This is a genomic window from Myceligenerans halotolerans (assembly GCF_054782975.1).
Genome location: NZ_BAAGRL010000012.1, coordinates 1 through 115,343, shown reverse-complemented (window position 1 = coordinate 115,343; position 115,343 = coordinate 1). Strand labels below are relative to the sequence as shown.

The window sequence follows — 115,343 nt, the reverse complement described above, 5'->3', positions numbered from 1 at the left end:
TCACGCGGGGCGCCATTGCGTGCATCAGCGAGAACACGTCGTACGGCTCGCAGATGACCTGCGCGCACGTCTTCCTGGGCTGACCTGCCCTGCCTGCTGCCGAGCCGCAGCATGGCCCGGCAGCGGGGCGGGCCGGCTCACGGGTGAAGCAGCGGCGTGTGGTCGGGGGTTTTGCGTGTGGTCGGTCAATCACTTGACCGACCACACGCAAAACCCCCGACCACACGGAACCAGCCGGAGCAAACTGGGGACCGACCGCCGCGTCAGATGCCGAGCGCCGCGCCGATCGGCCCCTGCAGGGTCACGTGCGGTTCATGGAGGGAACAATTCAGGCCAGCTCCGCCATGTCCTCGGTCACGTCGTCGGCTCCGGCGTCGAACAGGGTCTTGACCTTGCCGGCGGTCCGCGCGAAGCCGACGGCGGGGACCTTGGCGGCTCGCGCCGCCTGCATGTCGGTGGCCGAGTCGCCGACCATGACGGCGTCGTCTGGCAATATCCCGATGCGCGTGAGTGCTCCCCGCACCATGAACGGGTTCGGCTTCATGAGGTCGGGGCGGCGGGGTGGCCGTCCGATCACGAGCCCGACGTACCCGGCGAGGTCGGTCCGGTTCAGGAAGGTCTCGATGGCCTCGGGCGCGTTGTTGCTGATGATGACGACTTCCTGCCCGCGCTTCGCGGCGGCCTTCAGCATCTCGCGCACGCCGGGTGTGGGTTCGGCCTTCGTGGCGGCAGCGACCTCGGCCTTGATGCAGGCGTCGTCGGTCATGCGGATCGCGACGCGGTCGAGGGTGCCGGCGTGGCGCAGCACCTCGAGATAGTCCTTGGTCTTCTCGAGCGACTTGGGGACCGGAACGGCGGCGTTGAAGAGACCCCGGCGGGCGGCGTCGGCCGCAGTGGCGGCGACGCTCGGCGGCATGAGCCTGGTGACCGGTCCGTCGAAGTCGAGCAGGATCGCCGACGCGGCCTTCACGATCTTCGATGCTTCAGGCATGTCAGGAAGTGTGTCAGATCAGTCCCGTTCGTGCAGGTTGGCGCCGTGACAGCGCGAGACGCACGGTGGCGGCGAGGGCCGCGAGATCGGCTCGCACGGGCCGGAAGCACCACCGCGCCACCAGGCCGGCGCACGCCGCCAGCCCGGTGCCCAGCAGGACGGTCGGCCAGTCGCCCAGATCCAGGAGCCGCGGTACCGCGGCGGCGAGCATCACGGGCAGCCCGAACAGCAGGAGCGCCCGCGCGGGTCCCCGGAACAGCGACCCGGCCGGGAAGCCCGCGGAGCGCGCGGCCACCAGGGTCGCCGTCGGCCACAGCAGCGCCCACGCGACGGAGTTGGCGACGGCGACGCCGATCACACCCCACGGCAGCCCCGCGAGCGACAGCACGGCGACCAGCGGCTGGGACCACAGGTTGAACCGCAGGCCCTGCGTGGTCGCGTCGGCCGAGATGAACACCCACTGCATCGCCTGTGCGAGGGCCCGGCAGGTCGCGCCGGCGGCGAGGATCTGGATCACCGTCCCGGCGGTGTCCCAGCCGGGCCCGAGGAGGATGCGGACCAGCGGCTCCCCCAGGGCCGCGGTCAGGAGGAACAGGGTGGCCGTGCCGTAGGCGCCGAGGAGCTGCGCGCGCTGCATGTAGGCGAGCATCCGCCCGGGCTCGTGGCGCAGCCGTGACAGCACGGGCACCGCGACGCGCTGCATCTGGTCCACGGTGAGGTTGATCGGCGTGACGACCAGATGCTGGGCCCGGTCGAACGCGCCGACGGCGGCGGCGGGCACGGCCAGGCCCATCACGGGGACGACGACATTCCGGGCGCCGCTCTTGAGCACGTTCATCCCCAGGATGCGCATCCCGACCTGGAGCAGCGCCCCGACCTCGCGCAGTTCTCCCGGCCGTCCGGGAAGCCAGCGGGCCGCGATGACGATCAGCAGCGCCTGGATCGCGACCGGCGCGATCTGCAGCGCCACGACCGCCTCGATCTCGGCCCCCCGGACGGCGAGGAGGACCGCGACGGCGACGCCGGCCACGAGGCCCGCCGTCTCCGCCAGGAACAGGCGGGTGAACCGGAGGTCGCGCACGAGGTGGGTCCGCGACTGGATCATCAGGCCGTTGATGAGCGGAACGAGTGCGACCCAGGGCACGATGTCCGCCAGGTGGTCGTCGTCGTACAGCCGCGCGAGCGGGCCGGACGAGACGTAGATCGCGGCCGTGAACAGGACGCCCAGGCCGACGTTGACGCCGAACAGCGTCGACTTGGCGCGCGCGCTGACGCGCTCCGCCTGGACCACCGCCATGGGGATGCCGAACAGCATGACGGCGGTGGCGAAGGCGGCGATCGCGGTCACGATCGCGACCAGCCCGAACGCCTCCGGCGCGATCATGCGGGCGAGGACGATCAGCGCGACCGTGCGGGTCAGGACCGTCGCGACCTGCCCGGCGAGCGTCACCACGCCACCGCGGGCGCCGGTCCGTGCGAGGCTCGCGGTCGGGTGGGGCACGATGCCCACGGTAGGCAGGCCGGCGAGCGCTCGCGCGGCGAGCGCGCGATGCGGTGTGCTGGCGACGCCGGTCCTCGCCGTCAGGGCCGACGACGACGGCGCGCGGCCGACATGCGCTCCGGGCCGGTCGCGGTCAAGGTAGGTGCATGTCGATCGACCCCGCGCCCTGGGACGGGCATCGTCTGGTGTTCATCGGCGGGATGCACCGCAGCGGCACCACGCTCGTCGCGGACATCCTGGGGACCGTGCCCGGCAGTTCGGGGCTGCGGGACACCGGCGTCCCGATGGACGAGGGGCAGCATCTCCAGCGGGTGTACTCCGGCGCGCGGGGCCGGATGGACCGGTGGGCGTTCGCCCCGGAGGCGCACCTCACGGAGGACGACGCCACGCCGCGCGCCGCCCGGGAACTGTGGGACGCGTGGTCGCCGTACTGGGACCACGCCGCCCGCTTCCTCGTGGAGAAGTCGCCGCCGAACCTCACCAAGATGCGGTACCTCCAGGAGCTGTACCCCCACGCGCGGTTCATCGCCGTGACCCGCCACCCCGTGGTGCAGGCGCTGGCGATCCGCAAGTGGGCGGGGCCGCGCACCGGGCGCTACGGGGTCGGCCTGCCCCGGCTCGTCGAGCACTGGGTGCACGCCCACGAGCTCTTCGCCGATGACGCCGAGTACATCGAGAACCTGCTGGTGGTGCGGTACGAGCACCTGATGCGCGAGCCCGGGGAGGTGCTGGCGGGGGTCGCCGGGTTCCTCGGGACGCCGCCGATCGCGGCCGACGCCGTCGACGTGCGCCGCAGCGACACCTACGAGCGTGCGTGGCGGGCCACGAGCTCGGGCGTGCTGCGCCGCGCCGTCGGGCACGTGCGGCGGGCCGGACGCCGCCCGTGGCGGGCCCGGCAGGCGGTGGCCCGGGAGGTCACCGATCCGGCTCTGCTGCCGCGCTACCGCCGCGAGATCACCGACCGCTACGCGGCGCGGATCGCGCGCCTGGGCTACGACGTGGACGACCTGCACGGCGCCGCCCCGTGGGGCGGGCGAGCGCTGGCCTCGTAGTCCGGGCTGCGGCGACGGGGGACGGCGCCAAGGGAGCCGGCAGAGACATTGTTCGAATGCCTGGCGTAGGATATTCGTATGCGCAGGAAGATCATCACTGTCGGCACATCCGCCGGGATCACCATCTCACCGGCGGACCTCAGGGCGCTCGGCCTGGCAGTCGGCGACACCGTAGACGTCACGGCGCATGATGGTGCGATCGAGGTGAAACCTGTCCGCAGGCGTTCAGACCTCTCGTACGACGACGTCATGGCCCGCATCGACGAGGAGTTCGCCCGATGACGCTCACCCGCGGCGCGTTCTTCGACAGGATCGCGATATCGGACCATCTGACACCGGACTACGCCGATGACGTCCTCGTCCGTATCGCACACCACTCGTCGGCGATCGAGGGCAACAGCCTCACTGTCTCCGACACGATCACCCTCCTGGTCGACGAGATCGCTCCCTCGGGTGGAAAGTCGATGCGCGAGCTCTACGAAGTTGCCAACCACCGGGAGGCGCTGGCCTCCGTCGTCGAGCACTCGGCGTCCGGGGAACGCCTCTCCGGCACGTTCATCCGTGCGTTGCACGGCGATCTCCTGGACCACATCCGCGACGACCACGGACAGTGGAAGACGACTCAGAACGCAATCCTCGGTTCACGCGTCGAGACCGCCGAACCCGCCGACGTGCCATGGCTCATGGAACAGTGGGCGGAAAATGCCCAGTGGCAGGCCGAGAACCTCAAGGGCTCGGAGGCGATCGAGGCGATCGCCTCCGCCCATGCGGACTTCGAACGAATCCACCCGTTCGCCGACGGCAACGGCCGTACCGGACGGATGCTCGTCATGTGGCAGACCCTCACGGCGTTCGGCCTTCCGGTGATCATCGAGGTCGACCTCCGTGAGCAGTACATCGCCGCGCTCGACACCGATGATCGACCCGCACTCGCCAGGCTGCTGGGCAACTGCTTGCTGGACGAACGCGAGCGCGCCAGGAAGTTCGGCGTGAATGCCGCGCGCTCCGAAGCGCGGAAGCCGTGACCCGCCGACACGGCTTCGACACGGTCACCGAAGCCGCTCAAGAGCCGGAAGGTCCTCAGGTGAGCGACGAACTCAGCCGAACTCAGTCGTACGCCCCGAAGTCCGGGTTGAACAGCGTCGGTCGTTCCGGGAAGAAGCGGCGGCGGACCACCTCGTTCGTCGCCGCGAACTGCTCGTAGAACCTGACCGCCTCCGCCCGGCCCACCACGGGCCCGCCGCCGCGGAACAGCCGCTCCACCGTGCGCGCGACCGGTGCCCGCACCGGGTTCTTCCGGCCGAGCACGAACCGCGGCAGCACCGTGTTGACCGCGCCGAGCACCCGCAGACCGCGCGGGCTGAGCGACGGGTTCGCCGGCCGGGCGGCCGGATGCAGCGGCACCGGCAGGCCGGTCGCGTCCCGGAAGTCCTCGAGGACGCTTCCGCCCACGAGCGCGTCCTTCTCGTAGATCCGGACCCGTAGGTGATCTTCCCCGAACGCCTCCGCCCACCGCTCCACCAGGGCGCCGTAGTCGAAGTAGCCGGGCTGCACGGGGTTCCCGGACAGCGGGTCCCCCGCCGGCAGGCCCGCCTTGAGACGAGTGCTGTAGAGGCTGAGCGCCGCCTCGTGCTGCGGCCGCAGGTAGACGACGACCGTGACGTCGCCGCAGAACCTCGCGAGCAGGCGGCGGAGCATGGCGATCTCGGCCGGGCTCCGCAGCCGGCTCTGGCAGTGCTCGCTGCTCAGCAGCAGGACGTCCGGGTCCGACGACGCCAGTTCCTCGGCCAGGCCGCGTGTCACGGCCTCCCGGTGCGCGGGAACTTGAGCCGGGCTCGTCACGCGCGCCCAGCGACGCAGATCGTCGATCCGGTGCGGGTCCGCCGCGGCGGTCACGAGTCGCGTGTGGCTGGCGACGCGTCCGGAGCGCAACGACGACGGATAGCAGATGCCGTGCCGCCGCAGTTCGTCGGACTGATTCACGAGGGCGGTCTGAATGGCCGTCGTGCCGGTCTTCTCCGCGCCGATATGCAGAATGCCCCGTGGAATTCGGCCCATGTCCGACGACGTTACCGACGCTTGCGGAGTTGCGCCCCCGCTGACGGCGACGAAAGCGCTGCGCAGGCTTTTCCCCAGCGGATGCACAGCGCCCCGGGCCGCGTGAAACTTGGTCCGATGAGCAGCCACAGCCACCGCCGTGAAGCGATATTCGTCGTCGGCTCCGGCCGGAGTGGAACGAGCACCATCGCGGGAATTCTGCGGCGGCTCGGATTCCACGTTCCCGCCCCGGAGGTCGACGCGGATCAGACGAATCCACGGGGTTTCAACGAACCACGCTGGATGGTCGATCTGCACGACGCCGTTCTCCGTCGGGCGGGCGTGGCCGTCGCGGATCCTCGCCCGGGCGCGGCGATCGCCGTCGAGCACGCCGCCGCGAACGCGGGCACCGCCGCCACGGCCGCGGCCTGGCTCGACGAGCACTTCCGCGTCGCCGACCACCTCGTGCTCAAGGATCCGCGCCTGATCTGGTTCCTCACTCCCTGGCGCCGCGCCGCCGGGACGGCCGGCGCGCGGGCCTCGTTCGCGACGATGCTCCGGCCGCCGCCGGAGGTGGTGCGCAGCAAGTCCACCTACTACGGCCCGCAACGGGACGCGGACGGCATCGCGATGTGGGTCAACGGCATGCTCCACACGGAACTCGCGACCCGCGGCGCACCCCGCGCCTTCATCGGGTACGACGAGCTCCTGTCGAGCTGGCGCGGGCCGGTCGGCCGGGCCGCCGGCACGCTCGGGATCACGCGCGCGCTCCGGACCGACGCCGAGGCGGCGGCCGCCGTCGACGCGTTCGTTGACCCGGACCTGCGGCGGGTCTCGGTCACCTGGGACGACCTCTCGATCCCGCCCTACCTGCGCGACGTCGCCGAGCGCACGTGGGACCACCTGTCCACGCTGGCCACGCCGGAGTCGGACACACCCGCCACGTACCCGGCCGCCGACGCCCTCCGCGCCGACTTCGCCCTCGCCCACGAACAACTCGACGACGCCTCGGCCTACCGCCGCGCCCGCAAACTCCTCCCCCGCCAAGCCCTGGGCGTCATCCCCCCACAGCTCCGCAGCAGGCTGGGCCGCATGGCCAGAAGGGTCATAGCGGACCGCGTCTGACGTGGTGCGGCGGCTGCGCCGCCGCACCACCTCACACACAGAACGTCCGCTCCCGCCAGCTCCCCACGACCCGGCCGGCGCGGTTCGCCACCAGCCCGATGCCCCGCCGCCGCTGCACGCCGCCCCGCCCGCCCACGAGGATGAACACGACGGCGCCTCCCACGACGAGCGGCAGCCGCCACGGCGCGGGGCGCGGCATGCCGTACCGGCGGAACTTGCCGAAGAGTTTCGCGCGGCCCTTGCCGTAGTTGAAGTACTGCCGCGCGATCGCGCGCACGCCGTCGCGCTCCACGTACCGGATGGCCGCGTCCGGCACCGCCGTCGTGGGGAAGCCGGCGAGGTGTGCCCGGTAGAAGAAGTCGGATTCGTCCCCGCCGCCCCGGAACGACTCGTCGAAGCCGCCGATCGTCTCCCAGACCTCTCGCGCGAACCCGCAGTTCGCGCCGAAGGGCCGGGGGACGTCGGGCCAGGTCGAGCGCTCGACGCCGCTCTCGCGCACGGTGACCGTCCCGTCGGGCAGCTCGCGGATCAGGTCACCCCCGACGCACGGGCTTCCCGCCGCCCGCGCCCGGTCCATGGCCGCGAGCCAGCCGGGCTGCACCTCGTCGTCGCAGTCGCACAGCAGGACGAACTCGCCGCGGGCGCAGGACACCCCGACGTTCCGCGCGTGGTTGATCCCGCGCACCTGCCCGGCGTCGGCGCCTCGCACGCGCGCGTCCCGGGCGGCGTAGCCGGCCACGACGCCGCGGCTCCCGTCCGTGGATCCGTTGTCCGCGACGACGATCTCGTACTCGCCGTCGAAGTCCTGCGCCAGGAGCGCGTCGAGCTGCCGCGGGAGCACGTCGGCCCCGTTCAGGCAGGGGACGACGACGGAGATCGCCGGGCTCATACGCCGATCGCCTCCCGCGTGTCGGCGACGACGTCGTGCAGCGCGCCGAAGTCCGCGCGCTCGTCCCGCAGCCTGCTCGACGTCGAACGCCGGGCGAGCGCGAGCGCCGCGGGGCTGTGCTCGAGCTCGCAGGTCTCCAGCAGCCCCTCGATGGTCTTCTGCGGGTGCAGTGCCAGGTCCTCGTACCGCACGAGCTCGTCGATCTGGTGGCGCGCGACGAGGATCGAGCGCATCCCCAGGGCCCACTCGGTGGCGGCCTTCTCGGCAGGGCTCGGCGGGCTCCCGCCCGCGGACCGCAGCGCGTCGTCGACCGCCGCGTCGCCCGGGACGAGTTCGGCGCGCATGTGGTCCCACTTGCTGTCGCCGACGCCCCACCAGTCCTCGCCGTCGTGACCGTTCCGCTCGTTCCAGGCCAGGACCGAGTTCACGAAGTCGTCCGGACGCCGCACGATCGCCACGACCTTGCAGTCCGGGAACAGCGCCTTGAGGAACGGGATGCGATAGGTCATCTCCGGGTACTTGTCGACCAGCCGGCGGCCACGCACCGCGGAGAGGAAGTAGCCGAAGAGTTTCTCGGCCCGCTCCCGGACGTCCGGGCCGGCGTCCCGCGCGTCGAGGCGGAACCGCCCGCGGGGCGCGTAGAAGCCGCTCACGTCCTCGCCGCCGTGGATCATGTTCCAGATCATCTTCGGCTCGTTCAGCCAGGCGACGTCGCGGTGGGCGCTCAGCAGGCGGCTCAGGTGCGTCGTCCCGGACCTCCCGATGCCGACGACGAAGACCGGCCGGTCCACCTCACGGATCCCGAGGCGCATCCCGAGGTCGAGGTTCGCCCGGACCACCGGGTTGAACCACTGGCCGCGCACGACGGCGGGCCGTCCCTCGAAGAACACGTAGGCGGCGAGCCGCCGTATCGCCGGCGGGATCCCGGCCGTGCTCACGTACTCCCGGTCCAGCTGCGCAATCACTCGTCAGGTGCTCCTTGCTCGCCTCAGTGGGGTGATCTCACGGGCGGCCACGAGATCTGGTCGGCCAGGTCGTCCGCCGGGTCGGTGGTCTCGTCGTCGGCAGGGATCTCCGGCTCCTCCTCGGGCCGCCACGCCGGATGGCCGCCGGGTACCGCGTCTGCGGCGGTCGTCCGCGCCTCCCGGGACGGTTCCCGGGTCGTCGCGGGTACGCCAGGCCTCGCGGGTACGCCGGGCGTCGCGGAGGCGCCGGGCACCGCGGGCTCCCCGGCCGCCGCGGCGACGACTTCCGCCGCCGTCCTGGCCACTGCCGCCGTCCGGGCCTCCGCTGCAGTCCCGGCCTCCGCCGCCGTCCTGGCTGCCGTAGTCCTCACCGCCGTCGCCGCGGCTTCCGCCGTCGCCCCGGCCTCCGTCGTCGTCCCCGCTTCCGCCGCTGTCCCGGCGCCCACCACGGCCCGGTCCCCCGCCACGCCCGCGGCCGGTGCCTCCGCGACACGTCCGTCCACAGGTCCGTCCGCTCGCGCCCCGGCGCGGCCGGCGGTCCGCCTGCCGAGCGCGATCCGGCCGGCGACACGGCGGGCCTCCGGGCGCGTGGAGTGGTGACCGAGGCGGGCGGCCCGGCGGCCCAGGCCCGTCGCGTGCCGGCTGAGGCGCACGATCCCCCGCAGGCCGAGCGGGCTCCTCGACCCCCGGTGGACCCCGCCCGACGGCACGCCGTCCTCGTCGCTCGAGTAGTAGCCGTACCGGTAGCCGGATCGCTCGGCGGGCTCGCCCCGGTTCAGGACCGTGCCGACCAGGTCGGCGTCGACCGTGCGCAGCGATCCGGCCGCCTCGTGCACGTGCGCCTTGTGCGCGACGCCCGCGCCGACGACGAGGATGGCGCCACCCGTCATCTTCGCGAGGATCGCGCCGTCCGTCACGGGCAGGAGCGGTGCGGAGTCGATGAGGACGACGTCGTACTCCCTGGTCAGCCGCTCGATGGTGCGCACCATCTGGACCGACCCCAGCAGTTCGCTCGGGTTCGGCGGGATCTGGCCGGACGGCAGCACGGACAGGTTCTCGTTCCCCCAGGACTGCATGGCGTCGGCGAGATCGACCTTGCCGATCAGCACCGTCGTGAGGCCCACGGAGCCCTCCAGCCCGAGGTATCGCGAGACGCTCGGGCGGCGCAGGTCGCCGTCCACCACCGCGACCCGGGAGCCGGCGTCGGCCAGCGTGATCGCCAGGTTGATCGCCGTCGTCGACTTGCCCTCCCCGGGCAGCGCCGAGACGACGACGAAGCATCGCGAGCCGCTGCCGACCTCGAGGAACTGCAGGTTCGTCCGCAGCCGCCGGAACGCCTCGGCGCGCCGGCTGTGCGGGCTCTCGGAGACGATCAGCGGCTGCCTGGGGGTCTCGGCGTCGAGCGGGATCATGCCGATCACGGACGCGCCGGTGACCGCCTCGATGTCCTCCGGGGTCCGGACCCGCGTGTCCAGCAGGTCGCGCAGCACCGCGATCCCGACGCCCAGCACGAGACCCGCCAGCAGCCCGAGGGCGACGTTCAGTGCGGGACGGGGCGAGGCCGCCGCCTCGGGAACCGTCGCCTCGCGGACCGTGCTGATCTCGACCGGGGAGGTGTCGCTCCCCTCCTCGGTCTCCAGCTCCGGGACCACGGTGGCCAGGCTGTCCGCGATGCCGTTCGCCACCCCCGCCGCGACCGACGGCGACTCGTCGGTGACGGCGATGTTGATGAGCACGGTGCCCTTGGGACGCTCGGCGGACACGCGGGCCGCGAGCGACGCGGGAGTGTCCGCGAGGCCGAGCTCCTCGATCACGGGTTCGAGCACGCGAGGGCTGGTCACCAGTTCGGTGTACGAGGTCACCTGCTCGGCCGAGAAGTTCCGGCCCGCCACGAGCGCGCTCACCGAGTCGTCCCCTCCCCGCACGGAGACGAAAGCCTGGGACGACGCGTGGTAGCGCGGCGTCGCCAGCGCCGTCACGACCACGGCGAGCACCACGGCGACCGCCACGGTCGCCGCGATGGTCATCCAGTACTTGCGGAGCACACCGAGGTATTCAGCCAGTCCCATAAGACCTCCGGGCCGGGAGCATTCAGAAGAATTCGCCGGGAAGAAGACACCCTGTGCGGGGCGCGGAAAATCACCCGCCTCCCGATGGGGAGCGTATCCCGACAAGTCCGGGATCGCGCGCCGACAATGCGGCCTCCATCGGCCCCGGATATGGTGGGGCGACACCGGCCGCCCGCGCGAGGAAAACACCCGAGAATGACACTCTTCGCCTCACCCGTGAAGGAGAATGCGGGCGAACCGGATATCAGCCCGCGGGCACGACGCCTGATGATCACTTCCACCGTCGTCATGATCGTCGGAATGCTGCTCGGAATGAAGCTCGCGGGCCGTTTCGCGATCTCGAACGTCGCACAGATCGTCGGGACGTTCCTGTTGTTCCTGGCGTTTCCGAGGCTGCTGCGACCGAAGGACCTCGTCCTGCTGGGGCTGGGCCTCGCGTCGGTGGTGATCGCGGCGGTCGCGACGGCCCTCCAGTACGACTGGACGGCGTCACCCTTCCACGCCGGCTACTTCCTGCTGGCGGTGATCTACCTGACGGGGATCTATCGCGCGTGCCGCGAGCGGTCGGCCGGCCCGGCATTCGCCGAGGGGGTGCGCCGGGCGATCCCGCTCAGCCTCGTCGTGCTCCTGGTCGCCTACGTCCTCGAGGTCGCCCGGGGTGTCACCTTCCCGACGCTCGGGTTCGACGACAAGTCGCACGGCTCGGTGGCCGCGTGCTTCCTCGCCTTCGCGGCGCTGCGCTTCGGTCGCGGCCCGCACCGGATCGTCGTCGCGCTCGCGCTGTTCGGCATCGCCCTGATCACGCCGTCCCGCCTTCCCTACACGTTCGCGCCCTTCCTCCTCGTCGCGCTCGTCCTCACCTACCGGCAGGTGCGGGGGGACGCGCGCGCGGCCTGGCAGGTCTACCTCTCCCACCTCGTCCTCGCCGTCGCGTTCGCCGCCCCCGTCGCCGTCGGCCTCCTGGCCGGCGACCGGTTCAGCGCCGGGCTGACGCGCGTGCTCGCCGACGACGGCGCGGCGGCGGCCTCCACGGAGAGCCACCTGGACCTGCTCCTGGCCGGCGCCCAGCTCAAGATGGAGAACCTCTGGAACGTCCTGTTCGGGATCACGCCCGGCGGGTTCGCGGGCACCCTGGACAACAGCGACGTCGACCTGCGTCTCTATCGGCTGCCCTTCGCCGCGATCGCCGAGGGCACCGCGCCGATGCACTCCAGCCTCGGGTCGATCCTGGTCGAGTTCCCGCTGTGGGTGGCCGCCGGGTTCGTGATCCTCGCGGTCCACGCGTTCGTCCGCCTGCTGCGCCGGGGTGAGCTGATGTTCGCCTGCTTCTTCGTGGCGCTGATGGCCGCGACGACGTTCTACTCCAGCCACAACGAGCTCTTCTTCGTGATGTGCCTCGCCACGGTGCTGATGCTGGCCTACTCCCCCGAGCGCGATCTGCGCTTCCAGGCCAGCCCCGCCGGGTAGCCGGCCATCTTCGCCAGGTCGCCCGTCACCACCACGGCCGGGACCGCCGCCAGGAAGCGGAGCGTGGCGAGCGCCCCCGGCGGCCGCCGCCGCCAGGCGCGGCGGAAGAACTTGGCGCAGTAGCCGAGGAAGCCGAGCGCGAGCAGCGGCCGGAGCACCGCCGGGAACGGAGCGAACATGCCGGCCGCCCCGATCGCGTACGCCCCGTAGCGCAGCGCGTGCCGCCGGGGCCAGAGGCCCGACTTCCCGTCGCCGCGCGCGTACCGGTAGTACTGCTTCGCGTACGCACGCCAGGTGTCCCGCGCCGCCCAGCGGGCGACCGCCTCGGGTGCGAAGGCGAACCGGAGCCCGGCCCGCTTCATGGCCAGGTCGAAGACCAGGTCCTCGCAGTAGTCGAGCCACTCCGGGTAGCCTCCGGCCGCTCGCCACGCGTCCCGGGTGACGAGCAGCGAGCGACTCGACGGGAGGAAGGTCTCCGCGTCGACCTCGTCGCGCAGCGGCATGAGCACGCTTGCGAACAGCCGCTCGTTCCACGACGTCCACATCGGCTCGAAGAACCCGGCGACGACGTCGACGTCGTCCCGCTTCGCCGCGACCAGCGCGTCGAGCCACCCCGCGTCGAGGCAGGTACCCGCGTCGGTCACGGCGATGAGCTCGTGCTGGGCCCGTCCGACGGCGAGGTTCCGGCCCTCGGAGATGTTGGCGCCGGCCGCCTCGATCACCGTCAGCTTCACGGCGGCCGTCGCACCCCAGGTCTCCAGGATCGGGACGGTCGCGTCCGCCGAACCGCCGTCGACGACCACCAGTTCGTCGGGCAGCAGCGTCTGCGCCGACAGCGACTCGAGGAACGCCGGAAGGTCGCGCTCCTCGTCCAGCACCGTCATGACGAGCGACACCTGCGGTGTGGCGCTCCACCTGCGGCGCGCCGCTCCGGTCCGGTCCGTGCCGCCGCTCATGCGCGGACCCCGATCATCGCGCCCGCCGAGTCGATCCGGTGCAGCCGCTCCGCCTGCCGGCCCACCGGAACGAGGCAGTACGGGTGCTTCCGGTAGAAGCGCCAGGCGCCCGCGAGCTCCAGCTTCCACGCGCGCGCCGAGATGCCCCGCCCGGTCTCGCGGGCCCAGCCGTGCTGCCAGCGCACGTCCCCGTCGACCCGCACGCTCCGGCCCTGCTCCCACGCCCGCACCCCCAGGTCGGCGTCCTCGTAGTACACGAAGAACCCGTCGTCCCAGCCCGCGAGCGCCTCGAACACGCGCCGCGTGATCGCGAGCGCGGCTCCCATCGCCCAGACGACGGCGACCAGTTCGCCGGGCCGGGCGAAGCGCTGGTACCGCTCGTCCGGGAGGCGGAAGAGGTGCCTGAGCTTCCTCGTGAGGAACGGGGTGCCGCGGCCGTTCTCCTGCGGTGTCCCGTTGGCGTTGATCAGCTGTGGCGCGATGATGCCGCCGTGGCGGCGGGCGCCGTCGGCGAGCGCGGCGATCCCGTCCTCGGTGACGGTGACGTCCGGGTTGCAGAAGACCAGCACCTCGGTGTCGACGGCCCGGGCGCCGACGTTGTTGGCCGCCGAGAACCCCTGGTTGGACGGCAGTTCCAGGACGCGAGCGCCCAGTTCCCGGGCGACGTGCGCGGAGCCGTCGGACGACGCGTTGTCGACGACGATCCACGGATATCGGCCGAAGGGTCGCTCTCGCCAGAACTCCGTCAGCGTCCGGGCGCTGTTGTAGGTCACGGTGATCAGGGCGACATCGCCGTCTGTGCCCACGGGCTCTCCTCTCAGTACGCCCCGCTCGGCATGAAGACCTCCCGTGCCGTGCGCAGGAGGATCCCCACGTCCCCGAGCAGGGACCAGTTCTCGACGTAGTACAGGTCCAGCCGCACGCTCTGGTCGACGGGCAGGTCGTTGCGCCCGCTCACCTGCCACAGGCCGGTCAGCCCGGGTTTGACGTACAGGCGGCGCTTCCACATGGCGTCGTACTGCCGTACCTCGTCCGCCACCTGCGGGCGGGGGCCGACGAGGCTCATCTCGCCCTTGAGGACGTTGACGAGCTGCGGGAACTCGTCGATCGAGTACTTGCGCAGGAAGCGTCCCACCCGCGTCACGCGGGGGTCGTTCCTCGGCTTGTAGAAGATGCCCGCCTCGGCGCCGAGCGCCTCGGTCAGTCGTACCTCGGAGCCGAGGCGCATGGATCGCAGCTTGTACATCGTGAACGGCTCGCCGTTCAGCCCGATGCGCTGCTGGCGGAAGAGCGCGGGCCCGCGCGAGGTCAGGCGCACGAGCAGGGCGCAGACAACGAGGGGCAGGAGCGTCACCGCCAGGATGACGGCCGCGCCGACGACGTCGAACGCCCGCTTGGCGCCGTGCTGCAGTCCCGTGTAGCCGGGGTGGGTGACCTGGACCATCGGCGCGCCGTCGACCGGCGTGATGACGAGACGCGGGGCGGCGACGTCGGCCAGGCCGGGTACCACGACGAGTTTCGCGCCCGTGGGCTCCAGGTCCCAGGCGAGCTGCTTCAGGGCGGCGGGGGTGGCGTCCTCGTGCGCCGTCACCGCCACGGCGTCGGCGTCGACCCTCGCCGCGACGTCGGCGGCCTGCTCGACGGTGCCGAGCACCGGCACGCCGTCGACGGGCGACGCCGATCCGACGCCGCCGCGCACGCACACGCCGACTACCTCGAACCCGGCGCCGCTCGCGCGCTCGATGCGCCGCCCCAGGTCGCGGACGGCCTCGCGGGATCCGACCAGCACGGTACGGCGACGGCACTCGCCCTTCAGCCGCCGCTCGTGCAGCCGCCGCTGCAGCAGCCATCGCCCGAGCAGGAGCAGCGCGAGCCCCACCGGGAGGGTCACCGCCACATACGAGCGCGCCAGGTCGAACTTCGCGAGGAAGCAGATCACGGCCACGAGCCCGAACATGCCGAGGGAGCCCCGGGCCACGCGCAGGTACTCCTCGCGGCCGGACCCGATGATCTCGGGCCGCCGGGACCCGGCGAGGCCGAGGGCGAGCACCCAGCCCTCGACGAGCACGACGCTGAGGAGCACGTACAGCCCCCCGCGCGGTTCGAGCAGTTCCACCTCGACGGCCCGGTCGAACCGCAGGAAGTACCCGAGGCCCACGCCGAGGCCGACGGCGATCAGGTCGTAGGTGAGCGCTCGTGTGTTGAGGCCGTCCTGCCAGGTGGCGGCGGCTCCGCGCCGGGGGCGCGGGATGTCGACGCGGAACGCGTGCCGGTTCCCGGTGCGTGCCGGCGGCCCGGAGAACTGCTCTTCTAGGGCCTCGGTCTCGCGGTCCAGGTCGGGGACCGGTACGGCGTTTCTTTCGATCGTCACGATCCACCCCGAGATCATTCGTACGGTCACCGGGCCGCGTGCGGGCAACCCTGAAGAGGGCGGCACACGGCCCGGTGGTTGACGTCAGGTCGACCGGGATCACCGCGGCCGGAGGAGAACGCGTGGGTGCCGGCTTCGTGGATCAGGCCCTGCCGCGGGCCCGGCGGAGCGCGACGAGGGCCGTGACACCGGCCACCAGGAGGCCGCCGGCCACGGCCAGGTACGGGAGCCCGGTCGCCCCCGTCGCGGCGAGGGCCCCGCCGCCCGGCGTCACGTCGCGGCCCGGCGGCATCGGCGCCACCCTCAGGTGCGCCCGGTCGGCGCACTCGGTGCCGTCCTCGTCGGCCAGCATGAGCGTGTAGTCGCCCGGCTGCAGGCTCGGGAGTTCGGGCTCGGCGGGGCCGTCGACGGGGGCGCCCATGGCTGTGCTGTGCACGACCTCGCCGTCGTCGTCGGCCACCATGAGCGTCACGGTCTCGTGGTCGGGCGCCATGGCGAGCCCGGCCGCCGCCATGAGGGTCGCCATGGTGAGTTCGCCGGCCACCATGGGTGTCGCCAGGACGTCCCCGTCGGCCATCGCGGGCGTCGCGACCGTGCCCCCGCCGGCCGCGTCGAACGTCTCCATGGCGTCCTCGTCGCAGGTCACCTGGACGGTGGCGGTCGCGTTCGCCGGGACGACCCCGTTGCTCAGCTCGATGGTGCACGGGTGGTCGGCAGGGCCGTACTCGTCGGCCACGGCGCTCGTCGCGCCGGCGGGCATGGTGAGAGCCGCGAGCGTGAAGGCAGCGGCGATAATGCGTCGAAGCATTGCTCTTTCCCCTGTGATTGCGTTCTGCTGCGTGAAGGTGCTTTAAGGCACCTGACTCTCGGAGCCTTGCCTATTCCAGCCGGCGCCCGATCCACGTCATTCAGCTGCACCCGGGAGGCCATTCGAAATCGTGATATCCGCGGGCCTGGGGCCCGGAGTGACACGAAGAATGATGTCTCCGGATTGATGCTTCCCGGTGATCATGGCATAGGTGACAGACGCTGTCTCGCCGGGCGAAATCTCAATGTCTCGCGACGCCACCGAGAATTCGCCCTGCTTCTTTGGGGTAAGTCCTGTTTCCCGATCATTCGAACGCGCACCGGATATCCATCCGCCCGCGGGCGCGTACACGAGGGAACGCAGCCGGATCTCTCCCGGGTTCTCCTCGTCGTACCCGACGAAGTACTCCGGCATCGCGGCGACCTGGTCCGCCGGAACGGTCGACGTGTACGTCACGGTCACGGCCAGCTCGCGCGAGCCGTCCGCGCGCTCCGCGACCACCGCCGCGTCGACCTTGGTGTCGAGGTGGTAGGCGATCTTGGCCATGTTGATCCCCTGGGTGAACACGCCCACCACCGGGGAGCCGTCGCGGACCCCGGTCAGGGAGCCGTCGACCACCGTGCCGGCCAGCCGCCGGTTCACGGCGTCGTCGCTCGACCACACCAGCAACCGACCCTGGCGTGCGACGTCGGCGAGCGCCGCCACCATGCCCTCCGCGGTCTCGCCGCTCGGGGCCAGGATCCGGTCGAACGCCTGCCTGGCGATGCGCGCGAAGATCAGGTCCTGTGCGCGTGGGTCCTCGTGCTCGAAGTACACGTCGTGGAGCAGGTAGTCCGTGAGTTCGTCCGGGGCGATCCGCACGCCCTCGGACACGTCGACCGGCCCGCTGCCGCGCAGCAGCGCCGCCAGCGCCACCGGGTCCGTCGTCAGGACGCCGTCGACCCGCTGTCCGGTCTCGCGCATCCACATCTGGCGCGCCAGTTCGGCCGTGCGCGGGAAGTCCGGCGTCATGGTCACGTTCTGCATCCAGCGCCCGACCTCGCCACGGGTGCCCAGCACCGACTGCTCGTCCGGGGTCAGCGGGAGCACGGGCTCGTCGTACGGACCGAGCATGCCGCCCGGCAGCTGGTCCACGAGGGTGACCTCGCCGTCGACGGCGCGCAGCAGGAGCACGGTGCCCGCGATGCCGCCGAGGGCGCGGGGTTCGGCCGGGTTCTGCACGAGGAGGAGGTAGTCCCGTGGTCCGTCCGCCCCGAGCAGCGGTGGGAGCACGTCCGCCGCCCGCGCGGCCGTCGCCGTCGTCGTCCGCAGGCCGTCGAGCTCGTCGCGGAGGCCGTCGACGGCGGCGCCGACCTGCGGCAGCATCACCCCGTCCAGCCTCTCGACGCGCTCGGTGGCGAGGCCCACGGACCGGTCGGCGCGGACGAGGTAGGGCGCCACGCGGCGCAGCGGTTCCAGGTCGACCCGTCCGTTCTCGGGGACGAAGGTCCCCGGGTCGGTGAGCTCCGCGCTCCGCGCGAGATCTGGCAGTGCGCTGCGCGCGAGTTCGTCGATCACCTCGGACATGGTCGCGACCGCCTCGACCGTGGGGCCGGCCCCCGGCAGTTCGCGGGCCACGGACCAGTGCGGCCCGCGCGTGGCGTCGTGGGCCCGCCTCGCGTCCTCCTGGAGGTCGGCGATCTGCCGGTCGAGCTCGTCGGTCCGCCCGGACAGGGCGTCCTCCCGCAGCGCGGCAATGTCGGCGGCGGCGCCGGCCAGCGCGGCCCGCGCCCGCAGGGCGTCGACGGCCACCCAGGCGACCATCAGGGTGAGAAGGAACAGTGCGACGGCGACCGCCAGGAGGGCGACGCGCAGTGCCCGACGACGTCGCGCGTTCCAGAAGGGGACCTGCCCATGCGGTGGCCGCACCCCACTACCGGTGCCACCGGCCGATGCCGGCAGGTGCTCCGCTCCGGTCCGGCGTCCCGGCTCCACGACGAGCCGCGGCGCGCCCGCCCATTTCTCGCCCCACCCCGGATGTGTCACAGGCCCCCTGCCCGGAATCTGAATTCTCGATCCGACATTCCGCACGTCTGCCACATCAGACCTTCAAGGCTGATATCTCCTGCCGAATATGCCGCCGCCCGATACGTTACCGGCGGTCTCACGACCGGTCCTGGGCAAGCGTGATAGCGGTATCGCGCGACCTGTATGGTCGGCGCCATGCCGTACAACGTGCTCACGGTCTGCACCGGGAACATCTGCCGATCGCCCGCCGCCGAGGCATTGCTGACAAGCCGGCTCGACAATTCCGTTCATGTGGCGAGCGCGGGAACCAGCGCCCTGGTCGGCCGCCCCGTTCCGGAACGAATGGCCGAGCTCGTCGCCGCCGCCGGCGGCGACGTCACCCGCTTCGCCGCCCGGCAGGCGACCCCCGCGATGATCCAGGAGGCGGACCTGATCCTCGCCCTCACCGTGCGGCACCGCGCCTGGGTGGTGGACCAGGTTCCCGCCGCAGTACGCCGCACCCTCACGCTCCGCGAGCTCGGCCGCCTCGTGAGCACCGTCCCGCCCGGGGACTTCGACCCGTCGTCCCTGCCCGACGACGCCGCCCGGCTCGCCGCGCTCGTCCCCCTCGCTCTCGGACAGCGCCGCCGGCACGCCGGAGAGCCGCACGACGACGACGTCGTCGACCCCTACGGGCGCTCGGGAGCCGCCTACCATGCCTCGTTCGACCAGATCACGGGCGGTCTGGCACCACTCCTCCGCGCGATCGCCCCACGCCCCCTCTGGCCACCGCGCTGACAGGACGACGACCCCACCCGGGCGGATGTGGTCGGCCGGATGTCGGATGGTCGGCCGCCCGAGGCCGCCCGAGGCCGCCCGAGGCCGCCCGAGGCCGCCCGGGGCCGCCCGGGGCCGCCCGGGGAACCGACCACACGACATCCGGCCGGCCGCACAGGCTCCCTAGACTGGATCCGTGCCCACCATCGTTGAGCTCCTGGCGCATCCGGAACGACGCCGCCCCAGCCCGCCGGCCCCGCGCGCGAACCTCGCCCGCGCCCTCCTCGCCGGCATGGCGATCTGGGCCGTCGCGCTCGTCGTCTCGCTCGTGATGGTCCTGGCGGGCACCGGGAACTGGTCCGCCGTCGCCATCTGCGGCACCGGGCTCGCCCTGGGCGCGCCGGGCATCCTCTGGGCCCGCCGGCAGAAGAGCTGAGCGGTCATCCGAGAAGGTCTCTCCCGGCCGGCGCCGACGTCCGTCACGTCCCGGTCCGACGCCACCGGTTCCGGGCCGCCGGACAAGGTTGCGAAGACCGGGGACGCGAACCGCCGGCGCCGGAGAGCACTGTCAGTCCTCGGCGGCGACGGCCTCGATCGCGCCGTCGTCCACGAGCGGGGCCTGGTCCGGCCAGTCGCTCGCGCGGGACTCGACGTCGGTCTCCGAGTGCGCGCCGCAGCCGTGGTCGAGCGAGACGACCTTGCCGTCGTCGGGCGACCACTCGTTCGCGCAGACCCCGAAGAGCTGGCCCATGGGCCCGGCGAGCGGGATGAGGAAGCCGCAGCTCAGGCACTCGGACGCGGAGGCCACCGCGCCGGGCGACGTCGGCCCCTGCGAGCCGCGGTACCACCGCTCGGCCGCCGCGTCGCGCCCCTCGGGCGACAGGACGCGTGCGCGGGCGAGCGCGAGCTCGTCGATCGCCACCTCGTCGACGTCGGGATCACCGGTCGGCGTGTAGCCGGGCTCCAGGCGCGGGTCGTCGGCGCGGAACGGCAGGACGTCGCCCGAGCCGATGTCTCCGGGGCGCAGCCGTTCGGCCCACGGGACCCACGCCGGCGCGAGAATCGCCTCGTCGCCGGGCAGGAGCTCCACCTCGGAGACCGTCGCCGTACGGCTGCGGGGGATGCGGGCCACCGTCACGGTCCAGTGCCAGCCGCGGTAGCCCCTCATCGTCGCCGCGAAGCGGTGCGACACCACGCGGTCGGCCTCCAGGGAGGTGCCGAGGTGCTCGCCGACGTCGGACGGGTCCTCCGCGACCTCCTGGGCCGCGGCGCGCGCCAGTTCGACGGCATCGTTCAGTACGGTGTCGCGGCTGGTCCTGGTGGTCCGGCGGGCGGTAGCGCGCCGGGCGGGTGCTGTCGTCGTCACAGTGAGCCTCACGGGTGGTCGGTCAGGCTGCGAAGTCGTCCGCGACCTTGCGCAGCATCTTCGCGATCTTCTCCGAGTTGGCGGGATAGCGCCCCCTGCGCAGACTCTCCGCCGCGGCATCGAGCACCTTGTGCAGGTCCTCGACGATCACGGCCATGTCGTCCGGCGACGTGCGCTTGTTCTTGGCGACCGACGGCACCGCGGCGTCCAGGACGCGGACGGCCAGCGCCTGCGGGCCCTTGCGCCCGTCCGCGACGCCGAACTCGACCTTCGCTCCGGGCTTGGGCACCACGCCGTCGGGCAGCGCAGAGGCATGGAGGAACACCTCACCGCCGTCGTCGCTCCCGATGAAACCGAAGCCACGATCGGCGTCGAACCACTTGACCTTGCCGGTGGGCACCTGAACCTTCTCCTGCTACGCGGCGAGCCGGCTCGCCGTGATGGACTGGGGCGGCCGCAGCTCGTCCTACGCACGCGTAGGGAACTGCTGACCAGAGAACAAGGTTACCGGTCCGGCGCGAGGTACGTCGCATCCATTCGGCGCATCCTTCCCGGAACCGCGGGGCCGAGCCCCTTGGACCGGGCCGGACCCCTCGGATCCCGCCTGAAGGAACCCCAAGGTACGGCACGTAGCATTGGCAGGATGGCCTCATCGCTTCCCGAGGCGCCCGCATCGGCCACCCGGCGTTTCGCCGAGGGTCTCCGGCAGCGCTCGGACACCGCGCTCGTCGCGCTCCTGCGCGCACGCGGTGACCTGGCCGTCCCGTCCCCCGCCACGCTCCGGTCCCTGGCGGCCCGCGCGTCCAGCCACACCTCGCTGGAACGCGCCCTGGCCCGCGTGGACGCTCTGGTGCTGCAGGCTGTCGAGGCGGTCACGGCGCTGGGCGGGATCCCGCGCGACGAACTGGCGCGCGCCCTCGGCGCCGACGCGCCGGAATCGCCCGCCGGGGCGGGCGGGACGGGCGGGACGGGCGGGACGGACACCGCCCCACCCGGCGACAGGACGCCGTCGGTCGACGCCCGGCAGCAGCTCCACGAGGCCGTCGACATCGCGGTGACCGCCGCCCTGCTCTGGGACGACGACGGCGTCCTGCGGCCCTCCCCCGGGCTGGACGAGATCTTCGGGCACTACCCCGCCGGGCTCGGCCCGGCGGCCCGCGGCCCGGTGATCGATCCCGGCCGGTCCCTGGCCGAGCGGATCTGCACGACCTCGCCGGACCAGCGCGCGGTCCTGGACGCGCTCGTGTGGGGTCCGCCCGCGGGGCGCCTCCCGCCCGCGGGCACCCGGCAGCGCGAGGCCGTCGACGCCCTGGTGGCCGATGGCCTGCTGGCCCGCGCCGACGCCCAGCACGTGCTCCTGACCAGGGAGGTGGGCCTCGCGCTCCGCGACGGGCGCACGCACCGCGCGCCCGCGCTGCGCCCCGAGCCCACCGGGAGATCCGTCCCCGCGGAGACCGTCGCCGCCGAGTCCGCGAGCGCCGCGCTGGAGCTCGTCCGGCGCGTGACGGTGCTGCTGTCCGCCTGGTCCGACGATCCGCCTCGGGTGCTGCGGTCGGGCGGCCTGGGTGTGCGCGACCTGCGCCGGCTCGCGATGCGGCTGGAGTGCGACGAGGAGGCGGCGTCGTTCGTCGCGGAGATCGCGGGCGAGGCGGGGCTGATCCGGGACGACGGCGAGGTCGAGCCGTCGTTCGTGCCGCTGGACGCGGTGTGGTCCGAGCTGGACGACGCCGAGCGCTGGGCCGTGCTCGCGCGCGCGTGGGTCTCGTCGCAGCGCACCCCGTGGCGGGCCGGGACGCGGGACGAGACCGGGGCGTTGCGGTCCGTGCTCTCGCCCGGCCTGGAGCGTGGGTGGGCGCCGCGGTTGCGGGCCGCGGTGCTGCGGGTCCTCGCCGCGCGCGAGAATGCGCTGTCGCCCGACGACGTCGTCGCCGTGCTGACCTGGGAGGCGCCCCGCAACGCTCCGCCGGAACGCGCGGTGCGCGGGCTGCTGTCGGAGGCGTCGTGGCTGGGGCTGACGGGTGCCGGCGCGATGTCCCCTCCGGGGCGGGCCCTGCTGGCCGTTGCGCCCGCCGTCGTTCCCGCCGACGCGGCGGCCGGGGGCGTCCCGCCCGGGCGGGACGGCCCTGGCGGTCCGCGAGGCTCCCGGCCGGTGGGCGCGTCCCGGCCGGCGGGCGGGAGCGATCCGCTTGTCGCGGCATTGCGCGGGGTGCTTCCCGCGGAGGTCGACGAGATGTTGCTGCAGGGGGACCTCACCGGCGTCGTGCCGGGACGGCCGTCGCGGGAACTGGCGAGCCTGGTCGAGATCGCGGCGGACACGGAGTCGCGCGGGGCGGCCACGACGGTGCGGTTCTCGGCGGCGTCGGTCACCCGCGCGCTGGACCGGGGGCGTTCGGCGGACGACCTGCTCGCGGCGCTCGCCCGGCACTCGCCGGTTCCGGTGCCGCAGCCCCTGGAGTACCTGGTGCGCGACACCGCCCGGCGGCACGGGGCGGTGCGGGTGGGCGTGGCGTCGTCGTACCTGCGCGCGGCGGACGAGGTGACGCTCGCGGGGCTGGAGCGTGACCCCGCGCTCGCGCATCTGGGGCTCGTCCGGCTCGCGCCGACGGTCCTGGTGGCGTCGGTGCCGCCGGCGCTGCTGCACGAGACGCTGCGTGAGCGGGGCGTGGTCTCCGCGCTGGAGGGGCCGGACGGCCGGGTGCTCGACGTGCGGCACCGCCGCGCCGGGGACCCGCGCGGCGCGCGCCCGCCCGCCTCGTGGTCGGCCCGCACGGCCCCCCACGCGGCGCGGGGCGGTGTTGTCGCGGCGGGCCCGCCGGTGCGTTCCGAGCCCGACCTGCCCGCGCTCGTCGCGGGGCTTCGCGTGGACGACGCCGACGGGCGGGCGCCCGGGCCGGGCACCCCGGGCTCCGGGGACGCCACGCACGCGACCTCGCCGCGTCCGCCGTCGGGCACCGACACGCCCGCGGGAACACAACCGCACGCGGACGGGTTGGCTCTGCTGCGCGAGGCGGTCCGGGACGGGCTGCTGGTGCGGGTCGACGTGGTCGGCGCGGCCGGGAAGCTCGAGCGGCGCACGTTGCGCCCGCTGCGCCTCGAAGGCGGCCGGCTGCGTGCCGTCGATCCGGCCCGCGACGCCGAGATCACGGTGGCGGTGCATCGTGTCGCCCGTGTCTCGGCCGCCGACGACGAGCTGTAGATGCGTCCCTTGTCGGATGATCGGTCCGATGTCGGATGATCGGTCGCTCGGGGGACCGATCATCCGACAACCGGCCGACCACGACGGAACGAGAGAGAGAACCCCATGGCCGACGGCCCGCTCATCGTCCAGAGCGACAAGACGCTGCTGCTGGAGGTGGACCACCCGAAGGCGGCGGACGCGCGCCGGGCGATCGCGCCGTTCGCCGAGCTGGAGCGCGCTCCGGAGCACATCCACACCTACCGGCTGACGCCGCTGGGGCTGTGGAACGCGCGCGCGGCCGGGCACGACGCCGAGCAGGTGGTCGACACGCTCCTCGAGTTCTCCCGCTACCCGGTGCCGCACGCGCTGCTGGTCGACGTCGCGGAGATCATGGCCCGGTACGGCCGCCTCCAGCTCCAGAAGCACCCGACGCACGGCCTGGTCCTGGCCGCCACCGACAAGGCGGTGCTCACGGAGGTGCTGCGCAGCAAGCGGACGGCGGGGCTGGTCGGGGAGCGGATCGACGAGGCGAGCGTGGTGGTGCACCCCTCCCAGCGCGGCCATCTCAAACAGGTGCTGGTCAAGCTCGGCTGGCCGGCCGAGGACCTCGCGGGATATGTCGACGGCGAGGCGCACCCGATCGCGCTGACGCCGGTCACCACGCCGCGGGCGCCGGGCGAGGAACCGCGGGAGTGGGCGCCGCGGCCGTACCAGTCGCAGGCGGTGGAGGGGTTCTGGCACGGCGGGTCGGGCGTGGTGGTGCTGCCGTGCGGCGCGGGCAAGACGATCGTCGGGGCCGGCGCGATGGCGAGGGCCGGGACGACGACGCTCATCCTGGTGACCAACACGGTCAGCGCCCGGCAGTGGCGCGACGAGCTGGTGCGGCGCACGACGCTGACCGAGGACGAGATCGGCGAGTACTCGGGCGCGAAGAAGGAGATCAAGCCGGTCACCATCGCCACCTACCAGGTGCTCACCACGAAGCGGAAGGGCGTGTACACGCATCTCGAGCTGCTGGACGCCCGCGACTGGGGCCTCGTGCTCTACGACGAGGTGCACCTGCTCCCGGCGCCGATCTTCCGCATGACGGCGGACCTTCAGGCACGGCGCCGGCTGGGCCTCACCGCCACGCTGGTCCGGGAGGACGGCAGGGAGGACGAGGTGTTCAGCCTGATCGGACCCAAGCGGTTCGACGCGCCGTGGAAGGACATCGAGGCGCAGGGCTACATCGCACCGGCGGACTGCGTGGAGGTGCGGCTGACGCTGCCGGAGTCGGAGCGCATGACGTACGCGACGGCCGAGCCCGAGGACAAGTACCGGCTGGCCGCGTCGGTGCCCGGGAAGAACCACGTGGTGGAGGCCCTGGTCGCGCGGCACCCGGACGACCAGGTGCTCGTGATCGGGCAGTACGTGGACCAGTTGCAGGAGCTGGCCGCGCACCTGGGCGCGCCGCTCATCACGGGGGCGACGACGGTCCGGGAGCGGCAGAAGCTGTTCGGCGCCTTCCGGAGCGGCGAGATCTCGCGGCTGGTGGTGTCGAAGGTCGCGAACTTCTCGGTGGACCTGCCGGAGGCGTCGGTGGCGATCCAGGTGTCGGGGGCGTTCGGGTCCCGGCAGGAGGAGGCGCAGCGGCTGGGCCGGATCATGCGCCCCAAGGAGGACGGTCGTACCGCGCACTTCTACGCGGTGGTCGCCCGCGACACGGTGGACCAGGACTTCGCCGCGCACCGGCAGCGTTTCCTGGCCGAGCAGGGCTACGCGTACCGCATCGTGGACGCGGAGGACCTGCTGGCGGCGTGACCGGGTGATTGTAGTGGACACCACTCACATATCACCCTTTCTGATTTGCGGGCCACCCGGCCGCGGGCGACCATCATTGTCGTGACCCAGACCCTCGCCCCTCCCGATCATCCGGCCCCGGATGCGCGCGCCGGGACGACGTCCTCCCGGCGCACCGTCCTCGCGGGCGTCATCGCCGGCGGTGTCCTCATCGGGCTGTTCAGCGCGGCGTTCGCCATCGGCGGTGCGTCGCTGACCGACCACGCCGAGGCCGGCGTCGTGGGCGCCGACCAGGACCAGCCCTCCGAGCCGACCCCCACCGGCACGGCCCTCCTGTCCGCCAAGGCCCAGGCCGCCACGATGCAGGACATCCTGCCGTCAGCCATGCCGATAGTCGTCGACATGCCCGTCACGGACGAGGCGGGAGTGCTCTCCACCGCGGAGTACGAGCGCGTGGCCGAGGCGGTCGCCGCCGTCGAGGCGCAGACGTCGCTGCGGCTCTTCGTGGTGTACCTCGAGACGTTCGACGGCATCCCCCCGGAGGACTGGGCCGACGCGACGGCCACGAAGTCGGGCCTCACACCGGAGGAACTGCTGCTCGCCATCGCGACGGCGGACCACATCCAGGGCCTGTCGGTGGACGTCAACGGGCCGGTGTCGAGCCGGGACCACGCGTCGATCATCGCCGCCTCCCAGCGCGCCGTGGCCGACGGCGACTGGGCCGGCGCCGCGACCGAGGCCGCGGACGCCGCGCTCGAGACGCAGGACTCCGGCGGGTCGCCCTGGTGGACGGTCCTCGCGCTGCTGGGCGTCGTCGCGCTCGGTGCCGCGCTCGCCGCCGGCTGGTGGTACCTGCGCCACCGGCGGCCGGGGGGCGAGCCGGCCCTGTCCGCCGACCCGGAGTCGCAGGACGACCAGGACGGCTGGGACGGCTGGGACGCTCCGGAGGAGCGGGGAACGCCCGTCGCCGTCGGCGGCTCGATCGGGCTGGGCGGAGCGGGCGCGAGGAACGCGCTGGAGACCGGCGATGCGGCGCTGGAGGCCGGCGGTGCGGCGGCCGCGGTTCCCGCCGCGTCCGCGCACGCGTTCGCGACCGCCGCGCCGGCCGCTCCCGCCTGGCCCGCCGCCGGTCCGGCTGTGGCCGCTCCGGCGGTGGCGGGTCCGGGGGTCGGTGGTGGTCCGGGCATCGGTAGTCCGGAGGTCGCGCGTCCTGGCGCTGCCGGCGAACCGGGTGCTGCACGTCCGGGCGCAGCCGGTCCGGGCGTTGGCGATCCGCGCGTTGCCGGTCCAGGCACAGCCCGTCCCGCCGCAGGTGATCCTGCCGCAGGCGATCCCGCTGCGGGCGATCGGGCCGCAGGGGCTCCGGCCGCGGCTTCCTCCGCAGTACCGGCCGCCGCGGGCGCGCCGTCGGACCTGGAGGGCGACAGCCCGGCCGAGGGCAGCCTCGCCGACCCCTCCCGCCCGGGCCACGAGCCGGCCGACCGTTCCCGTACGGACCGCGACGTCCCCGACGACAGCCTGTCCGACGACGAGCTCGCCGCCCGGGTCGACGAGGTGCTCGTCACGCTCGACGACGCGCTGCGCACCTCGGCGCAGGAGCTGGAGCTGGCACGAGGGCAGTCGCACGGCGGAGGCATCCACGACCTCGAGGTCGTCCTCGCCGACGCCGCCGAGCGGGCGCAGGAGGCCTTCGCCCTGCGCGTCGAGCTCCTGTCGGCCGACGAGGCGTCCTCGCGCGACCTCGCGCACCGGGTGCTGGTCGGCTGCGCCGAGGCGTCGGCGCTGCTCGACTCGGGTACGGCACCGCTCGAGGACCTCCGCCGGCTGAAGCCCCGCGCGAACCGGCTCCTCGACGAGACCTGGCAGCGGGCCGGTGAGCTCGACCGGCGGATCGAGCGGGCCCGGGAGGAGCTGTCGGCCCTCTCCGACGAGTTCCCGGCGGACGCCGTGAAGCCGGTGGCCGACAACGCCGAGCTGGCCGACGACCTCGTCGACGACGCGCGGCGGGCGATCGACACGGGCCGTGCCGCGAGCGCGAAGCGGGACCGGGCCTTCGCCGCGGCGGCCGCCCGCAGTGCGCAGAACGCGCTGGGCCAGGCCGAGCGGCTGCTCCGGGAAGCGGAGTCGGCGCGCGCCGACCTGACCGACGCCCTCCCGCGGCTCGACAAGGCGGTCGCGTCGCTCACCCAGGACGTCGCCGACACCGAGCGGATCGCGGGCGGCGACCCGCAGGCCGCGATGGCCCGGACCACGGCCCGGGCCGCGCTCAAGCAGGTGGAGGTCACCCGCGACACGGCCGACCCGTTCGCCCTGCTGGCCCGTATCGCCGCGGCCGAGGCCGCCCTGGACCGCGCGCTGGCGCGGCACCGGGACACCTCGGAGATCGACGCCCGCGCGGCGGCGCTGGTCCGCGACACGCTGAGCCGGCTCGAGGTGCGGCTCCGCCAGGTCGACACGCTGATCACCACCCGTCGGGGCGCCGTCGGACCCGATGCGCGCATGCGCCACTCCGAGGCGGTGCGCCTGACGTCCGCGGCACGCAACGCGCGGGCGCGTGCGGACCGCACCGCCGCGCTGGATCTCGCGCAGCGGGCCGACACGCACGCCTACCAGGCGCTCACGGCCGCCATGCGGGACGCCGCGGCCGGCGACTCGCCCCGGGGCATGCCGCTCGCCGGGATCACCCTCACGCTCGAGGGCCGGCGCGGGCACGGCGCCGGTGCCGGAACCCGGGGCGGCCTGCTGGGCCTGCTCACGCGCTCGCCGCACCACGTGCGGACCGGCGGGATCGGCGGAGGCTTCGGCGGCGGGGGCTTCGGTTCCGGCAGGGCGGTCTGAGCCGCCGCCGAGCAGTCAGGGCACACGGATGTGTGGTCGGTCCGTTGTCCGTGCGGTCGGTCCCTCGAGGTGCCGACCGCACGGACAACGGACCGACCGCTCGACAGGCGGCCGACCGCAGCGATCCCAGGTGACGGTTCGGCGGGGCGCTTCCCGCGCGATCAGTTCCGCGCGTTCGTGGGGTGGATCGCCGCGACGAACGCGTCCGCCAGGCTGTCGCCGAACCGGGCCGCTTCGTCGGCGTGCGCCTGGATGTCGGCGATCACGGCCGCGTCGTCGACGTCGTCCGCCTGGGCCGCCCAGCGGGCCGCGAGGTCCGGGCCGGCCTCGGGGTGGAACTGCACGCCGAGCGCCGAGCCCCAGCGGAACGCCTGGTAGGGGTACATGTCGCTGTAGGCCAGCCACGTGGCGCCGTCGGGCAGCTCGACGACGGCGTCGGCGTGCATGCTCACGGCCCGCGTCACGGCGACGGTGTCCGGACCGGCCGCGTGAGCGCCTTCGGCGTCCCCGCTCCCGGAACCCGACGCGAGCGCGGGGCCGGTGACGGGGTCGGCGAGCGCGGCCTCGCGCCAGGCGATGGCGGCTGCTCCCGCCTCACGTCCCGGAGGCGCTGCCACCTGCACTGATCCCCCGCCCGCGACGGCGAGCAGCTGCCCGCCGAGGCAGATGCCGAGCGTCGGCACGCCGGAGCGCGCGGCGCCGGCGAGGAGGTCGCGGACGGCGGGCAGCCAGGGCGCCTCGTCGTCGGAGTAGGCCGACATCGTCCCGCCGAGCACGACGAGCGCGTCGCCGACGTCGTCCACCGCGGGGATCGCCTCGCCGGCGAACGCGAGCACGAGGCGCACGCCCGGTCCCAGGCGCGCGGCGAAGCGGTCCATGGGGACGTCATGGTCGTTCTGGATCACCGTGATCCGCGGCGCGACGGCCAGGGCCACGGGGCTGTCGGAAAACTCGGAGTCAAGCACGGTCGCTCAACGTACATCCACGACTACGCTGGGGTCCATGTCCGCTCCGTCAGCGCAGGCTCTGCCGCGTCGCACCTACCTCATCGTCGACGGCGAGAACATCGACGCGACCCTCGGGATGAACGTCCTGAACCGCAGGCCTGCCCCGGACGAGCGACCGCGCTGGGACCGCATCTCGGCGTTCGCGCAGAAGGTCTGGTCGCAGGACGTCGTGGCGCTGTTCTTCCTGAACGCCACGTCGGGCCAGATGCCGATGCCGTTCGTCCAGGCCCTGCTCGCCATGGGATACCGGCCGATCCCCCTGGCCGCCCAGGGCTCGGAGAAGGTGGTCGACGTCGGTATCCAGCGGACGCTGGAGGCCCTGCGCGAACGCCCCGGCGACGTGCTGCTGGCCAGCCACGACGGCGACTTCCTGCCGCAGATCGAGGATCTCCTCGACGACGAGGACCGTCGCGTCGGCCTGCTGGGTTTCCGGGAGTTCGTCAACGCGCGCCTCGCCGAGCTCGAGGGCCACGGCCTGCACATGTACGACCTCGAGGGCGATGCCGACGCGTTCACCACGCTCCTGCCACGCGTGCGGATCATCCCGATCGAGGAGTTCGACCCGGTCAAGTACCTGTAATTCCCGGGCAAGTACTGTCACTCCCGGGCCGCCGGGTTCCGTCGTCCTCGGCTCGCACCTCGCCTGCGGGCTCCATCGCTACGCTTCCGGCGGCCAGGGTCGGCGACCCGTGGCCGGGGATCGGCGGCCTCGGGCCCCGCGCCTGTGGCCGGTTCCGTCAGTCACGTCAGTTGCTGTCGGCCTCCAGGGCGGCCTGCTTCTTGCGCAGCCGGTGCAGCTCCGCGTCGAGGTTCTGCCGCGCCGCCTCCTCCCAGGCCGCGCCCATCGGCGAGCAGAACAACGACTCACGCGCCAGGAGCTTGGACACGATCTTGATCCGAGCGGCCAGGTAGTGGCGCAGCGGGATGTGCTCGTACTCGGCACGCACCCGCGCCGTGTACTCCTTGTAGCGCTGCGGCTCGGCCGCGAGCATCGCCAGGTCGGCGTCGTTGAGGACGCACGCGTCGACGTCCGTCACGTCCGGGGCATGCCGCAGCAGCCCGTTGACCAGGTTCGCGACACGATCGGCGAACTTGGCGGGGACGCCCAGCCCGGTCAGCTCGGCGCGCGCCAGTTCCGCACTGGCCGACGTCTGCTCCCCGCCCTTGGAGGCGTACGCCGTCTTGGAGGCGGCGTCGAACACGGCGCCGTGGTACCAGGCGGCCAGCCGGACGACGTCGGGCGAGTGCGTCTCCTCGGCGAGCTCGTCCACCCGGTGCAGGACCGCCCCCAGGTGCCGCAGGTCGTGGAAGTGCCGGTCGGCGCCCGACCAGCGCTCGACCAGGTCCTCCCCGACCCGTTCGATCTCCTCCGTGGGCGCCGTCGCGCCGATCCCGGAAGCGCTCCGGACGAACGAGGAGATGTACCACTCCGGCGCCATGACGCCCATGCGATCAGACCTTCGATTCGGGTACGTGTCTCTGGAGGCCAGGTGTGGGGCTGACCACACCCAGCCTATTACCGCGCGCCCCTGTCCGGCGCACGCTCCGCCCCTGCTCGCCGGTATGACGCCGGCTCCGACCGGTCCCGGCGCGACCGGCCGGAGCTGTGATCGGTCCGTCGTCGAGTGATCGGCAGTTCGAACTGCCGATCACTCGACGACGGACCGATCATCCGCCGGGCAGGGTGACGCGAACCGTCAGGCCGCCGCCGGGCGTCGGGGCGACGTCGATGCGGCCGCCGTGGGCCTCCACGATCGCCGAGACGATCGCCAGGCCGAGCCCGGACCCGCCCGACTCCCGGTTGCGCGACGAGTCCGCGCGGTAGAACCGCTCGAACATCCGCTCTGCGTGCTCGTCGGCGACGCCGGGCCCGTGGTCGCGCACCTCGATGACGGCCTGCCCGTCCGGCCCGTGCCCGACGGCGATCTCGGCCGGAGACCCCGCGGGCGTGTGCCGCGCGACGTTCCCGATGAGGTTCGTGAGCACCTGCCGCAGCCGGTCGTCGTCGCCCTCGACCATCACGGGGCCGACGACGGCGGACGTGGCGGGGTCGGCAGGGCCCGCCGGGTCGGCTGGATCGGCAGGACTCGCGGGATCAGAGGGGCCGGCCGTATCGGTCGGGCCGGCCCGGTCAGTCCGGTGAGCCGGGTCACTTCGGTGGGCGCGACTCTGCCCGGCGCCGTCGTCGGAGGCATCGGAGCCGCTGGCGGCGAGTCGGCCGCTTTCACGCGGAACCCCGCCGCCTCCGCCGTCGTCGGCCGCGGGCAGGCCGACCAGGCGGACCTCGCGCGACGGGTCGAGGGCGTGCAGGTCCTGCGCGCTCTCCCGGGCGAGGACGACGACATCGACCGGCGCGCGGGCGATCGGGCGCCCCTCGTCGAGGCGGGCGAGCACGAGCAGGTCGTTCACCAGCATGCCCATGCGCCGGGCGGCGTCCTCGACACGGCCCATCGTGTCGGCGACGCGCTCTCCGTCGGGACCGTCCGGACCGTCGAGCGCACCCATCCGGTAGAGCTCGCCGTACCCGCGGATGGTCGCGAGCGGGGTGCGGAGCTCGTGCGACGCGTCGGAGACGAACTGCCGCATGCGGGCCTCGGACGCCTCACGCGCGGAGAAGGCGGTCTCGATCTGCGCCAGCATCGTGTTCAGCGACTCGGCCAACGACCCGACCTCGGTGGACGGAGGCGGGCTCGGCACCCGCTGGGACAGGTCGCCGGCGGCGATGGAGGCAGCGGCGGTCTCGATCTCCCGCAGCTGGCGCAGGGAGCGTTCGATCATGATCCAGGCGAGAGCGAACCCGAGAAGCACGATCCCGAGACCGGCGAGGACCAGGATGCGGGAGAGGAGTTCTAGCGCAGCGTCGACCCTGGCGAGGGGGAGCGCCACGAACGCGCTCTGGACCGCGCTGCTGTCCGTCGTGTCCGCGTTCACCAGCGGGTAGACACGCCATCTCGTCGCGGCTTCCGAGCCCTTGATCGCACGGACCGTGAACGGCTCCCCCTTGCGCTCCACCGTCTCGTCATACGTGAGATCTGGTATGTCTGGGATGCCATAGATCTCCACCGCGCGCTCGTCGCGCGGGGTTCGCAAGCTGCCGTCCGCCCACCGGTACTCGATGTAATAGTCACTCGGCAGGGTCGTCGCGGTTCCATAGTTCAGGACGTCCTTGGCAAGGGTCGGCCCCTGCCGTTCCAGTTGTGCGTCCACCTGGCCGACCAGATACTCGCCGACGATCCCGCGCGCCAGGAAGCCCGTGATGATCAGGCCGGCGGCCAGCAGAAAGGCCGTGATCGCCACGAGCCGGGCCCGCAGGGGGACGGCGGCGATCCAGCCGCCGAGACCACCGCCGGGCGCCGGCTCGACGTCCTCCGCGCGTGCCGGCCGGCGGCCGGACGCCGCGGAAGACGCCGCCGTGCCGGACGGAGTCGCGCCGGGCAGAGTCGTGCCGGGCGGAGTCTCGGCACCGGCCTCGGTTCCGGTCATCGTCATGTCGGAGGACGCGTCGAAGGTGATGGGCGACCGCTCGGCGGTCGCGGACGCTCTGTCGGTGACGGGCACCTTGCCGGGAGCGGACGCCTTACCGGTCGTGGGCGAGTTGCCGATCGCGGGCACCTCGTCAGTGGCGGACGCCTCGTCGCCCCGCGGGGTCTCGCCGGGTGGCGCCGCGGCGGACCGGCGGGTGTCGTCGGCCATGGGATCAGGCCGCCGGGCGCAACAGGTACCCGACTCCCCGCTTGGTGTGGATGAGCGCAGGGAGCTCGACCGGCCCACCCGCACCGTCCACGGTCAGGTGGTCGATCTTGCGGCGCAGGTAGGAGATGTAGGACTCGACGATGTTCGCGTCGCCACCCCAGTCGTACTGCCAGACGTGGTCGAGGATCTGCGCCTTGGACAGCACCCGGCCCGCGTTGAGCATGAGGTAGCGCAGCAGCTTGAACTCCGTGGGCGACAGGTCGATCTCGATGCCGGCCCGCCGCACCTCGTGCGAGTCCTCGTCCATCTCGAGGTCGCCGACCTTCAGGATCGCCTCGTCCTCGGGGACCGGGGTACCGGTGCGGCGCAGCACTGCCCGGATCCGCGCGACGACCTCCTCCAGGCTGAAGGGCTTCGTCACGTAGTCGTCGCCGCCGACGGTCAGCCCCTGGATCTTGTCCTGGGTGTCGTCGCGGGCGGTGAGGAAGAGGACGGGGGCGTGCTTGCCCGTGGCGCGCATGCGGCGCGTCACGGTGAAACCGTCCATGTCGGGGAGCATCACGTCCAGCACCACGAGGTCCGGGTCCAGGTCCCGGACGAGCTGGAGCGCGCCGTTGCCGTCCGCCGCGGCATGCACCTCGAAACCCGCGAATCGCAGGGACGTGGCAAGGAGTTCGCGGATGTTGGGCTCGTCGTCGACGACGACGAGCCGCGCCTCTGGTGTCGCCATGAATTCAGTGTGCGGCGCGAGTCTGACACTTTCCTGAGAGCGCCGTGAATGTTCGGCACCCGTCGCGGGCGGTGTGTGGGGCGGAGGCTGACGCGGCGAGCGGCGCGGCAAGTGGGAAGCCTGCTCGACGGACTACTACGACGCCAACCCGCAGGTTCGACACCGACCACAGGGCGCGAGTCATCCACAGGCCGCCGGCCCGTCGGAGCGGGCAGGCAAAGCAAGACCTAGCGTGCTGCACGGGCCGCCCGAGCTCGAGAGCTGCCGGCCCGGCGCAGCGATTCACCGTCCCTGGATCGGCGGGAAGGCCTGTCGGCCGAGGATCGGGGACGGATCGCCGGACCGCGGCAGTTCGGCCGGGCCGGAGCAGGCAGATCCGCCGGATCGCGGAACTGCAATGCAGATCCGTCGACCCGCAGATCGGGAGGCGGATACGTCGGACCGAGGATCGGACGGGTCAGGACGGCTCGGATCAGGTGTACGCACGACGACGGCGGTCCCGGTGACCGCGGAAGTGGGGGAACCATGCAGTACCAGGTGGACAGCGAGCAGATGAACGCGGCGAGCGGAGCCGTGGCCGCGTCGGTGACGGCCGTGCGGGCCGAGGTCGAGGGAATGATGCGGAATCTCGATGCATTACAGGGCACGTGGACCGGCGGCGCCGCGACGGCGTTCTCAGGCACCGTCACGCAGTGGCGGGCCGCCCAGTCCCAGGTGGAGTCGGCCCTGGACGCGATCCAGGTGGCGCTGGCCCAGGCGGCCCGGACCTACACGGACGCGGAACTCGCCGCGACCCGCCTGTTCGGCTGACTGTGAGCTGAGTGGGGCGGGCTCACGATCCCGCGCGGTCGGGCGCTCTGCGCATGGTCGGGGGAGGTCCGTGTGGTCGGGCGATCACTTGCCCGACCACGCGGAAACCCCCCCCCGACCAGCATCCGCCCGGCCAGAGCGGACCGCCCAGGCGGGTGTGGTGCGCCGGCGGCTTCTCACCCGGTCGGTCCTTTCGTGGGCGATCGGCAGTTCGAACTCCCTGTCCTGTCTCGGGACATCGTGCACGGTGGTGTCTCCGCCGCCCAGGCCGGACGCGGCGGAGGCCGCCTCCCTCGCGGGGAGACGGCCTCCGTCGAACGCGGGTGGCGTGGACTCAGAAGCCCATGCCGCCCATGTCGCCCATACCGCCGTCGCCGGCCGGAGCGCCCGAGGCCTTCTCCGGCTTGTCGGCCACGACGGCCTCGGTGGTGAGGAACAGCGCGGCGATCGACGCGGCGTTCTGCAGCGCGGAGCGCGTGACCTTGACCGGGTCGTTCACGCCGGCGGCGAGCAGGTCCTCGTACACGCCGGTCGCGGCGTTCAGGCCCATGCCGGGCTCCAGCCCGCGCACCTTCTCCGCCACGACGCCGCCCTCGAGGCCGGCGTTCACGGCGATCTGCTTGAGCGGGGCGTCGATCGCGGCACGCACGATCTGCGCACCGGTGGCCTCGTCACCCTCGAGGTCCAGCTTCTCGAACGCGATGGCGCCGGCCTGGATCAGGGCCACGCCACCACCGGCGACGATGCCCTCCTCGACGGCGGCCTTCGCGTTGCGGACGGCGTCCTCGATGCGGTGCTTGCGCTCCTTGAGCTCCACCTCGGTGGCCGCACCGGCCTTGATGACGGCCACGCCGCCGGCCAGCTTGGCGAGGCGCTCCTGCAGCTTCTCGCGGTCGTAGTCGGAGTCCGACTTCTCGATCTCGCTGCGGATCTGGTTCACGCGGCCCGAGATGAGCTCGGCGTCGCCCGAACCCTCGACGATGGTGGTCTCGTCCTTGGTGACGACCACCTTGCGGGCGGTGCCCAGCATGTCGAGCGTGGCGTTCTCCAGCTTGAGACCGACGGTCTCGGAGATGACCTGACCACCCGTGAGGATGGCGATGTCCTGGAGCATGGCCTTGCGGCGGTCGCCGAAGCCCGGGGCCTTGACGGCGACGGACTTGAAGGTGCCGCGGATCTTGTTCAGCACCAGGGTCGCCAGGGCCTCGCCCTCGACGTCCTCGGCGATGATGAGCAGGGCGCGACCCTGCTTCATGACCTGGTCCAGGACGGGGAGCATGTCCTTGACGTTCGAGATCTTCGACTCGACGATCAGGACGTACGGGTCCTCGAGCACGGCCTCCTGGCGCTCGGGGTCCGTCTCGAAGTAGCGCGCGAGGAAGCCCTTGTCGAAGCGCATGCCCTCGGTGAGCTCGAGCTCGAGGCCGAAGGTGTTCGACTCCTCGACGGTGATGACGCCTTCCTTGCCCACCTTGTCGAGGGCCTCGGCGATGAGCTCGCCGATGGCGGGGTCACCGGCCGAGATGGCGGCCGTGGAGGCGATCTGCTCCTTGGTCTCGACCTCGGTGGCCGAGTTGAGCAGCTGCTCGGTGACCGCCTCGGTGGCCTTCTCGATGCCGCGCTTGACGGCGATCGGGTTGGCACCGGCGGCGACGACGCGCAGGCCTTCCTTCACGAGCGCCTGGGCGAGCACGGTGGCAGTGGTGGTGCCGTCACCCGCGACGTCGTCGGTCTTCTTGGCGACCTCCTTGACGAGCTCGGCACCGATCCGCTCGAACGGGTCCTCGAGCTCGATCTCCTTCGCGATGGAGACGCCGTCGTTCGTGATGGTGGGGGCGCCCCACTTCTTGTCGAGCACGACGTTGCGGCCCTTGGGGCCGAGCGTCACCTTGACAGTGTCGGCGAGCTGGTTGAGCCCGCGTTCCATGCTCCGACGAGCTTCCTCGTCGAAGGCAATCATCTTGGCCATGGGGATGGATCCTCCGCTGGTGGCTTTCGTGAACCGGCTCGGCGCCCGCGACGGACGGCCGCTCCCTGGACGATCACGTCTCGCCCAGGGGAACAGACCTCACCTACCGGCCCTTCTGTCACTCTCAGCACGAGAGTGCTAAGACATTATTGGCACTCTCCCCCCGAGAGTGCAAGCAGACTCGCTCCCGCCACAGCCACGCCTGCCACAGCCTGGCCCGATCCCCGCCACACCCAACCCGCCGCCACACCCAACCCGCCGCCGCTCCCATCGCCCGCCGAGCTGACATCGATACCGAGCCTCACCCCGGCCCGAGCGGCCGAGCGGCCGAGCGGCCGAGCACGACGCGAAACACACTGACGACGCGACGACCACGCCATTGCGTGTGGTGGTTGCGCAACCACCACACACGATGGCGTGGTCGTCACCGTGCTGCCGACGACATGGTCAGGTCGACGGCGGCGACAGATCCGGCGGGCGGCGGATCTCGAACTCACGGAGCAGGGCGCGACGGGCGGCGTGCCAGCCCGACATCCCGTGCACCCCCGGTCCGGGAGGAGTCGCCGCCGAGCACAGGTACATGCCCTCGGCCCCGGTCGAGTACGGGTCCCAGCGCGTCCCCACCGGGCCGGGCGCTGCGAGCATCCTCGGCATGGTGGCCACCCCGGCTCCGATGTCGCCGCCCACGTAGTTCGCGTTGTGCGCGGGCATCCACGCGGCCGGCACACAGCGCGCGGCCACGACGACGTCGCGGAACCCCGGCGCGAACCGCTCGACCTGCCGGATGACGTCCTCGGTGACATCGCGCTCTGACCCCGCGGGCACGTGGGCGTAGGCCCACAGGGGGCGCAGGCCGCCGATCTCGCGCGCCGGGTCGGTCACCGTCGGGTCGCTGAGCAGGCAGACCGGGTGTGCGGCATGGCGGCCGGCGGCGACGGTGGCTTCCGCCTCGGCCATCTGCTTGCGGGTCCCGCCGAGGTGCACGGTCGCCGCGCGTCCGACGTCGGGCACGGACCACGGCACGGGACCGCTCAGCACGAAGTCGACCTTGGCAGCCCCGCCCCCGAACCGATAGCGCCGCAACGCGGCGCCGGATCGCGGCGGCATGCGATCGCCGAAGACTTTCCCGACGACGCCGGGCGCCGTGTCGAACAGGTACGTGCGGGCGGGCGGGAGGTCGGCCCGGGTGCGGACGGGACGCGAGGCCTCGATCTCGCCGCCGTGCGCGAGGAGGTCCGCGACCAGCGCGTCGACGATCGCCCCCGACCCGCCGACCGGCAGCGCCCAGCCGAGCGGGCCGTGTGCGAGAGCGCCGAGGAGGAGCGCGGTACCGGCGCCGGCGAGCGACGGCAGCGGCGTCATGACATGCGCGGCGACGCCGGTGAGGAGCGCCGGGGCGACGTCGCCGGTGAACCGGCGGTTCCAGAGGCCGGTCCCCTGCTCGATCAGCGCAGGCCCGAAGGCGAGCGCGGCCCGTAGCGCGCCAGCGGCCTCTCGGCCGAGGCCGTGTGCGGCCAGGGGTGTGACAAGGCCGCGCTTGTCGCCCATGGCCAGGGCCGTCACCGACGGCCACCGGTCGACCAGCGGGCCGACGAGCGCGCGCCAGGCGGCGCCGTCGGCCCCGAGGGCTGCGACCGTCCGGTCGAGGTCGCGGAACACGAGTCCGGCACGCGGATCACCTGATCCACCGGCCGGGTCGAGCGGCTGGGCGTAGGAGATCTCGGGCGTGCGGAGCTCGATCCGGTCCGCCAGGCCGAACGCCCGGAAGAACGGCGACGCCCACGCCATCGGGTGCACCGCGGAACACAGGTCGAAGCGCAGGTCCGCGCCCGTCGTACGGTCCGAGCCCAGCAGAGGCAGGGACGTGCCGGACGGCTCCGGCGCCGGCGCCGACTCGGCCAGGTCCGCACCGCTGAGCGTGCGCGCACCGCCGCCGATCGAGGACTGCTCCTCGAGCACTCGGACGCCGAGCCCGGCGCGGGCGAGCGTGACGGCGGCAGCGAGCCCGTTGGGCCCGGAGCCGACGACGACGGCATCCAGCACGGTCATGACCTCATCGAACCACGGGCCGGTGCTGCGGGTGGCTTCCGGGCGGCGCCCGTGAGCAGCGGTCCGGTGAGTCGACGACACCTCGACAGGGCACCGTCGCGCTCGCACGCGAAGAGGCCCCGACCTCATGGGTCGGAGCCTGGGACGAATGACGGGACGGGCGGCGAGCGGGTCGGGGCCGCACGCCGTCCCGTCGATCGGAGAGACCGGCCAGGGGGAAACCGGTCCGGGGACTCAGATCAGAGCGGGCGGACCATCTCTGCCTGCGGGCCCTTCTGACCCTGCCCCACTTCGTACTCGACCGCCTGTCCCTCGTCGAGGGTGCGGTAACCGTCCACCTGAATCGCGCTGTAGTGGACGAACAGGTCCTGCCCGCCGGAGGTCGGGGTGATAAAGCCGTACCCCTTCTCTGCGTTGAACCACTTGACGGTGCCCTGGGCCATGCACTTCTCCTTGCATCTCGCACGGGCCACTCGGTTCGACCCGTGGTGATTCGAGGCTAGTGCTCCAAGTCACACTATGGAAGGGGTAAATCGCTATTTGACGGATTCTGCGCTGGGCGAACGCGCAGGTCAGGGGGTCGGCGTCACACGACGACGGCCATCAACACCCGGAGTTGCGTATGTCGACGACCCACAGTGGGCGAATTTCTGCAACCATCCGGAACGTTTCGACGACCATTGGATTCGACCAATAAATCCAAGCCGCGCCAACGATGTAATGCCGCACCGCGTGCAATGCACGACTGCGCAACCTCGTCACCTATCCGACGCCGAACCGTAGGGACACGCTGACAATGCCGAGAATTGCAGGCGTGTCCGGCGGCCGGGCGATAGTGACCGCTGGGCTCCACTGTTCGATGCCTGGACGATGCCGCGGAAGCCGAAGCGCCCGCCCCGAGGAACGGGACGGGCGCGTCGGCCGGTGCTGCTTCACATCAGTCGCCGGACCGGCTCAACCTTCCGGCGGAGTCACCACGATGACCCAGACGCCCTCTGTCGGGTGGGCAGCCACGTCAGCCGACTCCTGAACGTTGGCGCCGGAGATACCCAGCGCCTCCGCGACCGCGGAAGCCGTATCGGCCCGGTCTCCGCCGTACAACACGGTGTTCGCGGTGACCGACCCAGCTGCCGGCCCATTCGCGGCACCCGCATCGAGCGGGTGGATCTCACCGGTGAATCCTTCCGCCTGAAGATTCGTTGCTGTCGTACCCGCCATACCTGGGCCGGCACCGTCGTTGTACACGCCGATGACCACGGCCATGTCCGCGAGCGCGGGGTCGCCGGGCAACCCGCCGCCACCGCCTTCCCCGTCGGACGGCTCGCCGCTCGGCTCGCCGCCGCCTTCACCGTCCTCACCCCCGTCCTGACCGCCGCCTTCACCCTCAGCGTCGCCACTGGGGCTTGCAGACGGGCCGGGCGAGACGCTGGCGGTCGGCTCCGCTGCCGAGTTGCCGTCGTTCCCCCCGCCGGACAGGAGGGTGATGCCGCCCCATGCGACGCCGGCGCAGACCAGCGCGACCAGCATGAACGGCCAGGCCGAACTCCAGCCGCTGCGCGGCGCGCGATGCACGCCAACAGGTGCGCCGCCAGGCACGGCGACGTCGAACTCGTCGGGCGGGTAGCGGTACGTGCTGTTGGTCACGGCGGACAGGGTAGCCCAGACTGCTGGGCGCTCAAGGCTTCTCGTCCGCGAGCCGCCGTGCCGATCGCGCACGCCGGCGCGTCGAACGCACCCGGCGCAATCGCTTGACCAGCATCGGGTCATGGGCGAGCGCCGCAGGTGTGTCGATCAACGCATTCAACACCTGGTAATACCGCGTCGAGGTCACGCCGAACAGTTCGCGGGCCGCTTCCTCCTTGGCCCCGGCGAACCTCCACCACTTGCGTTCGAACGCGAGGATCTCGCGCTCGAGGTCGGAAAGCTCACCCGCTGCCTCGTCCGACGACGGTTCCGCGACGACCGCGCCCGTGGGCTCGACGTCGACTGCATCCAGGGACTCGACCAGCATCTCGCTCATGTGGGCCACACTACGACCACCGTCTGACACCCCCCGGTCCGGCCTGCGAGGTCTGCGAGGCCCTGCCGACGCTCATCAACAGTCGGCCGACACAAGGCGCTGTCCTGCTGATTGCCGATGGACCTGCACTTTGTCGGTGTCCCCGAGTAGTGTCCCGACGCGTGGAGACCATGACGCCCGATACCGACGAAGCCCCAGCCCGCAAGCCGCTGTCGCAGGTCATCTCGCCCGATTGGGCGGAGGCGCTGTCCAGTGTCGAGTCGCGCATCCATGAGATGGGTGACTTCCTGCGCGCCGAGAACGCGGCCGGACGCGGCTACTTCCCGCCCGGCCCGAACGTGCTCGCCGCGTTCCAGCGGCCGCTGGCCGACGTCAAGGTGCTCATCGTCGGCCAGGACCCCTACCCGCGGCCGGGCCACGCGATGGGCCTGTCGTTCTCGGTCCAGCCGGACGTGCGCCCGCTGCCGCCGTCGCTGCTGAACATGTACAAGGAGCTGGAGACCGACCTCGGCGTCCCGAGGCCGTCCAACGGCGATCTGCGCCCCTGGGCCGACCAGGGCGTCATGCTCCTCAACAGGGTGCTGACCTGCCAGCCGGGCAAGTCGGACTCGCATGCCGGCAAGGGCTGGGAGGAAGTCACCGAGGCCGCGATCAAGGCTCTCGCCGCGCGAGGCGGCCCGCTGGTCGTGGTGCTTTGGGGCGCGAAGGCGCGCAGTCTCAAGAAGTTCCTCGGCGAGGTCCCGGTCGTGGAGAGCGCCCATCCTTCGCCGCTGTCGGCACGCAACGGCTTCTTCGGTTCCAAGCCGTACTCCCGCGTCAATGCGCTCCTGGAGGAACAGGGCACGACGCCGATCGACTGGCACCTGCCGTAGGCCCATCGCGCCGCCCGCGGCGGGCTCCCGGGTTCGTCCGGGCGGAACGCCAGGTCGCCGCGGGCGGCGTCCTTCGCCACGGGCCGAAGTCAATGGCGGCTCGCGGTTGCCCGACGCCTCCCGTGGCGCGTCTCACCCTCGGTTACCTGGTACTGGACTACACAGAACCTGGAGTCCCAGGAAGAATGTGCGACGTGAGCGCGACTTCTTCCCAGGATCCCGAAGCTTCGCCCGACTCGGTGCCTGCAACGGCACCGTCCGACCCCACGACGTCGGCCGACCCGGCGTCCGCCGCGTTGTCGGCCCGTCCGACACAGTCGTCAACCGGTCCAGAGGCGTCGACAACCCGCCCGGCAGCGCCACCCGTCCGTCCCGCATCGACCAGCCTGGCGCCGTCGCCGGCCCACCCGGCAGCGTCGCCCGCCCCGTCGGCACCGTCGGCACCGTCGAGCAGCGGCACGGCCACCACGCGGGACGACGTGCCCCCGCGCTGGACGCGCTACGTCGCCATCGGCGACTCGTTCAGCGAAGGACTGTGGGACCCGTACCCCGGCCTGGAGGACACGCAGCGCGGCTGGGCCGACCGCCTCGCGACGTCGCTGAGCGATCGGCGCACCGCGGCCGGCGAGCCGGTGATCGCGTACGCCAACCTCGCGATCCGCGGGCGGCTGCTGCGCCCGATCATCGCCGAGCAGCTCGACGCCGCGCTCGGCATGAAACCCGATCTGGTGTCTCTCATCGGTGGCGGCAACGACATCCTGCGGCCCGGCGTGGACCTGGAGACCATCTGCTCAGCGCTCGAGGACGCCGTCGCGAGGATCCGCGCCACCGGCGCCGACGTTCTCATGGGCACCGGCTTCAAGGCGGGCGGCACGCTGGCGTGGACCAACAGCCGGGTCGGCGTCTACAACGCGAACGTCTGGTCGATCGCGCGCCGCCACAACGCCCATGTGCTCGACCTGTGGGGCATCCGCTCGCTCTTCGACCTGCGCATGTGGTCCGGGGACCGGATCCACCTCCTGCCGGAGGGGCACGAGCGCGTCAAGAACGCCGCGCTCGTGGGGCTCGGCCTGATGCCCGACGACGCCGCCTGGGACGAGCCCCTCCCCCCGGCGCCGCGGCAGACCCTTGCCGAGACCACGAGAGGGAACGCGGTCTGGGCCAGGGAACATGTCGGCCCGTGGGTGAAGCGCCGCGTGACCGGCAGGTCGTCCGGCGACGGCCGCACCGCGAAGTGGCCGACGGCGGAACCCTGGCCGCGCCCGTGAGCTGCCGACGAACCAGGAGGTTGGTTACGCCTCGAGGGCCTGAGGCGTAACCAACCTCCTGCTCCGCCACCCACGCGACGCCGACAACAGACAGCGGCGCGGAATCCTTGAGATTCCGGGCCGTTGGAGCCGCCTGTCGGGTTCGAACCGACGACCTTTCGCTTACAAGGCGAGCGCTCTACCAGCTGAGCTAAGGCGGCGATGCCAGGGCCATGGGTGGCCCGAGCGGAGTACAGCCTAATGCACACCGCAACCTCGTGAGCGGGACGGCCGCCGAGGCGCACAAGGCGTCTCGGCAGCCGTCCCGCTCCACATCTCGAGGTCGGTCAGGCCCGGATCACTCGTCCGCGCTGTCCCCGGACTCTTCCTCGTCGGCGGACCCGTCGCCGGAATCGCCGGCCGAGTCCCCGCCGGTGACCGCCGTCATCAGCGAGCCCGGCGTCCCCCAGTCCTCGAACCGCTCGCCGTCGAGGATGACGGTCGGGGTTCCGAACTGGCCCGTCTGCGGGTTGGCCAGTTCCTCCGCCGACGTCGCCTGGTCGGTCGATGCCGTCACCCAGTCGCGGTAGCTCGCCATGGCCTGACCGTCCGCGATGCCCTGCGCGACATCGGCCGGGACGCCTGCCTGCTCGGCGAAGGCGGCGAGCTGCTCGTCGCTCAGGCCGGGCGAGTTCTCGGCGGGCTGGTTCGCGAACAGCAGGTCGTGGTACTCCATGAACGACTCGGGCGCCTGGTCGGCCACCCACGCGACGGACGATGCCGCGCGCGTCGAGTACTCGGTGCCGTTGGACAGGCGGTCCAGGATCGCCACCGGGTGCACCACGAAGGAAACCTCGCCGGCCTCGCGCATCGCGGCGATGTCCGCGCCGTTCAGCGCCTCGAACTGGCCGCACACCGGGCACATGAAGTCGACGTAGACGTCGAGCTGCGTCGCGCCCTCGACGACGGACCCCGCCGTGCCCGACTCGTCCACCGGGATGCCCGTCTCGTCCACGACGCCGGCCGGGACGCTGTCCGCCCGCTCCATCGGCGTCTTCTGGGACTCCGCGAAGATCAGCCAGATCGCGACGCCCAGACCGGCGATGAACAGTCCGAGAATGCTCAGGATCGCGATCCGGACGATCCGCTCGCGCCCCTGCGCCTTCTTCTGCATCGCGAGAGCCTCGGCGCGGGCGGCCTCACGCCGCTGTGCCTTGGTCATGTTCGACATCGAGTCCTTCTCCTCGGTGCACGGCCCACCGGCCAGCAGTTTTCCGGCGCCACGGTGGCAGCGCCGCCCGGCAGTCTCTCGCCGGCGCACCACAGCCTATCCACTGCGTCCTGGGAGCGACCTGGGCATCACATCACTATTCCGTGACGGTCGTTGTACACCCCCGTCGTGCGTCCCCGATTCCTCGCGCACGACGGCGGTCCCCGGGTCACGCCCGTTCAACGGGCCCGGCTGTGACAGACGACCGAACGAGGCAATCACAGGCCGCGCGCGGGCCGCCCGGCCACGATCACCGCACGTCGGGCCGCTCCGTGAGCGGCCACCAGTCGATCACCAGCGGATCGCCCACGATCGCCGCCGCACCGAGCCCGACCACCCCCAGCGAGAACACGACCAGGATCCCCGCGCCGACCCATCCCGGCGCCACCGTGGCCAGCAGCGGCCTGCTGCCCTCGCGCGTGAGCTGCGCCACCGGCCCCCACCAGGTGAGCAACATCGTGACGAGCATGGCCAGGGCCAGCACCCACGTGTCGACGATCGGGTCGTTCGTCCCGCCCACCGCGCGGGACGCGAGATCGTCGAGCGGCAGCACGATCACCCGCCCCGGCGCGAACAGCCAGAACCCGCCGAGGGCCACGATCGCCCCCACCGCGCACGCGATCAGCAGCGCCGGCAGCACCCCGAAGACGGAGCGCACCAGGTACCAGGGCATCAGCAGCACCGCACGCCCCTTCCCGCCCGACGCGGCCCCGCGGCGCATCCGCCAGTTCCAGAGCTCGTTCAGCGCGGCGCCCGACGCCCGGCACAGCACGCACAGCACCACGAACACCGCGAGCGCCCATCCGGGCCGGGTCGCGGCGAGCGCGACGAGGGCGCCGCCCACGGCGGTGACGGTGCCGGTCCGTGCGGGATACCGGGTCATCCGGCCGACGACGCCCGCGGGCGCCGGCCTCGGCCGAACCTCCTGCGTGGCGACCTGGCCGCCGGAGCCCGGGCTTCCCGCGCTCGGCGGCGTGGTGCCCGGTGCTCCTCCGACGGGGTGGCTCCGCACCGAGCGCCCTTGGCCGGACGGTCCGGCGGGGGCGACCACCGCGGTGACGGGCTCGGCCTTCGGCGCGACCGGTTCCACGACCGCCGTCGGGCCGGCCATCACCTGGGTTCGTCGCTGGCCGACGTCGTCGGCCGAGGCTCCTGGGTCGGCGGCACGTGCCGCCGCGATGAACGCGTCCGACGCGGCCCGCAGCGACCGTGCGACCTCCGTGGGGCCCCAGCGCTCGACGGGCGTGGGCCGCAGCGCCGCGGCGAGCGCCCGGGAGGTGCGCGGTTCGAGCCCGGCGAGGTCGGCGGCGCCTTCCCGGGAGCGTCGCAGCACGAGCTCGAGCGGCCGGACGCCGAACGGTGAGCGGCCGGTCGCCGCGAAGGCGAGCACGGCGGCCCAGCTCCACCAGTCCGTGTGGGGGGCGGGTTCGCCGCCGTCGAGCAGCTCGGGGGCGAGGTATCCCGGTGTGCCCATGACGAAGCCGGTGCGGGTGGCGCGCGCGTCGCCGCGGGCGTGCGCGAGGCCGAAGTCGATGAGCACGGGGCCGGCTGCGGAGATGAGCACGTTGGACGGCGTCAGGTCGCGGTGCACGACGCCTGCCGCGTGCACGGCTTCGAGGGCATCGGCGAGCTGGTCGGCGAGTTCGTACAGGTCGCGGGGGTCGAGCGGGCCGCGCTCGTCGACCTCTTCCTCGAGGGTGGGGCCTTCGACGAGTTCGGTGACGATGAACGCGTCGGTCCCGTCGAGCTCGACGTCGATGACGCTCGCCACCGCCGGGTGCTTCAGCCGTTGCAGCGCCCTGGCCTCGCGGCGGAGCCGATCGCGCGCGCCGGCTTCGTCCCGTCCGGGGGTGAGCAGCTTGAGTGCGACGGCGTTGCCGCCGTCGTCGGTCGCGCGGTAGACGGTGCCCATGGCGCCGCTGCCGATCCGGCCGGTCACCGTGTACCCGCCGACGACGGAGCCGGCGGCACGCTCACGGACGGAGACGGCGCCCGCGTCCGTCCGCTGTTCGGTGCCTTCGACGGCCCCCTCTGCTCCCATGGACCAAACGCTAGCGGGCGAACCTGGCCATCGCCCGGCAACTCACCCGTATTCACCCTCCTGACCAGCAACGGAACACCGGTTTCGTCCGAAATGAGGTGATGGACGTTACTGCGCGACCTTCCCGGGTCTCGCTACCCTGAACGAGGCAAGTACGAGTCAACGCAGTCAATGACAGATTGAGGTGCAGATCGTTGCCAGGCAAAGACGGATACGACCTCGTCGTGGTGGCCAACCGCCTCCCCGTCGACTTCTCGGTGAGTCCCACCGGGGACCTGACCTGGCAACGTTCACCGGGTGGGCTCGTCACAGCCCTGGAGCCGGTGATGCGGCAGGAGAACGGCGCCTGGGTCGGCTGGTCCGGCGCGCCCGACCTCGCCCACGAGCCGTTCGACGCCGACGGCGTCCGTCTGGTGCCGGTCACGCTGAGCGCCGACGAGATCGAGCGCTACTACGAGGGCTTCTCCAACGACACGTTGTGGCCCCTGTATCACGACGTCATCGCGCCGCCGACGTACCACCGGCAGTGGTGGGACGCGTACCGGCGCGTCAATCAGCGGTTCGCCGACGCCGCCGCCGAGCAGGCCGCGGCGGACGCGACGGTCTGGGTGCACGACTACCAGCTGCAGCTGGTCCCGCGCATGCTCCGGGACCTGCGCCCGGACCTGCGCATCGGGTTCTTCGACCACATCCCGTTCCCGCCGGTGGAGCTGTTCGGGCAGCTGCCGTGGCGCCGGCAGATCGTGGACGGGCTGCTGGGGGCAGACGTCATCGGGTTCCAGCGCAACGGCGACGCCGCGAACTTCGTGCGGGCGGTCCGCCGGCTCACCGACTACACGACGCGCGGGCCGGTCATCACGATGCCCGACGCCGAGGGCAGGCCCGGCCGGCACGTCCGCGCGCAGTCGTTCCCGATCTCCATCGACTCGCGCCGCTTCGACGAGCTCGCCCGCACGCCCGAGGTGCAGAACCGGGCCAAGGAGATCCGTGCCGACCTCGGCAACCCGGAGATCGTGTACCTGGGCGTCGACCGTCTCGACTACACCAAGGGCATCCGTCACCGCATCAAGTCCTACGGCGAGCTGCTCGAGGACGGCCGGCTGGACGTCACGCGGGCCACGTTCGTCCAGGTGGCCAGCCCGAGCCGGGAGAACGTCGGCGCCTATCAGGACCTGCGCGAACACGTCGAGATCCTCGTGGGCCGCATCAACGGCGAGTTCGGCGAGCTCGGTCACTCCGCCATCCACTACCTGCACCACAACTACCCGCCCGAGGAGATGGCCGCGCTCTACCTCGCGGCGGACGTCATGCTCGTGACCGCGCTGCGCGACGGCATGAACCTCGTGGCGAAGGAGTACGTCGCCGCCCGGAGCGACGAGCGCGGCGTGCTCGTGCTGTCGGAGTTCACCGGCGCGGCGGACGAGCTGTCGCCGGGACCGCTGCTGATCAACCCGCACGACATCGACGGGATGAAGGACATCATCGTCGCGGCCTCGGCTATGGACCCGAAGGAACAGCGTCGCCGGATGCGCCGGCTGCGCCGCAAGATCATGACCGACGACGTCGCCAAGTGGTCGGAGTCCTTCCTCTCCGTGCTCTACGCCGTGCAGCCGCCGGTCTCGGCCGAGCCGCGCAACATGGAACCGACGGGGACCCTCGCCGACTCGGTCCGGGCCTTCACCGCGCAGCCCGCCGTCCGCCGTCGTCGGAGGAACGCGAAGCCACCCGTCGCCTGGCTCGTCGCCTGCGACTTCGACGGCACCCTCTCCCAGCTCGTCGACGACCCGAAGGCGAGCAGGATGACGCCGGCCGCCCGCACGGCCGTGGACCGGATCGCGGGCCTGGCCGACGACATGCCCGTTCGGTTCGCGCTCGTCTCCGGGCGCGACCTGGAGGACCTGGCGGAGGTGACCGAGGCGCCCCCCGGCACGTTCCTTGTCGGCTCGCACGGCGCCGAGACGGGCCGGGCCACGGACGACGGCATCCAGTCGGTTCCGCTCCAGCTCTCCCCCGCCCAGCACACCCAGCTCGACACGCTGATCGCCGGGTTCGAGTCCGCCGCCGCGGACCGTGAGGGCGTGTGGGTGCAGACCAAGCCGGGGGCCGCCGTCATCCACACGCGCCTGGCCGGGGCCGACGACGCCGCCGCCGTGATGATGGCGGCCGACGAGGTCGCCGCGAACCTCGGGCTGCCGCCCATGCACGGCAAGGACGTGGTCGAGGTGTCCGTGGTGTCGACGTCCAAGGGTGAGGCGTTGCGGCAGCTGCGCGACGTCGTCGCCGACGAGACCGGGGCGCAGACCGTCCGGATCTTCTACTCCGGCGACGACACGACGGACGAGCACGCCTTCGCCGCGCTGGAGGCCGGAGACCTCGCGGTCAAGGTCGGCACGGGTGACACCCTGGCCCAGCACCGGTTGCCGGACGCGGACACGCTCGCCGTCGTCCTGGAGCGGATTGCCGATGAGCTGACCGGCTCGTGACCACTGTCGGGCGCCATCACCTGGCCTCTTGACCAGCGGATAGTGAACTGCCTCCCTGACGGGGTACTATCACGCTGCAATCTGTGTCACCGCCGACACGCAAGTGGAAGCAACGACACCCGACACAACGGATCGTCCGGCACGTACCTGCCGGTGGAGGGAAGTCTCACCATGGCTACGGTCACCTTCGACAAGGCGACGCGCGTCTACCCGGGCACGGAGAAGCCCGCGGTCGATCAGCTCGACCTGCATGTGGAGGACGGCGAATTCCTCGTCCTCGTCGGCCCTTCGGGCTGCGGTAAGTCCACGTCGCTGCGCATGCTCGCCGGCCTCGAGGACGTCAACGGCGGTGCCATCATGATCGGTGACCGTGACGTCACCGACGTGCAGCCCAAGGACCGCGACATCGCGATGGTCTTCCAGAACTACGCCCTGTACCCGCACATGTCCGTGGCGGACAACATGGGCTTCGCGCTCAAGATCGCGGGCACGCCGAAGGCCGAGATCCGCCAGCGGGTCGAGGAGGCGGCGAAGATCCTCGACCTCACCGAGTACCTCGACCGCAAGCCGAAGGCGCTGTCCGGTGGTCAGCGCCAGCGTGTCGCCATGGGCCGCGCCATCGTGCGCCAGCCGCAGGTGTTCCTCATGGACGAGCCGCTGTCGAACCTGGACGCCAAGCTGCGTGTGCAGACCCGTACGCAGATCGCCTCGCTCCAGCGCCGGCTCGGCGTCACCACGGTGTACGTCACGCACGACCAGACCGAGGCGCTCACCATGGGTGACCGCATCGCGGTGCTGGCGGGCGGCATCCTGCAGCAGGTCGGCACCCCGCGCGAGATGTACGACAAGCCGAACAACGTGTTCGTCGCGGGCTTCATCGGCTCGCCGGCCATGAACATCGGCACGTTCGACGTCACGGACGGCAAGGCTCAGGTGGGCGGCGCGTCGCTCGCACTGGAGCGCGCGGTCGCCGACGGCATCACGGCGGCCGACGGCGGCCGGGTGACCCTGGGCTTCCGCCCCGAGTCGCTCAGCGTGGTCTCCTCGGGCAGCGAGGGCGCCTTCGAGGTCGACGTCACCCTGGTCGAGGAGCTCGGCTCCGACGCGTTCGTCTACGGCTCGCTGAAGAACGGCGGCGACCTGCACGCCGGCGACAGCAACCAGGTGATCGTGCGTATCGACCCCCGCAACGTGCCGGACAAGGGCGACACGATCTCGGTCACGATCAAGCCGGACCAGACCCACGCGTTCTCCGCCTCGACGGGCGAGCGCCTGGGCTGAGCCCTTCCCTGATCACGACGCCGAGGCAGTAGGTCCCCGACGGGACTTGCTGCCTCGGCGCGTCTCTGGCGGGAGCCCTCATGACACACAACCTGCAGATCACCGCAGCGCGGCCCGACCCCGCGCTGCTCGACCTGCCCTGGGACACCCCGCTGGTCTCATGGCCCGAGGACGTCCTGGCGGCCCTTCCCCGCGGTATCTCCCGCCATGTGGTCCGGTTCGTGCGGCTCTCCGGGCGCGTGCTCGCCGTGAAGGAGATCGGCGAGTCCGTCGCCTACCGCGAGTACGAGCTGCTGCGCCGGCTGAACCGGCTGGACGTGCCGTCGGTGGTGCCCGTCGGGGTCATCACCGGGCGGCGTGCCGCGGACGGCGAACGGCTCGAGGCCGTCCTGGTCACCGAGCACCTGCAGTTCTCGCTGCCGTACCGCGCGCTGTTCAGCCAGGCGCTGCGGCCGGACACCGCCACCCGCCTCATCGACGCCCTCGCGGTGCTGCTCGTCCGCCTGCACCTGGTGGGCTTCTACTGGGGCGACGTGTCCTTGTCCAACACGCTCTTCCGGCGCGACGCCGAGACGTTCTCCGCCTACCTGGTCGACGCCGAGACCGGCGACCTGCACCGGCAGCTCACCCCGGGCCAGCGCAACTACGACATCGACCTGGCCCGCACCAACATCATCGGCGAGCTCATGGACCTGGCAGCAGGCGAGATGCTGCACGAGGAGGTCGACGAGATCGGCATCGGGGACGCCCTCGTCGAGCGGTACAACGAGCTGTGGGACGCGCTGACGGGCGCCGAGTACTTCGTCGCCGGCGACCGCTGGCGCGTCGACGCGCACATCGAGCGCCTCAACCGCCTCGGGTTCGACGTCGGCGAGCTGGAGATGACCACGGACATCGACGGCACCTCTGTGCGGATCCAGCCCAAGGTGGTCGACGCCGGCCACCACTCCAACCGGCTCTTCCGCCTCACGGGGCTCGACGTCCAGGAGAACCAGGCGCGCCGGTTGCTCAACGACCTCGACTCGTACGCCGCCGCGACCGGCCGGCAGAACGACGGCGAGCAGCTCGTGGCGCACGACTGGCTGCGCAAGGTCTTCGAGCCGACCGTGAACGCCGTCCCGCGTGAGCTGCGGCGCAAGCTGGAGCCCGCGCAGATCTTCCACGAGGTGCTGGACCACCGCTGGTACGCCTCCGAGCGCGCGGAACGTGACATCCCGCTCCCGGAGGCGGTCGCCTCCTACGTCGAGGACGTGCTGCGGTACCGCCCCGACGAGAAGGCCCTCCTCGGCCTTCCCCCGGGCGAACAGCCCGCGGAGGACGATCCGGAGTCGGACTACTTCCACCTGTCGACGTGACGTACGACTGTGGATAACCCGCCGCGCGCTGCGGGGCCCGCCGGTAGGCTGGTCAGGTGAACATTCGCCTGTACGACACCGCCACGCGGGAAGTGCGTGACTTCGACCCCGTCAACCCGGGTGAGGTCAGCATCTACCTGTGTGGTGCCACCGTGCAGAGCGCTCCGCACGTCGGCCACCTGCGCCCGGCCGTCGCGTTCGACGTGCTGCGCCGCTGGTTCACGCGCCAGGGCCTGAAGGTGACGTTCATCCGGAACGTCACCGACATCGACGACAAGATCCTCGCCAAGGCGGCCGCGGCCGGCGTCGAGTGGTGGGCGCACGCGGGCCGGTACGAGCGTGTCTTCACGCGCGCCTACGACGCGCTCGGCGTCCTGCCACCCACCTACGAGCCGCGGGCTACCGGGCACGTCCCCGAGATGATCGCCCTGATGCGGGACCTGATCGATGCCGGTCACGCGTACGCCACCACGGAGGGGAACGTCTGGTTCGACGTGCGTTCGTGGCCCGCCTACGGCGAGCTCACCCGGCAGAAGCTGGAGGATCTCGGCGTCGAGGACGACTGCGTGGCGCCTTCGGAGGCGGACGCCGTGGCCGCGCAGAAGCGAGACCCGCACGACTTCGCCCTGTGGAAGGCCCCGCGACCGGGCGAACCGGCCACGGCGGCCTGGGACACGCCCTGGGGCCTGGGCCGTCCCGGCTGGCACCTGGAGTGCTCCGCGATGGCGCGCCGATACCTGGGCACCGAGTTCGACATCCACGGCGGGGGTCTCGACCTGCGGTTCCCGCACCACGAGAACGAGCAGGCGCAGTCCCGCGCCGCCGGGGACGCCTTCGCGCGCTCGTGGATGCACGTCGCGTGGGTGACGCAGCGGGGCACGAAGATGTCCAAGTCGCTCGGCAACGGGCTGCTGGTGAGTGAGCTGCTGGACCAGGCCCCGACCGCCGTCGTGCGCTATGCGCTCGTGTCCGTGCAGTACCGTTCGATGCTTGAGTGGACGCCGGACACCCTGGACGAGGCACACACCACCTGGGACAGGCTGACGGGGTTCGTCACCAGGGCCACCGAGGCGGTGGGCTCCGTGCCCGCCGACGAGATCGCCAAGGCGGACGTCCCGGAGGACTTCGCCGCCGCCATGGACGACGATCTCAACACCCCGGCCGCGCTCGCCGTCGTGCACGAGCACCTGCGTGCCGGCAACAGCGCGCTCGCGTCCGGGGACGACGAGGCCGCCCGCACCGAGCTGGTGGCGATCCGTGCGATGCTGGACGTGCTCGGGCTCGACCCGGCGGATCCGCAGTGGGCCTCACCGGCCGGGGACCGGCACGCGACGGCGCTCGGCGCTCTCGTCACGGCCGAGCTGGAGGCACGCGTGGCAGCGCGTGCCGCGAAGGACTGGGCCACGGCGGATGCCATCCGGGACCGGCTCACGGCCGCCGGGATCGAGGTCCAGGACTCCGCCGACGGCGCCCGCTGGGCGCTGGCCGGGTCCTGACCCGACCGCCACCGGACGGAACTGGCCGTCGCAACCGCCGCGTAGCGGCCGGAAGGAACTCACCATGGCAGGAAACTCGGAGCGCCGCGGCGCGACGCGCAAGACCGGTACCAAGAAGGGGCCGCAGGTCGGCACGGGCGGCCACAGCCGCAGGGCGCTGCGCGGAAAGGGACCGACGCCCAAGGCGGAGGACCGTGTCTACCACCCCGCGCACCAGCGCAAGCTTGCGTCCGAGAGGCGCGCCGCCCGGCAGGAGCAGGGCGGGCCGGCGCGCGGACCCGCCGCGAAGACCCGGCGACGCGGCGACGCGACCGAGATCGTGGCGGGGCGCAACGCCGTGCTGGAGGCGCTGCGGGCCGGGATGCCGGTGACCTGCGTGTACATCGCGTCCCGCCTGGACTCGGACGACCGGACCGAGGAGATCCTGAAGCTGGCGGCAGCACGATCCCTGAAGTTCGTCGAGGGGTCCAAGCTGGAGCTCGACCGGCTGACGGACAACGCGGTGCACCAGGGCATCGCGATCCAGGTCCCGCCGTACCAGTACGCCGACGCCGACGACCTGCTCGACGCGGCGTCGGCCTCGGGGCAGCCCCCGCTCGTCGTGGCGCTCGACGGCGTGACCGACCCCCGCAATCTCGGCGCCGTGCTCCGGTCCGCCGGGGCGTTCGGGGCGCACGGTGTGCTGGTGCCGGAGCGGCGGGCGGCGGGCATGACGGCGTCGGCCTGGAAGGTCTCTGCCGGCGCGGCGGCGCGAGTCCCCGTCGCCCGGGCGACCAACCTGGCCCGGGAGCTCGAGTCGCTGAAGAAGGCCGGCTGCTTCGTGGTGGGCCTCGATGCCGACGGCGACACCGAGGTCGGCGACGTCGCCTTCGCGACCGACCCGCTGGTCCTGGTGGTGGGCTCGGAGGGCAAGGGCCTGTCCCGGCTGGTACGCGAGGCCTGCGACGCGGTGGCGTCCATCCCGATCGCGGCGACCACGGAGTCCCTGAACGCGGCGGTGGCGGGCGGCATCGCCCTCTACGAGGTGGCCCGGCAGCGGCGACAGGCCTGAGGAACTCGGGAGCGACACCGGCGGAGGGTCCGCCCCCCGCGTGGCGCGTGCGCGTGCCGCGCCCGACCCCGGGGCGCCACGGCGGACTAGGAGACGGCGTCGACCAACCGCGCCACGTGACGGTGTCCGACGGCCTCGTACCCGACCACGCTCACCGCGGGCGCCAGCATCACCAGCAGGAGGCACCACGCCATCCCCACCCCGGCGGCGGCCGCGACCACCGCGGCAGTCAGCAGTGCGGCGGCGCCCGCCACGAGCAGCACGTGCAGGCGGTCCGCGCTGCGGGTCACGGCCGTGAAGATCAGGTAGTCGGCCAGGATGAAGACCGCGACGGGCACCGCGACGGCCAGCACCGTCCCGGTCGCGTCCAGGTGCGACTCCCCCTCGAGGTAGTAGGCGGCGACGTGCAGTCCGGCACCCACCGCCGCGAGCGCCGCGTAGATGAAGATGTGCCCGTATCCCCAGACGAACGAGCGCTCCCGGTGTGCGCCGAGCATCGCGGCGGCCGGCGTCATCCAGTAGGTCCACCACAGGCCGAAGGTGAGCGCCATCCCGGCGAACGCGACGAGGGCCGCGTCCAGGGTCCAGCCCTGGTGTTCGACGACGGCGCTCAGCGAGGCCACCGTGCCGATGACGCCCTCGCCGAGGGTGATGATGGCGAGCAGCCCGTAGCGTTCCACGATGTGGTGCGCGTGCCACGGCGTACCGCGCCACGCCCCGCGATCGCGCGCGTCGCGGTCCTCGGCCCCGCCCTGCTGCGCGACGGTGGCGGGAACCACCCGCTCGGCGATCCACGGCCCGGCCATCTCGACGGCCACGAGCACGGCGCCGATCGCGAAGAACGCCGCCGCTCCGGTGGGTGCGACGGCGAGGGCGATCCAGCCGATCTGGCTGACCAGGAGCGTCCACACATACCCGAGGCAGGCCGGCCGGTGCTCGGGCGCCTGCCGTGCGGCGCGCAGCCACTGCACGAGCATCGCCAGGCGCATGACGACGTAGCCGGCCACCATGACCTCGTTGTGCAGCAGCCCGCCCGCGTCGAGGCTGTGGAACATCTCCGGCAGGCCGAGGGCCAGTATCACGACACCGGTCATCTGCACCATCGTGGTGACGCGGTAGAACCAGTCGTCGGTGTCGAAGGCGGAGGCGAACCAGGTGAAGTTGATCCAGGCCCAGCACACCGCGAACGTCGCGAAGGCGAACCCGATCACCGCCGGGCCCGTGTGTCCTTCCGCGAGGAGGTGTGCCGCCTGCTCGCCGGCGACCCCGAAACCGATGACGAACGCCAGGTCGAACAGCAGCTCCAGCGGGGTGGCCGCGCGATGGGGCTCGTGGGGGTCACGTCCCCGCATGGGTCGCACCCGGTGATGTAGCTGAGACATGCCCCCATCCTGCCCGAAGCCACCGGGACCGGTCAGCCGAAGTTCTTGCCCTCGCCCCGGTACGTGGGGACGGTCGCGACGATCCCGTCGCCACGGACCAGGTGGACCTCGTCGAACCGCTCCATGAGCTCGCCGGCCTTGGCGTGGCGGAACCAGGCGCGGTCCCCGACGCGCAGCGCCTCCTGCCTGCCGGGGCCGCCGCGGCGGCGCGACCGCAGCGGCGTCTGGACCTCGCCGGCGCCCTCCGATCCGGTGAGCTGCCAGCCGGGTGTCACGACGCGCGGCAGCCGCGAGGTCGCGGCGGGTCCGGACGCGATATAGCCGCCGGAGAACGCGGTCACCCAGCCGGGTGCGGGCTCCCGGACGACGTCGAGCCCGAAGAACGCGGCGGGCCGCGGCCGGAATGCGCGGTAGCCGTCGAACAGGCCGGGCGTGTACAGGCCCGAGCCGGCGGTCACCTCGGTGACGCCGGGTGCGGCCGCGGACGTCTCCAGCGATCCCGTTCCCCCGGAGTTCACCAGTTCGAGGTCGTGCCCGACGGCGTCCCGCGCGGCCGCGACGAGCTCGGGCCGACGGCGGTCGAGGTCCCGCACCGAGAGCCGCTTCACGAGGCGCACGGCCGGGCTCGAGTCGGGCAGCCCGGCGACCTGCGCCTCGTAGAACATCAGGCCGCGCAGGCGCACGCCCCGGGTGCGGGCGACGCGGGAGGCGAGCCGGCCGACGTCGTCGGGGGTCCGCAGCGGCGAGCGGCGGACGCCGAGGTGGGCCGAGCCGAGCCGGAGGCTCGCGTCGACGTCGAGACAGACCTGCAGGGACGGGATCTCCTCCCGGGGGGTTCCCGGGGCCTCGGGCATCAGCGTGCCGGTCCCGCCCGGGGTGTCCGCGCTCTCGGCGCCGGGCCCGCCGGCGTTCCCGGCACCGACGGTGGCGACCGTGGCGACGGCTCCGGCGGCGGCCCTCGCCGCGTCGACCGCCTCCGCGATCAGGTCGAGGTGCAGCGGCGAGTCGATCATCAGTGTCACCGCGCGCCGTGCCACGAGATCCGCGGCGAGCTCGGCGAGCGCGGTCCGGTCGACGCTCGGGTAGCCGACCAGCACGTCGTCGAACCCCTGGGAGGCGAGCCACCGGGCCTCGCGCGGCGAGTAGGCCATGACGCCGGAGAATCCCGCGCCGAGCGCCCTGTCGACCAGGGCCCGGACGCGGACGGACTTGCTGGCCAACCGGACGGGCATGCCGCCGGCACGGGACAGCAGGTCGCGGGCGTTGGCGTCGAACCGGTCGAGGTCGACGACGGCGACCGGGGCCGGCAGGTGTGCGGTGGCGGCCTCCAGGCGTGCCGTCAGGGAACTCATCAGCCCAGCACCTTCCGGGTGTAGCGGTTGTGGAACACGCCCTCCGGGTCGTGCTCGAGGCGCACCCGCGCGGCGTCGTCGAACCGGGGATAGAGCGGGGCGAGGTCGTCCGAGTCGCGGGTGTGTAGCTTGCCCCAGTGCGGGCGCCCGCCCGCGGTCACGAAGATCCGCTCGGCGGCCTCGAAGTACCGGGAGTAGGGCAGGCGCCAGTACTGGTGGACGGCGACGTAGGCGGTCTCGCGGCCGTGGGCGGTGGAGAGCCAGACGTCGTCGGGCGCGGCGAACCGCACCTCGATCGGGAACGGCACGTTCTCCCCGGACGTGCGCAGCCAGTCGTCCACCTCGGTGATGACGTCCCGCACGCTCTCGCGCGGGATCGCGTACTCCATCTCGCGGAACCGCACCCGCCGCCGCGTGCAGAACACCTGGTACGACGGCGCCTGGTAGGTGCGCGCCGACAGCGCGCGGGCGGAGACCGCGTTGAGCCGCGGTGTCAGCCCGCCGAACGCCGTGGCGACCCGGTTGACCATCTCGAACGCGCCGTTCGACAGCAGTTCCTCGTCCAGGAACGACCGTGCCGCGCGGCCGGCCCGGGCGAGCCTGCCGACCGTCGCCGGCTCGACGCGGGTGTTCCGCAGGGTCAGCGCTCGTCCGGTGACGGGGAAGAAGTAGAGCTCGAAGTGGTCGCTCGTCGCGACGACGCCGTCGGGCCCGTCGAGCGACTCCAGCGCCTCGGCCAGCGGTACGGGCCGTTCCTCGGCACGCAGGTCGTAGGCGGGCACGACCTCCAGCGTCACGGCGCTGAGCACGCCCGTGGTGCCCAGACCGAGGCGCGACGCCTCGAAGAGCGGGTCGCCGGGGCCGACATCGTGCACGGCGCCGTCCACGCCGACCACCCGGAGGCCACGCACCTGGGTCGGGAGCCCGCCGAGGCGGGCGCCGGTGCCGTGCGTACCCGTGGAGATCGCACCCGCGATGGACTGGCGGTCGATGTCGCCGAGGTTGCGCATCGCGAGCCCGCGTTCGGCGAGCAGGCGGTTGAGCTGGTGCAGCCGCACGCCGGCGCCGACGGTGACCAGGGTGTTCCCGGTCTCGGGAACACGCTCCACGCGTTCGAGGCCGCTGACGTGGTCGAGATTCAGCAGCACGCCCGACGTCGTCGCGGCGGGCGTGAACGAGTGACCGCCGCCGGCCGCCCGGACGGAGCGGCCGTCGGCGGCCGCCCGGGCGACCACCTCGGCGAGCTCGGCCTCGGACCGGGGCTCGGCCCGGCCGACCGGGCTGCACGTCGCGGTGCGGGCCCAGTTGCTCCAGGTCAACGGCTGGGATGTGGGGGCGCGGTGAACGACATCGGACACTGGGGCACTATCCCACGGCTCCGGCGCCGCGAACAGGGCCGGGCTCGAGTTCACGGCCCCTCGCGGACTCGGCGCGAACTCGTCGAGTGCTCCTGCCCTGCTCTCCCTGACGATCGGACGGCCGGCTCGCCTACGATCGGACGCCGGCGTTCACTTCCGGTCGAACGCGGGAACCAGGTAGCGGAGCACCAGGCGCCCCAGCTCGTCGAAGGCCTTCTGGGCCGCCTCGTCGTCCCGGTCGACGAGCCATCCGATCTCGATCCCGTCGATCTGCTGCGCGGCGAAGCGCGCCAGGAAGTCCACGTCCACCGAGAACCGGGCGCCGCCGCGGTCGGCGAGCTTGTTCAGGTACTCCTTGGTGAACCGATAGCTCTGGTCCAGGTGCGCCTGCGCCACTTCGCGCAGCACGCGGGAGCGGACCCCGGCCAGCGCGAACTCGAAGGTCAGGAGGCGCATGTGCTGGTTCTGCTTGAGGCCGTCGAGCATTGACTGCGCGGACGCCGAGACCAGTGCCTCCGGGTCGTGTCCCTGGTCGAGCGCGGCGAGCGCGGGCTCCGAGGCCGTCAGGGCGATCGCGCGCCCCATCGCCCGCAGCATGTCGGCCTTGTCCTCGAAGCAGTAGTGCACGGTGCCGAGCGAGATCTCGGCCTCCTGCGCCACCGCGCGTACCGAGACCGCTTCCACACCCTCACGAAGCGCGACGCGCAGCCCGGCCTCGACAATCTCCTGGCGACGTTCCTCGAGTGTCTTGCGCCTGCTCACACGCGCTTCGGTCATGAGATCTCCCCGTGCGGCATCGCCGCGTCCGACGCAGAAGGTGTGGACGGCGCGGTGAACACCAGCGCCGTGGCGATCGCCGCGACGCCCTCGCCACGACCCGTGAGGCCGAGCCCGTCGGTGGTCGTCGCGGAAACGTTCACGGGCGCACCCGCGGCGCCGCCGAGCGCGGCCGCTGCCTCCGCGCGACGCGGACCGATCTTCGGACGATTCCCGATCACCTGAACAGACACATTCCCTATGGTGAACCCTGCGGCGCGAACTCGCCTAGCGGCTTCGGCCAGCAGTTTCGTCCCGGGCGCGCCGGACCATTCCGGCTCGGCCGTACCGAAGTTGGTCCCGAGATCACCGATCCCCGCCGCCGAGAGCAGCGCGTCGGCCGCGGCGTGGGCGGCGACGTCCGCGTCGGAGTGCCCGGCCAGGCCTCGCTCCCCGGGCCAGTGCAGGCCGCCGAGCCACAGTTCCCGGTCGCTGCCTTCCCCGGCGAAGGCGTGCACGTCCGTTCCGATACCGATGTGCGGCACGGGGCACGAAGGTGCGAGTTCGACGTCCAAGCCTGATCCTCCCACTCAGTCCGTCAGCTCGAGGGCTGCGATGCGCAGGTCGCGCTCCGTCGTGATCTTGGCTGCTGCGGCGTCGCCTCGCACGATGTGCACCGGCTCGCCGAGAGCTTCGACGAGCCCGGCATCGTCCGTCGCGGCGGCGGCCTCGGAACCCGACCGGTCCTGACCTGCCTTGTGCGCGCGTTCCAGCAGCTCCCGCGTGAAGCCCTGGGGCGTCTGCACGGCTCGCAACCACGCACGGTCCGGAGTACCGATCACGAGTTCGGCGTCGTCGCCGGGAACCACCTGCTTGACGGTATCTGTGACGGGAAGCCCGGGGACGACGGCGTCGTGGCCCGCCCGGACGGCGGCGACGACCCGCCGGACCAGGTCCGCGGGAACGAGAGGACGGGCGGCATCGTGCACGAGCACGACATCGTGACTCGTACCGGCCGCGGCAAGGCCGGCGGCGACGGACGCCTGGCGCGTCGCGCCGCCGTCGACCACCGTGACGGGGACCGTCATATACGCATCGGTGGTGAGAAGTTCGTCGACGACGTCCCGCAAGCCGTCGGGCGCGGTGACGACGAGGGCGTCGACCACGCCGGACCCGACGAGTCGGCGCGCGGCATGCAGGACGAGCGGGAAACCGCCGAGATCGACGAGTGCCTTGGGCAAGTCACGCCCGAGACGTGCGCCGGATCCGGCGGCGGTGAGGATCGCGAGCGTGGTCATGTGAGGACCCCGCCGACAGGGTCGAAGGTGATCAGCCGGCGAGGACCTCGTCGAGGATGGCCTCGGCCTTCTCCTCCTCGGTCTTCTCCGCGAGCGCGAGCTCGGAGATCAGGATCTGACGGGCCTTGGCCAGCATGCGCTTCTCGCCCGCGGAGAGTCCGCGGTCGGCATCGCGGCGGGAAAGATCCCGCACGACCTCGGCGACCTTGATCACGTCACCGGACGCCAGCTTCTCGAGGTTCGCCTTGTACCGGCGCGACCAGTTGGTGGGCTCTTCCGTGTACGGCGCACGCAGCACCTCGAAGACTCGCTCGAGGCCCTCCTGGCCGACGACATCGCGCACCCCGACGAGGTCGACGTTTTCCGCCGGGACCTCGATCGTCAGATCACCCTGGGCGACCTTGAGCTTGAGGTACATCTTCTCCTCGCCCCGGATCTTGCGGGTCTTGACCTCCTCGATCAGCGCCGCGCCGTGGTGCGGGTAGACAACAGTCTCGCCTACTGTGAACGTCATCTGCAGATGTCCCCTTTCCAGGACACAAGGTTACCACGTTGCGGTCCCCGATTTTCTTGACCCGACCCGGTTCGGAAGCTGCTCTGACATTGACGTCATCGCAGGTCAGATGCCACATTTTCGCGGGCCGGGCGCGAGCTCGCGGCGTTGGGCGAGATCGTTCATATCGATCCGATCACCCACTCTTGACCCAATTTTTGATTCGTACAGAATGGCGGCCGCCCAATTCTCTCCACGAGTGGCCGTGCGGAGTCGCCGTCGTCGTCCGCGTGGCGGGTGACACACACCACGAACCGACCTGCCGCGGGCGGCTCCCCGCGACGCACCGTCGCGGTCCCGGGCCATTAGGATGTTGCCCGATCACCGCCTTGACCTCCAGGGAGTAGACCGTGTCCCGTCGCACCACCGCCCACCGACGCGCCCGCACCGTCGCGGTCGCGGCCGTCACCGCGGCGGGTGCCGCCTTCCTGTCGGCATGCGCCCCCACCACCACCGCGCTCAACTACTCGCCGTCCGACGGCGTCATGGTGTCCGTGGGTGCGCAGGAGGTCGGCGAGTTCACCGACCTGCGAGGGCTCAATCTCATGGTGGTGGCCGCGGAGGAAGGTGCGGCCGGCACCCTGCTCGGCGCGCTCGCCAACGACACGCAGGAGAGCGCGACGTTCACGCTCGCCCCGGAGGGAGCCACGCCGGTCACCTTCGAGGTCGGGGCGGGCGACACCCTCTACATCGGCGGCGAGAGCGGCGAGACGGTCCTGCTCGACGTCGTCTCCGCCGGACCGGGCTCCAGCGTCCCCTCGACCCTCGAGGCCGGCGGCGAGTCCCGGACCTTCGACCTGCCGGTGCTCAACGGCGAACTCCCCGAGTACGCGGACTACGTGCCGGAGCCGTCGCCGACGGCTTCCCCGTCTCCGCAGGCCTCCGCGTCGCCGGAGACGTCCCCGTCACCGGTGAGCTCCCCGACGCCGGACGAGTAGGCCGCGTGCGGACGTCGCCCACGCGGACGTCGCAGCGCATCGGACACGCACATCGATTTTGCTCGCTCTCGACATCTCCGGTCGATAGGGTCTTGTCAGGCGACCTGTCCAGGCTCACCCACCCCGCCGACGCGGAGTGACCCCCCGAAAGGCTCGAACGTCTTGCTTCTGCGCACCAAGTCCCCCGCCGCTCGCCGTGTTCGCGGCGTCACCGCCGTCGTCGGCGCCGCTCTCGCCGTTGGTCTCTTCTCGGGGTGCTCGGCGATCGACGACTTCCTGGAGGGGAGTGCCGACGAGGCCCCCCGTGACGAGAACGGCGAGATCATCGAGGAGGCCGACGCCGGCGCGATGACCGTGGAGATCGGGGACTGCCTCGACATCGCCGAACTCGAGAACCAGGCCACGTTCACGGACCTGCCCGTCATGCCGTGCGACCAGGAGCACACCGGCGAGATCTACGCCGAGAAGGACCTGGCGAACGGCGCGTACCCCGGTGAGGACGACGTCACCGAGGAGGCCGACACGTTCTGCGAGGGCGAGTTCGAGAACTTCGTCGGCGTGCCGTACTCGGAGTCCGAGCTGTACTTCTGGTCGTTCTACCCGACCAAGGAGAGCTGGCGGCAGGACGACCGCACCATCCAGTGCGTCCTGGAGTCCGAGGAGCCGGTGACGGAGTCGCTGGAGGGCGCCGAGCGGTAGCGCCCGAAGGCCCCCGGGGATCGAGGATCCCTGGGGGCCTTCCGCACGTTCACGCCCACCGAACCGGTCCCGGGCCGCCGGAAGCGTAGCGACGGCGCCCGCAGGCGAGGAACGAGCCGAGGACGACGGAGCCCGGCGGCTCCGGAAGACACAGGTCAGCCGAAGCGGCCCGAGACGTAGTCCTCGGTGGCCTGTTCCGACGGGGAGCTGAAGATCGTCGCCGTCTCGTTCATCTCGATGAGCTTGCCGGGCTTGCCGGTGCCGGCGATGTTGAAGAACGCCGTCCGGTCGCTCACGCGGGCGGCCTGCTGCATGTTGTGCGTGACGATGACGATCGTGTAGTCCTTCTTCAGCTCCTGGATCAGGTCCTCGATCGCCAGGGTGGAGATCGGGTCCAGGGCCGAGCACGGCTCGTCCATGAGGACCACCTGCGGCTTCACCGCGATGGTCCGGGCGATGCACAGGCGCTGCTGCTGACCGCCGGACAGGCCGGAACCGGGCTTCTCGAGGCGGTCCTTGACCTCGTTCCAGAGGTTCGCGCCCCGGAGGGACGACTCCACCAGGTCGTCGGCGTCGGCCTTGGAGATCCTGCGGTTGTTCAGCTTGACGCCGGCCAGGACGTTGTCCCGGATCGACATCGTGGGGAACGGGTTCGGCCGCTGGAACACCATCCCGATGTTGCGGCGCACCGCCACCGGGTCGACGTCCGGCCCGTACAGGTCGACGCCTTCGAGCTCCACACTGCCGTCCACGTACGCGCCGGGGATGACCTCGTGCATGCGGTTGAGCGCGCGGATGAAGGTCGACTTGCCGCAGCCGGACGGCCCGATGAAGGCCGTCACGGAGCGCGGCTCGATGCTCATCGAGACGCCTTCGACCGCGAGGAATTCGCTGTAGTAGATGTTGACGTCCTTGACGTCGATGCGCTGGGCCATGGAAAGGATCCTTCGTGTTGCGCTGGGCGAGGTGAGGTCCTGCGCGTCAGCGCAGCTTCGGGGCGAACCACCGGTTGACGAGGCGGCCCGTGATGTTGAGGAGCATGACGATCGCGATGAGTGCCAGAGCGGCGCCCCAGGCGTTCTGGAACCCGATGTCGACGATGCAGTCGATGTCGTCCGGCTGGCACGTGGCGTAGCCCGCGTAGTACTGGCGGTACGCGAAAACGGGCAGCGTCATCATGCGCCCGTCGAAGGCGTCGAAGTTGATCGAGTCGGTCACACCCACCGCGACGAGAAGCGGTGCGGTCTCACCGATGACGCGCGCGATGGCGAGCAGGACGCCCGTGGTCAGGCCTGCGACCGAGGTCCGCAGCACGACGCGGACGATGGTCAGCCACTTGGGCACGCCGAGCGCGTACGACGCCTCGCGGAGCTCGTTCGGGACGAGCTTGAGCATCTCCTCGCCGGATCGCACCACGACCGGGATCATCAGGACCGAGAGCGCGACGGCGCCCATGAACCCGAAACGAGCGGCCGGCCCGAAGATCAGCGTGAACAGCGCCACGACGAACAGACCCGCCACGATCGACGGGATGCCGGTCATCACGTCCACGAAGAACGTCACGGCCCGGGCGAGCAGCCCCCGCCCGTACTCGACCAGGTAGATGGCGGTCATCAGCCCGATCGGCACCGAGATCGCGATCGCCCAGCCGGTGATGATCAGCGTGCCCATGATGGCGTGATAGATGCCGCCGTCGGGGTTGCCGCCGAAGATCCCGCGCATCGACAGCGAGAGGAAGTCGACGCTCATCCGGCCGGCGCCGCGGCTGGCGACCGTCCACAACAGCGACACGAGGGGGGCCATCGCCAGGAGGAAACAGAACCAGATGACGCCGGTCATGAGCCGGTCGGTGGCCTTGCGGCGCGGCTCGGCCGAGGTCAGGAGCTGGCGGGTGCGCTCGGTGGCGTCCGCGGCAGGAGTGGCTGTACTCATCAGTTCGCTCCCGAGAATTCCTTGCGGCGCGCGATGATCCATCGCGCGAACATGTTCACGGCCAGGGTGATCACGAACAGGGCGAGGCCGGTCGCGATCAGGGCGTTCACGGCAAGGCCGGACGCCTCAGGGAAGTCGAGGGCGATGTACGCGGCGATCGTCTGGTGCTTCGCTGCCTCGAGGAGGTGGAAGGAGTACGTGAAGCCCGGCGAGAGGATCATCAGCACGGCCATCGTCTCGCCGAGCGCCCGCCCGAGGCCCAGCATGGCCGCCGACATCACGCCCGAGCGCCCGAACGGCAGGACGGCGACACGCACCATCTCCCAGCGGGTGGCGCCGAGCGCCAGGGCCGCTTCCTCGTGCAGCTTGGGGGTCTGCAGGAAGACCTCGCGCGAGACCGCCGTGATGATGGGCAGGATCATGACCGCCAGCACCACGCCGACGGTCGCGATCGACTTCGACGTGGTCGATACCTCGCCGGCGAACAGCGGGAACCAGCCGAGATACGTGTTGAGCCAGTTCCAGACCGGCAACAGCGCGGGCGCGAGGATCAGGAAGCCCCAGAGGCCGTAGATGACGGACGGGATGGCGGCCAGCAGGTCGACGAGATAGCCGAGGATCTGCGCCAGGCGGCGGGGCGCGTAGTGCGAGATGAACAGCGCGATGCCCATCCCCACCGGCGTCGCGAGCACCAGGGCCACCACCGCGGCGAGCAGCGTGCCGAAGACGAGCGGCCCCACGTACTCGACGAACGAGGTGTCGTCCGGGTATCGCGGCACGGCCTCGGCGAGCTCCGCCGGACCGGCGGTCAGGGCCGGCCACGCGCGGAAGAGCAGGAACAGCGCAACGGCCGCCAGCACCGCGAGGATCGTTGCGCCCGCACCGATCGCGATCCAGCGGAACACGCGGCTGAAGCCGCGTTCCGTATCGCCGGTGCTGCGGCGGCGCGTCGCGCGGGGACGAGGTGGCGGGGTCACCTCGTCGACGGGCGGACTATCGGTGGTCGTCACTCTCGCTCCTCAGGGGGTGCGCTCTTGCGTGAGGTCAAGTATTCACGACTGCGCCGGTGGCCGGCCCGGGCCCGCCAGACGGCGGCCCGGACCGGCCACCGGCGCCGGTGTCGTGCTCAGTCTGCCAGGATCAGCCGGCCGAGATCGCGTCGAGCGACGGCTGGATCTCGCTGCGCAGCGTGTCCGAGATCGGGGCGGAACCGGCGTTGTCGGCGGCGGACTGCTGGCCCTCCTCGCTCAGGACGTAGGTCTCGAAGCCCTTCACCAGCTCGGCGGTGTTCTCGTCCGCGTAGGTGAGGCAGGCGAGCTCGTAGGAGACGAGCACGATCGGGTAGGTGCCCGGGAGGTCGCGCTCGAGCTCGAAGGCGAAGATGTGCTCACCCGTGCCCTCGACGCGCGGCGACTGCTCGACGACGGCCGCCGCCGCCTCCGCGCTGTACTCGACGAACTCGTCACCCACACCGACGGCCGCCGTGCTCAGCGTGCCGATCTGCGACGCCTCGACGTACGCGATGGTGCCCTCGCCGGACTGCGCGGCGTTGGCGACGCCCGAGTTGCCCTGCGCCGACTCCTGGCCCTCGACCGGCCAGACGCCCTCGACCTCGAAGTCCCAAACGTCAGGCGCGACGGTGGCCAGGTACTCCACGAAGTTCTCGGTGGTTCCCGAGTCGTCCGAGCGGTGGACGACCGTGATGTCCATGTCGGGCAGCTCGGCGTCCTCGTTGTCGGCCGTGATCGCCTCGTCGTTCCAGTTCGTGATGTCGCCCTTGAAGATCCCGGCGATCGTCTCCGGGGCGAGGTTCAGCGTGTCGACGCCCTCAAGGTTGTAGGCGACGGTCACCGGGGCGATGAAGCCGGGGAACTGGATGACCCCACCCTCGCCGCAGACCTCCTCGGCGGTGGCGATCTCGTCCTCGTCCAGCGCGGCGTCGGAGCCCGCGAACAGGTAGGCGCCCGAGCCGAAGCTCTCGCGGCCACCGCCGGAGCCGACCGGGTCGTAGTTGACGGTCACGTCCGGGTTGGCCTCCTGGAAGCCCGCCCGCCACGCGTCCATGGCGTTCTCCTGCGAGGACGCGCCGCCACCGTCGAGCTGACCGGACAGGCCCATGCTGTCCGCCGTCTCGTCGGTGCCGCCGGTCTCACCGTCGTCAGCGCCCGGGTCGGAGCCGCAGGCAGCGAGGCTCAGGGCGAGCGCACCGGCCATGACAGCGGAACCCACGCGGGGGAATCGGCTGATCTTCACGTGTCGATCCATCCTGTTCAGTTCGTTGCGCACGGCGAGCGCCGGCGTCATCCGTGACGCTAGGGAGATGGAATGACCTCGCGCCCAGGTTCAAGTGAACGGAAGATGAACAGTGGCGGGAGAACGGCGTGAGGTCGACCACTCGCCTTGCTCAACCACGACCGCCGTCGGACCATGAGCGATTACGCAATTCATCCCCGTTGCGATCCCGGACCGTTCCGCTCGGCCCGGCGGAGGCGGTACGACCGGCCCTGCGCAGCGGTACGAGCACGAGTGACACCTCGCCGGCGCCGATCGGTACGCCTCAGCCGAGGTAGATCGACTCCGCCGCTTCCTCGACCCTGCGCTGCACGAACTCGGAGACGGGCGCGCTGCCCGCCGCCTCCGCGGCATGCTGCTGCCCCTCGGCCGAGGAGATGTAGGTGATGAAGTCCTTCACGAACCGCCCGGTGGCCTTGTCGGTGTACCGGGAGCACACGACCACGTACGACACGAGGACCAGGGGGTACGCGTACGTCTCGGTCGTCCTCCGGTCGATCTCGTAGGCGAGGTCGTACTTGGTCCGGCCGTCGATGATCTGCGAGACGTCGACCATCGACGCGGCGGCCTCCGGGGTGTACTCCACGAACTCGCCGCCCACCTGGATCGCCGCGCTGCCCAGCCCCTCGGTCGCTGACGCGTCCGCGTACGTGATGGAGCCCTGGTTGTCCCGCACGTAGCCGATGACGCCCCCGGTCTGGGGCTCGGCCCTCCCGTGGTCGATCGGCCACACGCCGTCGGCCTGGTACGGCCAGTCCTCGGGCGCGACCTGGCGCAGGTAGTCCGTGAAATTGTCGGTGGTCCCGGAGTCGTCCTCGCGGTGCACGGCCGTGATCGGGAGATCCGGCAGGCTCACCTCCGCGTTGGCCTGCGCGATCGCCGGGTCGTTCCACGTCGTGATCTCGCCGGTGAAGATCTTCGCGATCACGTCGGGCGCGAGGTTGAGCCTGTCGATGCCCTCCAGGTTGAAGGCCACCGAGATCGGGCTGATGTACACGGGCAGGTCGATCCCGTTCCCGCCGGCACACACCTCCGAGGAAGCCGCCAGCTCGTCCTCCGACAACACCGCGTCGGACCCGGCGAACGCCACCTGCCCGGCGAGGAACTCCTCGCGCCCGCCACCGGAGCCGATGGCGTCGTACTCCACCGTCACGCCCGGGTTGTCGGCCACGTACGCCGTGGTCCACGCCTCCATGGCCACCTGCATCGCGGAGGAGCCGGAGCCCCCGAACGAACCCGCCACCTCGATGGGCGCAGGCGGCACGTAGGTGGCACCGAGCATCTGGCTGCATCCGGCGAGCGGAAGGACGAGGGCGCCCGCGGCGACGATCGCGACGGCACGGCTGCTGGAGAGGGTCATGTTCCATGACGCTAGGGACGCCCGGTGAATACCAGTAAGGACAAAAGCGAACACAAGGTGAACACCGACAGTGACATCCCACATACCGCAAGACCGGCATCACGGACAACGCATTCCTTCGAAGCCGCCGACCGCGGCGAGCCCAGGCCCGCAACACCCCGCCACGAGACCACCCGGGCACCCCGCCCGGCGGCCGCGCGGACCGGATCCCTGCCGGCCCGCGCGCCCCGAGCGCCGGCTACTCCTCGGAGTCCGCGAGCTTGTACCCCAGCCCACGCACCGTGAGCAGGTAGCGCGGGGTCCCCGGGTCGGGTTCGATCTTCGAGCGGATGCGCTTCACGTGCACGTCCAGCGTCTTGGTGTCGCCCACGTAGTCGGCACCCCAGACCCGGTCGATGAGCTGCCCTCGGGTCAGCACGCGCCCCGCGTTGCGCAGCAGCAGCTCGAGCAGGTCGAACTCCTTGAGCGGGAGCGAGATCGTGTCGCCGTTCACGGTCACCGTGTGTCGTTCGACGTCCATCGTGACCGGACCGGCCTCGAGGACGCCCGCGGCGTCGTCCGCCGTCTGCTCGACGGGCTGGCGGCGGCGCAGCACCGCGCGCATCCGCGCGAGCAGCTCCCGGAACGAGTAGGGCTTGGTCACGTAGTCGTCGGCGCCGAGCTCCAGCCCGACCACCTTGTCGATCTCGGAGTCCTTCGCGGTGAGCATGATGACCGGCACGTCACCGCGCGCGCGCAGTTCCCGGCACACCTCCGTCCCGGAGAGGCCGGGGAGCATCAGGTCGAGCAGCACCAGGTCGGCCCCGTCGGCGTCGTAGGCCGCGAGCGCGGAGTTACCGTCCGCCGCCTCGACCACCTCGAACCCCTCGCGGGCGAGCTGGTAGGTCAACGGGTCGCGGTACGACTCCTCGTCCTCGACCACCAGGATGCGCGTCACGCGCCTACCTCCTCGTTCGTCGCCACCGGGTCCGTCCCGGCTCTCACATCACCGGCCGCGGGCCTTGCCCCCGGCTCGGTCGTCAGTGCGTCGGCATTCATGCCCGCGGACGGGATCCGCAGGGTGAACGTCGATCCGCGGCCGGGTTCCGACCACATCGTGACATCGCCGCCGTGGTCGGCCGCGACGTGCTTGACGATGCTCAGTCCGAGGCCGGTGCCGCCGGTGTCGCGGGAGCGGGCCGGGTCGACCCGGTAGAAGCGCTCGAACACGCGGTCCTGCTTGCTCTCGTCGATCCCGACACCCTGGTCCACGACGGCGATCTCGACCAGCCCGCGGCGCTCCGTCACGCCCACCCCCACGCGGGTGGCCGGTCCCGAGTAGGCGACGGCGTTGTCGAGCAGGTTGCGCACGGCGGTGACCAGGAGGTTGTGGTCGCCATACACCACGCTGCCCAGCGCGCCGCCGGACGTGATGGCGATGTTCTTGGCGTGCGCGGCCGTCTTGGCCCGGTCCACGGCCTCGTCGATCACCGCGCGCACGGACACGGGTGTGTCCTTCTGCACGGCGCCCTGGGACTGGAGCCGGGACAGCTCGATGATCTCCTGCACGAGCTCGGACAGGCGCTGCGCCTCCCGGTGCATGCGTTCGGTGAACCGCCGCACGGCGACCGGGTCGTCGGCGGCGTCGGCCACGGTCTCGGCCAGCAGGGCGAGCGCACCGACCGGGGTCTTGAGCTCGTGCGAGACGTTGACCACGAAGTCGCGGCGGATCGCCTCGACGCGGGCGGCCTCGGTCCGGTCCTCGGCGAGCACCAGGACCCGGTTGCCCAGCGGCGCGACGCGCACCTGGAGCAGCACCGTGCCGCTGCCCACCGGGCCGCGCGGCAGTTCCAGCTCACGTTCCCGGATCATGCCGTCCCGCCGCACCTGGGCCACCATCTCCCGGATCGCGGCGTGCGCGATCGCGTCGTTGCGCACCACGTTGAGCGCGTAGGCGGGGGGTGACGCACGGATCACCTCGTCGTCGTCGTCCACCACGACCGCGGCGGAGCGCAGGACGGAGAGCACACGGACGAGGCCGTCGTCGAGCTCGGCGGCCGGTGCCTCCGGTCCTCCGCGCTGACGTCGCTCGGAGATGCGGAACGCGAGCGTGGAGACGACGCCGACGACCACGCCGACGATGCCCGCGCCGAGCACCGAGACCCCCTGGATGAATCCGTCCACCCACCCAGAGTAGGCAGTGCCGCCGCGGATACTCGCCATCGAGCCGACTAGCCCGATTGACGTCACCAGGAGTTCATCCTGTAACAGGAAGTCGTTAACCTGAGGGTTTACGTTCGAGTGCGACGCTTGGCGTCGCGCCGGAGGAGCCGGCCGGCGTCGCGCCAACGCGGCCAGCCCGCTATGCACGGCGCACTCCTGTGGAAGGAAAGCGATGCGACAGATCTTCGAGGCCGAGCTGCGACAGGTCGGCGACGACCTCGCCGAGATGAGCCGACTCGTCGAGTCAGCGATCAGTAGGGCCGGCAAGGCGCTGAGGGAAGCGGACCTGCAGCTCGCGCAGGAGGTGATCGCCTCGGACAAGTCCATCGACCAGCTCGAGGCGTCCCTCGACGAGCGCTGCGTCCACCTGCTCGCCCAGCAGGCGCCGGTCGCGACCGACCTGCGCACCATCGTCAGCGCACTGCGCATGAGCGCCTCGCTGGAGCGCATGGGTGACCTGGCCCGCCACGTGGCCCAGGTGGCACGGGGCCGGTACCCCGCGAAGGCGATCGTCCCGGCGGCCGCGGACATCTTCGCGAGGATGGACGAGGCCGCGGTGCACGTGGCCGAACGGACGACCCTCCTCCTGGAGACGCGCGACCTCGAGATGGCGCAGGCCATCGAGCGCGACGACGACCTGCTCGACGAGCTGCACCAGGAGACGTTCGGCGCCCTGCTCGGCGAGGACTGGGACGGCACCGTCCAGGAGGCGGTCGACATCACGCTGGTGGGCCGCTACTACGAGCGCTTCGGGGACCACGGCGTATCGATCGCCAAGCGCGTCTCGTTCCTGGTCACGGGCGACTTCCCGGAAGACCACCAGCACAACCAGTAACCGCAGCAGGCAGTGAGGGCGACTGCACAGTCAGTGAGGCGGTTGCCTCGGCGGACGACGGCACGGATGCCGTGCGCGAACCCGTTCACGGGCCCCAGGGGGCCCTCCACTTCGGGAAAGATAGGTTCGCGCACGGCATCCGTGCCGTCGTCCGCCGAGGCAACCGCCTCTACCGACTCAGCGACCCTGGTTCGCGACCGCCGCGATGGCGTCCTTGGCCGCCTCCGGGTCCAGGTAGGTGCCGCCCCGGGTGATCGGGGCCAGCGACTCGTCGAGCTCGTAGACCAGCGGGATGCCGGTGGGGATGTTCAGTCCGGCGATCGCCTCGTCGGAGACGCCGTCGAGGTGCTTGACCAGCGCGCGCAGCGAGTTGCCGTGCGCGGCCACGAGCACCGTCTTCCCGTCCTTCAGGTCCGGGACGATCTCGGACTCCCAGTACGGGAGCGCCCGCTCGAGCACGTTCTTGAGCGCCTCGGTGCGCACCACGGGGGCGCCGTCGTAGCGCGGGTCGGCGTCCTGGCTGTACTCGGAGCCGAGCTCGATCTCCGGCGGCGGCACGTCGTACGACCGGCGCCACGTCATGAACTGCTCCTCGCCGAACTCCGCGAGGGTCTCCTTCTTGTTCTTGCCCTGGAGCGCGCCGTAGTGCCGCTCGTTGAGCCGCCAACTGCGCTTCACGGGGATCCAGTGCCGGTCCGCGGCGTCCAGCGCGAGGTTCGCGGTGGTGATCGCACGGCGCAGCAGGGAGGTGTGCACGACGTCGGGCGTGACACCCGCCTCGGTCAGCAGCGTGCCGCCGCGCTTGGCCTCTTCGGTGCCCTTCTCGGACAGGGGAACATCCACCCAGCCGGTGAACAGGTTCTTGGCGTTCCACTCGCTCTCGCCGTGGCGGAGCAGGACGAGCTTGTAGGTCATGCCCCCATCCTGCCCGACTCCGCGTGGTGCTTGCGTGCCGTCTCGTAGACGGCGAGGATCTCGTCGGCGGCGTGGTCCCAGCCGAACCGTGCCGCCGAGGCGGCTGCCGCCCGCGCCATCCGGGTACGACGGCGGTCGTCGGCGAGCAGGTCGTGCAGTGCGCGCGCCCAGTCGGCGGGCTCGTGACCGTGCACGAGGACCCCGGACTCGCCGTCGGCCACCACCGTGCGCAGGCCGCCCACCGCGGCCGCGACCACCGGCGTGCCCGACGCCAGCGCCTCGGCCGCCACGAGCCCGAACGATTCGCTGTGCGACGGGACGGCGACGAGGTCCGCGGCACGGAACCAGTCCACGAGCTCGGCCTGCGGCACCGGCGCCCGCAGGAGCACGTCGTCGGTCACACCTTCCTGCCAGGCGAGCGCCTCGAGCTCGCGCACGGCCGTGGCCTTGCCGCTCGCGCCGCCGAGCACGACGAGCAGCGGGCGGGCTGCCGCGTCCGGCGTGGCCGTCCGACCCGCCGCCCCGGCCGCGGTCCCCTCGGCCGCCGACCACGCCGTGCCCGCGCCCGAACTCGCCGTGCCTGCGCGCGCGCCCGTGCCCGTGCCCGTGTCTGCGCCCGCACTCGCCGTCGCCGTCGTCGGCCAGGAGCCCAGCGCACGGACCAGCACGTCCGGACCCTTCAGCAGCTGGATGCGCCCGGCGAAGAGCACCACCTGCCGGTCGACAGGCAGGCCGAGACGCTCGCGCAGCGCGCGCCGCGTCTCGGCGACCGCGGCGCGTTCCTCGTCGTTCTCCACGGGGCACGAGACGGTCCGCCGCCCGGTTCCGCCCCGTCCGTCGAGCGCCGCCTCGAGCGGCGCGAAGAGGCCCGTGTCCACGCCGGGAGGCACGACGTGCACGCGGGACCGGTCGGCCGCGTACCTGCACACGAGGTCGTCGGCCTCCTGTTCCGTGTTGGCCACGAGCGCGTCCGCCTCGGCGACGACCTGCTCCTCCCCCACGATGCGCCCCATCGGCTCCGGGGAGTCCCCGGGCGCGAGCGACGCGTTCTTGACGCGCGCCATGGTGTGCATCGAGTGCACCAGGGGGACGTCCCAGCGCTCGGTCGCGAGCCATCCCACCTGGCCGGACAGCCAGTAGTGGCTGTGGACGACGTCGTACCAGTCGGCGGGGCGGTGCGCCTCGGCCCGGAGCACGCCGGCGGCGAACGCGCAGAGCTGGCCGGGCAGGTCGTTCTTGTCGAGGCCCTCGAAGGGGCCGGCGGCGATGTGGACCACCTTGATCCCCGGTTCGGCGTCGACCACCTTGGGCTGGGCCGACGACGTCGCACGCGTGTAGATCTCGACCTCGGCGCCGCGGCGCGCGAGCGCCCGCGACAGTTCCAGGACGTACACGTTCATCCCGCCCGCGTCGCCCGTTCCGGGCTGTTCGAGCGGCGAGGTGTGCACGGTGATCATCGCGACGCGCATCATGACACCAGCACGCACGCGGGCGGGACCGGGAACGGGAACCTCGCCACGACCTCCCCCGTGCCGGACGTCAGGTCCACGTGCACGGAGATCAGTTCACTCGTGTTCTGCGCGGCGACGACGACCAGCTCGTGCCCCGCCGGCACGCCGGCATCACCGCCGGACGTATCGGGTCCGACGACGGCGTGGTGGCGGGGCCAGGTCCCGGCGCCGAGTTCCACGTCGGTGACGTGCCGGACCTTCCAGTCGGCGAAGGCGCGCTCGACGCGCAGCACGGAGAGCACGTCGGGGCCGCGCACGCCGACGTGCACGTGCCGGCCGTCGGGCGAGAGGGTCACGTGCGAGGGGAATCCGGGCGCGCCGTCGGGGCCGAAGGTCGCGTCCGTGACCGCGAAGCTGTCCGCGTGGCGGTAGCGAGGAAGCCCCTGCGGGCCCGGGTCCGGGACGAGCAGGTGCAGGCGGCAGTCGAGCTCGCCGACCACGAGGAGGGCGCCGTCGGGCAATTCCACCAGATGACGGGGACCTGCTCCCGGCGGGAACGTCGCGGCGAGGTCGGAGCCGCTGCCGCCGTCCGGGGCGGCCCGGTGGACCCGCAGTTCGTCGGAACCGAGGTCCGCGACGAGCGCGGTGCTGCCGTCGCCCGGGAGGAGGTGCGCGGAGTGGGCGTGCGGACCCGCCTGACGGTCCGGGACCGGGCCGGATCCGTGGTGCCCGAACGACTCGGCGTTCGCGGTCAGCCGGCCGTCGTCGCCGGTGGGCCACGTCGTGGCGACTCCGTCGCCGTAGTTGGTCACCCACACGTGATCGGTGCCGGCCACGACGTGGCACGGTTCCGAGCCGCCCGAGGAGACGGTGCGCCGCGCGACGAGCGAGCCGTCGTCGCGCAGGTCGAGCACGGCCAGCGAACCGGTACCGGTCTCCCCCACGGCGTAGAGCGTGCGTCCCGAGGGATGCGCGGCGAGGAAGGAGGGTGCGGGGAGCGCGATCGCGCGCCGGGCACCGCTCAGGACACCCGTGCCGACGTCGGCGTCGACGCGGAACACTCCCTCACCACTGCCAGGACCGGCACCGGGAGGAGGATAGGTGCCGATCCACAGTGAGCAGGTGCCTGGGTCTGGCTCCGAAGTCATGAGACCAGCCTATGGCTCGCCCCGGACCGGAGACGCAACGGTGCCCGAGGGCACAGTGCAGCAAGGCACCTGCTCAACGGCCTCTCAGCCGTTGGCCTTCTCGTAGGCCGCGACGATCTCGGCGGCGATACGGCCGCGGTCGCTCACCGTGTGGCCCTGAGCACGAGCCCATTCGCGGATCGCCGCGGTGTTGTTCGCGCTGCGCGAGCGCCGCGACGAACGCGACGCCGCCGGCGTCGACTTCGCCTTGCGCGCGGCACCGACCCACGGAGCGAACGCTTCACGGAGCTCCGCAGCGTGTTCCTTGCTCAGGTCGATCTCGTAGTTGGTGCCATCGAGACCGAAGCTCACAGTCTCATCGGCGACGCCGCCATCGATGTCGTCCTCGAGTACCAGCTGAACCCTCTGGACCATTGTCCGCACGCCCTTTCATTTCAACAAAACATCTGGGTGTTGTCGAAAGCATGCCGCACAGGTGTATCACCCGTCAAACAAAGGGGTCGGCCGCGAGATTTCGTACACACAGAAACTTCACCGTCACGGCGCTCCGGGGTCCGCCGGGGGAATCGGGCCGGGAAATCCCGCGATCCCGGTTCCCGGGCTCATCCCCGGCTCAGGGATTGTCGCTGGACACCACGCCGTCGGAGGCGGAATCCGCAGGCGTCACCGTAGAATCCCCCGCCGCGGTGCCAGGTTGGCTCCCCATACGCTCCGTGGCCAGGCGCTCGTCACGGTCGGCACGCATGATCTTTCGCATCGCGAACCAGAACAGAACGCCTACACCGATCGAGGGCAGGAGGCCCGCGATCACCGCACCGAATGTGTCCACCACAGGATCCTCACAATCGCCTCGGGTCAGTTCTCATCGTGACATCTCCCCGTGTTCCGCCCGGGCGGACGCCTCGTTCCCCGGCACCCGCCCGCGCCGTACCCCGTCGACGTCAGGCCTGCGGCTTGACGAGCGGGAACATGATGGTCTCGCGAATGCCGAGACCCGTGAGCGCCATCAGCAGGCGGTCGACACCCACGCCCATTCCGCCCGACGGCGGCATGGCGATCTCCATGGCGGTGAGGAAGTCCTCGTCGATCGGCATCGCGTCCTCGTCGCCGACGGCGGCCATCCGCGCCTGCTGCTCGAAACGCTGCCGCTGGATCACCGGATCGACGAGCTCCGAGTACCCCGTGCCGAGCTCGAATCCGCGCACATACAGGTCCCACTTCTCGACGGCGCCGGAAATACTCCGGTGCTCCCGGGTGAGCGGAGAGGTCTCCACCGGGAAGTCGCGCACGAACGTCGGGGCATACAACTCGCCACCCACGTGGTGCTCCCACAGCTCCTCGACGAGCTTGCCGTGATTCGCCTTCTTGGGGTCGAGAGAGATCTCCGCCTTGTCCGCAAGCTTGGTCAGGTGTTCAACACCGGTCTCCGGTGTGATCTCCTCACCGATCGCCTCCGAGAGTGATCCGTACATCGTGATCTGTGCCCACTCACCGCCGAGGTCGTATTCCGCACCGTCCGGAAGAGTGACCACCGTGCTCCCGAGCACGTCGTTCGCCGCCGTCTGGACGAGGTCCTGAGTGAGTGCGCCGATCGTGTCGTAATCGCCGTAAGCCTCGTAGGCCTCGATCATCGCGAACTCCGGGGAGTGCGACGAGTCCGCGCCTTCGTTGCGGAAGTTCCGGTTGATCTCGAAGACCTTCTCCACACCGCCGACGACGGCCTTCTTCAGGAACAGCTCCGGCGCGATCCGGAGGAACAGTTCCATGTCGTACGCGTTCATGTGCGTGGAGAACGGGCGGGCCGAGGCGCCGGACGCGACGGCCTGCAGCATCGGCGTCTCCACCTCGAGGAAGCCCCGGCGGTGGAAGTTGTCCCGCAGCGAGCGCATCACGCCGGCGCGCAGCCGCACCATGTCGCGCGCCGCGGGCCGGGCGATGAGGTCCACGTACCGCTGGCGGACGCGCGCCTCCTCCGACAGGTCCTTGTGCAGGACCGGGAGCGGGCGCAGCGCCTTGGCCGCCATGCGCCACTCGTCGGCGAAGACGCTCAGCTCGCCGCGCTTCGACGCCCCGATCCGCCCGTGCACGAAGAGGTGGTCGCCCAGGTCGACGTCGGCCTTGAAGTTCGCGAGGTGCTCCTCGCCGACGGCCTTCTGGCTGAGCATGGCCTGCAGGCGGTTGCCCTCACCGTCCTGGAGGGTGACGAAGCAGAGCTTGCCGGTGTTGCGGAGGAAGACGACGCGCCCGGCGACACCCGCGACGTCGTCCGTCTCCTCCCCGGCCTCGAGGTGGCCGTAGCCCGCGCGGATCTCCGCGATCGTGTGCGTGACCGGGAGGTTCACCGGGTAGGCGGCGTCACCGCGGGCGAGGATCCGCTCGCGCTTCTCGCGCCGGACACGGGTCTGCTCGGGCAGGTCGTCGGTCTCGGGCACGGGATCGGTCGTGGTGGTCTCGGAAGTCACGCTGAGATTCTATCGGCGCGCCGCCACGTGCCCTTGACCGGTCCCGTGGTGCAGACCCGGTCCCGCCGGAGCGTTCGGGCGCACAGCCTCGGGGAAGTTCGGGGTCCTGCACCCCACCGATCGCCGGCCGTTCAGCGCTGCCCGTCGCGGAGGTCGAGTGCCAGGTCCAGGATCGGGGCGCTGTGCGTCAGCGCCCCCACGCTCAGGTAGTCGACGCCGGTCCCGGCGACCTCGCGGGCCCGGTCCAGCGTGAGATTCCCCGTGGCCTCGAGCTCGACGTGCGCCGGCACGCCGTTGCGCCCCTCGCGGTCCCGCACCGCCCTGACCGTCGCGACAAGGACCGGCGTCGGCATGTTGTCGAGCAGGAGGAAGTCCGCCCCGGCGCCGAGGGCCTCGATCGCCTGTTCGGTGGTGTCGGCCTCGACCTGCACCTCCACGTCCGGGAACGCCTCGCGGACGGCCGCGACGGCGCCCGCGAGCGATCCCGCCGCGACGACGTGGTTGTCCTTGACCATGGCGACGTCGTACAGGCCCATCCGCTTGTTGGTGCCGCCCCCGGCCCGGACCGCGTACTTCTGCAGGGCGCGCAGTCCCGGTGTGGTCTTGCGGGTGTCGAGCACCCGGGTGCCGGTCCCCTCCAGGGCGCGGGCGAAGGCGCGGGTGGCGGTCGCCACACCGGAGGCGCGGGAGGCCAGGTTCAGGAGGGTGCGCTCAGCGATCAGCAGCACCTGAGCGGCGCCCGTCACGGTCGCGAGGACCTGGCCGCGTCCGACGTCGTCCCCGTCGCGGGCCTCGAACGTGACCTCCGGGACGGGGAGGCCGGTCCGTTCCGCGACCTGGAGCAGCGTCTCGGGGACGACGACGAGCCCGGCGACGGTCCCGTCCTCGCGCGCCACGAGGTCCGCGGTGCCGGTGGCCGTGCGCGGGATCGTCGCCTGCGTGGTCACGTCCCGCCCGGGCGCGGGCCCGAGATCCTCGTCGAGCGCGACGGCGACGGTCCGCGCGATCCACTCGGGATCGAGCACGGGCTCGACGACGGACGGGACGGCATCGGAGTTCCTCACGCCCAAACGCTAACCCCTGTCGGCAGCCACGGAGCCGGCCCCGATCCCCCGGGCACTCACCGGACTGAGGCGGGTTCAACAGGGTTTCGAATCGATTCAAAGGGCGCCGGAAGGTCTGCGAGACCCTACTGAACCATCCTCAGCACCGGCGGCCTCAGTCATGGGGTGCCGTAGCCGCCGCCCCCGGGCGTCTCGATGATCAGGGTGTCGCCCGGAGCGAGGCTCACCGTGTCCCGGCCGGCCAGCGGCTCGGCGTCGTCGGCCCCCTTCCGGCGGACGGAGTTGCGGCCCAGCGACCCCGGCTCCCCGCCCGCCATCCCGTAGGGCGCGACCCTGCGATGCCCGGTGAGCAGGCTCGCCGTCATCGGCTCACGGAACTCCAGGGCCCGCACCACGCCGTCGCCCCCGTGCCAGCGGCCCGCGCCGCCCGACCCCGCGCGCACCGCGAACTCGCGCACCAGGACCGGGAAGCGCGTCTCCAGCACCTCGGGATCCGTGAGCCGCGAGTTCGTCATGTGGGTCTGCACGGCGGACGCGCCGGCGAACCCGTCGCCCGCGCCAGAGCCGGACGCGATCGTCTCGTAGTACTGGTGGTCGGCGTTGCCGAACGTGAGATTGTTCATCGTGCCGGACCCCTCGGCCTGCACCCCGAGCGCCCCGTACAGCGCGCCGGTGATCGCCTGGCTCGTCTCCACGTTCCCCGCCACCACCGCTGCCGGGTACTCCGGCGACAGCAGCGTGCCGGGCGGGATGACGATGTCCAGCGGGCGGCGGCAGCCGTCGTTGAGCGGGATGTCGTCGTCGACCAGCGTGCGGAACACGTACAGCACCGCGGCGACGGCCACCGAGGACGGCGCGTTGAAGTTGGACGCCACCTGCGCCGACGTCCCGGTGAAGTCGATCGTCGCCCGACGCCGCGCGTGGTCGGTGCGGAAGCGGACCGCGATCGTGGCGCCGTGGTCGGTCTCGTAGGTGAACTCGCCGTCGGACAACGAGTCGACGACGCGGCGGACAGCCTCGGCCGCGTTGTCCTGCACGTGCCGCATGTACGCCTGGACGACGTCGAGGCCGAAGTGCCGGATCATCGCCCCGATCTCCTCGACGCCCTTGGCGCCTGCGGCGATCTGGGCGCGCAGGTCGGCCAGGTTGGTCTCCGGGTCGCGGGACGGGTGGCGCGCCGTGGTGAGGAGTTCACGGGTCTCCTGCTCCCGCATGCGCCCGTCGGCGACCAGCAGCCAGTTGTCGAACAGCACGCCCTCCTCGTGGATCTCGATGCTGCCGGCCGGCATCGAACCCGGGGTGATGCCACCGATCTCGGCATGGTGGCCGCGCGAGGCGACGTAGAACAGGATCTCGTCGTCGACGCCGGTGTCGTCGCCGGTCGGCGTGCCACCGGCACCCGTGCCGACGGCCGCCACGCCGTCGGACCCCTCGCGGAACACCGGCGTGATCACCGTGACGTCCGGCAGGTGGGTGCCGCCGTGGAACGGGTCGTTGACGGCGTACGTGTCGCCGGGGCGCATCGTCCCCCGGCGACGGACGATGACCTCCTGCACGGTGGTGCCCATCGACCCCAGGTGCACCGGCATGTGCGGCGCGTTCGCCACGAGGCTGCCGTCGGGATCGAAGATCGCGCAGGAGAAGTCGAGCCGTTCCTTGATGTTCACCGACTGCGACGTCGCCTCCAGGCGCGCGCCCATCTGCTCGGCGATCGACATGAACAGGTTGTTGAAGATCTCCAGCATCACCGGGTCGGCGGCGGCGGAGATGCGTGCGTCGGCGCGTGGGGTGGTGCGGCGCACGAGGAGGTGCCCTTCGTCGGTGGCCTCGGCACTCCACCCGGCTTCGACGACGGTGGTCGCGTTCTCCTCGGTGATGATCGCGGGGCCGACAACGAAATCACCGGGAACCAGCTCCTCCCGCTGCCGCAGCGGAGCCTCCCGCCACTCGCCCCCGGCGAACACCGGTACATCCCCGCCGCGCGTCCGGTCCTCGCCCGACCGGCCTGCCCCGTGGTCGGCACTCGCGTCAGTGATCGGCAGTTCCTCGTGCCGATCACTCACGGAGTTGTCGACCACGCCCGCCGAACCGCCGGTGTCCGCCGACGACGGCGCCACCACCTCCACCGCTACCGCGTCCGCGATCAGCGGCCGGTCCAGCAGGAACGAGTACACGCTGAGGTGCGCGGCCTCGAACTCGGCGACCATCTCCCGAACCGGGTCACCGCCGCGCCCGTCAGGAGCGATCGAGGCATCGTGCCCACCGGGAGCGGCCGGGGCGGACGACACCGCCGCGTTCCGCGGCTCCCGAGCGGCATCCGTGTCCCCGGGAGTACCGGCGTTCCCGGACCTGCGCGAGCCCCCGAGTCGCGCGGGGCCGTCTGCGTCCCGGAGCCGCACGGGCACGGTCGTGTCCGTTCCGTCGTAGCGCAGGTGGACGGTCCGGGTGACGACGACGCGGGGTGCCCCGCCACCGTCGTCGTCCCGCACGCCCTGCTCCGCGAGGTCCGCCCGGGCCGCGGCCTCGAGTGCGTCGGCGGCCTCGTGCAGGCTCGGCACCGCGTCGTCGGACAACGCCGTCCCGACCGACTGCTCCCGCATCACCGTGGTGTCGGCCAGGCCGATGCCCAGGGCCGACAGCACGCCGGCCATCGGCGGCACCAGCACGGTCTCGATGCCAAGCGAATCCGCGACCGCGCAGGCGTGCTGCCCGCCCGCGCCGCCGAAGGTGGTCAGGGCGTAGCGGGTGACGTCGTGCCCCTCGCGGACCGTGATCTTCTTGACGGCTCCCGCCATGTTCGCCACGGCCACCGCGAGGAACCCCTCGGCGACCTGCTCGGGCGTGCGGCCGTCGCCGATCTCGGCCGCGAGCGCCGCGAACTTCTGCCGCACCACGTCGACGTCGAGCGGCTGGTCGCCTCCCGGCCCGAACACCGCGGGGAAGTACTCGGGACGGACCCGCCCGAGCAGCACGTTCGCATCGGTGACGGTCAGCGGGCCACCGTTGCGGTAGCACGCGGGCCCGGGAGATGCCCCCGCCGAGTCCGGGCCCACGCGGTACCGGCTGCCGTCGAAGTGCAGGATCGACCCGCCCCCGGCCGCCACGGTGTGGATGTCGAGCATGGGCGCGCGCAGCCGGACGCCGGCTACCTGGGCGTCGAACACCCGCTCCAGCTCGCCGGCGTAGTGGGAGACGTCGGTCGAGGTGCCGCCCATGTCGAAGCCGATGACGTGGTCGTGACCCGCGAGCTCCGACATCCGCACCATGCCCACGATCCCGCCCGCCGGCCCGGAGAGGATCGCGTCCTTGCCGCGGAAGTGATGCGCCTCGACGAGCCCGCCGTTGGACTGCATGAACTGCAGCGGCACGCCGGTCAGCTGCCCGGCCACCTGGTCCACGTACCGCCGCAGCACGGGTGAGAGGTAGGCGTCGACGACGGTGGTGTCCCCGCGCGGCACCAGCTTCATCAGCGGGCTGACCTCGGCGGACCGGGAGACCTGCGGGAACCCGATCCGCTCGGCGAGGTCGGCGACCTGGTTCTCGTGGTCCGGGTACAGGTGGGAGTGCAGGCAGACGACGGCCACGGCACGGAACCCGTCGTCGTACGCGCGGCGCAGCTCGGGTTCGACGCCGGCCAGGTCCGGCTCGCGCAGCACCTCGCCGCTCGCGGTGACGCGCTCGTCGACCTCGATCACCCGCGTGTACAGCGGCTCAGGCAGGACGATGTGCCGGTCGAAGATGCGCGGCCGGTTCTGGTAGGCGATCCGCAGCGCGTCGCCGAACCCGCGGGTGATCACGAGGACCGTGGGCTCGCCGGTGCGCTCCAGCAGCGCGTTGGTCGCGACGGTGGTTCCCATCCGCACGGCCTGGATCGTGTCCGACGGCGGCCGCGGGGCGGGGTCGTCGCCGGTCCGGGAGGCGCCGTCGCCGGGCGGGGTGTCGTCACCGGATCGGGAGGCTGCCTCGCCGGCTCGGGAGGAGCCGTCGTCGGCCCGGGGCAGCGTGACCCCTGCTGACCGGAGCTCCGCGCCCGCCCCCGCCTGCCGCAGGATCCGCTCGATCCCGGCCACGGCGGCGTCGTCGTACCGCTCCGGGTCCTCCGAGAGGAGCTTGTGCGTGCTCAGCGACCCGTCCGGGTGCCGCGCGACGATGTCGGTGAACGTTCCGCCTCGGTCGATCCAGAACTCCCAGCCCATGTGGTGAGGGTAGTCACCGGAGGAGTGCCGTGCCGCCGTCGTCCGTCAGTCCCGGTCCGACGGCGGTCCCTGCGCGGCGACCAGCTCGCGCAGCGCCTCGACCACCAGGGCGTGGTCGTCCTGCTGCGCCAGCCCCGAGACCGTCACGACGCCGACGATCCCCACCCCGGCGACGCGCACCGGGAACGCACCGCCGTGCGCGGCGTACTCCTGGAGGGGAAGGTCATGAACGGCGTTGAAGTCCCCGCCCTTGGCACGCGCCTTCAGCCCGACCAGGTACGACGACGCGCCGAACCGGTAGACCACCCGCACCTTGCGTTCCACCCAGGAGTCGTTGTCCGGCGTCGTCCCCGGGCGTGCCACGTGGAACACCTGCTGCGTCCCCTTGCGGATGTCGATCGTCACGGGGAGGTCCCGCTCGATCGCGAGCTCGGTGAGCCGGGAGCCCAGGCGCCAGGCGTCGTCGTATGTGAAGGCGGTCAGGACCAGTTCGGTCTCCTGTGCGGCCACCTGGGCGATGGCCGTCTGCGCGTCGTCGTTCATGACGCCCATTATGGCGGGTCGTGCGCTCGTCACTCCGAGCCAGGAGGTTGGTTGCCAACCAGGAGGTTGCTTGCGCCTCGACCGGTCTTGGCGTAAGCAACCTCCTGGCTCGTAGCCAACCTCATGCCCCGAAGCAGCGGTGGCCTCTGCCCCTGACGGCTTCCCGGGGCCGCGACAGAGTGCCGGACATGGCCAGTGACGACCCCAAGAGCAACGTCGACGCGCCGGACATCGCGTCAGCGCACCCGCAACACGCCGTCGTCGTCCAGGCTCACCAGGACCCGGCGTTTCCAGTCCGGGTCGCGTTCCGGGTGGTCGGCGCGGAAGTGGCCGCCGCGGGACTCCGTGCGGAGCCAGGCCGCGCGGGTCAGGGCGCGCGCCACCTGGTGCACGTTCGTGGTCTCCCACTCGGCGGCCTGCGGCTCGGCAACAACCTCGGCGGCGACGTGCGCGTCCGCGCGCACGGCGGCCAGCCGCTCGTCCGTCCGGGCGAGCGACGTCGCCGTGCGGATCACGCCCGAACCGTCCGACATCGCCTTCTGCACCCGGGACCGCGCCACCGCCGCGACGAGCGCGGTCCCGCCGGGCCGTGCGGCCGGCTCGGTCGTGCTCGACAGGTTCCCCGCCGCGTACCGCTCGGCGACGTCGTGGGCGGCCCGCTGCGCGAACACCAGCCCCTCCAGCAGCGAGTTGGACGCCAGCCGATTCGCGCCGTGCACTCCCGTGCAGGCGACCTCCCCCACCGCGTACAGGCCGGGCACCGACGAGCGTCCCGTCAGGTCGGTCACGACGCCGCCCGAGTGGTAGTGCTGGGCGGGGGCCACGGGCACCGGCTCCTCGGACCAGTCGATGCCGAGCTCCGCGAGCCGCCGCGTGATCGTCGGGAACCGCTTGGCGAGGAACGTCCGCCCGAGGTGCCGCACGTCGAGCAGCACGTTGTCGGCGCCGGTCGCGGCCATCTGCCGGACGATGGCGTGCGCGACGACGTCCCGAGGCGCGAGCTCCGCCATCTCGTGCACGCCGGGCATGAAGCGGTGACCGTCGACGTCGAGCAGCATGGCGCCCTCGCCCCGCACCGCCTCGCTGATCAGCGGGAGCTGCCCCTTCGCACCCGACCCGAGCCACAGCACCGTCGGGTGGAACTGCACGAACTCGAGGTCGCCGACGACCGCCCCGGCCCGCAGCGCCGCCGCGATCCCGTCGCCCGTGGCGCCCGCCGGATTGGTGGACGACCGGAACACCTGCCCGATCCCGCCGGTCGCGAGGATCACCACGGGCGCGAGGACCGCCCCGACCCCGTCCCGGCTGCCCTCTCCCCGCACATGCAGCGTCACTCCGGCCACGCGGCGCACACCTCCGCCGGCCGGAGCGGACGTGAGGATGTCCAGGACCAGGGCGTGCTCCACGACCTCGATGCCCGGGTCGTCGCGGACCGCCTCGATCTGGGCGACGAGCGCACGCGAGATCTCCGCGCCCGTCGCGTCGCCGCCGGCGTGGGCGATCCGGTCGGCGCGGTGGCCCCCCTCCCGGGTGAGCGCGATGTCGCCGCCAGGGCCGGCGTCGAACACCGCACCGCGCGCCACGAGCTCACGGACCCGCTCCGGACCCTCGGTGACCAGCACCTTCACGGCGTCGTGGTCGGAGAGGCCGCCGCCGGCGGCAAGCGTGTCCTGCAGGTGCGCCTCCGGGGTGTCGGCCGGATCGAGCGCCGCGGCGATGCCGCCCTGCGCCCACACGGTCGAGCCGCTGGACAGCTCTCCCTTGGTCACCAGCAGCACCCGCGGCACGCGCGTGCGCAGCTCGAGCGCGGCCGTCAGGCCGGCGATCCCGGAACCGACCACCACCGCGTCCACCCGGGTGCTCCAGCCCGGCTCCGGTGCGGCCAGGGCCCGCGCCAGCCGCGCGGCGGGCAGGGTCACGCGCGACTCGACGTGATGCTCTGGATGGTGTCGACGACGTCGGCGGCCCCCGTGTCCTCGGCGGCCCCCGGGCCCTCGGCGGCCATCCGTCCCGCGGCGGTCCGCATGAGCCCGGCCTGCTGGTACGGCTCGATCGGGAGGCCGCTCTCGGTCAGGCCGTAGCCGTCCGGCACGTGGCCCGGCTCGTCGCTCTGCTCGACGACGCGGTTGTTCTCGTCCACGAACACGACGCTCGGCAGGAAGGTCCGCGCGTCGGCGTCGGACAGCATCCCGTAGCCGATGATGATGACGATGTCGCCCGGGTCGACGAGGTGCGCCGCCGCGCCGTTGATGCAGATCTGGCCGGAGGCCGGTTCGCCGGGGATCACGTAGGTGGTGAGCCGCGCCCCGTTGGTCACGTCGACGACGTCGACCTGCTGTCCCGGGACGAGGTCCACCGCGTCCATCAGGTCGGAGTCGACGGTGATGGATCCCACATAGTGCAGGTCGGCCTGCGTGACCGTGGCGCGATGGATCTTGGCGATCATCATCGGTCGCTGCAGCGATGCCGGACGGCGTACGGGTGCCCGGTGCGGGATGTCGTTCACGATGCGTGCCTCCTGGACTCTCGTGCCCGCCGCCTCACCGATCACCTACGTGACCTGCGGCGACACCTCGACAGCCTGGTTGTCGATCAGTCTGGTCGTGCCCACCCGCGCCGCCACCAGGAGCAGGGCGGGACCCAGATGGTCATCGGGCACATCATCAACGGTAATCGGATCGACGAGTGCGAGGTAGTCCACCTCCACGCCCTCGGCGGCGTTCAGCACCTCCGACGCCGCGCGCCGCACCTCGGCGGCGCCGCGGGGCGCGGCCTCCGCCCCGGTGTGCAGCGCACGGGACAGGGCAAGGGCGCGCTCGCGCTCGTCGCCGGACAGGTAGGCGTTGCGCGACGACAGGGCCAGGCCGTCCGGGTCACGCACCGTGGGGACCCCGATGATCTCGACGTCCAGATCCAGGTCCGCCGCCATGCGGCGCACCGCGAGGAGCTGCTGGGCGTCCTTCTGCCCGAACAGTGCCACGTCGGGCCGCACCAGGTGCAGCAGCTTGAGCACCACGGTCAGCATGCCGTCCATGTGGCCGGGCCGGAACTCTCCCTCCAGCAGCTCGCCGATCCGCCCCGCCGAGACCCGGACGACCGGGTCGCCGTACGGGTAGACCGTGTCGGGCGACGGGGCGAACACCACGTCGGCACCCACCGACGCCAGCTTCTCCACGTCGCCGGCCAGGTCGCGCGGGTAGGCGGCGAGGTCCTCGCCCGCGCCGAACTGAAGCGGGTTCACGAAGATCGTCACGACCACCTGACCGCCCGTCCCGGCCACCGCGCGCGCCCGCCGCACCAGCTCCAGGTGCCCCTCGTGCAGCGCGCCCATGGTCATCACGACGGCGCGCCGCGCGGGGCCCTCGCCGGCCATGCTGGTGATCGGGGCCGACATCGTCCACCGCACCAGCGCCTCGCGCAGGTCGTCGCGCGTGCGGACCACCAGCGGGCGCGCGGGAGCCGCGCTTCCCGCGTCGGCGTCGTGGCCGCCGGCAGGTCCGGCGTCGTCGGTCATCGAGATCATCAGTGCTCCTTGTTCTCCGCGCGGGCCCGGTCCAGGGCGTCGAGCAGCGCGCTCGCCGCGGCGTCGCCGATGCGGTGGCTCGCCAGGGCACGGCGCGTCGCGCCCCGAGCGAGCTCGGCGTACCCGGCAGGGATGTCGGTCGCGCCGGTCCGCGCCGCGAGGTCCGCCAGCGCCTCCGTGTGCCGCTCCACGGTGCCGATGTCGCCCCGCGACACCGGACCCGTCAGCGCCGTGATCGCCCCCGGCCCTTCTTGGCCCGCGACGTCGGCCGCCCGGGTCGCCGATTCCAGCGCGGCGCCCAGCAGCGGCGCCAGCACCCGGCCGGGGGCGGCGACTCCCGCGTCCTGCAGCGCCTGCGCGGCCTGCGCCACGAGCACCACGAGGTGGTTCGCGCCGTGCGCGAGCGCCGCGTGGTAGAGCACCCGCGCCTCCTCGGGCACGATCACCGGCTCGCCGCCGATCTCCACCACGAGCGCCTGCCCGATCGGCAGGACCGCCGCCGGGGCCGTCACCGCGAACGTGCAGCCCACCAGCCGGGCCAGGTCCAGCGAGGTACCGGTGAACGTCATCGCCGGGTGGATCGCGAGCGGGATCGCGCCTGCGGCACGGGCGGGCTCCAGCACCGCCGTCCCCGCCGCGCCCGACGTGTGGACCACGAGCTGTCCGGCCTGCCACGCCCCGGTGTCGGCCAGGCCGGCCACGACCGGCGCGAGGGCGTCGTCGGGCACCGCGAGCAGCACCAGCTCGGCCCGCTCCACCACCTGCGCGATCTCGCACACCGGCACGCCGGGCAGCAGGGTCGCGATGCGCTCGCGTGATGCCTCGGAGATGCCGCTGGCGCCGACGACGGTGTGTCCCGCGGCCCGCAGGGCGCTGCCCAGGACCGCGCCGACGCGTCCGGCGCCCACGACCCCGACGCCCAGCCTGCCGGGCCTGGTCGCGGACTCCGCGGCCGGTACGGGCGGTGTGGGCGGTGTGGTCAACGGGGTTCCTCCATCCAGCGTTCGGGTCCGGCGTGGGCGCGCGCCGTGCGCGCCCGTGCCGCCTGTTCCTCCAGCAGCTCCGCCGCGTCGTCCCCGGCGAGGTGGTGCACACCCGGGCTGACCGGCCCCTGCGTGGAGTGCACCTCGAACGAGGCGAGACCCAGCCGGCGTTGCAGCGGTCCGGCCGCGATCCCCAGGGACTGCGTCCGCTCGTGCGGCACCACAGCCAGGATGCGGTACAGGCGCCCGCTGCGCAGCAACAGCGCGCGTCCGGTCACGGCGAAGCCCTGCCGGCGCCAGCCGATCGGATCCACCCAGACCGCGCTCGGCGGGCTGCCGGTGAAGGGGCCGGGCGTCCGGGAATCGCCGGACAGGCCCGTGTCGAGTACGGCGCGCGGATCGTCGATGCCGAGGTCCGGCAGCACGAGCGAGAGCACCGTCAGCGCCTCGTCCCGGGTGCCGACGGGCAGCAGCACGTTGGTCGTGCCGGAGTCGCTGACCGCGCCGTACCCGGCGACGTTGACCTGGACGCGCCACCAGTCGGGGCCCCGCCAGAGCAGGCCCTGGGTGATCGAGACCGCCTGCACCCGTCCGGGCGGGATCGTCTGGGCGCGCGTTTCTAGCAGGCCGTGGCGGAGCCGGATGCCGTCTGCGCTGATCGCGGCACGGAACGCGAACTCCGTGGAGAACCGGTTGAACAGGTATCCGCCGATCCCGATGAACGGCGCGATCACGGCGAACACCACCTGCGGGGTGCCGGTGACGATCACCGTCACGATCAGCCCGACGATGAAGAGCGCGAAGAAGATCGTCACGCCCGTGCGCAGCAGCGAGACGATGAGGCGCCCCATCGGGACCTCGAGGACCGGGCGCTCGGGTGCCTCCGGCGCGGCGGCCGGGAGGTCGGCCGGAGCCGTCGTCGCCCCGTCGGGTCCGTCCGTCCCCGGCGCCGTCGTCGCGCCCGGCTCCTGCGCCGCGGGGGAGGCCGGGCTCTTGAGGCCCGCCGCGCGCGCGAGGAGCTCGTTGCGCAGCTCGCTCGCGTCGGCGTCGCGGAGGTAGCCGATGGCGATGCCGGAGTCCGAGCCGCCCGCCACCTCGAGCTTGAGCTCGCTCAGCCCGAACAGCCGCGCCACGAGCGGCTGGCGCACGTCGACGGCCTGCAGCCGGTCGAGGCGCGCGTGCCGCTGCTGCTTGAACACGACCCCGCGGCGCAGGTGGACCGTCTCGTCGCCGACGGCGTACGTCGTCATCCGCCAGGCCAGCGCCGCGAACCCGAACCCCGCCAGGGCGATGAGGATCAGGCCCAGCGGCACGGTCCACCAGTACGGGCTGGTGAGCAGTCCGACGACGCCGCCCTCGTTCGGGCCGCCGTCCAGCGTCTGCTGGCCGATGATGAAGAGGGCGCCGCCCAGGACCGCCCAGCCCCGGACCATGGGCGTGACGGGATGCACCCGGCGCCAGTGGAGCCCCTCGTCCCGGTCCGGCACCACGTCCGGCGTCGTTTCCGGCGCGTTCACAGGCCCGCCAGCCGGGCCTCACCGCGGGAGGCGAGGCGATCGCGCAGCCGCGCCGCCTCCTCCGGGGGCAGGCCGGGGATCTGCGCGTCGGTGCCCACCGACGCGGTGTGGAGCTGAACCTTCGCCAGCCCGAGCTTGCGGTCCAGCGGGCCGGCCTCGACGTCCACGTACTGCATGCGCCCGTACGGGACCACCGTGAGCGAGCGGAACAGGATGCCCTTGCGGATCAGCAGGTCGTCCTCGCGCTCCGCGTAGCCGATGGCGCGCACCTGCCGGGGCACCACGATCGCCGTCCACACGAGGAACACCAGGAACGCCCCGGCGAGCAGCCAGAACCACGGCGAGATGGTGACCGCCAGCGTCGTCCCGGCCACGATGGGGACGGCGAACGTGATCGTCGCCGGGATGAGGCGCGCGGCGGTCAGGCGGGTCGAGACCCGGCTCCAGGTCACGTCGGCCGGGTCGAAGGGGCTGGTCATGATGTCATCCTCGCACGCTGTCCGGACGCGTCAGGGGACCATCCCGGGAGGAGTCCGGGGAAGGTGCCCCGGCACCTGGTCGGGGGGTTTCCGTGTGGTTGGGTACGTGCTTGACCGACCACACGGGAAACCCCCGACCAGGGCTCGGCTCGGTGTCGGGAGTCAGGCGGTGGCCGCCGAGCCGTTCGCGTCGCTCTCCTCGCCGTCGGACGGCGGCAGCTGGCAGAACCTCTCGACGACGAGCCCGACGACGGACAGTCCCACCGCGCACACGACGGCGATGATCGCGGCGATCGCCTTGTCCCGCCGGGGCTCGACCGCGAGGTCCGGCAGCACGAGCAGCACCTGCGCGAGGTACCAGCCGCCGAGCAGCGCCCCCGTCAGTGCCGCCGCCTTGGCGAGCACGAGCGTCCGGGCCGCCCGCAGGCCGTCCAGGGACGGCCGGTCCCCCTTCTGGTAGGCGCGCACCGTCCAGCCGAGCCAGAACACCGCTGCCGCCAGCGCCACGATCGCCACGTCGACGAGCCACGGCACCGTCGGCAGGTACACGCCGTTGGCCTCCATCGCGCGCAGCACCGGCCAGCCGACGAGGGCGACCACGCCGAAGACCACGACCAGACCGATCACCGAGGTGCGCTGCATCTCAGCCGCGATGTCCGTGCTCGTCGCTCCGGACCGGTGCCCAGGCGGGCCGGTCGTCGGCGGGTTGTGCGGGCTGTGCGGGCTGTGCGGACTGCTGGTCGACCGGCGCCGCGTGGACCGGGGCGAACGGGACGTCGCCCGGCTGCGGCCGCACGGGGGCGAACATCGGGTGGACCGGCTCGACCGGGACCTGCTCCGCGGAGACGTCCTGGCGTGCCGTCTCACGCACCGCCGGCGGCACGAGTGGCGCCGCGGGTGGCGTGTGCGGCGCCCGCGCCGCCGGGTGATCGGCCGACGGCGCCTGCGGGGCGGGGACCAGCGCTTCCTCCGGCGGCGGCACCGAGCCGGGCGCCTGCTGGTACTGCACGGAGTCCGGGGGGAATCCCTGGGGATGCGACGGCGGAGCCCCGTTCTGCGACTGCTGGTACGGGCCCGGGGGCTGGAACTGGTCCGGCTGCTGCTGGTACGGATCGGCCTGGCCCTGACCGGGCTGCTGACCGGGCCCGCCGTGGAAGACCTGGTCGCGCGGCGGCAGGTCCTGGTGGACGTGCTGGTCTGCGGCCTGCTGATCCTGGGCCGGCGGGGTGTGCTGCTGCGGCTGCGCCGGCGGATCGTACGGACGGTGGGAGGCGGTCGGCTGCGGCTCGACGTCGCCCGTCGGGTCGGCGCCCGAGTGCGACTCGGTCAGCCAGTCCAGCGCGAGCCAGCGGATGCCCTGCCGGTCCTCCGCCGTGGCTGCGAGCTGCGCGACGGGGCCTCCGCCCAGGCCCGGCAGCACCGCGTCCGGCTTGAGCTGGGACCACGGCTCCAGGACGAACGCCCGTTCGTGGGCCCGCGGGTGTGGCACCTCGAGGTCGTCCGCGGCCGCCGTGAGCAGCCCGTAGGTGATGATGTCGATGTCGAGGGTGCGCGGCCCCCAGTGCTCCTCGCGGGAGCGGCCGTGCGCGTACTCGATGGCCTGGCAGGCGTGCAGCAGTTCGCGAGGCGCCAGGCCGGTCCGCGCCACGACGACGGCGTTGAGGTAGTCGGGCTGCTCGGGTCCGCCGACGGCGGCCGTGCGGGCCAGCGGCGAGACCTCGGTGACCTGCAGGCCGGTGATGCGGTCCAGGTCCATCACGGCGGCACGCAGGGTCGCCTGCGGGTCGCCGAGGTTCGCGCCGAGCGCGAGCACGACCTCGACCGGCTCGGCCGGGACCTGGTCGAGCCGGTCCTCGGGCGCCGATCCCTGTCCGACGCCGGCCGCCGGGGCGGGCTGCTCGGCGAACCCCTGCTGGGCCTGGCCGGCGAACGCCGGATCCGCCTGCTCGCCGAAGGGCGCCTGCTCGCCGAAGGCCGCCTGCTGTCCCTGCTCGGGCCGGAACTGCTGCTGGGAGTTCTGCTCGTACTCGGGCTGATACACCTCGGGCTGGTAGGCCTCCGGCCGATACTGCTCGCGCTGGTACTCCTCGGACTCGTACCGCGCGGGCTCGTACTGCTCGGCGCCCGAGGCGGGGGTCTCCGGTGCCTGCGCGTCGGACACCGGGGCCGCGAACGGGGCGGACGCCTGGGCCGCCGCGGAGTCGTAGGCCGGGCGACGGGCGGTGGAGCCGTCGTCGACGGGTCGCGTGGGCGCGTCCGCGTGCGGCTCGAAGGCAGGCACGCCGTGCCCGGCCGGAGGGACCGCGTCGATCATGCCCGCGTCCTGGGGCTGGGCCGCGGCGGGCTCGGGCGTGGCGGGCTCGGCCACCGGCGCGACCTGGTCCGCCGGATCGGCGGGCTCGTCGAACACGGCGGGCTGCGCCCCGAAATCGGCGGGCTGCGCCCCGAACTCCCCGGCGGGGGCCGGTTCGGCCGGGGTGATCTCCGGGATCACGAGGTTCTCCGCCGACACCGGCGCGTCGTTCGCGGCGGGCTCGGCCGACCACCCGGCCGGCTCGGCGTCGTCCGTCGTGAGGTCGCCGATCGGCGCGGTCAGCGGATCGACGGCGGGAGCGGCGGTCCCGCTCGTCGTCGGTTCCGAGGTCTCGGCGGGCTCCTCGGCCGGGAAGGAGAACTCGCTCGCCGGGGCGTCCCGCCCGGCGGGCTCGGCCGGGCGCCGGTCGTCCGCCGCGGCGGCGAACGGGACGGAACCCACCACGGGCGGCACCGCGACACGGTCACGACGGATCGAGACCTCCACGTCGGTGAAGGAGACCGGGATCGGCGCCTGCGGCTTGTGCACGGTCACGTCCACGGCCTGCACGAGGTCGTGGCCCAGCGCGACGGCGGCGATGCGCTCGGCCAGGGTCTCGATGAGGTCGACCGGCTCGCCCACGAGCACGTCGTGCGCCTCCTGCGCCACGTCGGCGTAGCTGACCGTGGCACGCAGGTCGTCGCCTTCGGCGGCCGGGCGGGTATCGACGTACAGCACGACGTCGGCCCGGAACTCCTGGCCCGTCGCGCGTTCCGACGCCAGCACGCCATGCCGGCCGCGTCCGTTGACTCCCGTGATCCGGATCTGGTCCAGTGGTCGTCCATCCGGACCCGGCACCGCTCCCGCAAAGTTGGTCACCGTGGGCTCCCCCCGTGATCGTCGCACGTTTGAGAATCCTGCCAGGTCCGCGCAAGTCCCCCGGCACCAGTTTCACCCATTGTGAGAGAATCCACGGGAGTGTCCGTGAAGTCCCCGGAAGCCTCGCCCCACGCCGCGGCGACCCGGACGGCGTCCGCGGACGCCCGGACCGCATGTACCCGCACGCACCAGGCGCCGGCGGACGCGGAGAGCGCCGAGACGGCCGCCGTGGCGTCGTCGCGTGCACGTGGGGGCGCGGGATCGCCGTCGGACCGGGCCAGCAGATGCCCCAGGAACCGCTTACGCGACGCCCCGACGAGTACCGGCCGGCCCAGTCCGCCGAGTACGTCCAGATGCGCCAGCAGCGGCCAGTTGAGCACGCCCGCTTTGGCGAATCCGAGTCCGGGGTCGAGCACGATCTGCGCAGCATCCACACCTGCCCCCACCAGAGCATCCATGCGGGCGGAAAGTTCATCACGAACGTCGGTGACGACGTCGTCGTACTTCTGGAGGGCGTCCATCACGTCCGAGTGGCCGCGCCAGTGCATCGCGACGTAGGGAACGCCCAGCTCGGCCACGGCACGGGCCATGCCGGGGTCGGCGAGGCCACCCGAGACGTCGTTCACGATGCGCGCGCCCGCGGCCACCGCCCGCTCCGCGACGGCGGCGCGCGTGGTGTCCACCGAGACGATCGCCCCCCGCGCGGCCAGCGCCTCGATCACGGGCAGCACGCGCGCCAGTTCCTGCTCCTGCGGGACGCGCCCGGCGCCGGGGCGCGTGGACTCCCCGCCGACGTCGAGGATGTCCGCGCCCTCGCCGAGCAGTTCCAGGCCGTGCGCGACGGCGGTGTCCGGCTCGAACCACTCGCCGCCGTCGGAGAACGAGTCGGGTGTCACGTTGACCACGCCCATCACCAGCGTGCGGCCCGCACCCGACAGCTCGGGCAGCCCGGCGACCTCCGCGTCGCGCGCTTCCATGGTCGCGCCCATGGTCACTTCCCGATGATCAGGCTCATCGCCTCGGCCCGCGTCACGGCGTCGCGCATCTGGCCGCGCACGGCCGACGTGACGGTCCGCGACCCCGGCTTGCGCACGCCTCGCATGGACATGCACAGGTGCTCGCACTCCACGACGACGATCACGCCACGCGGCTTGAGGATCTTCATCAGCGAGTCGGCGATCTGACTGGTCATCCGCTCCTGCACCTGCGGACGGCGGGCGAACACCTCCACCAGCCGGGCCAGCTTGCTCAGCCCGGTGATGGCGCCGTTCTCGTTGGGGATGTACCCCACGTGCGCGACGCCGTGGAACGGCACCAGGTGGTGCTCGCACGTCGAGTAGACCTCGATGTCCTTGACCAGGACCATCTCCTCGTGTCCGAGGTCGAACGTGGTCGTGAGCACGTCCTCCGGCTCCTGGCGCAGGCCCGCGAAGGTCTCCGCGTACGCCCGCGCCACGCGCGCCGGGGTCTCCTTCAGGCCCTCACGGTCCGGGTCCTCGCCCACGGCGATCAGGAGTTCCCGGACGGCGGCCTCGGCACGGTCGGCGTCGTACGGCGGGACCTCCGCCGCGGGCCGCCCGACCGTGGCCGCCGGGGAGATCGGGCCGGAGCTCATCCCGAGACCGCCGGACCGCCGGAGGCCTCGTCCTGGACGACGCCGGCCTCGCCGGCACCGGAGACGCCGTTCTGCGCGACCTTCTCGGGCAAGGAGACCGGGCCACGTGTGTGCACGGCCCGCTGCTCGCTCGAGAGCCAGACGTCACGGGCCTCACGCTTCACGACCGGGGCGAAGACCTCCTGCAGCTCCTTCTGGTTCAGCGTCTCCTTCTCCAGGAGCCGCAGCACGAGGTCGTCGAGCACGTCGCGGTACTCGGAGAGTACCTCCCACGCCTCGTCGTGCGCGGCCTCGATCAGCCGGCGCACCTCCTCGTCGACGATGCCCGCGACGGCCTCCGAGTAGTCACGCTCGTGGCCGTAGTCGCGCCCGAGGAAGGGCTCGCCGTTGCTCGACCCGAGCTTGATCGCGCCCACCCGCTCGCTCATGCCGTACTCGGTGACCATCTTGCGGGCCGTGCCGGTCGCCTTCTCGATGTCGTTCCCGGCGCCCGTCGTGGGGTCGTGGAAGACGATCTCCTCGGCCACCCGGCCGCCCATCGCGTAGGCGAGCTGATCCAGGAGTTCGTTGCGCGTGACGGAGTACTTGTCCTCCGTCGGCATGACCATCGTGTAGCCGAGGGCGCGGCCGCGCGGCAGGATCGTCACCTTGGTCACCGGGTCGGTGTACCGCATGGCGGCCGCGACCAGCGCGTGCCCGCCCTCGTGGTACGCGGTGATCTTCTGCTCCTTGTCGTTCATCACGCGGGTGCGCTTCTGCGGACCGGCGACCACGCGGTCGATGGCCTCGTCCAGGGCGCGGTCGTCGATGAGCTGGGCGCCGCTGCGCGCGGTGAGCAGCGCCGCCTCGTTGAGCACGTTGGCGAGGTCGGCACCGGTGAAGCCTGGGGTCCTGCGGGCCACGGCGATGAGGTCGACCTCGTCGACCATCGGCTTGCCCGCGGCGTGCACCTTCAGGATCGCCTCGCGACCCTTGAGATCCGGGGCCTCGACCGACACCTGCCGGTCGAAGCGGCCCGGGCGCAGCAGCGCCGGGTCCAGGATGTCCGGGCGGTTGGTCGCGGCGATGAGGATGACGTTCGTCTTGACGTCGAAGCCGTCCATCTCGACCAGCATCTGGTTGAGCGTCTGCTCGCGCTCGTCGTGCCCGCCGCCCATGCCCGCGCCGCGGTGGCGGCCGACGGCGTCGATCTCGTCCACGAAGATGATCGCCGGGGAGTTCGTCTTCGCCTGCTCGAACAGGTCGCGCACGCGGGACGCGCCCACGCCGACGAACATCTCGACGAAGTCCGAGCCGGAGATGGAGTAGAACGGCACGCCCGCCTCGCCCGCGACGGCGCGCGCGATGAGGGTCTTACCTGTGCCGGGCGGGCCGTAGAGCAGCACGCCCTTGGGGATCTTCGCACCGACGGCCTGGAACTTGGCGGGCTCCTGCAGGAACTCCTTGATCTCCTGGAGCTCCTCGACGGCCTCGTCCACGCCGGCGACGTCGGCGAACGTCACCTGCGGCATGTCCTTGCTGACCAGCTTCGCCTTGGACTTGCCGAAGCCCATGACGCGGTTGCCACCACCCTGCATCCGGGACAGCAGGAACCAGAACAGCAGGCCGATCACGAGGAACGGGATCAGCACCGAGAACATCGAGCCCCAGAAGCTGGGTTGCGGCACCTCGGAGTTGTAGCCGAGTTCCGGGTCCGCCTCCTTGACCGCGGTGACGATCTCCTCGCCCTGCGGCTCCACGTAGAAGAACTCGACGCTCTTCCCGTGCTCGACGTCCTCCTGCTGCTCGCCCTCCTTGGCCGTGAAGTCCTCGGAGAGCTCGAGCTCGACCCGCTGCTCGCCGTCGACCACGAGCGCCCGGGTGACGGTGTCCCCGTTCAGGAGCTCCAGGCCCTGGGCCGTGGTGATGCGCGAGACCTGCGGTTGCAGCAGGGACGTCAGTGCCAGCGAGAGCACGACGAGGGCCAGGATCACCCAGATGATCGGCCCGCTCAGAAACTTCTTGATGTTCATCGGTGACGGGGTGAGGCCCCGCATCCCTCCGCTGTGTTGGAACCGCGGCTTCCTCGGCGGGCTGCGGGTGCCGGCCTTGTTCTCGACCAGTACCCTTCGCCACGCCGTCGTCGACCGCGAGCAGTGTTGTCGTTCGAAACTACACGGAAACCCTGAGGGTTCCCGCCGCGTTTCGCCGAGAGCGCGACGCGTCGGCCGCCGCTGTGCCAGACTTGGCGGCTTCCTCGGCCGGCGTTCTCCGCCGCGCTGCCGTCAGCCGCCGCTGTGCCGAACTCGGCGGCTTCCTCTCCGGGCTGCGGGCTCCGGCCTCGTTCCTCGGCCGGTGCCCTTCGCCGCGTCGTCGTCAGCCACCGTAGACATGCGGTGCCAGAGTGGCAACGAACGGCAGGTTTCGATAGTTCTCCGCGTAGTCCAGGCCGTAACCCACCACGAACTCGTTGGGGATGTCATAACCCAGGTACTTCACGGCGACGTCGGCCTGCGCCGCGTCCGGCTTGCGCAGCATCGCCGCGATCTCCACCGACGCCGGCCCGCGCGACTTCAGGTTCGACACCAGCCAGGACAGCGTCAGGCCGGAGTCGATGATGTCCTCGACGACAAGGACGTTCCGCCCGCTGAGGTCGGAGTCCAGATCTTTGAGGATGCGCACGACGCCGGACGACTTCGTGCCCGACCCGTAGCTCGACACCGCCATCCAGTCCATCGTGATCGGATGGTGCAGGCGCCGGGACAGGTCGGCCATCACCATGATGGCGCCCTTCAGGACGCCGACGAGGAGCAGGTCCCTGCCCGCGTAGTCCTCGTCGATCTTCGCCGCCATCTCGTCCAGCTTCTTGCCGAGGTCCTCCTCGCTCAGGAGGATCTTCTCGAGGTCGGTGCCGACGTCGGACTGGTCCACTGCTCGCTCCAGGGTTGGTGATCTACGCATGCTCACAGCGCATGCTCACGGCGCAGGAAAAGCCTGCCACACGAGCGCTCCACCCGTGCGCCGCCAGGGAGGTGGGCGGGGCCCTGTCCGCTCCACGCGACGACGAGCGCGTCGAGCGCCTCGATGTGGCGCGCGGTCGTGGGAGCGGCGGTGATCTCGTGCGCCGCGAGCCGCAGGGTCCGACGCCGGACGGCCGCGGGCGCGGACTCGAGCACGGTGACATCGAGCACAACGGCCTCGGCATCGCCGAGTTCGCCCCCGCCCATGCCCCCGGCGCTGTCCCCGATCACGTCGGTGCGCGCGTCTCCGCCTCCTGCATCGGTCTGTGGTCGGGGGATCTCCGGGTGGTCGGGTGAGTGCTTGCCCGACCACCCGGAGATCCCCCGACCACGCGGCTCCTCCGCGTCCCGGACGCGGGCCTCGGCCAGCAGGTCCGCCGCCAGCGCGTCAAGCGCGTCCGCGTCGTCACGGAGCTGGGTCGCGCTGCGGGCCAGAGCCTCGGCGACCCCAGGACCGAGCACGTCCTCCAGGACCGGCATCACGATCCCGCGGACCTGCGACCGCAACGGCGCCACGCCGGCGCTTGCCGCAGGGGCGGCGGGTCCCGCGGGGGCGGCGCCTCCCGCGGGGGCGGCGCCTCCCGCGGGGGCGGCGGGTCCCCCGGGTTCGGCCAGGGCAGCGGGTCTGCCTCCGGGACTGCCTGCTCGTACCTGGCCCGGCACGAGGTTCGTCGGGTCGACCCAGAAGTCCAGGCCCGACGCCGCGCAGACAGCCTCCGTCTCCGTCCGCCGCAGCCCGAGGAACGGGCGCCGGTACCGGCCGCGCTCGGCCGGCATCCCCGCGAGCGACCTCGCCCCGGCGCCGCGCGCGAGCCCGAGAAGCACCTGTTCCGCCTGGTCGTCGAGGGTGTGGCCGAGCAGCACCAGATCCGCCCCGGTCTCGGCCGCGACCTGCTCCAGCACCGCGTACCGAGCCTCTCTGGCAGCGGCCTCGGGCCCAGGGTTCGCCCGCGCGCCCACGTCCGCCCCGCTCCGCTCCGCTCCGGCACCCAGCTCCGCGCCCACGTCCGGCGTCGTCCGCTCCCCGCCGGCGCCCGGCCCGCGCCGCTCCGCACCTGCGTCTGCCCCGCTCCGCTCCGCGCCCATGTCCGGCGTCGTCCGCCGCACTACCACGGGATCCAGCCCGAGACCGCGGCATTGCTCGGCGGCGCGCGCGGCGACGTCGCCGGACTCCTCCTGCAGGCCGTGGTCGACGACGACCGCCCCGGCCCGCACGCCGTGCGGCCGCGCCCGCACCGACCGCCCCACGCGCGGCGCCTCGTGCGCGAGCGCGGCCGCGAGCGCGAGGCTGTCGGCCCCGCCGGAGCACGCCACAAGCACCAGCGAACCGGCCGGCAGCCCGGCGAGTGTCTCTCGCACGGCACCCCGAGCCCGCCTCACGGCCGCATCCACCTGCGCCACGGATCCACCTCCCGCCCACACCCCGCCGAACCGCAGCCGAAGAACGTCCCGACCCGCCGAACCGCAGGGACACGCCCGCAATCCCCTGAATTGCGCGGCGTGTCTTGCGGTTCGCCGGAACGAGAGCGGCGTGTCCTGCGGTTCGGCGGACGCGAGTGGCACACATCTGCGGTTCGGCGGACGACAGCGGGACCAGCGTTGCGGTTCGACATGGTCGTCAGCCGTGGATGCGGCGGACCCAGGCCCGGGGGTCCGAGATCTCGCGCGCGTCGGGGAGGTTCGCCGGGGCGGCCCAGACGGCGTTGAGGCCTTCGCGCCCGACGGTGCGTTCCACGGCCCGCACGAACGCCGCTCCGTCGCGGTACTGGGCCAGTTTCGCGTCCATGCCGAGGAGCCGCCGGAGGACGACGTCGAACGCGGGCTTGCCCTCGCCGTCGCGCCGTCGCTCGAACCGGGCGCGGATCCGCCGCACCGACGGCACCACGGACGGCCCGACGGCGTCCATCATCACGTCCGCGTGCCCTTCGAGCAGGGCCATGACGGCGGTGATGTCGGCGAGCGTGTCCTTCTGGGCGGGGGTGATGAGGCCGTCCACGAGGGAGTCTCCCCGGCCCCGCAGCGCGTCGAGGACGGCCTTGCCGACGACCACGATCTTGCGGTCGATCCGCGCCCTCGCCAGTTCGGCGGAGGTGCGGGTCAGTTCCGTGACGAGGCCCCGGGTGCGGTCGCGCAGGTGGTCCGCGAGCCACGGGGCGGCGGCGAACTGCCAGGCGTGGGTCTGCTCGTGCAGGCACACCCACAGCCGGAAGTCGCGGGCCGGCACGCCCATCGAGGTCTCGGCCTGGAGGACGTTCGGCGCGACGAGCAGGAGGCGGCCGGGTCCCCCACCGGGCATGTACGGGTCGAACTGGCCGAGCACACGTCCGCTGAGCGCCGCGAGCACCGCTCCCACCTCGGCGGCCCCCGCCACCTGGACGACGGGTGCGAGGCCGGGCGGGACGACGTCCTCGATCCCGTCGATCATCGTGGCCATCGACTGCGTGTTCGCCCGCGCCCAGGAGGCGCGGTCCACGACCACGACGGTCGCGGGGGCAGCGTCGGGCGCGATGCGCGTGACCTCCTGCACGTGATCGACGGCGGTGTCGGCGGCCTCGCGCAGACCCCCGACCAGGTCGTGCAGCCGCTGGCGCGGGGCGACCGGGCCGGGCGGGGCGAGTCGGGCCGCGATGCGGGCGGCCGCGTGCCAGTCGACGGCGGGCTGGCCGGCCGTTGTCGACGACGCGTGCGCGATGGGCTTCACCGCTCCACCGTAGGTGATGTGGGATACGGCGATGGACACGGGGAGGGGTCGCGCCCGGTGGGTATGGTCGGTCCGATGCCGAGAGGTCGGCTCCCCGGGGGACCGACTGCTCGACGTCCGGCCGACCGCTCCGGGATCTCCAGGGCGGCGGGCGGTCTCAGGCCGACGCGGAGTAGGCCGCGAGGGAGCCGACGAAGTCGTCGTAGATCGGCACGGCCCCCTCCGCGTAGTCGGGGATCGAGTCCGCGAGCACCACGAACACGAGCTGGCGCTGGTCCGCGGTGACGACGGTGCCCGCGAGCGCGCGGGTCTTGCTCAGGCTTCCCGTCTTGGCCCGCACCAGTCCGCGCGCTGGGTTGTCTCCCGCGAAGCGGTCGTACAGCGTGCCGTTGAGCCCGCCGATCGGCATCCCGACGGCGACGTCGCGGAGCCGGGAGTGCGCGGGATCGATGGTGAGCCCGACGACGTCGGCCAGTTGCTTCGCGCTGAGTCGCGATCCGTCGCCGAGACCTGAGCAGTCCTTGAGGTCGGCCCCGTCCAGGTCGACGCCGAGGTCCTGGACGGTCTCCGTCACCGCCCGCGTCCCGGCCTCGTTGGAACCCGGCTCCCCCGCCTCGACGGCGACGAGGCGGCAGACCACCTCGGTCATCGTGTTGTTGGAGGTGTGCAGGAAGAACTCGGTGATCTCGGCCACGGGTGCGGATCGCACCTCGCCGATCTTCTCGGCTCCCTCGGGCGCCGTCCCCCGGGCGACGTTCGTGACCTCGATCCCCCGCTCGCGCAGGCGCCCGGCGAAGACCTCACCGGCGCGCTTCGCCGGGTCCGCGACCCAGGGGCCGCTGGAGCTGTAGGTGTCGCCCTCGAGGCCGATGTTCACGCCCAGCGGCGCGGCCTGTCCGATGTACGCCATGTTGGCGTTCGGCACGGCCGGCGCGATGGCGGGCCCGCTGAACAGGGTGTCGTCGATCGCGAGCCGGACCCTCTGCGTCCCGCCGGCCTCGAGCGCGCCGGCCACCTGGTCGGCCAGGTCGGCGAGCCCGGCGTGCCCGTTCACCTCGTTCGGCTTGCCCTTCCCCGGCGCCAGCATCATGTCGCCGCCGCCTACGAGCGTGACGATGTCCTCGCTGCGGACGACGGTCGTGGCGAGGGTCCGGTCCGCCAGGGGCGAGGACAGCGCCGCGACACCGGTAAGGATCTTCTGCGCCGAGGCCGGGGTCATGAGCCGGTCCGCGTCGGCGGCGCCGAGCGTCTCGCCGCTGATGGCGTCCGTGACGACGACGCCGACGCGCGAGCCGAGCCGTTCGTTCCCGACGAGGTCCGCGACCCGGCTCTCGATGGCCGCCGCGTCCGGCACGGGCGCCGACTGCGGCAGCACGGGAAAGACGGTCTCGGGGGGCGGCGCCTCGACGGCGCCCGGCGCGGTGGGGAACGGTGCGGCCTCGGGCCAGGGTTCTGCGGTGGTCAGCATTCCGGGCACGACGTCGAACGCGTCGAACGCGAGATATCCCCCGAGCAGCCCCAGGAGCACCACGACCACGGTGCCTGGCCGCGCTGACCTGGTCATCGACTTCCCCTCATCGTCATGCTGAACCCACAGCCAAGCCTAGGGGAAGCAAAGCCCGCATCGGGCCGGCATGCCCCGCCCGCATTATGCCGACTCCGGCGAGTGGGACTCGCCACATGTTCGCCACTCGGACCGGTCGGAACACCTCACCATGGCAGACTGGACGCGCGCGGCGTCGCCGCCGTCAGCCAGACGCACCGGGGCGCCATCGCCTGGGGCGACCCATCCGAAGAAGGAGCACGAGGCGTGGAGTTCGACGTCACGATCGAGATCCCCAAGGGCCAGCGGAACAAGTACGAGGTGGATCACGAGACCGGACGTATCCGCCTCGACCGCATGCTCTTCACCTCCACACGCTACCCGGACGACTACGGCTTCATCGAGGGGACGCTCGGTGAGGACGGCGACCCTCTGGACGCCATGGTGCTCCTGGAGGAGCCCACCTTCCCCGGATGCCTGATCAAGTGCCGGGCGCTGGGCATGTTCCGCATGCGCGACGAGGCCGGCGGCGACGACAAGGTCCTGTGCGTGCCGACAGGCGATCAGCGTGCCGCCTGGCGCCAGGACATCGACGACGTCTCGGACTTCCACCGCCTCGAGATCCAGCACTTCTTCGAGGTCTACAAGGACCTGGAGCCGGGCAAGTCCGTCGAGGGTGCCCACTGGACGGGCCGCGCCGAGGCCGAGGCCGAGATCGAGCGCTCGTTCCAGCGCGCCAAGGAGACGGGCTACTACAAGCACTGACGGGAGCTCACGGGCGGCCCGCGTAGGGCATCGCTCCCGAGAGCCGCAGGTCGGTCTCCCGCAGGGACACCCCTGGCATGACCGCCTCGATCATGCGCCCGTTCCCCGTGTACATCGCCACGTGGTAGATGCTTTGCGGGTCGGACAGGTCCGACCCGTAGAAGATCAGGTCCCCGGGCCGCAACTCGCCGTAGCCGATGTGGCTGACGGCGAGGTACTGGGAGCGCGACGTCCGGGTGATCCAGTGGCCCGCGTACCTCCACGCCTCGGACGTGAGGCCGGAGCAGTCGTACGACGCCGGCCCCTCGGCGCCCAGCAGGTACGGCGAGCCGATCTTGGTACGCGCCCAGGCCACCGCCGCCTGGCCCTGCGCCGAGGCGCTGGACCAGGAACCGGACGGGTCCGGCGCGGGCGGCTCGGGTACGGGCTCCGGCGCAGGTTCCGGGGCCGGCGGGGGCTCGGGAGCGGGTGCGAGGCCCGAGCCGGGGTCGTCAGCGGGCGCCGACGTGTCCGCCGGTTTGTCGCCGGTGTCCCCATCCCCGCTGCCGGCCCCGTCCCCGCCGCTCGCCGGGACGTCCCCCATGCCCGCCCCGGCTTCCTGCTGCCCCGCCCCGAGTGCCGCCCGCGCCTCGGCCTCGCGCTCGGCCCGTGCTGCCGCGGCCCGCGCATCCTCACGTTCGCGCTCGATCCGGATGCTCGTGTTCCGCAGTTCCGCGAGGCGTTCGATGAGCAGCGCCCGGTCCCGTTCGGCGGCCTCGGTACGCGCCGCCAGCTCCGCGACGGCCCGCTGCGCGGCGTCGTACGCGGCCTCCGCTTCGGCCTTGGCGTCCGCACGTTCCTCACGGGCCGCCGACCACCGCGCGTCCGCCGCCTCCGAGGCGGCCCTGGCTCGGGAGTGCTCCGTGAGCGCGGCCGCCAGCTTGCGGCGGACCGCGCGCTCCGCGGCTTCCTGCCCGATCAGGTCGTCGATGTCCTCGGCCTCGAGCACGACCTCGAGCGGACCCAGCGCGTCGGCCCCGCCGGAACGCTGCGCGGCCCGGTAGACGGCGGCAAGCGCGGCGCGCGCCTTCGCCTCCGCGTTCCCGGCACGGTCCGCCTCCTCGCGAGCCTCCCGGACCTCGGCCTCGGCGGCGTCCAGGGCGGCGACGGCGTCCTCATGATCAGCGGCCGCCATCTGGACGCCGATCTGCGCGTCCTCCAGGTCCTGACGCAGGCCGGCCAGCGCGGCCTCGGCCTGCGCGACGTCGAGTTCCCCGGCACGTACGGCGTCGCGCGCCTCGGTGGCCTCCTGCGCCGTCGGGCCGCTCGGCGGTTCGGCGTCGTCGGCCGTGGCGACCGGGCCCCACGGGTAGACGAGTGCGATCACCAGAACGAGCACCGCGAAGACACGCCAGCCCAGGTGCCCGGCCCGCCCCCAGCCGGCTCCTCCACGGGCCGGCCAGCCCAGTCCGTCCCGGATCGCTCCGGGTTTCGTGCCCATCGTCTCCGAGGCCATGCTCAACCCCCTGCTCAGGTCACACAGCACATGCCGCCCGACCACTGCGCATGTCTTGTGTACGACGGCGTGTCGCCTTGCACGCAACCCTTACGTCCATCAGGCTCACCCGACTTCTCGGATCTCGCACGCCGAAAGCGGTCTCGTCCGATCTCTGTGGACAGGGAGGGACAACGTCTCTGCCGCGCGGTCACCTACGGCGAGGACAACCTGAAGCCCCGCCCACTCACATAGAGCAGGCGGACCCTCGGGTTGCTTGTCGATCGCACGTCACGCGTGGGTGTTGGCCCGCCTACAGCGGTGCCCTCCACCTGCGCGACTCAAAGCAAATTGGGCCGCCAGCAGCATGAAGGCCGACGTGAGGAACACGGCCAGGAGTGCTCGGACCCGACTCGCGATCCCCTTCCTTTCGCTACTCACGCACCCGCGCCCCCGGCCTGCTCGCGCAGGAACTCGATGTACTCGCCTGCCCACATCTGCGACCACTCGCGGCTAGCAGAGACCCGGGCAAGCACGTCGCCAGGCACCAGGTTCCGCTCCGCAAGTTCGGCGAGAGCGTGCAGTTCGCCCTCCAACGCCTCGTCCGAGTCCTCGATCAGGATCGCGACTTCAAGAAGCCTGCTGAGCACGCCACCTGCCCCTGCATCGATAGCGTCCGGCCAGTCGACGATGCTGTCGGCGGCCAGCCCTCGGCTCCGCCCGTCATCAGCAGCGAGCTTCCCGATGATGGTCCTGATCTCCTGAGTGTTCGTCACCATAAGAGCATCACCACGGCAGCGGAACGTGGCTCGGCCAGGGGATGTGTGTCGCATTAGCAGCCGCAGGGTCGTAGTGCGGACTTTTCGCGTTATGTACGTTTTTCGGATACAGGTTCCCGCGCGCGTCCATGTACCGAGCGCCAATCTGAACACGATAGGTCACGCCCGAGGCGGCGTTGGAACCGGTCGGCGCCGTGCCGTCGGCGTCGTGCACTCGTACGCGAACCGTCGTCCCTCCCGCGTTCTTGAACTTGAACTCGACCCCGTTCTGCGAGCCGGCCCCCGGGTGCGGCTTCAGCGTCCGTACGGACGCCCCTGACGGGATGCTCGCGATCGGACTGCCCGGCGCGTTGCGGGCCGCAAAGATCGGGTCGTACTTGACGAGGGCGCTGCCCGCGCTTGTGGATTGACTTGATCTTACTGCAGTCGTGCCACGGGTGGCGGCTCCCCCCGGGCTCATGGCCAAGATCATCATATTGGCCATTTCCCACGCAGCACAGGCGTTGGGGTCTCCTCCTTCAGTGCATTCTTTCGGGGGCTCAAAGCCGAAATCTTCCAAAATGGTCGGTGGTGTCGCTGCCCACTCAGCAAACCACTTCTGCAGCTGTGTGGGTTCACCCCACGTCACTGGACATGATTGCGCTTCGAGGAGTGAAACGTCACGTCCGCATTCAGAAGACCCGGTGTCATCTGTGACTGTTTCAACCCCAAGACTGGGTTTGGAAGTTCCGCCCCCATCAGAGCCGCCGCCGGGACTACGGCCGCCAGACCCAGGTCCGTGGGTGTGTTCTACCGCGGCCCTGATCTCGTCTTGGGTGTCACCGTGGAGGGTGTCCGAAGCGAACTCGCGCAGTCCTGCGGGGTCGGAGTAGGTGGTGGGGTTGCTGTGTGAGTAGGCGTACCCGTGCCACTGCTGCGGGTCGGTCAGGTCCAGGATCGGATCGACCGTGATGAATCTGCCCAGTTGCGGGTCGTAGTAGCGCGCGCCCAGCAAGGTCAGCCCAGTGCTGTCGCGGAACTCGCCCAGGAAGCCTCCCCGCGGGCCTGGAGCCCACGAGCCGCCGCGCAGGTTGCCGTAGGGATCGGTGTAGGTGCGTTCCACCGCGTCCGTCGCGGGGTTCGTGTTCGGAACACGCGCCACGACGGTGCCATGGTGGTCGTTCACCATCGACATGACGCCACCCAGGCCCGCACCATCACGCATCGCGACGGTCTGCCCGGCGAACTGGTAGTAGCGAGTCGTCTGGATCACGCCGGTGGTCTTCTTCAGGAAGACCTCGCTGCCGCCTGGCAGGGTGACATAGACGTTGTCGTTCAGGAACCGCACCAGCCGGGTGCCGTCCGCGTCATACACGTAGCCACGCTCGGCGCTACCGGTCGTCACGTCCGCCAGCTCGGACTCGGCGTCCCAGCCCAGCGCATCGGCCTCAGAACCGTCCGCGTGCTGCCGCACCGTCATCCGGCCCGCGTCGTCGTAGGCGTACTCCGCGCCCACCGTGGTCTCGCTGCCGTCGGTCGCGCGTGTGGTGACGTCGATCCCGGTCACCGCATGCGGGCCCGCTCCGTCGACCCCCAGGCCCTGCCCGTGCTCATAGGCCGTGATCGTGGCCACGCCGTCCGGAGCGTGCTCGAGCTGACGGGTGCGGTTGCCGACCTGGTCGAACTCCCACTCGGTCCAGTACGGAGCCGCGCCGCCCATCGCACCCGTGAACGCGTCCTGGGAGCAGTCACCGTTGCCCGGAGTCCACGCCTGGGTCAGTCTGTTGAGGATGTCGTAGGAGTAGCACTGCGTGTCGTGCTGGGCTGCCATGTGTGCCGCATCAGGCCGGTCTGCCTGGGAGAGCACGTTCCCGGCCTCGTCGTACGTGTACGACAGGTCCAGCTCGGAGCCGATGACGTCCTCGCGGTACAGGCCAATGTTCGCCAGCCGTCGCGTACCGGCGTCGTACTGGTACGTCGCCGTCGCACCGTACGTGTTCCCCAGGTCGAGCTTGGCCATCTCGCCGAACGCGGTGAACCGCGTGTTGGCCACGTAGACGCCCCAGCCGAAGCCGCCGCCCATCCAGGCGGGCATCGACGCGGAGTCGTAGTACGTCGTGATCGTCTCCGGACCCAGGTTTCCCACGGCCGGATGCGTCACTTGGGAGACCTGACCGTCGGCCATGTACTGCGTGCCCGACGTGTAGGACTGGCCCGCCAGCGCACCGAGCTCGGTCGCCTGCGGGAGGGTCAGCGTCGTCGACGTCGGCCGGTATGCCTCGTCGACCTCGTCCACGCTGGTGACGTACTGGCCGGTACTGTCGTGGCGGGTCGAGGCCGTGGTCACGCCCTTGACCAGATCCCCCGCGTAGGGGCCGGTCACATACTGGTCATACGTCCACGACGCGCGGACAGCACCGGTCGGGCTGCCGTCACGCAGCGAGGTCTGACGACCCAGCGCGTCATACGTGTACCCAAGCGCCTCACCAGCACCATTGGTGACCGAGACCACCTGGCCTGCGGCGTCGTAGGTGGTCGTCGACGTTCCCGCGTCCGGGTCGGTGGCGCTGATCTCCTGGCCGGCCCAGTCGTACTCGTAGGACCAGTCGTTGCCCGCAGGGTCCGTCATTCCGGCCAGACGCCCCGCGTGGTCGTAGGAGTAGGTCGTGTCCTGGTAGGTCGATGCCGCCAGCGAACGCGTGTCGAACGAGCCGGACGTGATGTCCGGCCTGTTCAGGTGCTGCCACTGGTGAGTCGTGCGCCCCCGGCCGTCGACAACCGCGGTGGTCGGAGTGCCACCCTTCGGCGGAAGAACCGTCGTGTAGGCGCCGTCGTAGCGGGTGACGGTCCGCCATTCCTCGTGCTCCGGGTTCGACGTCGTCCCCGTCCAGAACACCTCGGCCACGGGACGGGACGCGCCGTCGTACTCGGTGGTCGCGTAGGCGAGAACGTCGCCGTTGCCGAGGACGGGCTCGTCGAGCGGAGTTGCGGAGACCACGCCGTCTGCTCGGTGCCACGGCCCCATCACCTTGCTCGCGCGCCCCGCGCTGTCGTACAAGGTGTGGGTGATCACCCGGCCACGCTCGTCCGGCGTCCACCCGTCGCCGTCACCCGCGTCCGCCGCCTCGGCCTGCGTCTGCACCTGGCGGGCAAGACCGTCGTACAGCTCCGACGAGAAATGCCGTGTCGAACCGTCCGCACCCAGAGTGCTCGTTACGACGGCGTTGCGTCCGTTGCCGACGGTCTGTCCGTCGCGGGTGGTCGTGCCGATCGTGTACTCGTAGGTGATCGACGGCGACCCGAGGTCGGCATGCTGCGGATAGGTCACGTCCAGCACTCGTCCGAGGTCATCGTGCGAGCCCTGGGTCACCTTGCCGTTCGCGTCCACCGTGCGGCTCACCACGCCGGTTCCCGGCGCGACGTCGACCGAGGTCACGTGCGCCGAGAGGGCGCCGGCGCCGTCCGGATCCGGGCTGGTCTTGACCACACGGGTCGGCCGGCCGGCGGCGTCCTCGGTGTACACGGTGCTCGTGGACCGCCCGAGCGCGTCCGTCACCTCCACCTGGCGGCCGCGGGTGTCATAGGCGACCGTTCCGGTCACCTCGTAGCCCACACCGTCATCCGGGTCGATGCGCTCGGTCTTGGTGACCAGGCCCTTGTCCGGGGAAGCTGTCAGGCTGGTGTGCTCGTCGTAGTAGACGCGGGTGTCGGAGATGACGTCCGCGGGGCGCGAGGGGGTCGCGTCGCAGCCGACCGAGACCGTCTCCGTCCGGTACGCCGTGGACATCAGGTGCTTGCCCGGATTGCGAGCGAACGAGATCCGGGTACAGCGGTCGTCGGCCGAGGTGGTGACGTCTCCCTGGTCGTCGGTCCGCTCTACCTGGCCGTAGTCGTCGAGGTACGTCTTCGAACGAGTGTGGTGCTCCAGCGCGCCCGCAGCGGTGAACGTGAACGAGTCCGTCGTCGTCGACGTGGTCCGCCGGGCGGTCGTGCCGTCCTCGGCGGTCGCGGTGGCCGCAGAGCGCGCCGGTACCGTCACCTGTGTCGAGACCGGAGTGCTGCCGTCATACACCGTGGTGGCGAAGGCACGCCCCGCGAAGTGCTCGCGGTCCGTCGCCGTGATCTGCTCGCCGGCCGGAAGCGACGACGCCGTCAGCGTCTTGCCGTTCACGCCCTGGTAGTACTTCGTGACGGTCTTCGTGCGCGGCCCGTCGGTCCCGTCGCCGGTCCGCGTCGTCGAGGTGGCGAACCCGCGGTACTCGCTGTACGTGGCCTCGTCCGGGTCCACGAGCGGGCCGGTCGGCTTGACCCACACCGGACCCGCGCTGTCGTACTGGTAGGCGGACTCGACGGAGCTGACGCCGGCCGGTCCCTGGCCGTTGTCGTTGATCGACTCGACGACGTACTTGTGGAACCAGTCGATGCGCTCCACCGGTTCCCACTGGGCGTACTCGTCGTTGTGCCACTTCACCGGGAAGCAGCGCCGCCGGTTGCCCTCACCCTCACGCTCGGCCTGCGTGGCCGCCTCGCCCGGGATGTTCGACGGCGTGCAGGTCGCCGGGGCGTAGCTGATCGACGTGACCGAACCGAGCTCGGAACGGACCGCCGTCATGCGCGGCCGGAACATCTCCGGTGCGCCGTCACCGATCGAGTCGACCCGGTTCGCCAGCATCGTGTACGCGAATTCCGTCCACGGAAGCCGGACGTCGTCGCTGCCGTCTCCGTCGGCGCCCATTCCGGTGCGCCGGATACCGGCCAACCACAGAATCTTGCCCGCGCCCAGCTCGCCGAGGGAGCCGTCGTGCGGATCGATCCACTCGTGGCGGAAGTCGTACTCGTCGACCGTCAGGTACGAACCGGAAGTGGTACGTGTCTGCGTGCGGATCTGGAAGATCCGCTGGGTGCTGAAGAAGACCGGGGCCTGGACGTCCAGGCACGAACTCGTGTCATCGCACTCCAGGTGGGATGGGACGTCCGGCCAACGGTCCGGATTGGCCGCGCGGTCCGCTGGGTCGCACAGGGTCGAGCCTTCGAGGCACCGTCCGGCGCGGTCGAACATGACGCGTGCCGGCGGCGCGGACTCGTCGCCCAGCTGGGTCCCGTACTCGATCTTCGCCAGGTGACCGCCGCGCACGTAGGTCGTCGTCGCGCTGTTCTCGTTGTACCCGTACCGTCCCCACTCCCGGGCGTACGTGTAGGTCATGGTGCCGCCGGTCGGCGCGATCACGCGGTCGAGGTTCCAGCGCCAGACCTGGTTGCAGCGAGACGCAGCGAAGTCACCGGCCACGTAGCACTGCTCGCCCGGGTGGTTGCCGTAGACGGGGACCACCCAGCCGGAGTAGAGGTTCTTGCCGTCTTCCGGGCGCACCGTCTGACCGAAGACGTACTGCGTACCGTCGGTCGTGGTGACCTTCCAGTACTCGCCCTCCGCGACCTTGGTCCCCGAGCCGTCGCGCTTCTGGTCACCGTTGTCGGCGCCGGTGAGGTGCTGGATGCGGGTGCCGTCGTCGTTCTTCGGGCGCCAGGCACCGCTCGCCTCGTCCTTGACGAGCTCGGTCGAGGCACCGTTCAGCATCATGATCGCGTTGTCGGTGTCCATGCACAGGTCACCGGTGGGGTGGTCCGCGTTGTTCGGCTCGGCGCCGTCCACCGGATCGGTGTCCTGGGAACATGGCGTGAACCGTCGTTCGACGTATCCCTGGGTGATGTCCCAGCCCTCACCGATGCCCGAGGTCTGGTTGTTCTCGCCGGCCACGCGCCCGTCAGCACCGGCCGAGGAGTACCCGAGCGACACCTGCGGCATCGGGCCCGACGCCACCGGCGGCAGGCCGATCGGGTAGGACCACGAGAACGCGCCCGTGCTCCCGCCGGCGGACCACTTCGACGTCCGAGAGAAGGGGGTCGCCGTCCAGGAGCCGGCCTCACCCGCGACCGCACCGGCCTCGGTGGCCGTCGCGGTCGTGGCCGCTGTCGTCGCAGCCGCTGTCGTCGCAGTGGCCGCTGTCGTCGTCGCAGCCGTCCCAGTCGTCGTGACTGCCGACGTCGCGCTCTTCGTCGCGTCCGTCGTCCCGGTCATCGCGGCCTTCGCCGCGGTCGGCATCCCGGCAGTCGCCGCCGTCGGCGCCTCCGTCTTCGCGCCCGACACCCCGGCCGCGCCATCGTTCGACGTGCCCTCGGCCGTCGCGGCCTCGACCTCCGGTACCCCCTTCGACGTGAGCGGCTCGACCGCCGGTTCCGGCAGGTCGTCGCTCGCCAGGGTGTCCGGCAGCTCGACCTGTGCCTCGTCCCAGTTCTCGTCCCGGGTCTCGACCACCGTGGCGATGGCCGTGCGCACGATCTGCGCGGTCACCGGACCGGCAGCAGCCGGGTCGGTCGCGACGAGCACGGAGACCAAGGCCGCGACGACCACGGTTCCGTGCCGCCGCCAGGCGAACGATCTGCCTCTGTTCACGTTCTGCCGCACCCTCGTCCTACCGCCCTCGTTCGTTCTGCTCGTCCTCATGGCCCCGGAACCCTTCCCCGGGTCTCCGATGCCCCTCACTGGACTGCCTCGGTCGGGTCGATCGCGCTGACGCCGTTCGTGAAGTCCGTCGCCTCGGCCCCCTGGCACAGCCGGCGGATCTTCGGTTCGCTGACCACTTCGCCCTCGAAGATGCGCAGGTTGTCGATGTTCCCGGACCACCAGTCGGTCTCGTTGTTCGCGATCTGTCCTCGGCCGACCAGAAGTCGGCCGGGTGCCATCTGCGTGGCGGGGGCGACGAAGTCGCGTTCGAACATCCGCGGCTCGGCGCGGGCGGGCTTGCTCGGCGTCCCGGCCTCACACACCCACAGCCGCAGCTTGTCCTCACCGGCGTCGTGCTCCGCCAGCAGATGGACCCACTCCCCGGTCACCACCGGCTTGTCCGACTTCACGTACGCGGGAGAATTCGCGTACTCGGACGTGTTGATCGCGAACGACCAGCACCCTGCGCCTGTCGACGCCGCGCATCCGGTCTTGCTGTAGCCGAGCCGGACGCCGTTGGAGTGCACACCCTCCTGGGCGATCGCCGTGTCCCACGAGTCCAGTCCGTCCAGCAGCACATGGACACTGATCACGAAGCTCTCCCGGGTATCCAGGATCGGCCCCTCGCTCACCGCCGCATCGTTCGTCCCGTCGAAGGACAGAGAGCGGTCGTCGGACCGAGCACCGAACTCGAAGTGCGGCCCGTCCGCGCGAGTCGCGCCCGAGATCGTCAGGTCACCCGCATCCTGGCCCGCCGAATCGCCCGCCACCGAGCCCGAGGTCTCGTCGAAGGTCCATATGCCGTCCTCGCGGGCCTCGGCGACCTGGAACTGGTACACCCTCGCCGTTGTGGTCCGGTTGCCCGCCTTGTCCTTGGCGCGGACGTACAGCGTCACGGGCCCAGCAACCTGGGGCGTGTACGGGGGGAGAACCACCGTTCCGTCCGAGCCAGGCGTCACGGTGTTCGGCGTCGTCGCCTGGTCGAAGCCGTACTCGATCACGTCGACGTCACTCGTGTCGCTCGAATCGACCCGGAACTTGCCGGTCAGGCCGACGCCGCCGGCGAGCGTGCCTTCCTCGTACACGGCCTCGATCCCGCTACCACTCCCGGTCGGAATCACGGGAGACACCCTCGGTGCGGGCGGCTTGGTCACATCGACCTTGAAGTAGCAGCGCGGCGAGGAGGAGTACGACGTCGACCGGGAACCGTCGTAGGTACGCGCCCGCCACGAGTAGGTCCCGGTACCCAGTTCACCGCTCGGCACCGTCACCTCGGCCCGCGTTCCCGAGGACACGGACTTCCACTCGTACTTCCACACCTGGCTGCCGGAACCGTTCAGCACCTGGAAGCCGGCCTTGACCGTGCCGCCGTCCGGGTCGCTGACCTTGGCGGAGAGCAGCGGCGTTGCATCACTGATGTACGGCGCCGAGCCGGCCGACGTCACGCAGTCCACCCTGTCGGTGTCCGCGTACAGGTCCATGTACGTCTTCGCCGGAACGTTCGGCGTCCGGTTGTAGGTGATGACCAGGGTCGCGGTCTTCGTGGCTCGCTTCCAGGAGACCACGTCGCTGTTGGACTCCGCCGCGGACGATGCCCGCAGACCCAGGGTGATCCGGCTACCGCCCTGACCGGCGAGCCAGGTGGCGGCGTCCTTCACGCCGAACTCGACCCATCGCTGATGGGTGCCCTGCGGGCAGGCGGCCTTGTGCGCGACGGACTTACCCGCAACCTTCCACCGCCACTTGCCCGACGACGGGCCGAAGTTGTCCCAGTCGGTCGACGAGCCGATCGCGTCGGTGCGCCAGATCTCGACCACACGCGTCGTGCAGCTGTACGAGTGATTGCCGTAGTACTTGAACGTCGCCTTGGTGATGTCCCCCGAGGCGAGGTCCCCGATCTCTCCCAGGTTCTTCCACTGGTACGCCGACCGGGTCTTGTTCGTCGTCGAGCACCCGATCTTCGATGTGCACACGCCGATCTTCAGGTTCTCGGTCGCCGTGTCGTTAAAGTGCGTCGTGGACGGATAGGCCGACTGGATGAACGCGCGGTCCTGATAGCTCCCGCCCGCTGTGGGGTCCAGGTGCAGCGGGAACACGGCATCGGCCAACAGGCTCGGGTCAGGTGTCAGGCGCAGCCCGCCCTCGACCACCTCCAGCTTCAGCGGTGCCACGGCGTCACCGTCCACAGGCGCCGACAGCCGGTCATTGACCGGCCGCTGGACGTCGGCGGCCACCAGATCACCCGACGCCTCGTCCGTGGACTCCGGACCGAGGACGTCGGTCTCCACCTCAGCCAGCACCTCTGCCGCGTCATCGACCAGCTCTTGCGGCACGTTCTCGCCGATCACGAGATCGGATCGGGCACGCACCAGACGCTCGACGGCGGCCTCGTTCTCGGCCGACAGCTCGACCTCATCGCTCCCACTCACCGCCGCCGCCTGGCTCACGAGATCGTGGTCGCCCGCACTGTCCCACGCCTGGGGCTGCGGCGCGGAGAACACGACGTCGCCGCTCGTGATCTCCACGGCCTCGAACCCGCCGTCGTCGGCCTCCTCCAGTCCGAGGCCGTCGGTGACCTCCACCGGGAAGGTGAGGTTCGCCAACGCCGGATGGTCCAGCGCTTCCTCCGTCGCGACGCGCAGTACCTCGCTGAACGCCGATCCGTCGTCGTTGACGGTGACGATCAGGTCGACGCCGGGGACGACGGCCTCGTACGTCAGGCGATCGTCATCGATCCGCGGCTCCGGCAGGTCACCGAACGGCGTGTCATAGACCAGCTCGTGCCCGTCCTTCTCCAGGATCGCCAGCGGCTCGCCCGCGGACCCGTCGCTGAACGACATCAACACGGACGGCGCAGCCGGCTCGATCCGCCCGGAGCCAGGCTCGCTCTCGTCGAACGCCGGGGCCACGGGCCGCCAGCCGCCCTCAGGGTCGGGAGCGCGCACTGCGGTGATGTGGGAGGAGAGCTCGGTCTCACCCGACGGCAGGATGCGCTTGGTCGTCCAAGGGTCGAGCGCCTCACCGACGACCACGGGCGCGTCGCACCGGACCGCCTCGGCGCGGGCCGCGTCCTCCGTGGACAGTTCGTCGTGGCAATCGGTCGGCGCGGATTCGTCGGCCGACAGAGCGGAAAGGATCGCTTCACTGCCCCAGGCGACGGGCACGACGACCGCCAGGGCCACCACACCGGCGATCACACCACGAGCACCGAACGGAACGGAGCGAAACCTCACGCAGACCTCACCTTGGCTACACGCAGCACACTCTGTGAAGCGCGACTGTGGAAGCTACCAACTGAAATCGCACCTATCTGATGAAATACCTGCAACACCAAGACTTTCACTTGATTCCGTTATTCAATCTTTACCCCTTTTCACCCTCGAGCCCGGTTCTGAACGGGTGCCCCTGCCGATCAGATCGGTCTCGCAGCCGGATACGTCTCGCATCGTGGTCTCACGATGCGGCCACCGCTTCCTCGCGGCGGTGACGGCGCGCTACCGTGCGCGGCATGACTCGTCGAATGTGCCGCTGACTCCAGCGCACCCCCTGACGCTCGCGGGCGTGCGCGCCCACGCATCCCACCCCGCACGAGAGTCGCAGGAGAGTCCCTTGACGATCGAGGCCCACCACGTCCCCGCCGTCCCCGGCCCCGAGATCGACGTGCCGTTCCCGCCGTACGCGACCGGTCTGAGCGCGCCCGCGGCCCCACCGCGCGAGCCCGGTCAGGCACCGGTCCCGGCGAGCGGCGCCTGGCGCGAGGGCGACGAGCCCGGCCGGCGGCAGTTCGCCGACCTCGGAGCCTTCGACCTGGAGGCCGGCGGGCGGCTGCCCGCGGTGCGGGCCGCCTACGAGACCTGGGGCGAACCTTCCCCGGACCGCTCCAACGCCGTTCTCGTGCTGCACGCCCTCACGGGCGACAGCCACGTGACGGGCGACGCCGGGCCGGGGCATGTCACCGCGGGGTGGTGGCAGGACATCATCGGCCCGGGCCGCCCCATCGACACCGACCGGTACTTCGTCGTCGCGCCGAACGCCCTCGGCGGCTGCCAGGGTACGACCGGCCCCGCGTCGACGGCGCCCGACGGCCAGCCCTGGGGCGGGCGCTTCCCCTTCGTCACCACGCGCGACCAGGTAGCGGTCGAGGTGGCGCTGGCCCGGCAGCTCGGCATCGACGGCTGGGAGCTGGTGGTCGGTGGTTCGATGGGCGGCCTGCGCGCGCTCGAGTGGGCGATCCAGGGCCCGGAGGCCGGGATCGAGGTGCGGAACGTCGCCGCGATCGCGACGACGGCGCAGGTGGGTGGCGACCAGATCGCCTGGTCGCATCCGCAGCTCGCGGCGATCCGCGCGGACGCGGGCTTCCGCGACGGCGACTACTACGACGCCCCCGACGACGCCGGCCCGCACCGCGGCCTGGCCATCGCCCGGCAGATCGCGCACGCGACCTACCGCACCTCGTCGGAACTCGACACCCGGTTCGGCCGTCTGCCGCAGGGCGGCGAGAACCCGTTCGACGGCGGCCGGTTCGCCGTGCAGTCCTATCTGGACCACCACGGGGACAAGCTCGCGCGGCGCTTCGACGCGAACTCGTACGTGGTGCTGACGGAGTCGATGAACTCCCACGACCTGGGCCGGGACCGGGGTGGCGTGGAGCTGGCCTTGTCCGGGATCACCGCACGGACGCTGGTGGTCGCGGTGGACTCGGACCGGCTGTTCCCGCCCGAGCAGTCGGCCCGCCTCGTGCGTGGCATCCGGCACGCCGATCCCCTGCGGATCATCACCAGCGACTACGGCCACGACGGCTTCCTCGTCGAAGGCGACCAGCTTGCCCCGATCGTCGCGGAGTTCCTCGCCGGGCGGTAGCGGGGCAGCGGCAGGAACCGGGCTGCGGTCTCGACCGAACACGGGCGCGGCCGGAAATGCGCGGTGACCGGACCGCGGGGCATGGCCGAGCGCCAGGCGGCGCACCCGTGCGACCTCCGGCTCCGCCGGGTGTGAGTCATGGACGTGTCGGTCCGAGCTTTCCGCAGGTCACGGTCTAGGTTGATTG

The 115,343-nt window shown here is 71.9% G+C and carries 91 protein-coding genes and 1 tRNA gene (1 of these 92 running past the window's edge); 25 read left to right on the top strand and 67 right to left on the bottom strand.

Annotation, left to right across the window (positions count from 1 at the left end; genetic code table 11):
- Positions 1-83, top strand: partial view of a CAP domain-containing protein gene (locus ACYVK5_RS09680; RefSeq protein ID WP_460704264.1) — the end only. 781 nt of this gene lie to the left of the window's left edge; only the last 83 of its 864 coding nucleotides appear in the window; its start codon lies off the left edge, out of view; its stop codon occupies positions 81-83.
- Between the two features lie 245 nt (positions 84-328).
- Here ACYVK5_RS09680 and ACYVK5_RS09675 read toward each other — a convergent pair whose 3' ends face one another.
- Complete coding sequence (locus tag ACYVK5_RS09675; protein WP_460704262.1) at positions 329-991, bottom strand: HAD family hydrolase; 663 nt, start codon at positions 989-991, stop codon at positions 329-331.
- 13 nt (positions 992-1,004) lie between these two features.
- Positions 1,005-2,492: a lipopolysaccharide biosynthesis protein gene (locus tag ACYVK5_RS09670; RefSeq protein WP_460704260.1), complete on the bottom strand. Its 1,488-nt coding sequence runs from the start codon at positions 2,490-2,492 to the stop codon at positions 1,005-1,007.
- A gap of 146 nt (positions 2,493-2,638) precedes the next feature.
- Between ACYVK5_RS09670 and ACYVK5_RS09665 the strand changes: the two genes are divergently transcribed.
- From ACYVK5_RS09665 to ACYVK5_RS09655, 3 genes are all read left to right on the top strand, one after another.
- Entirely contained in the window at positions 2,639-3,544 is a 906-nt protein-coding gene (locus ACYVK5_RS09665) for a sulfotransferase family protein (RefSeq protein ID WP_460704258.1), read from the top strand.
- A gap of 78 nt (positions 3,545-3,622) precedes the next feature.
- A complete protein-coding gene (locus ACYVK5_RS09660) occupies positions 3,623-3,826 on the top strand; it encodes an AbrB/MazE/SpoVT family DNA-binding domain-containing protein (protein WP_460704256.1) in 204 nt (67 codons plus the stop codon).
- Positions 3,823-4,569: a Fic family protein gene (locus ACYVK5_RS09655; RefSeq protein ID WP_460704254.1), complete on the top strand. Its 747-nt coding sequence runs from the start codon at positions 3,823-3,825 to the stop codon at positions 4,567-4,569. The genes ACYVK5_RS09660 and ACYVK5_RS09655 overlap by 4 nt, the downstream gene beginning before the upstream one ends.
- 82 nt (positions 4,570-4,651) lie before the next feature.
- On the opposite strand, the gene ACYVK5_RS09650 is transcribed toward ACYVK5_RS09655, so the two are convergent.
- Positions 4,652-5,527 carry a hypothetical protein gene (locus ACYVK5_RS09650; protein WP_460704252.1) on the bottom strand — a complete coding sequence of 292 codons (876 nt, stop codon included), beginning with the start codon at positions 5,525-5,527 and terminating at the stop codon, positions 4,652-4,654.
- A 192-nt stretch (positions 5,528-5,719) separates the two neighbouring features.
- Between ACYVK5_RS09650 and ACYVK5_RS09645 the strand changes: the two genes are divergently transcribed.
- Positions 5,720-6,706 (top strand): sulfotransferase family protein, encoded by a 987-nt coding sequence (locus tag ACYVK5_RS09645; protein WP_460704250.1) that lies wholly within the window; start codon positions 5,720-5,722, stop codon positions 6,704-6,706.
- Positions 6,707-6,737: 31 nt separating this feature from the next.
- Here the strand turns inward: ACYVK5_RS09645 and ACYVK5_RS09640 are convergent, their stop codons facing one another.
- From ACYVK5_RS09640 to ACYVK5_RS09630, 3 genes are read right to left on the bottom strand one after another with little or no spacing between them, the layout of a single operon-like run.
- The gene (locus ACYVK5_RS09640) at positions 6,738-7,595 is read right to left on the bottom strand and encodes a glycosyltransferase family 2 protein (protein ID WP_460704248.1); all 858 of its coding nucleotides are present in this window, start codon (positions 7,593-7,595) and stop codon (positions 6,738-6,740) included.
- Positions 7,592-8,560, bottom strand: a complete 969-nt coding sequence (locus ACYVK5_RS09635) for a sulfotransferase family protein (RefSeq protein WP_460704246.1) — start codon at positions 8,558-8,560, stop codon at positions 7,592-7,594. The genes ACYVK5_RS09640 and ACYVK5_RS09635 overlap by 4 nt, the downstream gene beginning before the upstream one ends.
- Before the next feature lie 23 nt (positions 8,561-8,583).
- Positions 8,584-10,629, bottom strand: coding sequence for a tyrosine-protein kinase domain-containing protein (locus ACYVK5_RS09630; RefSeq protein WP_460704244.1), 2,046 nt, complete (start codon positions 10,627-10,629; stop codon positions 8,584-8,586).
- Positions 10,630-10,896: 267 nt separating this feature from the next.
- On the opposite strand from ACYVK5_RS09630, the gene ACYVK5_RS09625 reads away from it, so the two are divergent.
- Positions 10,897-12,096: a hypothetical protein gene (locus tag ACYVK5_RS09625; protein ID WP_460704242.1), complete on the top strand. Its 1,200-nt coding sequence runs from the start codon at positions 10,897-10,899 to the stop codon at positions 12,094-12,096.
- Here ACYVK5_RS09625 and ACYVK5_RS09620 read toward each other — a convergent pair.
- From ACYVK5_RS09620 to ACYVK5_RS09600, 5 genes are all read right to left on the bottom strand, one after another.
- The gene (locus tag ACYVK5_RS09620; RefSeq protein WP_460704240.1) at positions 12,048-13,052 is read right to left on the bottom strand and encodes a glycosyltransferase; all 1,005 of its coding nucleotides are present in this window, start codon (positions 13,050-13,052) and stop codon (positions 12,048-12,050) included. The two genes, ACYVK5_RS09625 and ACYVK5_RS09620, sit on opposite strands and share 49 nt — an antisense overlap.
- Positions 13,049-13,858, bottom strand: a complete 810-nt coding sequence (locus ACYVK5_RS09615; RefSeq protein ID WP_460704238.1) for a glycosyltransferase — start codon at positions 13,856-13,858, stop codon at positions 13,049-13,051. The genes ACYVK5_RS09620 and ACYVK5_RS09615 overlap by 4 nt, the downstream gene beginning before the upstream one ends.
- Positions 13,859-13,869: 11 nt before the next feature.
- Positions 13,870-15,423, bottom strand: a complete 1,554-nt coding sequence (locus ACYVK5_RS09610) for a sugar transferase (RefSeq protein ID WP_460704236.1) — start codon at positions 15,421-15,423, stop codon at positions 13,870-13,872.
- Between the two features lie 142 nt (positions 15,424-15,565).
- Positions 15,566-16,231, bottom strand: a complete 666-nt coding sequence (locus ACYVK5_RS09605) for a hypothetical protein (RefSeq protein ID WP_460704234.1) — start codon at positions 16,229-16,231, stop codon at positions 15,566-15,568.
- A 96-nt stretch (positions 16,232-16,327) separates the two neighbouring features.
- On the bottom strand, positions 16,328-18,256 hold the full coding sequence (locus tag ACYVK5_RS09600) for a DUF4012 domain-containing protein (protein ID WP_460704232.1): 1,929 nt from the start codon (positions 18,254-18,256) through the stop codon (positions 16,328-16,330).
- Positions 18,257-18,433: 177 nt separating this feature from the next.
- Here ACYVK5_RS09600 and ACYVK5_RS09595 point away from each other — a divergent pair, with 177 nt between their 5' ends.
- Together ACYVK5_RS09595 and ACYVK5_RS09590 are read left to right on the top strand one after the other, a co-directional pair.
- Entirely contained in the window at positions 18,434-19,015 is a 582-nt protein-coding gene (locus ACYVK5_RS09595; RefSeq protein WP_460704230.1) for an arsenate reductase/protein-tyrosine-phosphatase family protein, read from the top strand.
- 175 nt (positions 19,016-19,190) lie between these two features.
- Positions 19,191-19,430, top strand: a complete 240-nt coding sequence (locus tag ACYVK5_RS09590; protein WP_460704228.1) for a DUF2530 domain-containing protein — start codon at positions 19,191-19,193, stop codon at positions 19,428-19,430.
- Positions 19,431-19,562: 132 nt separating this feature from the next.
- Here the strand turns inward: ACYVK5_RS09590 and ACYVK5_RS09585 are convergent, their stop codons facing one another.
- The gene (locus ACYVK5_RS09585) at positions 19,563-20,360 is read right to left on the bottom strand and encodes a DUF3027 domain-containing protein (RefSeq protein WP_460704764.1); all 798 of its coding nucleotides are present in this window, start codon (positions 20,358-20,360) and stop codon (positions 19,563-19,565) included.
- A gap of 22 nt (positions 20,361-20,382) precedes the next feature.
- Positions 20,383-20,760: a cold-shock protein gene (locus tag ACYVK5_RS09580; RefSeq protein ID WP_460704226.1), complete on the bottom strand. Its 378-nt coding sequence runs from the start codon at positions 20,758-20,760 to the stop codon at positions 20,383-20,385.
- A 243-nt stretch (positions 20,761-21,003) separates the two neighbouring features.
- Here ACYVK5_RS09580 and ACYVK5_RS09575 point away from each other — a divergent pair, with 243 nt between their 5' ends.
- The 3 genes from ACYVK5_RS09575 (at position 21,004) to ACYVK5_RS09565 (ending at position 28,155) form a co-directional block, all read left to right on the top strand.
- A complete protein-coding gene (locus tag ACYVK5_RS09575; protein WP_460704224.1) occupies positions 21,004-23,556 on the top strand; it encodes a helicase-associated domain-containing protein in 2,553 nt (850 codons plus the stop codon).
- 105 nt (positions 23,557-23,661) lie between these two features.
- Positions 23,662-25,338, top strand: coding sequence for a DNA repair helicase XPB (locus ACYVK5_RS09570; RefSeq protein ID WP_460704221.1), 1,677 nt, complete (start codon positions 23,662-23,664; stop codon positions 25,336-25,338).
- 81 nt (positions 25,339-25,419) lie between these two features.
- Positions 25,420-28,155, top strand: coding sequence for a TPM domain-containing protein (locus ACYVK5_RS09565; protein ID WP_460704219.1), 2,736 nt, complete (start codon positions 25,420-25,422; stop codon positions 28,153-28,155).
- A 161-nt stretch (positions 28,156-28,316) separates the two neighbouring features.
- On the opposite strand, the gene ACYVK5_RS09560 is transcribed toward ACYVK5_RS09565, so the two are convergent.
- Positions 28,317-29,120 (bottom strand): type 1 glutamine amidotransferase, encoded by an 804-nt coding sequence (locus ACYVK5_RS09560; protein ID WP_460704217.1) that lies wholly within the window; start codon positions 29,118-29,120, stop codon positions 28,317-28,319.
- A gap of 37 nt (positions 29,121-29,157) precedes the next feature.
- Here ACYVK5_RS09560 and ACYVK5_RS09555 point away from each other — a divergent pair, with 37 nt between their 5' ends.
- Entirely contained in the window at positions 29,158-29,742 is a 585-nt protein-coding gene (locus tag ACYVK5_RS09555; protein WP_460704215.1) for an NYN domain-containing protein, read from the top strand.
- A gap of 166 nt (positions 29,743-29,908) precedes the next feature.
- Here the strand turns inward: ACYVK5_RS09555 and ACYVK5_RS09550 are convergent, their stop codons facing one another.
- The 3 genes from ACYVK5_RS09550 to ACYVK5_RS09540 form a co-directional block, all read right to left on the bottom strand.
- Entirely contained in the window at positions 29,909-30,610 is a 702-nt protein-coding gene (locus ACYVK5_RS09550; protein WP_460704213.1) for an HD domain-containing protein, read from the bottom strand.
- A 220-nt stretch (positions 30,611-30,830) separates the two neighbouring features.
- Positions 30,831-32,855 (bottom strand): sensor histidine kinase, encoded by a 2,025-nt coding sequence (locus ACYVK5_RS09545; RefSeq protein ID WP_460704211.1) that lies wholly within the window; start codon positions 32,853-32,855, stop codon positions 30,831-30,833.
- 4 nt (positions 32,856-32,859) lie between these two features.
- Entirely contained in the window at positions 32,860-33,585 is a 726-nt protein-coding gene (locus ACYVK5_RS09540; protein ID WP_460704209.1) for a response regulator transcription factor, read from the bottom strand.
- 525 nt (positions 33,586-34,110) lie between these two features.
- Between ACYVK5_RS09540 and ACYVK5_RS09535 the strand changes: the two genes are divergently transcribed.
- The gene (locus ACYVK5_RS09535; RefSeq protein WP_460704207.1) at positions 34,111-34,395 is read left to right on the top strand and encodes a WXG100 family type VII secretion target; all 285 of its coding nucleotides are present in this window, start codon (positions 34,111-34,113) and stop codon (positions 34,393-34,395) included.
- A gap of 334 nt (positions 34,396-34,729) precedes the next feature.
- Here the strand turns inward: ACYVK5_RS09535 and groL are convergent, their stop codons facing one another.
- The 5 genes from groL to ACYVK5_RS09510 form a co-directional block, all read right to left on the bottom strand.
- Positions 34,730-36,364, bottom strand: coding sequence for a chaperonin GroEL (groL, locus tag ACYVK5_RS09530; RefSeq protein WP_460704205.1), 1,635 nt, complete (start codon positions 36,362-36,364; stop codon positions 34,730-34,732).
- 447 nt (positions 36,365-36,811) lie between these two features.
- Positions 36,812-38,413 carry a phytoene desaturase family protein gene (locus ACYVK5_RS09525; protein WP_460704203.1) on the bottom strand — a complete coding sequence of 534 codons (1,602 nt, stop codon included), beginning with the start codon at positions 38,411-38,413 and terminating at the stop codon, positions 36,812-36,814.
- Between the two features lie 239 nt (positions 38,414-38,652).
- Entirely contained in the window at positions 38,653-38,856 is a 204-nt protein-coding gene (locus ACYVK5_RS09520) for a cold-shock protein (RefSeq protein WP_192861768.1), read from the bottom strand.
- A gap of 511 nt (positions 38,857-39,367) precedes the next feature.
- The gene (locus ACYVK5_RS09515; protein ID WP_460704201.1) at positions 39,368-40,057 is read right to left on the bottom strand and encodes a LytR C-terminal domain-containing protein; all 690 of its coding nucleotides are present in this window, start codon (positions 40,055-40,057) and stop codon (positions 39,368-39,370) included.
- 31 nt (positions 40,058-40,088) lie between these two features.
- Positions 40,089-40,433, bottom strand: coding sequence for a DUF3263 domain-containing protein (locus tag ACYVK5_RS09510; RefSeq protein WP_460704199.1), 345 nt, complete (start codon positions 40,431-40,433; stop codon positions 40,089-40,091).
- A gap of 170 nt (positions 40,434-40,603) precedes the next feature.
- Here ACYVK5_RS09510 and ACYVK5_RS09505 point away from each other — a divergent pair, with 170 nt between their 5' ends.
- Together ACYVK5_RS09505 and ACYVK5_RS09500 are read left to right on the top strand one after the other, a co-directional pair.
- Positions 40,604-41,305 (top strand): uracil-DNA glycosylase, encoded by a 702-nt coding sequence (locus ACYVK5_RS09505; protein WP_460704762.1) that lies wholly within the window; start codon positions 40,604-40,606, stop codon positions 41,303-41,305.
- Between the two features lie 479 nt (positions 41,306-41,784).
- Complete coding sequence (locus ACYVK5_RS09500; protein WP_460704197.1) at positions 41,785-42,573, top strand: SGNH/GDSL hydrolase family protein; 789 nt, start codon at positions 41,785-41,787, stop codon at positions 42,571-42,573.
- Positions 42,574-42,697: 124 nt separating this feature from the next.
- On the opposite strand, the gene ACYVK5_RS09495 is transcribed toward ACYVK5_RS09500, so the two are convergent.
- From ACYVK5_RS09495 to ACYVK5_RS09485, 3 genes are all read right to left on the bottom strand, one after another.
- Positions 42,698-42,773: transfer RNA gene (locus ACYVK5_RS09495), tRNA-Thr, on the bottom strand.
- Between the two features lie 137 nt (positions 42,774-42,910).
- The gene (locus ACYVK5_RS09490; protein ID WP_460704195.1) at positions 42,911-43,774 is read right to left on the bottom strand and encodes a DsbA family protein; all 864 of its coding nucleotides are present in this window, start codon (positions 43,772-43,774) and stop codon (positions 42,911-42,913) included.
- Positions 43,775-44,072: 298 nt separating this feature from the next.
- Complete coding sequence (locus ACYVK5_RS09485; RefSeq protein WP_460704193.1) at positions 44,073-45,863, bottom strand: serine/threonine-protein kinase; 1,791 nt, start codon at positions 45,861-45,863, stop codon at positions 44,073-44,075.
- 194 nt (positions 45,864-46,057) lie between these two features.
- Here ACYVK5_RS09485 and ACYVK5_RS09480 point away from each other — a divergent pair, with 194 nt between their 5' ends.
- The 5 genes from ACYVK5_RS09480 (at position 46,058) to rlmB (ending at position 53,529) form a co-directional block, all read left to right on the top strand.
- A complete protein-coding gene (locus ACYVK5_RS09480; RefSeq protein ID WP_460704191.1) occupies positions 46,058-48,346 on the top strand; it encodes a bifunctional alpha,alpha-trehalose-phosphate synthase (UDP-forming)/trehalose-phosphatase in 2,289 nt (762 codons plus the stop codon).
- Positions 48,347-48,517: 171 nt separating this feature from the next.
- Positions 48,518-49,627, top strand: coding sequence for an ABC transporter ATP-binding protein (locus tag ACYVK5_RS09475; RefSeq protein ID WP_460704189.1), 1,110 nt, complete (start codon positions 48,518-48,520; stop codon positions 49,625-49,627).
- Positions 49,628-49,707: 80 nt separating this feature from the next.
- The gene (locus ACYVK5_RS09470) at positions 49,708-50,982 is read left to right on the top strand and encodes a DUF4032 domain-containing protein (RefSeq protein ID WP_460704187.1); all 1,275 of its coding nucleotides are present in this window, start codon (positions 49,708-49,710) and stop codon (positions 50,980-50,982) included.
- A gap of 56 nt (positions 50,983-51,038) precedes the next feature.
- Positions 51,039-52,478: a cysteine--tRNA ligase gene (gene cysS / locus ACYVK5_RS09465; protein ID WP_460704185.1), complete on the top strand. Its 1,440-nt coding sequence runs from the start codon at positions 51,039-51,041 to the stop codon at positions 52,476-52,478.
- Between the two features lie 64 nt (positions 52,479-52,542).
- Complete coding sequence (gene rlmB, locus ACYVK5_RS09460; RefSeq protein ID WP_460704183.1) at positions 52,543-53,529, top strand: 23S rRNA (guanosine(2251)-2'-O)-methyltransferase RlmB; 987 nt, start codon at positions 52,543-52,545, stop codon at positions 53,527-53,529.
- Between the two features lie 86 nt (positions 53,530-53,615).
- On the opposite strand, the gene ACYVK5_RS09455 is transcribed toward rlmB, so the two are convergent.
- The 7 genes from ACYVK5_RS09455 to ACYVK5_RS09425 form a co-directional block, all read right to left on the bottom strand.
- Positions 53,616-54,911, bottom strand: coding sequence for a low temperature requirement protein A (locus ACYVK5_RS09455; protein ID WP_460704181.1), 1,296 nt, complete (start codon positions 54,909-54,911; stop codon positions 53,616-53,618).
- 32 nt (positions 54,912-54,943) lie between these two features.
- Positions 54,944-56,263, bottom strand: coding sequence for a type III PLP-dependent enzyme domain-containing protein (locus tag ACYVK5_RS09450; RefSeq protein WP_460704179.1), 1,320 nt, complete (start codon positions 56,261-56,263; stop codon positions 54,944-54,946).
- A complete protein-coding gene (locus ACYVK5_RS09445) occupies positions 56,263-57,582 on the bottom strand; it encodes a D-arabinono-1,4-lactone oxidase (RefSeq protein ID WP_460704760.1) in 1,320 nt (439 codons plus the stop codon). Before ACYVK5_RS09445 ends, ACYVK5_RS09450 begins: the two co-directional genes overlap by 1 nt.
- A 189-nt stretch (positions 57,583-57,771) precedes the next feature.
- Positions 57,772-58,398, bottom strand: a complete 627-nt coding sequence (locus ACYVK5_RS09440) for a TetR/AcrR family transcriptional regulator (RefSeq protein ID WP_460704176.1) — start codon at positions 58,396-58,398, stop codon at positions 57,772-57,774.
- Positions 58,395-58,952, bottom strand: coding sequence for a 2-C-methyl-D-erythritol 2,4-cyclodiphosphate synthase (ispF, locus tag ACYVK5_RS09435; RefSeq protein WP_460704174.1), 558 nt, complete (start codon positions 58,950-58,952; stop codon positions 58,395-58,397). Before ispF ends, ACYVK5_RS09440 begins: the two co-directional genes overlap by 4 nt.
- Positions 58,953-58,967: 15 nt before the next feature.
- A complete protein-coding gene (gene ispD / locus ACYVK5_RS09430) occupies positions 58,968-59,675 on the bottom strand; it encodes a 2-C-methyl-D-erythritol 4-phosphate cytidylyltransferase (protein ID WP_460704172.1) in 708 nt (235 codons plus the stop codon).
- Between the two features lie 31 nt (positions 59,676-59,706).
- On the bottom strand, positions 59,707-60,189 hold the full coding sequence (locus ACYVK5_RS09425) for a CarD family transcriptional regulator (protein WP_192861750.1): 483 nt from the start codon (positions 60,187-60,189) through the stop codon (positions 59,707-59,709).
- Between the two features lie 389 nt (positions 60,190-60,578).
- Between ACYVK5_RS09425 and ACYVK5_RS09420 the strand changes: the two genes are divergently transcribed.
- The gene (locus tag ACYVK5_RS09420; RefSeq protein ID WP_460704170.1) at positions 60,579-61,166 is read left to right on the top strand and encodes a hypothetical protein; all 588 of its coding nucleotides are present in this window, start codon (positions 60,579-60,581) and stop codon (positions 61,164-61,166) included.
- Positions 61,167-61,328: 162 nt separating this feature from the next.
- Positions 61,329-61,865 (top strand): septum formation family protein, encoded by a 537-nt coding sequence (locus ACYVK5_RS09415; protein ID WP_460704168.1) that lies wholly within the window; start codon positions 61,329-61,331, stop codon positions 61,863-61,865.
- Between the two features lie 155 nt (positions 61,866-62,020).
- Here ACYVK5_RS09415 and pstB read toward each other — a convergent pair whose 3' ends face one another.
- The 7 genes from pstB to ACYVK5_RS09380 all read right to left on the bottom strand — a co-directional run bounded on the left by pstB (position 62,021) and on the right by ACYVK5_RS09380 (position 69,612).
- Positions 62,021-62,800, bottom strand: a complete 780-nt coding sequence (gene pstB, locus ACYVK5_RS09410; RefSeq protein ID WP_460704166.1) for a phosphate ABC transporter ATP-binding protein PstB — start codon at positions 62,798-62,800, stop codon at positions 62,021-62,023.
- Between the two features lie 46 nt (positions 62,801-62,846).
- Entirely contained in the window at positions 62,847-63,797 is a 951-nt protein-coding gene (gene pstA / locus ACYVK5_RS09405) for a phosphate ABC transporter permease PstA (protein ID WP_460704164.1), read from the bottom strand.
- Positions 63,797-64,807, bottom strand: a complete 1,011-nt coding sequence (gene pstC / locus ACYVK5_RS09400) for a phosphate ABC transporter permease subunit PstC (RefSeq protein WP_460704162.1) — start codon at positions 64,805-64,807, stop codon at positions 63,797-63,799. The genes pstA and pstC overlap by 1 nt, the downstream gene beginning before the upstream one ends.
- 130 nt (positions 64,808-64,937) lie before the next feature.
- Complete coding sequence (locus tag ACYVK5_RS09395; protein ID WP_460704160.1) at positions 64,938-66,050, bottom strand: phosphate ABC transporter substrate-binding protein PstS; 1,113 nt, start codon at positions 66,048-66,050, stop codon at positions 64,938-64,940.
- 304 nt (positions 66,051-66,354) lie between these two features.
- The gene (gene pstS / locus ACYVK5_RS09390) at positions 66,355-67,449 is read right to left on the bottom strand and encodes a phosphate ABC transporter substrate-binding protein PstS (protein ID WP_460704158.1); all 1,095 of its coding nucleotides are present in this window, start codon (positions 67,447-67,449) and stop codon (positions 66,355-66,357) included.
- A gap of 238 nt (positions 67,450-67,687) precedes the next feature.
- Positions 67,688-68,386 carry a response regulator gene (locus ACYVK5_RS09385; protein WP_460704156.1) on the bottom strand — a complete coding sequence of 233 codons (699 nt, stop codon included), beginning with the start codon at positions 68,384-68,386 and terminating at the stop codon, positions 67,688-67,690.
- On the bottom strand, positions 68,383-69,612 hold the full coding sequence (locus ACYVK5_RS09380; RefSeq protein ID WP_460704154.1) for a sensor histidine kinase: 1,230 nt from the start codon (positions 69,610-69,612) through the stop codon (positions 68,383-68,385). The genes ACYVK5_RS09385 and ACYVK5_RS09380 overlap by 4 nt, the downstream gene beginning before the upstream one ends.
- Before the next feature lie 211 nt (positions 69,613-69,823).
- Between ACYVK5_RS09380 and phoU the strand changes: the two genes are divergently transcribed.
- Positions 69,824-70,486, top strand: coding sequence for a phosphate signaling complex protein PhoU (gene phoU, locus ACYVK5_RS09375; protein ID WP_460704152.1), 663 nt, complete (start codon positions 69,824-69,826; stop codon positions 70,484-70,486).
- 177 nt (positions 70,487-70,663) lie between these two features.
- On the opposite strand, the gene ACYVK5_RS09370 is transcribed toward phoU, so the two are convergent.
- The 24 genes from ACYVK5_RS09370 to dacB all read right to left on the bottom strand — a co-directional run bounded on the left by ACYVK5_RS09370 (position 70,664) and on the right by dacB (position 100,818).
- Positions 70,664-71,401, bottom strand: a complete 738-nt coding sequence (locus ACYVK5_RS09370) for a phosphoglyceromutase (protein ID WP_460704150.1) — start codon at positions 71,399-71,401, stop codon at positions 70,664-70,666.
- Positions 71,398-72,870 (bottom strand): glycosyltransferase, encoded by a 1,473-nt coding sequence (locus ACYVK5_RS09365; protein ID WP_460704148.1) that lies wholly within the window; start codon positions 72,868-72,870, stop codon positions 71,398-71,400. Before ACYVK5_RS09365 ends, ACYVK5_RS09370 begins: the two co-directional genes overlap by 4 nt.
- A complete protein-coding gene (locus ACYVK5_RS09360; RefSeq protein WP_460704146.1) occupies positions 72,870-74,000 on the bottom strand; it encodes a lactonase family protein in 1,131 nt (376 codons plus the stop codon). The genes ACYVK5_RS09365 and ACYVK5_RS09360 overlap by 1 nt, the downstream gene beginning before the upstream one ends.
- 84 nt (positions 74,001-74,084) lie before the next feature.
- Positions 74,085-74,414 carry a histone-like nucleoid-structuring protein Lsr2 gene (locus tag ACYVK5_RS09355; RefSeq protein ID WP_460704144.1) on the bottom strand — a complete coding sequence of 110 codons (330 nt, stop codon included), beginning with the start codon at positions 74,412-74,414 and terminating at the stop codon, positions 74,085-74,087.
- A 199-nt stretch (positions 74,415-74,613) separates the two neighbouring features.
- Complete coding sequence (locus ACYVK5_RS09350; protein WP_460704142.1) at positions 74,614-74,829, bottom strand: hypothetical protein; 216 nt, start codon at positions 74,827-74,829, stop codon at positions 74,614-74,616.
- 112 nt (positions 74,830-74,941) lie between these two features.
- Positions 74,942-76,462 carry a lysine--tRNA ligase gene (gene lysS / locus ACYVK5_RS09345; protein ID WP_460704140.1) on the bottom strand — a complete coding sequence of 507 codons (1,521 nt, stop codon included), beginning with the start codon at positions 76,460-76,462 and terminating at the stop codon, positions 74,942-74,944.
- Between the two features lie 131 nt (positions 76,463-76,593).
- Positions 76,594-77,526, bottom strand: a complete 933-nt coding sequence (gene nadC / locus ACYVK5_RS09340; protein ID WP_460704138.1) for a carboxylating nicotinate-nucleotide diphosphorylase — start codon at positions 77,524-77,526, stop codon at positions 76,594-76,596.
- Between the two features lie 158 nt (positions 77,527-77,684).
- Positions 77,685-81,722 (bottom strand): hydantoinase B/oxoprolinase family protein, encoded by a 4,038-nt coding sequence (locus ACYVK5_RS09335; protein ID WP_460704136.1) that lies wholly within the window; start codon positions 81,720-81,722, stop codon positions 77,685-77,687.
- 45 nt (positions 81,723-81,767) lie between these two features.
- Positions 81,768-82,265 carry a heme-degrading domain-containing protein gene (locus tag ACYVK5_RS09330; protein ID WP_460704134.1) on the bottom strand — a complete coding sequence of 166 codons (498 nt, stop codon included), beginning with the start codon at positions 82,263-82,265 and terminating at the stop codon, positions 81,768-81,770.
- 236 nt (positions 82,266-82,501) lie between these two features.
- Entirely contained in the window at positions 82,502-84,178 is a 1,677-nt protein-coding gene (locus ACYVK5_RS09325) for an L-aspartate oxidase (protein ID WP_460704758.1), read from the bottom strand.
- 2 nt (positions 84,179-84,180) lie between these two features.
- The gene (panD, locus tag ACYVK5_RS09320; RefSeq protein ID WP_460704756.1) at positions 84,181-84,714 is read right to left on the bottom strand and encodes an aspartate 1-decarboxylase; all 534 of its coding nucleotides are present in this window, start codon (positions 84,712-84,714) and stop codon (positions 84,181-84,183) included.
- A 102-nt stretch (positions 84,715-84,816) separates the two neighbouring features.
- A complete protein-coding gene (panC, locus tag ACYVK5_RS09315) occupies positions 84,817-85,779 on the bottom strand; it encodes a pantoate--beta-alanine ligase (protein ID WP_460704753.1) in 963 nt (320 codons plus the stop codon).
- A gap of 8 nt (positions 85,780-85,787) precedes the next feature.
- Positions 85,788-86,771 carry a Rossmann-like and DUF2520 domain-containing protein gene (locus ACYVK5_RS09310; protein ID WP_460704132.1) on the bottom strand — a complete coding sequence of 328 codons (984 nt, stop codon included), beginning with the start codon at positions 86,769-86,771 and terminating at the stop codon, positions 85,788-85,790.
- Positions 86,768-88,288 carry a PH domain-containing protein gene (locus ACYVK5_RS09305; RefSeq protein WP_460704130.1) on the bottom strand — a complete coding sequence of 507 codons (1,521 nt, stop codon included), beginning with the start codon at positions 88,286-88,288 and terminating at the stop codon, positions 86,768-86,770. Before ACYVK5_RS09305 ends, ACYVK5_RS09310 begins: the two co-directional genes overlap by 4 nt.
- A complete protein-coding gene (locus ACYVK5_RS09300) occupies positions 88,285-88,767 on the bottom strand; it encodes a PH domain-containing protein (protein WP_460704128.1) in 483 nt (160 codons plus the stop codon). The genes ACYVK5_RS09305 and ACYVK5_RS09300 overlap by 4 nt, the downstream gene beginning before the upstream one ends.
- Positions 88,768-88,929: 162 nt before the next feature.
- Positions 88,930-89,409: a DUF3180 domain-containing protein gene (locus ACYVK5_RS09295; protein ID WP_460704126.1), complete on the bottom strand. Its 480-nt coding sequence runs from the start codon at positions 89,407-89,409 to the stop codon at positions 88,930-88,932.
- Between the two features lies 1 nt (position 89,410).
- Positions 89,411-91,939, bottom strand: a complete 2,529-nt coding sequence (gene folK / locus ACYVK5_RS09290; RefSeq protein WP_460704124.1) for a 2-amino-4-hydroxy-6-hydroxymethyldihydropteridine diphosphokinase — start codon at positions 91,937-91,939, stop codon at positions 89,411-89,413.
- Entirely contained in the window at positions 91,936-92,928 is a 993-nt protein-coding gene (folP, locus tag ACYVK5_RS09285; RefSeq protein WP_460704122.1) for a dihydropteroate synthase, read from the bottom strand. Before folP ends, folK begins: the two co-directional genes overlap by 4 nt.
- A 2-nt stretch (positions 92,929-92,930) precedes the next feature.
- A complete protein-coding gene (gene folE, locus ACYVK5_RS09280; protein ID WP_460704120.1) occupies positions 92,931-93,554 on the bottom strand; it encodes a GTP cyclohydrolase I FolE in 624 nt (207 codons plus the stop codon).
- Entirely contained in the window at positions 93,551-95,566 is a 2,016-nt protein-coding gene (gene ftsH, locus ACYVK5_RS09275; protein WP_460704118.1) for an ATP-dependent zinc metalloprotease FtsH, read from the bottom strand. The genes folE and ftsH overlap by 4 nt, the downstream gene beginning before the upstream one ends.
- Before the next feature lie 343 nt (positions 95,567-95,909).
- On the bottom strand, positions 95,910-96,464 hold the full coding sequence (gene hpt / locus ACYVK5_RS09270) for a hypoxanthine phosphoribosyltransferase (protein WP_460704751.1): 555 nt from the start codon (positions 96,462-96,464) through the stop codon (positions 95,910-95,912).
- A 32-nt stretch (positions 96,465-96,496) separates the two neighbouring features.
- Positions 96,497-97,912, bottom strand: a complete 1,416-nt coding sequence (locus ACYVK5_RS09265) for a tRNA lysidine(34) synthetase (protein ID WP_460704116.1) — start codon at positions 97,910-97,912, stop codon at positions 96,497-96,499.
- Between the two features lie 259 nt (positions 97,913-98,171).
- Complete coding sequence (locus tag ACYVK5_RS09260) at positions 98,172-99,254, bottom strand: zinc-dependent metalloprotease (RefSeq protein WP_460704114.1); 1,083 nt, start codon at positions 99,252-99,254, stop codon at positions 98,172-98,174.
- A 157-nt stretch (positions 99,255-99,411) separates the two neighbouring features.
- On the bottom strand, positions 99,412-100,818 hold the full coding sequence (dacB, locus tag ACYVK5_RS09255) for a D-alanyl-D-alanine carboxypeptidase/D-alanyl-D-alanine endopeptidase (protein ID WP_460704112.1): 1,407 nt from the start codon (positions 100,816-100,818) through the stop codon (positions 99,412-99,414).
- Positions 100,819-101,064: 246 nt separating this feature from the next.
- Between dacB and ACYVK5_RS09250 the strand changes: the two genes are divergently transcribed.
- Positions 101,065-101,562 (top strand): inorganic diphosphatase, encoded by a 498-nt coding sequence (locus ACYVK5_RS09250; RefSeq protein ID WP_201850492.1) that lies wholly within the window; start codon positions 101,065-101,067, stop codon positions 101,560-101,562.
- A 7-nt stretch (positions 101,563-101,569) separates the two neighbouring features.
- Here ACYVK5_RS09250 and ACYVK5_RS09245 read toward each other — a convergent pair whose 3' ends face one another.
- From ACYVK5_RS09245 to ACYVK5_RS09230, 4 genes are all read right to left on the bottom strand, one after another.
- A complete protein-coding gene (locus tag ACYVK5_RS09245) occupies positions 101,570-103,057 on the bottom strand; it encodes a C40 family peptidase (RefSeq protein WP_460704109.1) in 1,488 nt (495 codons plus the stop codon).
- Positions 103,058-103,473: 416 nt separating this feature from the next.
- Entirely contained in the window at positions 103,474-103,812 is a 339-nt protein-coding gene (locus ACYVK5_RS09240; protein WP_460704107.1) for a hypothetical protein, read from the bottom strand.
- Between the two features lie 10 nt (positions 103,813-103,822).
- Positions 103,823-110,245 carry a polymorphic toxin type 30 domain-containing protein gene (locus ACYVK5_RS09235; RefSeq protein ID WP_460704105.1) on the bottom strand — a complete coding sequence of 2,141 codons (6,423 nt, stop codon included), beginning with the start codon at positions 110,243-110,245 and terminating at the stop codon, positions 103,823-103,825.
- Positions 110,246-110,331: 86 nt separating this feature from the next.
- A complete protein-coding gene (locus ACYVK5_RS09230; protein WP_460704103.1) occupies positions 110,332-113,529 on the bottom strand; it encodes a LamG-like jellyroll fold domain-containing protein in 3,198 nt (1,065 codons plus the stop codon).
- Between the two features lie 454 nt (positions 113,530-113,983).
- Between ACYVK5_RS09230 and metX the strand changes: the two genes are divergently transcribed.
- Positions 113,984-115,156: a homoserine O-acetyltransferase MetX gene (metX, locus tag ACYVK5_RS09225; RefSeq protein WP_460704749.1), complete on the top strand. Its 1,173-nt coding sequence runs from the start codon at positions 113,984-113,986 to the stop codon at positions 115,154-115,156.
- Positions 115,157-115,343: the final 187 nt, after the last annotated feature.

What these genes read in the sequence shown, in the direction of transcription:
- ACYVK5_RS09665 (WP_460704258.1), top strand. Translation starts at nt 2,639, where the DNA reads ATGTCGATCGACCCCGCGCCCTGGGACGGGCATCGTCTGGTGTTCATC.
- ACYVK5_RS09505 (WP_460704762.1), top strand. Translation starts at nt 40,604, where the DNA reads ATGACGCCCGATACCGACGAAGCCCCAGCCCGCAAGCCGCTGTCGCAG.
- ACYVK5_RS09475 (WP_460704189.1), top strand. Translation starts at nt 48,518, where the DNA reads ATGGCTACGGTCACCTTCGACAAGGCGACGCGCGTCTACCCGGGCACG.
- ACYVK5_RS09570 (WP_460704221.1), top strand. Translation starts at nt 23,662, where the DNA reads ATGGCCGACGGCCCGCTCATCGTCCAGAGCGACAAGACGCTGCTGCTG.
- ACYVK5_RS09605 (WP_460704234.1), bottom strand. Translation starts at nt 16,231, where the DNA reads ATGCTTCGACGCATTATCGCCGCTGCCTTCACGCTCGCGGCTCTCACC.
- ACYVK5_RS09295 (WP_460704126.1), bottom strand. Translation starts at nt 89,409, where the DNA reads ATGCAGCGCACCTCGGTGATCGGTCTGGTCGTGGTCTTCGGCGTGGTC.
- ACYVK5_RS09330 (WP_460704134.1), bottom strand. Translation starts at nt 82,265, where the DNA reads ATGAACGACGACGCGCAGACGGCCATCGCCCAGGTGGCCGCACAGGAG.
- phoU (WP_460704152.1), top strand. Translation starts at nt 69,824, where the DNA reads ATGCGACAGATCTTCGAGGCCGAGCTGCGACAGGTCGGCGACGACCTC.
- ACYVK5_RS09300 (WP_460704128.1), bottom strand. Translation starts at nt 88,767, where the DNA reads ATGACCAGCCCCTTCGACCCGGCCGACGTGACCTGGAGCCGGGTCTCG.
- panD (WP_460704756.1), bottom strand. Translation starts at nt 84,714, where the DNA reads ATGATGATCGCCAAGATCCATCGCGCCACGGTCACGCAGGCCGACCTG.
- ACYVK5_RS09485 (WP_460704193.1), bottom strand. Translation starts at nt 45,863, where the DNA reads ATGGGAGCAGAGGGGGCCGTCGAAGGCACCGAACAGCGGACGGACGCG.
- ACYVK5_RS09425 (WP_192861750.1), bottom strand. Translation starts at nt 60,189, where the DNA reads ATGACGTTCACAGTAGGCGAGACTGTTGTCTACCCGCACCACGGCGCG.
- ACYVK5_RS09490 (WP_460704195.1), bottom strand. Translation starts at nt 43,774, where the DNA reads ATGACCAAGGCACAGCGGCGTGAGGCCGCCCGCGCCGAGGCTCTCGCG.
- ACYVK5_RS09655 (WP_460704254.1), top strand. Translation starts at nt 3,823, where the DNA reads ATGACGCTCACCCGCGGCGCGTTCTTCGACAGGATCGCGATATCGGAC.
- pstS (WP_460704158.1), bottom strand. Translation starts at nt 67,449, where the DNA reads ATGACCCTCTCCAGCAGCCGTGCCGTCGCGATCGTCGCCGCGGGCGCC.
- ACYVK5_RS09555 (WP_460704215.1), top strand. Translation starts at nt 29,158, where the DNA reads ATGTCCGCTCCGTCAGCGCAGGCTCTGCCGCGTCGCACCTACCTCATC.
- ACYVK5_RS09625 (WP_460704242.1), top strand. Translation starts at nt 10,897, where the DNA reads ATGATCACTTCCACCGTCGTCATGATCGTCGGAATGCTGCTCGGAATG.
- ACYVK5_RS09510 (WP_460704199.1), bottom strand. Translation starts at nt 40,433, where the DNA reads ATGAGCGAGATGCTGGTCGAGTCCCTGGATGCAGTCGACGTCGAGCCC.
- panC (WP_460704753.1), bottom strand. Translation starts at nt 85,779, where the DNA reads ATGACCGACGACGCCGGACCTGCCGGCGGCCACGACGCCGACGCGGGA.
- ACYVK5_RS09660 (WP_460704256.1), top strand. Translation starts at nt 3,623, where the DNA reads ATGCGCAGGAAGATCATCACTGTCGGCACATCCGCCGGGATCACCATC.
- ACYVK5_RS09645 (WP_460704250.1), top strand. Translation starts at nt 5,720, where the DNA reads ATGAGCAGCCACAGCCACCGCCGTGAAGCGATATTCGTCGTCGGCTCC.
- ispD (WP_460704172.1), bottom strand. Translation starts at nt 59,675, where the DNA reads ATGACCACGCTCGCGATCCTCACCGCCGCCGGATCCGGCGCACGTCTC.
- ACYVK5_RS09355 (WP_460704144.1), bottom strand. Translation starts at nt 74,414, where the DNA reads ATGGTCCAGAGGGTTCAGCTGGTACTCGAGGACGACATCGATGGCGGC.
- ACYVK5_RS09675 (WP_460704262.1), bottom strand. Translation starts at nt 991, where the DNA reads ATGCCTGAAGCATCGAAGATCGTGAAGGCCGCGTCGGCGATCCTGCTC.
- ACYVK5_RS09455 (WP_460704181.1), bottom strand. Translation starts at nt 54,911, where the DNA reads ATGTCTCAGCTACATCACCGGGTGCGACCCATGCGGGGACGTGACCCC.
- ftsH (WP_460704118.1), bottom strand. Translation starts at nt 95,566, where the DNA reads ATGAACATCAAGAAGTTTCTGAGCGGGCCGATCATCTGGGTGATCCTG.
- ACYVK5_RS09540 (WP_460704209.1), bottom strand. Translation starts at nt 33,585, where the DNA reads ATGGCGACACCAGAGGCGCGGCTCGTCGTCGTCGACGACGAGCCCAAC.
- ACYVK5_RS09545 (WP_460704211.1), bottom strand. Translation starts at nt 32,855, where the DNA reads ATGGCCGACGACACCCGCCGGTCCGCCGCGGCGCCACCCGGCGAGACC.
- ACYVK5_RS09640 (WP_460704248.1), bottom strand. Translation starts at nt 7,595, where the DNA reads ATGAGCCCGGCGATCTCCGTCGTCGTCCCCTGCCTGAACGGGGCCGAC.
- ACYVK5_RS09630 (WP_460704244.1), bottom strand. Translation starts at nt 10,629, where the DNA reads ATGGGACTGGCTGAATACCTCGGTGTGCTCCGCAAGTACTGGATGACC.
- ACYVK5_RS09370 (WP_460704150.1), bottom strand. Translation starts at nt 71,401, where the DNA reads ATGACCTACAAGCTCGTCCTGCTCCGCCACGGCGAGAGCGAGTGGAAC.
- dacB (WP_460704112.1), bottom strand. Translation starts at nt 100,818, where the DNA reads ATGACCAGGTCAGCGCGGCCAGGCACCGTGGTCGTGGTGCTCCTGGGG.
- ACYVK5_RS09440 (WP_460704176.1), bottom strand. Translation starts at nt 58,398, where the DNA reads ATGACCGAAGCGCGTGTGAGCAGGCGCAAGACACTCGAGGAACGTCGC.
- ACYVK5_RS09550 (WP_460704213.1), bottom strand. Translation starts at nt 30,610, where the DNA reads ATGGGCGTCATGGCGCCGGAGTGGTACATCTCCTCGTTCGTCCGGAGC.
- groL (WP_460704205.1), bottom strand. Translation starts at nt 36,364, where the DNA reads ATGGCCAAGATGATTGCCTTCGACGAGGAAGCTCGTCGGAGCATGGAA.
- ACYVK5_RS09470 (WP_460704187.1), top strand. Translation starts at nt 49,708, where the DNA reads ATGACACACAACCTGCAGATCACCGCAGCGCGGCCCGACCCCGCGCTG.
- ACYVK5_RS09595 (WP_460704230.1), top strand. Translation starts at nt 18,434, where the DNA reads ATGCCGTACAACGTGCTCACGGTCTGCACCGGGAACATCTGCCGATCG.
- folE (WP_460704120.1), bottom strand. Translation starts at nt 93,554, where the DNA reads ATGAGCTCCGGCCCGATCTCCCCGGCGGCCACGGTCGGGCGGCCCGCG.
- ACYVK5_RS09520 (WP_192861768.1), bottom strand. Translation starts at nt 38,856, where the DNA reads ATGGCCCAGGGCACCGTCAAGTGGTTCAACGCAGAGAAGGGGTACGGC.
- ACYVK5_RS09365 (WP_460704148.1), bottom strand. Translation starts at nt 72,870, where the DNA reads ATGCGCGTCGCGATGATCACCGTGCACACCTCGCCGCTCGAACAGCCC.
- ACYVK5_RS09245 (WP_460704109.1), bottom strand. Translation starts at nt 103,057, where the DNA reads ATGGCCTCGGAGACGATGGGCACGAAACCCGGAGCGATCCGGGACGGA.
- ACYVK5_RS09360 (WP_460704146.1), bottom strand. Translation starts at nt 74,000, where the DNA reads ATGACTTCGGAGCCAGACCCAGGCACCTGCTCACTGTGGATCGGCACC.
- folP (WP_460704122.1), bottom strand. Translation starts at nt 92,928, where the DNA reads ATGGGCGCGACCATGGAAGCGCGCGACGCGGAGGTCGCCGGGCTGCCC.
- ACYVK5_RS09575 (WP_460704224.1), top strand. Translation starts at nt 21,004, where the DNA reads ATGGCCTCATCGCTTCCCGAGGCGCCCGCATCGGCCACCCGGCGTTTC.
- ACYVK5_RS09335 (WP_460704136.1), bottom strand. Translation starts at nt 81,722, where the DNA reads ATGGGCTGGGAGTTCTGGATCGACCGAGGCGGAACGTTCACCGACATC.
- ACYVK5_RS09620 (WP_460704240.1), bottom strand. Translation starts at nt 13,052, where the DNA reads ATGAGCGGCGGCACGGACCGGACCGGAGCGGCGCGCCGCAGGTGGAGC.
- ACYVK5_RS09525 (WP_460704203.1), bottom strand. Translation starts at nt 38,413, where the DNA reads ATGACCGTGCTGGATGCCGTCGTCGTCGGCTCCGGGCCCAACGGGCTC.
- ACYVK5_RS09535 (WP_460704207.1), top strand. Translation starts at nt 34,111, where the DNA reads ATGCAGTACCAGGTGGACAGCGAGCAGATGAACGCGGCGAGCGGAGCC.
- pstB (WP_460704166.1), bottom strand. Translation starts at nt 62,800, where the DNA reads ATGGCCCAGCGCATCGACGTCAAGGACGTCAACATCTACTACAGCGAA.
- rlmB (WP_460704183.1), top strand. Translation starts at nt 52,543, where the DNA reads ATGGCAGGAAACTCGGAGCGCCGCGGCGCGACGCGCAAGACCGGTACC.
- ACYVK5_RS09450 (WP_460704179.1), bottom strand. Translation starts at nt 56,263, where the DNA reads ATGAGTTCCCTGACGGCACGCCTGGAGGCCGCCACCGCACACCTGCCG.
- pstA (WP_460704164.1), bottom strand. Translation starts at nt 63,797, where the DNA reads ATGAGTACAGCCACTCCTGCCGCGGACGCCACCGAGCGCACCCGCCAG.